The sequence below is a fragment of the Kitasatospora sp. NPDC094028 genome (assembly GCF_049543595.1).
Classification (GTDB): Bacteria; Actinomycetota; Actinomycetes; order Streptomycetales; family Streptomycetaceae; genus Kitasatospora.
Genome location: NZ_JBMVFA010000007.1, coordinates 94,661 through 208,822 on the forward strand (window position 1 = coordinate 94,661; position 114,162 = coordinate 208,822).

The 114,162-nt window shown below is 74.0% G+C and carries 96 protein-coding genes and 1 pseudogene (1 of these 97 running past the window's edge); 36 read left to right on the forward strand and 61 right to left on the reverse strand.

Annotated features, from left to right (window positions below; all coding sequences use genetic code 11):
* The first annotated feature begins 402 nt into the window (after positions 1-402).
* Positions 403-1,872, forward strand: a complete 1,470-nt coding sequence (locus ACPC54_RS13865; RefSeq protein WP_498964634.1) for an ABC1 kinase family protein — start codon at positions 403-405, stop codon at positions 1,870-1,872.
* 116 nt (positions 1,873-1,988) lie between these two features.
* On the opposite strand, the gene ACPC54_RS13870 is transcribed toward ACPC54_RS13865, so the two are convergent.
* The 4 genes from ACPC54_RS13870 to ACPC54_RS13885 form a co-directional block, all read right to left on the reverse strand.
* On the reverse strand, positions 1,989-2,285 hold the full coding sequence (locus ACPC54_RS13870; RefSeq protein WP_498964935.1) for a putative WhiB-interacting protein: 297 nt from the start codon (positions 2,283-2,285) through the stop codon (positions 1,989-1,991).
* A 98-nt stretch (positions 2,286-2,383) separates the two neighbouring features.
* A complete protein-coding gene (locus tag ACPC54_RS13875; protein ID WP_107073201.1) occupies positions 2,384-2,752 on the reverse strand; it encodes a WhiB family transcriptional regulator in 369 nt (122 codons plus the stop codon).
* 168 nt (positions 2,753-2,920) lie between these two features.
* Positions 2,921-3,382, reverse strand: coding sequence for a hypothetical protein (locus tag ACPC54_RS13880; RefSeq protein ID WP_498964637.1), 462 nt, complete (start codon positions 3,380-3,382; stop codon positions 2,921-2,923).
* A 292-nt stretch (positions 3,383-3,674) separates the two neighbouring features.
* Positions 3,675-5,921 carry an ATP-dependent DNA helicase UvrD2 gene (locus ACPC54_RS13885; protein WP_498964639.1) on the reverse strand — a complete coding sequence of 749 codons (2,247 nt, stop codon included), beginning with the start codon at positions 5,919-5,921 and terminating at the stop codon, positions 3,675-3,677.
* Positions 5,922-6,099: 178 nt separating this feature from the next.
* Here ACPC54_RS13885 and ACPC54_RS13890 point away from each other — a divergent pair, with 178 nt between their 5' ends.
* Complete coding sequence (locus ACPC54_RS13890) at positions 6,100-6,357, forward strand: mycoredoxin (RefSeq protein WP_498964641.1); 258 nt, start codon at positions 6,100-6,102, stop codon at positions 6,355-6,357.
* Between the two features lie 40 nt (positions 6,358-6,397).
* Here ACPC54_RS13890 and ACPC54_RS13895 read toward each other — a convergent pair whose 3' ends face one another.
* The 6 genes from ACPC54_RS13895 to ACPC54_RS13920 all read right to left on the reverse strand — a co-directional run bounded on the left by ACPC54_RS13895 (position 6,398) and on the right by ACPC54_RS13920 (position 14,542).
* A complete protein-coding gene (locus ACPC54_RS13895; protein ID WP_498964643.1) occupies positions 6,398-7,264 on the reverse strand; it encodes a GntR family transcriptional regulator in 867 nt (288 codons plus the stop codon).
* A gap of 265 nt (positions 7,265-7,529) precedes the next feature.
* On the reverse strand, positions 7,530-8,480 hold the full coding sequence (gene nudC, locus ACPC54_RS13900) for an NAD(+) diphosphatase (RefSeq protein ID WP_498964645.1): 951 nt from the start codon (positions 8,478-8,480) through the stop codon (positions 7,530-7,532).
* A gap of 58 nt (positions 8,481-8,538) precedes the next feature.
* Positions 8,539-9,942 (reverse strand): dipeptidase, encoded by a 1,404-nt coding sequence (locus tag ACPC54_RS13905; protein ID WP_498964647.1) that lies wholly within the window; start codon positions 9,940-9,942, stop codon positions 8,539-8,541.
* Positions 9,943-10,119: 177 nt separating this feature from the next.
* Positions 10,120-12,984 (reverse strand): FtsX-like permease family protein, encoded by a 2,865-nt coding sequence (locus tag ACPC54_RS13910; protein WP_498964648.1) that lies wholly within the window; start codon positions 12,982-12,984, stop codon positions 10,120-10,122.
* Positions 12,981-13,745: an ABC transporter ATP-binding protein gene (locus ACPC54_RS13915; protein ID WP_498964650.1), complete on the reverse strand. Its 765-nt coding sequence runs from the start codon at positions 13,743-13,745 to the stop codon at positions 12,981-12,983. The genes ACPC54_RS13910 and ACPC54_RS13915 overlap by 4 nt, the downstream gene beginning before the upstream one ends.
* Before the next feature lie 119 nt (positions 13,746-13,864).
* On the reverse strand, positions 13,865-14,542 hold the full coding sequence (locus ACPC54_RS13920; RefSeq protein ID WP_498964652.1) for a PadR family transcriptional regulator: 678 nt from the start codon (positions 14,540-14,542) through the stop codon (positions 13,865-13,867).
* Positions 14,543-14,618: 76 nt separating this feature from the next.
* Here ACPC54_RS13920 and ACPC54_RS13925 point away from each other — a divergent pair, with 76 nt between their 5' ends.
* Positions 14,619-15,593 (forward strand): endonuclease/exonuclease/phosphatase family protein, encoded by a 975-nt coding sequence (locus ACPC54_RS13925; protein WP_498964654.1) that lies wholly within the window; start codon positions 14,619-14,621, stop codon positions 15,591-15,593.
* A gap of 7 nt (positions 15,594-15,600) precedes the next feature.
* Here the strand turns inward: ACPC54_RS13925 and ACPC54_RS13930 are convergent, their stop codons facing one another.
* The 4 genes from ACPC54_RS13930 to ACPC54_RS13945 form a co-directional block, all read right to left on the reverse strand.
* Positions 15,601-16,779: a PP2C family protein-serine/threonine phosphatase gene (locus tag ACPC54_RS13930; protein ID WP_498964656.1), complete on the reverse strand. Its 1,179-nt coding sequence runs from the start codon at positions 16,777-16,779 to the stop codon at positions 15,601-15,603.
* A 189-nt stretch (positions 16,780-16,968) separates the two neighbouring features.
* The gene (locus ACPC54_RS13935; protein WP_498964658.1) at positions 16,969-20,184 is read right to left on the reverse strand and encodes an ATP-dependent helicase; all 3,216 of its coding nucleotides are present in this window, start codon (positions 20,182-20,184) and stop codon (positions 16,969-16,971) included.
* A gap of 57 nt (positions 20,185-20,241) precedes the next feature.
* Positions 20,242-23,694 (reverse strand): ATP-dependent helicase, encoded by a 3,453-nt coding sequence (locus ACPC54_RS13940; RefSeq protein WP_498964659.1) that lies wholly within the window; start codon positions 23,692-23,694, stop codon positions 20,242-20,244.
* On the reverse strand, positions 23,675-24,085 hold the full coding sequence (locus ACPC54_RS13945) for an MGMT family protein (protein WP_498964661.1): 411 nt from the start codon (positions 24,083-24,085) through the stop codon (positions 23,675-23,677). Before ACPC54_RS13945 ends, ACPC54_RS13940 begins: the two co-directional genes overlap by 20 nt.
* Before the next feature lie 138 nt (positions 24,086-24,223).
* On the opposite strand from ACPC54_RS13945, the gene ACPC54_RS13950 reads away from it, so the two are divergent.
* Positions 24,224-26,995 (forward strand): flippase-like domain-containing protein, encoded by a 2,772-nt coding sequence (locus ACPC54_RS13950; RefSeq protein ID WP_498964663.1) that lies wholly within the window; start codon positions 24,224-24,226, stop codon positions 26,993-26,995.
* A 71-nt stretch (positions 26,996-27,066) separates the two neighbouring features.
* On the opposite strand, the gene moeZ is transcribed toward ACPC54_RS13950, so the two are convergent.
* The 5 genes from moeZ to ACPC54_RS13975 form a co-directional block, all read right to left on the reverse strand.
* Complete coding sequence (gene moeZ, locus ACPC54_RS13955) at positions 27,067-28,245, reverse strand: adenylyltransferase/sulfurtransferase MoeZ (protein WP_498964664.1); 1,179 nt, start codon at positions 28,243-28,245, stop codon at positions 27,067-27,069.
* A 229-nt stretch (positions 28,246-28,474) separates the two neighbouring features.
* Entirely contained in the window at positions 28,475-29,482 is a 1,008-nt protein-coding gene (locus ACPC54_RS13960; protein WP_498964666.1) for an NAD-dependent epimerase/dehydratase family protein, read from the reverse strand.
* A gap of 52 nt (positions 29,483-29,534) precedes the next feature.
* Positions 29,535-30,602 carry a hypothetical protein gene (locus ACPC54_RS13965; protein WP_498964669.1) on the reverse strand — a complete coding sequence of 356 codons (1,068 nt, stop codon included), beginning with the start codon at positions 30,600-30,602 and terminating at the stop codon, positions 29,535-29,537.
* A gap of 113 nt (positions 30,603-30,715) precedes the next feature.
* Positions 30,716-32,326, reverse strand: coding sequence for a DUF3492 domain-containing protein (locus ACPC54_RS13970; RefSeq protein ID WP_498964671.1), 1,611 nt, complete (start codon positions 32,324-32,326; stop codon positions 30,716-30,718).
* A 303-nt stretch (positions 32,327-32,629) separates the two neighbouring features.
* Positions 32,630-33,532 (reverse strand): alpha/beta fold hydrolase, encoded by a 903-nt coding sequence (locus ACPC54_RS13975; RefSeq protein WP_498964673.1) that lies wholly within the window; start codon positions 33,530-33,532, stop codon positions 32,630-32,632.
* Between the two features lie 221 nt (positions 33,533-33,753).
* Between ACPC54_RS13975 and ACPC54_RS13980 the strand changes: the two genes are divergently transcribed.
* The 3 genes from ACPC54_RS13980 (at position 33,754) to ACPC54_RS13990 (ending at position 35,241) form a co-directional block, all read left to right on the forward strand.
* Positions 33,754-34,413 carry a TetR/AcrR family transcriptional regulator gene (locus ACPC54_RS13980; protein WP_498964675.1) on the forward strand — a complete coding sequence of 220 codons (660 nt, stop codon included), beginning with the start codon at positions 33,754-33,756 and terminating at the stop codon, positions 34,411-34,413.
* A gap of 134 nt (positions 34,414-34,547) precedes the next feature.
* Complete coding sequence (locus ACPC54_RS13985; protein WP_045700901.1) at positions 34,548-34,775, forward strand: DUF3107 domain-containing protein; 228 nt, start codon at positions 34,548-34,550, stop codon at positions 34,773-34,775.
* A gap of 139 nt (positions 34,776-34,914) precedes the next feature.
* Entirely contained in the window at positions 34,915-35,241 is a 327-nt protein-coding gene (locus ACPC54_RS13990) for a hypothetical protein (protein WP_498964676.1), read from the forward strand.
* Between the two features lie 9 nt (positions 35,242-35,250).
* Here ACPC54_RS13990 and ACPC54_RS13995 read toward each other — a convergent pair whose 3' ends face one another.
* Positions 35,251-35,979 (reverse strand): ferritin-like fold-containing protein, encoded by a 729-nt coding sequence (locus ACPC54_RS13995; protein ID WP_498964677.1) that lies wholly within the window; start codon positions 35,977-35,979, stop codon positions 35,251-35,253.
* Between the two features lie 696 nt (positions 35,980-36,675).
* Here ACPC54_RS13995 and ACPC54_RS14000 point away from each other — a divergent pair.
* The 5 genes from ACPC54_RS14000 (at position 36,676) to ACPC54_RS14020 (ending at position 42,086) form a co-directional block, all read left to right on the forward strand.
* On the forward strand, positions 36,676-38,598 hold the full coding sequence (locus tag ACPC54_RS14000; protein WP_498964678.1) for a DEAD/DEAH box helicase: 1,923 nt from the start codon (positions 36,676-36,678) through the stop codon (positions 38,596-38,598).
* A gap of 181 nt (positions 38,599-38,779) precedes the next feature.
* Complete coding sequence (locus ACPC54_RS14005; RefSeq protein WP_498964680.1) at positions 38,780-39,661, forward strand: alpha/beta hydrolase; 882 nt, start codon at positions 38,780-38,782, stop codon at positions 39,659-39,661.
* 368 nt (positions 39,662-40,029) lie between these two features.
* Positions 40,030-40,188 (forward strand): DUF8834 family protein, encoded by a 159-nt coding sequence (locus ACPC54_RS14010; RefSeq protein ID WP_498964682.1) that lies wholly within the window; start codon positions 40,030-40,032, stop codon positions 40,186-40,188.
* Positions 40,189-40,495: 307 nt separating this feature from the next.
* A complete protein-coding gene (locus tag ACPC54_RS14015) occupies positions 40,496-41,134 on the forward strand; it encodes a DUF6758 family protein (RefSeq protein WP_078860533.1) in 639 nt (212 codons plus the stop codon).
* Between the two features lie 76 nt (positions 41,135-41,210).
* Positions 41,211-42,086 (forward strand): PHP domain-containing protein, encoded by an 876-nt coding sequence (locus ACPC54_RS14020; RefSeq protein ID WP_498964683.1) that lies wholly within the window; start codon positions 41,211-41,213, stop codon positions 42,084-42,086.
* A gap of 85 nt (positions 42,087-42,171) precedes the next feature.
* Here ACPC54_RS14020 and ACPC54_RS14025 read toward each other — a convergent pair whose 3' ends face one another.
* On the reverse strand, positions 42,172-42,819 hold the full coding sequence (locus ACPC54_RS14025; RefSeq protein ID WP_498964685.1) for a suppressor of fused domain protein: 648 nt from the start codon (positions 42,817-42,819) through the stop codon (positions 42,172-42,174).
* Positions 42,820-43,264: 445 nt separating this feature from the next.
* Here ACPC54_RS14025 and corA point away from each other — a divergent pair, with 445 nt between their 5' ends.
* Positions 43,265-44,386 carry a magnesium/cobalt transporter CorA gene (gene corA / locus ACPC54_RS14030; protein WP_498964687.1) on the forward strand — a complete coding sequence of 374 codons (1,122 nt, stop codon included), beginning with the start codon at positions 43,265-43,267 and terminating at the stop codon, positions 44,384-44,386.
* 8 nt (positions 44,387-44,394) lie between these two features.
* Here corA and ACPC54_RS14035 read toward each other — a convergent pair whose 3' ends face one another.
* Positions 44,395-45,336: a DMT family transporter gene (locus tag ACPC54_RS14035; protein WP_498964689.1), complete on the reverse strand. Its 942-nt coding sequence runs from the start codon at positions 45,334-45,336 to the stop codon at positions 44,395-44,397.
* Positions 45,337-45,457: 121 nt separating this feature from the next.
* Between ACPC54_RS14035 and ACPC54_RS14040 the strand changes: the two genes are divergently transcribed.
* From ACPC54_RS14040 to ACPC54_RS14055, 4 genes are all read left to right on the forward strand, one after another.
* Positions 45,458-45,997 (forward strand): hypothetical protein, encoded by a 540-nt coding sequence (locus tag ACPC54_RS14040; protein ID WP_498964691.1) that lies wholly within the window; start codon positions 45,458-45,460, stop codon positions 45,995-45,997.
* A gap of 121 nt (positions 45,998-46,118) precedes the next feature.
* Complete coding sequence (locus ACPC54_RS14045; RefSeq protein WP_498964693.1) at positions 46,119-47,426, forward strand: magnesium transporter MgtE N-terminal domain-containing protein; 1,308 nt, start codon at positions 46,119-46,121, stop codon at positions 47,424-47,426.
* A gap of 76 nt (positions 47,427-47,502) precedes the next feature.
* Positions 47,503-48,051: a DUF1003 domain-containing protein gene (locus ACPC54_RS14050; protein ID WP_498964937.1), complete on the forward strand. Its 549-nt coding sequence runs from the start codon at positions 47,503-47,505 to the stop codon at positions 48,049-48,051.
* A 56-nt stretch (positions 48,052-48,107) separates the two neighbouring features.
* Positions 48,108-49,268 carry an Mrp/NBP35 family ATP-binding protein gene (locus ACPC54_RS14055; RefSeq protein ID WP_498964695.1) on the forward strand — a complete coding sequence of 387 codons (1,161 nt, stop codon included), beginning with the start codon at positions 48,108-48,110 and terminating at the stop codon, positions 49,266-49,268.
* Positions 49,269-49,331: 63 nt separating this feature from the next.
* On the opposite strand, the gene ACPC54_RS14060 is transcribed toward ACPC54_RS14055, so the two are convergent.
* The 4 genes from ACPC54_RS14060 to sigE all read right to left on the reverse strand — a co-directional run bounded on the left by ACPC54_RS14060 (position 49,332) and on the right by sigE (position 52,547).
* The gene (locus ACPC54_RS14060) at positions 49,332-50,009 is read right to left on the reverse strand and encodes a hypothetical protein (RefSeq protein WP_498964697.1); all 678 of its coding nucleotides are present in this window, start codon (positions 50,007-50,009) and stop codon (positions 49,332-49,334) included.
* Between the two features lie 238 nt (positions 50,010-50,247).
* Positions 50,248-50,685: a sec-independent translocase gene (locus tag ACPC54_RS14065; RefSeq protein WP_498964699.1), complete on the reverse strand. Its 438-nt coding sequence runs from the start codon at positions 50,683-50,685 to the stop codon at positions 50,248-50,250.
* Positions 50,686-50,802: 117 nt separating this feature from the next.
* Positions 50,803-51,822 (reverse strand): zf-HC2 domain-containing protein, encoded by a 1,020-nt coding sequence (locus ACPC54_RS14070; protein ID WP_498964701.1) that lies wholly within the window; start codon positions 51,820-51,822, stop codon positions 50,803-50,805.
* Complete coding sequence (sigE, locus tag ACPC54_RS14075) at positions 51,819-52,547, reverse strand: RNA polymerase sigma factor SigE (RefSeq protein ID WP_498964939.1); 729 nt, start codon at positions 52,545-52,547, stop codon at positions 51,819-51,821. Before sigE ends, ACPC54_RS14070 begins: the two co-directional genes overlap by 4 nt.
* Positions 52,548-52,835: 288 nt before the next feature.
* Between sigE and ACPC54_RS14080 the strand changes: the two genes are divergently transcribed.
* Positions 52,836-53,468, forward strand: a complete 633-nt coding sequence (locus ACPC54_RS14080; protein ID WP_498964941.1) for an O-methyltransferase — start codon at positions 52,836-52,838, stop codon at positions 53,466-53,468.
* Positions 53,469-53,564: 96 nt separating this feature from the next.
* Here the strand turns inward: ACPC54_RS14080 and ACPC54_RS14085 are convergent, their stop codons facing one another.
* Positions 53,565-53,732, reverse strand: a complete 168-nt coding sequence (locus tag ACPC54_RS14085) for a DUF3117 domain-containing protein (protein WP_363652766.1) — start codon at positions 53,730-53,732, stop codon at positions 53,565-53,567.
* Between the two features lie 311 nt (positions 53,733-54,043).
* On the opposite strand from ACPC54_RS14085, the gene ACPC54_RS14090 reads away from it, so the two are divergent.
* Complete coding sequence (locus tag ACPC54_RS14090) at positions 54,044-54,844, forward strand: enoyl-CoA hydratase-related protein (RefSeq protein ID WP_498964703.1); 801 nt, start codon at positions 54,044-54,046, stop codon at positions 54,842-54,844.
* A gap of 44 nt (positions 54,845-54,888) precedes the next feature.
* On the opposite strand, the gene ACPC54_RS14095 is transcribed toward ACPC54_RS14090, so the two are convergent.
* Positions 54,889-55,482 (reverse strand): DNA-3-methyladenine glycosylase I, encoded by a 594-nt coding sequence (locus ACPC54_RS14095; protein WP_498964705.1) that lies wholly within the window; start codon positions 55,480-55,482, stop codon positions 54,889-54,891.
* Positions 55,479-55,913: a DivIVA domain-containing protein gene (locus ACPC54_RS14100; RefSeq protein WP_498964707.1), complete on the reverse strand. Its 435-nt coding sequence runs from the start codon at positions 55,911-55,913 to the stop codon at positions 55,479-55,481. The genes ACPC54_RS14095 and ACPC54_RS14100 overlap by 4 nt, the downstream gene beginning before the upstream one ends.
* 195 nt (positions 55,914-56,108) lie before the next feature.
* On the opposite strand from ACPC54_RS14100, the gene folP reads away from it, so the two are divergent.
* Complete coding sequence (gene folP, locus ACPC54_RS14105; RefSeq protein WP_498964943.1) at positions 56,109-56,921, forward strand: dihydropteroate synthase; 813 nt, start codon at positions 56,109-56,111, stop codon at positions 56,919-56,921.
* 4 nt (positions 56,922-56,925) lie between these two features.
* On the opposite strand, the gene ACPC54_RS14110 is transcribed toward folP, so the two are convergent.
* Together ACPC54_RS14110 and dapE are read right to left on the reverse strand one after the other, a co-directional pair.
* The gene (locus tag ACPC54_RS14110; protein WP_498964708.1) at positions 56,926-57,735 is read right to left on the reverse strand and encodes an LOG family protein; all 810 of its coding nucleotides are present in this window, start codon (positions 57,733-57,735) and stop codon (positions 56,926-56,928) included.
* Between the two features lie 114 nt (positions 57,736-57,849).
* The gene (gene dapE, locus ACPC54_RS14115; RefSeq protein WP_498964710.1) at positions 57,850-58,926 is read right to left on the reverse strand and encodes a succinyl-diaminopimelate desuccinylase; all 1,077 of its coding nucleotides are present in this window, start codon (positions 58,924-58,926) and stop codon (positions 57,850-57,852) included.
* Positions 58,927-59,261: 335 nt separating this feature from the next.
* On the opposite strand from dapE, the gene ACPC54_RS14120 reads away from it, so the two are divergent.
* Together ACPC54_RS14120 and ACPC54_RS14125 are read left to right on the forward strand one after the other, a co-directional pair.
* Positions 59,262-60,350, forward strand: a complete 1,089-nt coding sequence (locus ACPC54_RS14120) for a VldE C-terminal domain-containing protein (protein ID WP_498964712.1) — start codon at positions 59,262-59,264, stop codon at positions 60,348-60,350.
* Positions 60,351-60,657: 307 nt separating this feature from the next.
* Complete coding sequence (locus ACPC54_RS14125) at positions 60,658-61,455, forward strand: hypothetical protein (protein WP_498964714.1); 798 nt, start codon at positions 60,658-60,660, stop codon at positions 61,453-61,455.
* Positions 61,456-61,623: 168 nt separating this feature from the next.
* Here ACPC54_RS14125 and dapC read toward each other — a convergent pair whose 3' ends face one another.
* Positions 61,624-62,775, reverse strand: a complete 1,152-nt coding sequence (gene dapC, locus ACPC54_RS14130) for a succinyldiaminopimelate transaminase (protein WP_498964716.1) — start codon at positions 62,773-62,775, stop codon at positions 61,624-61,626.
* Between the two features lie 20 nt (positions 62,776-62,795).
* On the reverse strand, positions 62,796-63,122 hold the full coding sequence (gene fdxA, locus ACPC54_RS14135) for a ferredoxin (protein WP_030061559.1): 327 nt from the start codon (positions 63,120-63,122) through the stop codon (positions 62,796-62,798).
* Positions 63,123-63,253: 131 nt separating this feature from the next.
* Between fdxA and ACPC54_RS14140 the strand changes: the two genes are divergently transcribed.
* Both ACPC54_RS14140 and ACPC54_RS14145 read left to right on the forward strand, forming a co-directional pair.
* Positions 63,254-64,267, forward strand: coding sequence for a GNAT family N-acetyltransferase (locus ACPC54_RS14140; RefSeq protein ID WP_498964719.1), 1,014 nt, complete (start codon positions 63,254-63,256; stop codon positions 64,265-64,267).
* An 18-nt stretch (positions 64,268-64,285) separates the two neighbouring features.
* Complete coding sequence (locus tag ACPC54_RS14145) at positions 64,286-65,239, forward strand: transglutaminase family protein (RefSeq protein WP_498964721.1); 954 nt, start codon at positions 64,286-64,288, stop codon at positions 65,237-65,239.
* A 7-nt stretch (positions 65,240-65,246) separates the two neighbouring features.
* Here the strand turns inward: ACPC54_RS14145 and ACPC54_RS14150 are convergent, their stop codons facing one another.
* Positions 65,247-65,876, reverse strand: coding sequence for a response regulator (locus tag ACPC54_RS14150; protein ID WP_498964723.1), 630 nt, complete (start codon positions 65,874-65,876; stop codon positions 65,247-65,249).
* Between the two features lie 65 nt (positions 65,877-65,941).
* On the opposite strand from ACPC54_RS14150, the gene ACPC54_RS14155 reads away from it, so the two are divergent.
* Together ACPC54_RS14155 and ACPC54_RS14160 are read left to right on the forward strand one after the other, a co-directional pair.
* Positions 65,942-66,886: a MerR family transcriptional regulator gene (locus ACPC54_RS14155; protein WP_498964725.1), complete on the forward strand. Its 945-nt coding sequence runs from the start codon at positions 65,942-65,944 to the stop codon at positions 66,884-66,886.
* A complete protein-coding gene (locus ACPC54_RS14160) occupies positions 66,880-67,359 on the forward strand; it encodes a GNAT family N-acetyltransferase (RefSeq protein ID WP_498964727.1) in 480 nt (159 codons plus the stop codon). The genes ACPC54_RS14155 and ACPC54_RS14160 overlap by 7 nt, the downstream gene beginning before the upstream one ends.
* Before the next feature lie 6 nt (positions 67,360-67,365).
* On the opposite strand, the gene ACPC54_RS14165 is transcribed toward ACPC54_RS14160, so the two are convergent.
* The 4 genes from ACPC54_RS14165 to ACPC54_RS14180 all read right to left on the reverse strand — a co-directional run bounded on the left by ACPC54_RS14165 (position 67,366) and on the right by ACPC54_RS14180 (position 72,800).
* A complete protein-coding gene (locus ACPC54_RS14165) occupies positions 67,366-68,622 on the reverse strand; it encodes a sensor histidine kinase (RefSeq protein WP_498964729.1) in 1,257 nt (418 codons plus the stop codon).
* 8 nt (positions 68,623-68,630) lie between these two features.
* Positions 68,631-69,353 carry an ABC transporter permease gene (locus ACPC54_RS14170; protein WP_498964731.1) on the reverse strand — a complete coding sequence of 241 codons (723 nt, stop codon included), beginning with the start codon at positions 69,351-69,353 and terminating at the stop codon, positions 68,631-68,633.
* Positions 69,350-70,294: an ABC transporter ATP-binding protein gene (locus ACPC54_RS14175; protein ID WP_498964732.1), complete on the reverse strand. Its 945-nt coding sequence runs from the start codon at positions 70,292-70,294 to the stop codon at positions 69,350-69,352. Before ACPC54_RS14175 ends, ACPC54_RS14170 begins: the two co-directional genes overlap by 4 nt.
* A 352-nt stretch (positions 70,295-70,646) precedes the next feature.
* A complete protein-coding gene (locus ACPC54_RS14180) occupies positions 70,647-72,800 on the reverse strand; it encodes a S9 family peptidase (RefSeq protein ID WP_498964734.1) in 2,154 nt (717 codons plus the stop codon).
* 314 nt (positions 72,801-73,114) lie between these two features.
* On the opposite strand from ACPC54_RS14180, the gene ACPC54_RS14185 reads away from it, so the two are divergent.
* The 5 genes from ACPC54_RS14185 to ACPC54_RS14205 all read left to right on the forward strand — a co-directional run bounded on the left by ACPC54_RS14185 (position 73,115) and on the right by ACPC54_RS14205 (position 79,280).
* On the forward strand, positions 73,115-73,309 hold the full coding sequence (locus tag ACPC54_RS14185) for a DUF2304 family protein (RefSeq protein ID WP_030062563.1): 195 nt from the start codon (positions 73,115-73,117) through the stop codon (positions 73,307-73,309).
* Between the two features lie 31 nt (positions 73,310-73,340).
* Positions 73,341-74,267 (forward strand): N-acetyl-1-D-myo-inositol-2-amino-2-deoxy-alpha-D-glucopyranoside deacetylase, encoded by a 927-nt coding sequence (gene mshB / locus ACPC54_RS14190; protein WP_498964736.1) that lies wholly within the window; start codon positions 73,341-73,343, stop codon positions 74,265-74,267.
* Complete coding sequence (locus ACPC54_RS14195; RefSeq protein ID WP_498964738.1) at positions 74,264-74,734, forward strand: DUF6113 family protein; 471 nt, start codon at positions 74,264-74,266, stop codon at positions 74,732-74,734. The genes mshB and ACPC54_RS14195 overlap by 4 nt, the downstream gene beginning before the upstream one ends.
* Positions 74,735-74,998: 264 nt before the next feature.
* Positions 74,999-77,413 (forward strand): hypothetical protein, encoded by a 2,415-nt coding sequence (locus ACPC54_RS14200; protein ID WP_498964740.1) that lies wholly within the window; start codon positions 74,999-75,001, stop codon positions 77,411-77,413.
* Between the two features lie 148 nt (positions 77,414-77,561).
* Positions 77,562-79,280, forward strand: coding sequence for an ABC transporter family substrate-binding protein (locus ACPC54_RS14205; protein WP_498964742.1), 1,719 nt, complete (start codon positions 77,562-77,564; stop codon positions 79,278-79,280).
* A 38-nt stretch (positions 79,281-79,318) separates the two neighbouring features.
* On the opposite strand, the gene ACPC54_RS14210 is transcribed toward ACPC54_RS14205, so the two are convergent.
* From ACPC54_RS14210 to ACPC54_RS14300, 19 genes are all read right to left on the reverse strand, one after another.
* Entirely contained in the window at positions 79,319-80,365 is a 1,047-nt protein-coding gene (locus ACPC54_RS14210; RefSeq protein WP_498964744.1) for an ABC transporter ATP-binding protein, read from the reverse strand.
* Between the two features lie 154 nt (positions 80,366-80,519).
* Positions 80,520-81,752 (reverse strand): ABC transporter ATP-binding protein, encoded by a 1,233-nt coding sequence (locus ACPC54_RS14215; RefSeq protein WP_498964746.1) that lies wholly within the window; start codon positions 81,750-81,752, stop codon positions 80,520-80,522.
* On the reverse strand, positions 81,742-82,794 hold the full coding sequence (locus tag ACPC54_RS14220) for an ABC transporter ATP-binding protein (protein WP_498964748.1): 1,053 nt from the start codon (positions 82,792-82,794) through the stop codon (positions 81,742-81,744). The genes ACPC54_RS14215 and ACPC54_RS14220 overlap by 11 nt, the downstream gene beginning before the upstream one ends.
* A gap of 16 nt (positions 82,795-82,810) precedes the next feature.
* Positions 82,811-83,725, reverse strand: coding sequence for an ABC transporter permease (locus ACPC54_RS14225; protein ID WP_498964945.1), 915 nt, complete (start codon positions 83,723-83,725; stop codon positions 82,811-82,813).
* A 76-nt stretch (positions 83,726-83,801) separates the two neighbouring features.
* Positions 83,802-84,728, reverse strand: a complete 927-nt coding sequence (locus ACPC54_RS14230; protein ID WP_498964750.1) for an ABC transporter permease — start codon at positions 84,726-84,728, stop codon at positions 83,802-83,804.
* 109 nt (positions 84,729-84,837) lie between these two features.
* Entirely contained in the window at positions 84,838-86,460 is a 1,623-nt protein-coding gene (locus ACPC54_RS14235) for a peptide ABC transporter substrate-binding protein (RefSeq protein WP_498964752.1), read from the reverse strand.
* 197 nt (positions 86,461-86,657) lie between these two features.
* Positions 86,658-87,674, reverse strand: coding sequence for an ABC transporter ATP-binding protein (locus tag ACPC54_RS14240; protein ID WP_498964754.1), 1,017 nt, complete (start codon positions 87,672-87,674; stop codon positions 86,658-86,660).
* On the reverse strand, positions 87,667-88,719 hold the full coding sequence (locus ACPC54_RS14245; RefSeq protein ID WP_498964756.1) for an ABC transporter ATP-binding protein: 1,053 nt from the start codon (positions 88,717-88,719) through the stop codon (positions 87,667-87,669). Before ACPC54_RS14245 ends, ACPC54_RS14240 begins: the two co-directional genes overlap by 8 nt.
* Positions 88,720-88,738: 19 nt before the next feature.
* Positions 88,739-89,683, reverse strand: coding sequence for an ABC transporter permease (locus ACPC54_RS14250; RefSeq protein ID WP_498964758.1), 945 nt, complete (start codon positions 89,681-89,683; stop codon positions 88,739-88,741).
* Positions 89,676-90,602 (reverse strand): ABC transporter permease, encoded by a 927-nt coding sequence (locus ACPC54_RS14255; RefSeq protein ID WP_498964760.1) that lies wholly within the window; start codon positions 90,600-90,602, stop codon positions 89,676-89,678. Before ACPC54_RS14255 ends, ACPC54_RS14250 begins: the two co-directional genes overlap by 8 nt.
* A 139-nt stretch (positions 90,603-90,741) precedes the next feature.
* Positions 90,742-92,385 carry a peptide ABC transporter substrate-binding protein gene (locus ACPC54_RS14260; protein WP_498964762.1) on the reverse strand — a complete coding sequence of 548 codons (1,644 nt, stop codon included), beginning with the start codon at positions 92,383-92,385 and terminating at the stop codon, positions 90,742-90,744.
* 429 nt (positions 92,386-92,814) lie between these two features.
* Positions 92,815-94,722, reverse strand: a complete 1,908-nt coding sequence (gene typA, locus ACPC54_RS14265) for a translational GTPase TypA (protein ID WP_498964764.1) — start codon at positions 94,720-94,722, stop codon at positions 92,815-92,817.
* 237 nt (positions 94,723-94,959) lie between these two features.
* Positions 94,960-96,690, reverse strand: a complete 1,731-nt coding sequence (locus tag ACPC54_RS14270) for an ABC transporter family substrate-binding protein (RefSeq protein WP_498964766.1) — start codon at positions 96,688-96,690, stop codon at positions 94,960-94,962.
* Between the two features lie 98 nt (positions 96,691-96,788).
* Positions 96,789-99,416 (reverse strand): SpoIIE family protein phosphatase, encoded by a 2,628-nt coding sequence (locus tag ACPC54_RS14275; RefSeq protein ID WP_498964768.1) that lies wholly within the window; start codon positions 99,414-99,416, stop codon positions 96,789-96,791.
* Positions 99,417-99,646: 230 nt separating this feature from the next.
* Positions 99,647-102,454: a SpoIIE family protein phosphatase gene (locus ACPC54_RS14280; protein ID WP_498964770.1), complete on the reverse strand. Its 2,808-nt coding sequence runs from the start codon at positions 102,452-102,454 to the stop codon at positions 99,647-99,649.
* A gap of 205 nt (positions 102,455-102,659) precedes the next feature.
* Positions 102,660-103,085 (reverse strand): NUDIX domain-containing protein, encoded by a 426-nt coding sequence (locus tag ACPC54_RS14285; RefSeq protein ID WP_498964772.1) that lies wholly within the window; start codon positions 103,083-103,085, stop codon positions 102,660-102,662.
* An 18-nt stretch (positions 103,086-103,103) separates the two neighbouring features.
* Positions 103,104-103,274 (reverse strand): SPOR domain-containing protein, encoded by a 171-nt coding sequence (locus tag ACPC54_RS14290; protein ID WP_498964774.1) that lies wholly within the window; start codon positions 103,272-103,274, stop codon positions 103,104-103,106.
* A gap of 160 nt (positions 103,275-103,434) precedes the next feature.
* On the reverse strand, positions 103,435-104,961 hold the full coding sequence (locus tag ACPC54_RS14295) for a DUF4190 domain-containing protein (protein ID WP_498964776.1): 1,527 nt from the start codon (positions 104,959-104,961) through the stop codon (positions 103,435-103,437).
* 184 nt (positions 104,962-105,145) lie between these two features.
* Complete coding sequence (locus tag ACPC54_RS14300) at positions 105,146-105,967, reverse strand: methyltransferase domain-containing protein (protein WP_498964778.1); 822 nt, start codon at positions 105,965-105,967, stop codon at positions 105,146-105,148.
* 170 nt (positions 105,968-106,137) lie between these two features.
* Here ACPC54_RS14300 and ACPC54_RS14305 point away from each other — a divergent pair.
* A pseudogene (locus tag ACPC54_RS14305) lies at positions 106,138-107,276 on the forward strand (dihydrofolate reductase family protein).
* Between the two features lie 63 nt (positions 107,277-107,339).
* Positions 107,340-108,008, forward strand: a complete 669-nt coding sequence (locus ACPC54_RS14310) for an HAD-IA family hydrolase (RefSeq protein ID WP_498964780.1) — start codon at positions 107,340-107,342, stop codon at positions 108,006-108,008.
* 135 nt (positions 108,009-108,143) lie between these two features.
* Here ACPC54_RS14310 and ychF read toward each other — a convergent pair whose 3' ends face one another.
* A complete protein-coding gene (gene ychF, locus ACPC54_RS14315) occupies positions 108,144-109,217 on the reverse strand; it encodes a redox-regulated ATPase YchF (protein WP_498964782.1) in 1,074 nt (357 codons plus the stop codon).
* A gap of 84 nt (positions 109,218-109,301) precedes the next feature.
* Entirely contained in the window at positions 109,302-109,703 is a 402-nt protein-coding gene (locus tag ACPC54_RS14320; RefSeq protein ID WP_498964784.1) for a VOC family protein, read from the reverse strand.
* A gap of 162 nt (positions 109,704-109,865) precedes the next feature.
* On the opposite strand from ACPC54_RS14320, the gene ACPC54_RS14325 reads away from it, so the two are divergent.
* Complete coding sequence (locus tag ACPC54_RS14325) at positions 109,866-110,483, forward strand: DUF6542 domain-containing protein (protein WP_498964786.1); 618 nt, start codon at positions 109,866-109,868, stop codon at positions 110,481-110,483.
* Positions 110,484-110,490: 7 nt separating this feature from the next.
* On the opposite strand, the gene ppgK is transcribed toward ACPC54_RS14325, so the two are convergent.
* On the reverse strand, positions 110,491-111,237 hold the full coding sequence (gene ppgK, locus ACPC54_RS14330) for a polyphosphate--glucose phosphotransferase (RefSeq protein ID WP_498964788.1): 747 nt from the start codon (positions 111,235-111,237) through the stop codon (positions 110,491-110,493).
* A 153-nt stretch (positions 111,238-111,390) separates the two neighbouring features.
* Positions 111,391-112,365 carry a 4-hydroxy-3-methylbut-2-enyl diphosphate reductase gene (locus tag ACPC54_RS14335; protein WP_498964790.1) on the reverse strand — a complete coding sequence of 325 codons (975 nt, stop codon included), beginning with the start codon at positions 112,363-112,365 and terminating at the stop codon, positions 111,391-111,393.
* Positions 112,366-112,474: 109 nt separating this feature from the next.
* Here ACPC54_RS14335 and ACPC54_RS14340 point away from each other — a divergent pair, with 109 nt between their 5' ends.
* A complete protein-coding gene (locus ACPC54_RS14340; RefSeq protein WP_498964792.1) occupies positions 112,475-113,827 on the forward strand; it encodes an APC family permease in 1,353 nt (450 codons plus the stop codon).
* Between the two features lie 73 nt (positions 113,828-113,900).
* On the forward strand, positions 113,901-114,162 hold the 5' portion of the coding sequence (gene xseA, locus ACPC54_RS14345) for an exodeoxyribonuclease VII large subunit (RefSeq protein WP_498964794.1). It continues 974 nt past the right edge of the window; the window shows 262 of its 1,236 coding nt (coding positions 1-262); it begins with the start codon at positions 113,901-113,903; the stop codon falls past the right edge of the window.

The window sequence follows — 114,162 nt, forward strand, 5'->3', positions numbered from 1 at the left end:
CCGGGGTCCCTTCCCACCCCCGGGGGCCTGTTTGCCCCCGGCGCCGGGGCGCGCCGCGGGGGGGGGGGGGGCCCCCCCCCCCGCCCCGCCCCCGGCCGGGGGCGGGGCGCGGGCCGACGAAAAACCGGGGAGCCGCCCCACAAGGCACGAGGCGGGCACCAGGGACGAGCGCGAGAGGTGGGTGGGTAGGCGGCGCGGCGGGTGGTGGGTGGGCGGCGCGGGTGGTGGGTGGGTGGGCGGGAGGGGGAGGGGGGAGGGAGGGGGGAGGGAGGGGGGAGGGGCCCGGGGGTGATCTTCGCGGCCCGACGAAATACCGGCGGGCCCGGGACGGGGAGCGGGCACAATGGCCTAGTGATGGTGGGGGCCCGTCCGGCGTCGGGGGGCCAAGAATTGGAGGCCCGGGTGAGCGATCTTCCACGCAAGGCAGTGACCCGCACGGCACGGCTCGCCGCCCTGCCGCTCGGAATAGCGGGCCGTGCCACTCTCGGCCTGGGCAAGCGCATCGGCGGCCGATCCGCCGAGGTGGTGACGGCCGAGCTCCAGCAGGCCACCGCCGACCAGCTGTTCAAGGTCCTCGGCGAGCTCAAGGGCGGGGCGATGAAGTTCGGGCAGATCCTGTCCGTCTTCGAGGCCGCACTGCCCGAGGAGGTCGCCGGGCCGTACCGGGCCGCGCTGACCAAGCTGCAGGACGCCGCGCCGCCGATGCCCTCCGCGACGGTGCACACCGCGCTCGCCCAGCGGCTCGGGGACGACTGGCGCAAGCTGTTCCTGGAGTTCGACGACCGCCCGGCGGCGGCCGCCTCGATCGGGCAGGTGCACCGGGCGATCTGGCACGACGGCCGCCGGGTCGCGGTCAAGGTGCAGTACCCGGGCGCGGGCGACGCGTTGCTCGCGGACCTGAACCAACTGAGCCGGGTTGCTTGGTTGTTGGGTCCGCTGATCCCCGGCCTGGACATCAAGCCGCTGATCGCCGAGCTGCGCGAGCGGGTCTCCGAGGAACTGGACTACGAGCTGGAGGCGCAGGCCCAGCGCCGGCACGCGGAGGAGTTCGCGGACGATCCGGAGATCGTGGTGCCGGGTGTGGTGGCGCAGGCCGACCAGGTGCTGGTCACCGAGTGGATGGACGGCACCCCGCTGGCCGAGGTGATCGCCCACGGCACCCAGGAGGAGCGCGACCGCGCCGGGCAGTTGCTGGTCCGGTTCCTGTTCGCCGGCCCGTACCGGACGGGCCTGCTGCACGCGGACCCGCACCCGGGGAACTTCCGGCTGTTGAAGGACGACGGTCCGGTGGCCGGCTGGCGGCTGGGCGTGCTGGACTTCGGCACGGTGGACCGGCTGCCGGGCGGCCTGCCCGAGCCGATCGGGATCGGGCTGCGGATGGCGCTGGACGGGGACGCGGCGGGCGTCCTGCGGATGCTGCGCGAGGAGGGCTACGTGAAGCCCTCGATCCAGCTGGACCCGGACGCGGTGCTCGACTACCTGCTGCCGATCATCGAGCCGGCCTCGGTGGACAGCTTCCACTTCACCCGGACGTGGATGCGCGCGCAGGCGGCCCGGATCGCCGATCCGCGCTCCCCCGCCTACAACCTGGCGAAGCAGCTGAACCTGCCGCCCGCCTACCTGCTGATCCACCGGGTGACGCTGAGCACCATCGGAGTGCTGTGCCAGCTGGGCGCGCGGGCGTCGTACCGGCAGGAGCTGCTGCTGTGGCTCCCGGGGTTCGCCGCAGCGCCGCCCGAGGCGCCCCGCACCAAGCCCGCCCGGACCACCAAGCCCGCCACCGCGAAGCCCGCGACGGCCAAGAGCGCCACGGCCAAGCCCACCGCCGCGGCCAGGAGCACCACCGCGAAGGCCCCGCGCCACAAGGCCTGACGCCCCGCCGAAGCCGCAGAACGACCGCAGGCCGCTCCCCGCAAACGGGGGGCGGCCTGCGGCACGACAGGGGATGGCCCGGCAGCGGCGGCGACGGCCACCGCACGGCGCGGGAACTACATCAGGGCGACGGCGAGCGCCTTGCGGGCCCGCATCGAGGCCCGCTCGGCCCGCTGCCGGAGCCTGCGGGCCCGGATGACCCGGGTGACGAGACGTTGCTCCTCGGCCTCGTGCAGCCTGTCTTGCATATGGGCCCGGGCCAGGGATTCGTGGAGCAGTTGCATTTCGAGGGTCCTGTTCTGAATCTGGAGTTCGGTGGTCTGCTCGGCGCGGACGGTCGGATCGATGGCGGCGGGGGTCATGTCGTGGTCCTGCTCGTGGTGCGTCGTCGGGAAGGGGGCGGTGCGGGCCAGCGCGTCGGTCTTGGCGGCGGCTATCCGCACGGATCGGCGGAGGACGGTGTCCAGCGGGGGCTGCTCTCCCCGGCGGACCGCCCTGGCTTCGGCGGGATTCACGCCATGACCTCGGTCTTGCGCGGGCGGCCACGCGGCCGCTTGCGGGCCACGACGACGCCCTGGACGAACAGCTCGCCGCCCCAGACGCCCCACGGCTCGCGCCGCTCCAGGGCGCCGGCCAGGCAGGCCTCCTTCACGGGGCAGGTGCCGCAGAGGGACTTCGCGTACTCGACGTCGGCGGGCGTCTCGGCGAAGAAGACCTCGGGGTCGAAGGCGCGGCAGGGGATGGGGAGACCGAGCGCCTCGGCCTGCTCGATGGAACCGAGCTGCATGGAAAGAACCTCCGGGGGGTCGGCCTGGTCGGCCTTGGTGATCTGGCTTGTCGGCGGTACGGACGGGGTGGGCGGTGTGATGACCGTGGACACTGTTTGCGTCTTCCTCGTCTTCTCAGTGGTTCCGGACCAGTGGACTGGTGGTGCTGGCCCGGAGGCCCCGGGGGGCCTGGGTGGTCTTGCGTACCGGACAAAACAGAAGGGCCGCGGATCCCGGTGTGACGGGTTCCGCGGCCCTGGAGGTGCCGACCTGAGGCTGACTCAGGTTCGTTCTCTCCAGGGTTCAGGCCCGCGGAAGGCCCGCATCCGGATGGCCTCGGCGCCGGTGAAGGCGGCCTTGGCCTGCTCAATCTGCTGCTCGTTCTGCTTCTGGGCGGCTCCGGCACCGATGACCTGCGCATAGTCGCCGTGCTTGACGGCGGCTACCGCTGCCTTCGGTGCCTGGGTCGGTCGCTCGTCGCGCATCGGACGCGACGTGCCGAACGACTCCGCCCAGTCACGGGACAGACCGGTCTCGACACTGGTGCCTTCGACGTTCCTGCCGCCCGTGCCGCAGAGATCAGTGTGTCCAAGGACACTGACAGCGGGGACGACGGAGACACCGGTGGTACCGAGACCCAGACCGGTTCCACCGAGCTCGGCGAGCGCCCGCAGATGGGCGGCACGCAGGGAGGCGGCAACAGCGGTCTGGCCAGTCATTTTGGTGATCATGATGTTTCCCACTGAACTCGCCTCCTCTCGGCGTCTCGCGGAGCCTGGTCTCCCTGGCTCCGAATCTTCGGATGTCTGTCTCGGTGAAGCGTGTGAAGCTGTCGGGCCCGGGGGAATCGGCACAGGTGTGACCCGTGCGATCGAGTCCCCTTGACCGCTCCGGCAGGCTATTGCGCTCCCGGTACGCCGCGCAAACTATTTTTCACGGCGGGTTTCGCGGTGTGAACCGCGGTACGTCCCGCGGCGGGCTCCACGCGGGTTCGGGAGCCGTTCGGGCGGTCCTTCGGACCGCACCCGCACCGGCTCACGCCGAGTCGGCCGGTTCGCCGTCCTCGACGTCGTCCGGTTCCTCCTCGGGCTCCTCCCCCGCACACAACGAGAGCACGGCTGCCCCGTACTTGTCCAGCTTCATGGCACCGACCCCGGAGATCTGGGCCAGTTCCTGGCGGCCGGCGGGCACGTCCTCGGCGATCGCCATCAGCGTCGCGTCGGTGAACACGACGTAGGCGGGGGCGCCCTGCTTCTTCGCCTGCCGGGCCCGCCACTCGCGCAGCCGCTCGTACAGCCCCTCGTCCATCGTGGAGGGGCAGTCCTCGCAGCGGCGCAGCTTGCGCTCGACGGCCTCGGTCAGGACGCGGTCGCAGACGCGGCACTTGACCGGGCCGCGGACCCGCCGGGCGGCGGAGCGCTCGCCGGGTTCGACGCTCCCCCGGCCGCCCCGCCCGCCGGTGCGTGCGCCGGGCGCGGCGGAGCCGGGGCGCAGCCCGTCGAGGAAGCGGCTGGGCTTGCGGCTGGCGCGGCCGCCCGGGGAGCGGGAGAGGGCCCAGGAGAGGGAGAGGTGTTTGCGGGCGCGGGTGACGCCGACGTAGAGGAGGCGGCGTTCTTCCTCGATCTGTTCGTCGGTCTTGGCGTAGATGATGGGCAGGGTGCCCTCGGTGAGGCCGACGAGGAAGACGGCGTCCCATTCGAGGCCCTTGGCGGCGTGCAGGGAGGCGAGGGTGACGCCTTCGACGGCGGGGGCGTGCTGGGCGGCGGCGCGGGCGTCGAGTTCGGTGACGTAGGCGGCGAGGTCGGCGCGTCGGCCTTCGGCGGCGCAGGTGCGTTCGAATTCCTGGGCGAGCCGGACGAGGGCGGCGAGGGATTCCCAGCGGTCGCGGACGGCGCCGGAGCCGGCGGGCGGTTCGGGGGTGAAGCCGCGGGTGGCGAGGACGGCGCGGACCTGGCCGGCGAGGTCGGGGGTGTCGGCGGTGAGGGGGTCGTCGGCGGCGCGGGCGGCGCCGCGCAGCAGGACGCCGGCGTCGCGGACCTCGGGGCGTTCGAAGAACCGTTCGGCGCCCTTCAGCTGGTAGGGGATGCCGAGGTCGGCGAGGGCCTGTTCGTAGACCTCGGACTGGCCGTTGGTGCGGAAGAGGACGGCGATCTCGCTGGCGCGCACGCCGGTGGCGAGGAGGTCCTTGATACGGCGGGCGGTGGTCTCGGCCTCGGTGGGTTCGTCGTCGTACTCGGTGTAGACGGGTTCGGGGCCGGCTTCGCGCTGGGAGACGAGTTCGAGGCGGTGCCGGGCGGCTTCGCCGCGGGCCTGGGCGAGCAGGCCGTTGGCCAGGTGGACGACCTGGGGGGTGGAGCGGTAGTCCCGGACGAGTTTGACGACGGTGGCCTCGGGGTGGCGGGCGCGGAAGTTGAGCAGGTAGTCGGGGGTGGCGCCGGTGAAGGAGTAGATGGTCTGGCTGGCGTCGCCGACGACGCAGAGGCTGGCGCCGCCGTCCGGGCCGGTCCACCGGTCGAGGAGGCGCTGCTGGAGCGGGGAGACGTCCTGGTACTCGTCGACGGTGAAGTGCCGGTACTGGGCGCGGACCTGGTCGGCGATGTCGGGCCGGTCCTCCAGGATGGCGGCGGTGAGCAGCAGGACGTCCTCGAAGTCCATGCTGCCGCGGCGGCTCTTGGCCTCTTCGTAGACGCGGTAGACCTGGGCGGTCTCGGCGGGGTCGCGGGGGGCGTCGCGGCCGGATTTGGCGACGGCGGCGGGGTAGTCCTCGGGCGCGATCTGGGTGACCTTGGCCCATTCGATCTCGGCGGTGAGGTCGCGCAGTTCGGTGCGCTGGACGCGCAGGCCGCAGCGGCCGGCGGCTTCGGCGACGAGTTGGACCTTGCGTTCGAGGAGCTGGGGGACGGGGCCGCCGACGGCGCGGGGCCAGAAGTACTGGAGCTGGCGCAGGGCGGCGGCGTGGAAGGTGCGGGCCTGGACGCCGTCGGCGCCGAGCTGGCGCAGGCGGCCGCGCATCTCGCCGGCGGCGCGGGCGGTGAAGGTGACGGCGAGGACCTGCTGGGGCTGGTAGACGCCGCTGCGCACGCCGTAGGCGATGCGGTGGGTGATGGCCCGGGTCTTGCCGGTGCCGGCGCCGGCGAGGACGCAGACGGGGCCGTGCAGGGCGGTGGCGACGGCGCGCTGTTCGGGGTCGAGCCCGGCGAGCACGGCGTCGGGGCCGGTGGCGGGGCCGGGGGTGGCGTCGTACGGGCTGCCGCTCAAGAGGTCTTCCTGCATGCGTTCCATCCTCTCAGCCCGGTGGGACAACGGGGGCGGGGTTGTCCACAGGGCCGGTGTGATCGCAGGATGATCGCTCCGCGTTCGTGTGTGCGAATCCGTGTGTGCGAACCGGCCGGAATGCCCGCCGCCCGGTGGGTGTTGCGGAGACCGTACGACCCCACCCGATCCCGAAGGAGCCCCCTCGATGTCCGGCAGCGTGACGATGTACAGCACGACCTGGTGTGGCTACTGCAACCGCCTCAAGAGCCAGCTGGAGCGCGAGGGCATCGGCTACACCGAGATCAACATCGAGCAGGACCCGGCGTCGGCCGAGTTCGTCGAGTCGGTGAACGGCGGGAACCAGACGGTTCCGACGGTGCTGGTGACGCCGGAGGGCGGCGGCGAGCAGGTCGTGATGACCAACCCGAGCCTGCTGCAGGTGAAGAAGGCCCTGGCGGGCTGAGCCACCGCGAGGCTCCTGGTCCGGCCCGGGTCGGCGCGCGTCACTGCGCGTCGGCCCGGGCCGGTTCCGTTCCGGCGGGGGTGCGGGCCGGGTCGACGGGCCCGGCGGGCGCGGGCAGGGTGGTGCGGGCGCCGAGGTCGCCGACGCCGTAGACGAGTCGGCAGCGGTCGGCGGAGTAGCGGGTCTCGATGACCCGGACGGGCCCGCGCCGGTCGTAGGTGACGCGGGTCTGGACGACGAGGGGCACGCCGGGGCCGCCCTGGAACCACTGGGCCTCCTCGGGGCCGGGCATCCGGGCGACGAGGTGGTCGACGGCGCCGATCTCGGTGCGGCCGAGCGCCGCGAGCACGGTCTCGTCGCCGCCGTCGACGGGGTCGGGTTCCATCAGGGGGGTGCCGGCGGCGAGTCCGGCCCGGTAGTGGCTCTCCTCGATGGAGTAGGGCTCGCGGTCGAGCAGCCTCAGCTGGCGGCGGACGACGATGGCTTCGCCGGGGCGCAGGCCGAGCCGTTCGGCGATGTCGACGCGGGCCCGGACGATGGTCATCTCGAAGTCGGTGCCGAGTTCGCGGCCTGCGTCGGCGGCTTCGCCGAGGTAGATCCCGGAGGGGGCGGCGAGGCAGTCGCGGGGTGCGGGGGTGAGGGTGGGGCCGTAGGCGCGGTGGTCGAGGACGGGGTGTTCGCGCAGGTAGGTGCCCTTGCCCTGGAGGCGGACCAGCCGGCCTTCGTTGACGAGGACGTCGACGGCGAGGCGGACGGTGTTGCGGGCGACGCCGTACTGGCGTTCCAGTTCGCTCTCGACCGGGAGGGCGGCGTCGGCGGTGAACTCGCCTTCGGCGATGCGGCGGCGCAGGTCGGCGGCGAGGCGCTGGTATTTGGGGGATTGGGCGGTGCCCCGGGGGATCGTCACGCGAGTGAATGTAGCGAGCGCGGTGACCGGGTTTCAGCCGTTTCCGGCAATGTCGTCCGTGCGGGTTGACGGCGGCCGCCCGCGCGTTCCCGGCGGTAGCAGATCTGGCCCGTCCGGACACGAACAGAGGGGTGTGGCGGATTCTCCCGGGAATGCGGGAGGAGAAAGGGGCGTGCGATGAAATTCGCACGCCCCCTCTCGGTGGATCCCTTCCCCGCGGGAGGGGGTCCACCGGACCCGCCCCCTCACGGGAATTCGTACAGGATTACCAGCGCACCGCCGCCGGCAGCGGTTCGCCGAACCAGCGCTCGACCAGGTGCCGGGCGATCGAGATCCCGGACGGCGGCACGATCTCGCCCGCCGCCATCCCGGCCCGCAGCTCCTCGCGGGAGAACCAGCGTGCCTCGGCCAGCTCCTCCCCGTCCACGGTGATCGCGGTGCCGCCGGGCAGGGCCCGGCCCTCGAAGCCGAGCATCAGACTGGACGGGAACGGCCAGGGCTGGCTGGCCACGTACCGGACGTCACCGACCCGAACGCCCGCCTCCTCCTGCACCTCGCGGCGCACCGCCTGCTCGATCGACTCCCCCGGCTCGACGAAACCGGCCAGCGTGGACCAGCGGCCCTCCGGCCACAGCGCCTGGCGGCCGAGCAGGCAGCGGTCCTGCTCGTCGGTGATCACCATGATCACCGCCGGGTCGGTGCGCGGGTAGTGCTCGGCCGCGCAGGAGGTGCAGCGCCGCACGTGCCCGGCGCCGGCCTTCTCGGTCGGGTGCCCGCAGCGCGAGCAGAAGCTGTGCAGCCGGTGCCAGTGCTCCAGGGCGACGGCGTGCACCAGCAGCCCGGCGTCCCGGTCGGATAGCAGTGCGCCGACCTCGCGCAGCCCGGCCGGGCGGGCGTCGCCGTCCAGCCGCCCGGGCAGGCTCTCGCCGGCCAGCGCGAAGTAGGAGACGCCGTCCTCGTCGGTGCCCAGGAAGTACCGGTCCCCGGTCTGCGGCGCCTCGAAGGAGGGCAGCAGCACGAGTTCGGTGCCCCGCTCGGTGTCGACGACGAAGGCCTCGCCGCCGGCGATCGGCAGCACCCGGGTGGCCGGGTGGCTCCAGGCGGCGGCCAGCCACGGCTCGTCGAACCGGTGCTCGGCCGCCCGGTCCACCCCGGCCCTGGCCAGTGCCAGGTGGGCCGGACGCTCGGTCTCAGGCACGGTGCTCACAGGTTCCATCCCCAACGTGGTGAATCATCCGGATGAGTGATCTGACTGGCAGGGCGCGCGGAGCGGGTCACGCGCCGGGCCGGAAGTTCTCGGCCAGGTCGCCCCACAGGTAGGCGGCCGTCTCCACGCCCTTGGCCAGCAGGTCGAGTTCGACCTTCTCGTCCACCGAGTGCCAGCCGTCCGAGGGCACCGAGATGCCGAGGAACAGCACCGGCGCGCCGAGCACGTCCTGCAGGTCGGCGGCCGGGCCGGAGCCGCCCTCGCGGGTGAACAGCACCTTCCGCTCGAAGGCCCGCTCCATCGCGCGCACGGTCGAGCGCAGCGCCGGGTGGTCCAGCGGGGTCAGGCAGGGCCGGGTGGCGCCGGGGAAGACCAGCTCGTAACGGATGCCCTCGGGCACCCGCTCGGCGACCCAGGCGCGGACGGCCTCGCGGACCTTCTCGACCTCCTGGCCGGCGACCAGCCGGAAGGACAGCTTGAGGTGCGCGGAGGCCGGAACGATGGTCTTGCCGCCGGGGCCGGTGTAGCCGCCCCAGATGCCGTTGACCTCGGCGGTGGGGCGGGCCCAGATCCGCTCCAGGGTGGAGTACCCGGCCTCGCCGCGCAGGCCGCGCGACTTGGCGACGCGCAGCCAGCCCTCCTCGTCGAAGGGCAGCTCGGCGAAGAGTTCGCGCTCGCGCTCGGTCAGTTCCACGACGCCGTCGTAGAAGCCGGGGACGGCGACCCTGCGGTCGGCGTCGTGCAGGCCGGCGGCGAGTTCGGCCGCGACGGCCGCCGGGTTGGGCACGGCGCCGCCGAAGGAGCCGGAGTGGATGTCGGTGTCCGGCCCGTACAGGTCGATCTGGGCGTCGGCGAGGCCGCGCATGCCGGTGCAGACGGTCGGGGTGTCCTCGCCCCACATGCCGGTGTCCGAGATGATCACCACGTCGGCGGCCAGCCGCTCAGCCTCGCGCCGGACCAGGGCGGCGAAGTTCGGCGAGCCGGACTCCTCCTCGCCCTCGATCAGCAGCTTGAGGTTGACGGCCGGCGCGGTGCGGCCGGTCGCGGCGAGGTGGGCGCGCACGCCGAGGGTGTGGAAGAACACCTGGCCCTTGTCGTCGGCGGCGCCGCGGGCGTACAGCCGCTTGCCGACGACGGTCGGGGTGAACGGCTCGGTGGCCCAGCCGTCCTCCTTGGCGGCGGGCTGCACGTCGTGGTGCCCGTAGACCAGGACGGTCGGCGCGGACGGGTCCCCGGAGGGCCACTCGGCGAACACCGCCGGCAGGCCGTCCGTCTCCCACACCTCGGCGACCGGGAAGCCGGTGTCGCGCAGCTTGGCGGCCAGCCACTCGGCGGAGCGGCGCACCTCGCCGGCGCGGCCGGGGTCGGCGGAGACCGAGGGGATGGCCAGCCACTCGGAGAGGTCCGCGAGGAAGGCGGCCTGGTGCTCGTCGATGTAGGAGCGGACGGCGCTGTCCGGAGTTCTCGTCATACCGACGACTGTAGTTCGCCCGTGCGGGTGCCCGCCCCGGCCGTCCGGTCGCCGGGCGCCGCAGCGGCTGTAACCTCCGTCACCCCCGCCGCGGCGGGGCCGTGGACGGGGGTGACGGGCGGGTGTGCGGGCGGGTGGGTGTGCGGGTGGATGTGCGGGCGGGTGGATGTGCGGGCGTCAGCCGGAGCGGCGCAGCAGGGTGATCCGGGAGCGGGTGAGCAGGGTGGCGAGGCCGGCGGCGAGCAGGGGCAGCGCCACGGCGGTGAGCGCGAGGGTGAGCCAGGGGAAGACGACCACGGACCGGTTGGCGAGTTCCTCGGCGGTCGTGCCGGGGAGGTCGGACTGGGAGCCGAGTTTGCGCAGGGCGACGGCCGGGACGGTGCCGCAGGCCAGGCCGAGCAGGGTGCCCATGGCGGCGATCACCCCGCACTGGAAGCCGGAGAGCGAGCGCCTGATGCGTGGTTCGGCGCCGATCGCGGCGAGGGTGGTGAGGTCGCGCTGGGAGTCGGCGGCGGCGAGGCCGGTGGCGATGCCGGCGGCGCCGAGGGCGACGATCGCGGCGAAGATGTTGAGTCCGGTGCTGACGATGCCGGCCCTGGACTGGTAGCCGCGTTCGATCTCCAGCGAGGTGTGTTCGGTGAGTTTGGCGAGTGCGGCGGTGGTCTTCTGCTGGGCGCCGTCGCCGGGGGCGTCGGCGGGCAGCCAGACGGAGCCGCTGTCGGTGGTGCCGAGGCCGAGCCGGGTGGCGGTCTCGGGGCTGATGACGGCTTCGGCGGCGGCGGGGATCACGGCCGGTGCGACGACGGCGTCGACGAGGATCTCGGTGGGCTCGGGCCGTTTGGTGTCGACGGTGCTGCCGTGGGGCGTGTAGACGAAGGGTTCGTCGAGTTCGATGGCGACCTTGCCGTCCTTGACGTAGCGCGGGTCGAAGACGACGGCCTTGCCGGCGGCGAGGGCCCGGCCCGCCGCCGGGTCGGTGACGCCGTAGAGGTTGTGCAGCAGGGTGGCGTCGCCGGCGGCGAGGTCGCCGTACGGGCTGCCGCGGCGTTCGCTGATGTGGCAGCGGCTGTCGTTGGCGAGGATGCGGTTGATCTCGGCCTGGTCGGTGTGGCCGTTCATGCCGAGCAGCGGGCAGCGCTGGTCCTTGGGCAGCCGGACCTGGATGTAGCCGCAGGGGCCGCCGGCGGTGCAGTCGCCCTTGTAGGTGACCTGCTGGACGTCGGCGCGGCGGCCGAGGTCGGGGATGGTGCGTTCGACGGCGTCGCGCAGTTGGGGCAGCATCCGGCGGTCGGCTTCGGAGCTCCAGCGGCCGCCGAGGATGACGGAGTTGGAGGGCCCGGAGGCGACGTACTCGCGGCGGTACTGCTCGTCGTTGCTGGCGACGTAGATGCTGACGGCGACGGAGCCGGCGACGGCGGCCATGACGGCGGCGACGGCGGGCGCGGTGCGGCCGCGGTGGCGGACGGAGTCGCGCAGGGCGAGCCGGGGGCCGAGGCTGAGCCAGCGGCCGAGCTTGCCGAACAGGCCGACGAGGAAGGGGGTGAGGGCGACCATGCCGAGTTCGGCGAGGGCGGAGCCGCCGAGGACGGCGAGGCTGCGGTGGGAGCCGGTGGCGCCGAGCAGGGCGAGGGCGGCGCCGCCGCCGACCGTCAGCAGGCCGAGGACGGCGAGTTTGCGGCTGGCGGGCTTGACGGTGTCGCGGCTGGTGAGGGCGGAGACGACGTCCTGGCGGGAGGCCTGGACGGCGGGGACGACGGCGGCGAGCAGGCCGGTGACGAGGCCGACGAGCAGGACGCCGAGCAGGTCGAGCGGCTGCAGGTTGAAGTGGCCGAAGCGGGAGCCGGCGTACTCCTCGGCGCGGTCGCGCAGCAGGGCGACGAGGCCGATGCCGAGGGTGAGGCCGAGGGCGGCGCCGGTGAGGCCGAGGACGACGCCGCCGCCGAGGACGACGGCGCGGACGTTGGCGCGTTCACCGCCGGCGGCGGCGAGCAGGCCGAGTTGCCGCCGGGAGCGCCTGGCCCCGACGGCGAAGGCGGGGCCCGCGAGCAGCACGATCTCCAGCAGGGCCATGCCGACGACGGTGCCGAGGATGACGACGGAGGTGCGGTTGAAGTAGCTCGGCCGGTCGGCGGCGCCGCGCCGGTCGAGGTCGGCGTAGTAGGGGACGTCGGCGCGGGCGGGCGGGTCGAGGAGGACGGTGCGGGACGCGGCGGTGAGGCCGTAGTCGTTGAGTTCGACGACCTTGTGCCAGTCGAGGGTGGTGCCGGCCGGGAGTTTGACCAGCCAGCGCCGGGCGGTGGTGGCGTCGGCGGCGGGGCCCGCGTCGGGTTTGGTGGCCCGGGCGAGGGGGGCGATGAGGGTGCCGGGGCGGGCGATGAGTTCGGTGGCGCCGAGTTCGCCGGGGTACTCGATCTCGGCGGTGAGGGTGAACTGCTTGTCGAGGCCGCGCATGCTGGTGCGGTCGCCGAGCTTGAGGCCGGAGCGCCGGAGGAACTCGCTGGTGGCGGCGGCTTCGTCGGCGGCGGTGGGGGCGCGGCCGGCGACGATGTCGAGGCGGCCGCGCCAGACCGGGTCGGTGAGGTCCTTCTCGGAGGTGCGGGTGCTGAGCAGGCCCTGGGTGCTGGTGGCGGCGCTGTAGGGGCCGTCGAGCTCGGGGACGAGCACGGTGCCGGGGGGCAGCAGTTGCCGGGCCAGGTCGGCGGGTTCGGTGTCGAGGCTGCGCTGTTCGGCGGGGGTGTGCCGGAAGGGCTGGGTGTCGTCGGCGCGGCCGGCGTGGGGCATGGTGATGCCCTTGTCGGGGTCGGGCGCCTGGACGACGGTCATGCCGCGTGCGGTCACGTGGAGTTGGGCGTCGGCCTGGCCCATGGTGCGGACGATGTTCTCGGCGGGGGTGAGTTCGCCGCTGCGGTAGAAGACGTCGGCGCCGGTGACGCCGAGGACGGGCAGGGCGACCATGGCGACGACGAGGGCGCTGCGACCCTTGGCGCGCAGGGCGTCGCGGCGGGCGATGCGCAGGGCGACCCGCCAGGCTCCGAGCTTCACTCGTCCACCTGCTTGCTGTTGGCGGCGGCGGTGACGAGGAGGCTCGCGGCGTCCTGGCTGGCGCTCTCGTCGACCATGCGGCCGTCGCGCAGGAAGACGACGCGGTCGGCCCAGGCGGCGTGCCGGGCCTCGTGGGTGACCATCATGGCGGCGGCGCCGGCGTCGCAGCGGGCGCGCAGGACGGCGAGGACGGCTTCGCCGGTGGTGGAGTCGAGGGCGCCGGTGGGTTCGTCGGCGAGGACGAGGCGGCGGTCGCCGATGAGGGCGCGGGCGATGGCGACGCGCTGCTGCTGGCCGCCGGACATGTCGTCGGGGAAGCGGTCGGCGAGGTCGGGGATGCCGACCTCGGTGAGGGCGGCGATGGCCTCGCGGCGGGCGGCGCGGGTGGAGAGGCCGTCGAGTTCGCGGGGCAGGGCGACGTTCTCGGCGGCGGTGAGCGCCGGTATCAGGTTGTAGTCCTGGAAGACGTAGCCGACCGAGCGGCGGCGGACCTGGGCGAGCTTCTTGCGGCCCAGGCCGCCGAGGGCGACGCCTTCGACGAGGACCTGGCCGCCGGTCGGGCTGTCGAGGCCGCCGGCGAGGGTGAGCAGGGTCGACTTGCCGGAGCCGGAGGGGCCCATGACGGCGACGAACTCGCCGGGGTGGACCTTGAGGTCGACGCCCCGAAGGGCGTGGACCTCGGCGGCGCCCTGGCCGTGGACGCGGCTGACGTTCTCCAGGTGCAGGACCGGTGCGGGCCGGCCTTCTTCGGTGCGGGACACGATTTTCCCCCCTGTGGTCGTACGGGTCGTTCGGGTCGTTCGGGTCGTGCTGGCTGCGTGTGGGCGGGCCCGGCGCCGGGGCCGGGCCCGGGGCCGCGGGTGGTGCGGCCGGGGCGTGCTCAGCCGCGGGTGCGGCGCAGCCCCTTGACGGCGCTGGCGGCCTTGGCGGCCCTGGCGGCCCTGGCGGGCGCGGCGGCGGGTCCGGGGCCGCCGTCGCGGGCGGCCTGGGCGGCGCGGGTCTGCAGGGCTTCGGCGTGCTGGGCGAGCCGGGTCTCGCAGTGGTCGAGCCAGCGGATCTCGGCCTCGGTCTGGAAGATCAGCTGGTCGAGGACGAGGAGCCAGGCGAGTTCGTTGCCGGCGGCGGGCCCGTCCGCGGCGGCGGCTTCGCCGGCGAGGGCGCGGCCCTTGAGCCGGGTGTAGTCCTGCAGGGCCTTGATGCTGTGCCGGCGCTGGCCCTGGACGACGGCGGAGACGTCCACGCCGGGGACGGTGACGGCCATGGCGAGCTTGATCGCCAGTTCGTCGCGGGGCGGGTTGGTGCGGGGCACGGGGGTGTCGAACCAGGCGCGCAGTTCGGCGCGGCCGGCGTCGGTGGCGGCGTAGAACTGGTGGCCCTCGTCGTCCTCGCCGGCGGCCTCGACCAGGCCGTCGCGTTCCAGCCGGGCGAGGGTGGTGTAGACCTGCCCGACGTTGAGTGGCCAGGTGGAGCCGGTGCGCGCCTCGAATTCGGTGCGCAGCTGGTAGCCGTAGCGCGGGCCCTGGTCGAGCAGGGCGAGCAGACCGTGACGGATGGACATACTCGGTATGTATACCCGGTATGCCCCGTGGCCTCAAGCCGCGACCCGCGCTCCGGGAAGCGGGTAACGTCGCGGTGTGAGCCAGTTGCGCATCGCCACCTTCAACCTGTTGCACGGTCAGCCGCTCGCCCCGGACGGCGCCCCGCGGCCCTACCCGGCCGACGCCGGCGCCCCGTTGGCCGAAGCCGTCGCCGCGCTGGACGCCGACGTGCTGGCCCTGCAGGAGGTGGACCGCCACCAGGCCCGCTCCGGCGGCACCGACCAGGCGGCGGTGGCGGCCGCGGCGATGTGCGCCGGCGACTGGCGCTTCGCCGCCGCCCTGCACGGCCGCCCGGCGCCGGTGGCCGGCTGGCTGCCGGAGCCGTCCGCCCCGGACGGCCTGCGGGTCTACGGGCCGGGCGAGATCGGCGACGGCGCCCCGCCCTCGTACGGGACGGCGCTGCTGACCCGGCTGCCGGTGCGGCACTGGCGGGCCCGGCGCTTCGCCCCGGCGCCGTTCGGGCTGCCACTGCGGGTGGCCGGGCGGCGCGGGCTGACCCCGGTGCCGGACGAGCCGCGGGCGGCGCTGGCCGCGGTGCTGGAGGGCGAGCACGGGCCGTTCACCGTCGTCGCGGCGCACCTGTCCTTCGTCCCGGGCTGGAACATGGCGCAGCTGGCCGGCATCCGGCGCTGGATCGCGGACCTGCCGCAGCCGCACCTGGTACTGGGGGACTTCAACCTGGTCGGCGCGGTGCCGCGCACGGTGCTGGGCGGGGCGACGGCGCTGGAGCGAACGTCGCCGCGGGTGCGGGTGCGGGAGCTGCGGGCGGCCGGTCGGGCGCGGCCGCGGCCGGTCGGGGCGGCGCGGCGGCGACGGGTGCGCGGGCCGCGGCCCCGGCTGCAGGGCTGGTACGACCTGGCGCGCACCCCCACCTATCCCTCGCACAAGCCGGCGGTGCAGTTCGACCACGTGCTGGCGGTGGGCGTGCCGCGGGCCGCGGTGGGCCCGGCGGCGGCGCCGCGGGCGGCGGTGTCGGACCACCGCCCGCTGCTGGTCCGGGTGTCGCTCTGAGCGGGGCTCAGCTGCGGGTCAGCACGCCGCCCTGGTGCGGGAGTCCGGGGCTGGGCACCGACTCGTACTGCAGGAGCAGCATCGCCGCGTCGTCGCCGAGCTGGCGTCCGACGTGGCGCACCACGTCGTCGTGCAGCCGTTCCAGGACGTCGGCGGGCCGCTCGGCCGCGCAGCGCGGGAAGCGCTCGGCGAGCGGGTAGAAGGCGCCGGAGCGGTCGCGGGCCTCGATCACGCCATCGGTGAACAGCAGCACCCGGTCGCCGCCGCGCAGCGCGACCCGGTGCACCGGCGGGCGCACGTCGGCCGGGTCGAGGACGCCCAACGGCGGTACGGTCTCGGCGAGTTCGAGCGGGCGGACGTCCTCGCCGCGGAGCAGCAGCGGCGCCGGGTGGCCGCAGTTGACGATCTCCGCGGAGCCGTCCGGGGCGACGCCGATGAGCACCAGGGTGACGAACTCCTCCTCCACGCCCGGGTGGTCGTTCTCGTGCAGGGCGCGGTCGAGGCTGACGGCCAGCCAGCCGGCCACCCGGTCGAGGGCGGGTTCCTGGTGGGCGGCCTCGCGGAAGGCGCCGAGCACGGCGGCGGCGGTCTCGACGGCGCCGAGGCCCTTGCCGCGCACGTCGCCGACGACGGCCCGCACCCCGTGCCGGGTGTTGACGACCTCGTACAGGTCGCCGCCGATGCGGGCGTGTGCGGCGGCGGCCTCGTAGTGGACGGCGGCGCGCACGGCGCCGACCCGCTCGGGGACGGGCCGCAGCAGCACCCGGCGGGCGATCGAGGCGACCAGCTGGGCGTCGGCCAGGGCGCGTTCCTGACGCAGCCGCAGGGTGGCGCTGACCCAGCCGATGGTGGCGACGAGCAGGATCGCGAACACGCTGGCGACGTGCACGGACTGGCCGAGCGCGTCGCCGCGGAAGGCCATCAGGAAGGCCGCCGCCTCGGTGCACAGGCCGATGGCGAGCGGGTACCAGGTGCGGCGGCTGACCACGGCGGCCAGCGCGGGCACGGCGGTGAGGGCCGGTTCGACCGTCACCGCGGTGCCGCTGAGGTAGTCGAGGACGACGATCAGCGCCATGCCGACGAACGGCAGCACGAGCGCCGTCCGCGGCCAGGTGCCGGTCGTGCCCGGTGCGGGGCCCGGGGTCGGCCCGGTGAACCGCTCTCTGATCCATCCGGTCGCGCTCAACTTCGGTCTCTCCAGCAGAAGACGCGGATGCCCCTGGCACCTGCGGTGATGACTGAGGGTTAGGTGAGGCGGGCCTCGCCGGCGGCCGGAGTACGGGGTTGACCGGTTACCGACCCCACAATAGGCACGAAACGTGCACGACGCACAGGTTTCGGGCGCTGCCGTGATGACTTGGATGCTCTGAGTGACTCATTCTTCACTGTTCCCGATCAGGAGCCGTTCCAACTCTTTTCGGTCGGGAAGTCCTGTCGGGCGGACGATCCGGCCGCTGCGGACGTACAGGAACGACGCCGTGACCTGCTCGGGATCGACGCCCATCTGCTCGGCCCAGGCGAGCCGGTAGACCGCGAGCTGCAGCGGGTCGGCGGTCTCCTCGCGGTGCGTCTTCCAGTCCACCACTTCGTAGCGTGACGCACCACCGGATTCCGACACACCGTCACCGTCCCGGTAGACCGCGTCGATCCGGCCGCGCACCACCCGCCCCGCCAGCACCAGCTGGAACGGCGCCTCGACCCGGTGGGGCCTGCGCTGCGCGTACTCGGTGCGCAGGAACGCCTCCTTGAGCCGTTCCAGGTCCTGCTCGTCCTCGATGCCGTCGTCGTCGGCGCCGGGCAGCGCGCCGGGCTCGACCAGCAGCAGCGGCTCGATCCGGGACTGCACCCAGGCGTGGAAGCGGGTACCGCGCCGGGCCGCCGGCTGCGGGGGGCGGGGCATCGGGCGGGCCAGGTCCCGGGCGAAGCCGTCCGGGTCGGCGGCCAGCCGCATCAGCTGGGTGGCGGACAGCGCGGCCGGCAGCGGCACCTCGCGGGCGGTGCGCCGGGACCGCTCCAACTCGCCCAGCAGCGCGGTCAGATCGCGGTCCCAGGAGGCGACCTGGCGCTGGTCCTCGACGGCCATCGGCTCGGGCCCGGGGGCCGCCCCTCCCGCGAGGCGGGCGCGCACCACGTCGGCGACCCGGCGGCGGGCGTGCTGGGCGGCCGGGTCCAGCGGCAGCGGCCAGGGCCGCTCGACGGCGGCGGCCAGCGCCGGGTTCGCCACGCCGGGCTCCGGCTTCGGCGCCCAGTGCTCGACCTCACCGGCACCGGGCCGCTCGCAGTGCTCGCGCAGCAGCTCCAGGAAGGCGGACGGCCCGCGGACGGTCTTCTGGCTCGGCCCCCACCAGTGCCCGGAGGCCAGCAGCAGAGCGCGCGGGCGGGTGAACGCGACGTAGCCCAGGCGCAGTTCCTCGGTCGCCGAGTGCTCGGCCAGCTCCTTCCTGAACGCCGTCATCGCCTTGCCGTTCCACCCGCCGCGCACGTCGGGCAGGGTGGCGGCGTCGCCGCGCAGGGCGTGCGGGAGCACGCGCTTGGTGCTGGTCCAGCGTTCGCGCGGGCTGCCGGACGGGAACGCACCCCGCACCAGGCCGGGGACGGCCACCACGTCCCACTCCAGGCCCTTGGACTTGTGCGCGGTGAGCACCTTCACGGTGTCCTCGCCGCCGGGCAGGCTGCTGTCCAGGCCGCGCTCGTACTCCTGGGCGGCGCGCAGGAAGCCGAGGAAGGCGGCCAGGCCCGGGTCGCCGTCCAGGTCGGCGAAGGAGGCGGCGACGTCCAGGAAGGCGTGCAGGGTCTCCCGGCGGCGGGCGGCCAGCGCCTGCGGGGAGGCGGCGAGTTCGACCTCCAGGCCGGTGACGGCCAGCACCCGGTGCAGCACGTCCATCAGCGGGTCGGCGAGCGAGCGGCGCAGCTCGCGCAGCTCCCGGGCGAGCCGGGCGAAGCGCACCCGGGCCTCGGCGGAGAACGGCAGCTCGTCGGGCTGCGACCCCTCGTCACCGGTCGAGGCGGTCAGGAAGGTCTCCACCGCATCGGCCAGCGAGACCACCTCGGTCGGGTCGGCCTCGGCGACGGCGGCGGCCAGCGCCTCGACGCCCTCGGGCCGGGTGCCGCGCACCAGGGCGGCGGCGCGGCGGCCGAGCAGGGCGAGGTCGCGCGGGCCGATCCGCCAGCGCGGGCCGATCAGCAGGCGCACCAGGGCGGCGTTGGCGGTCGGGTCCTGCAGCACCTCGCAGACGGCCACCAGGTCGGCCACCTCGGGCAGTTGGAGCAGTCCGCCGAGGCCGACGACCTCGACGGGCACCTCGCGGGCAACCAGTGCGGCGTGGATGTCGGGGAAGGCCGCGCCGCCCCGGCACAGCACGGCGATCCGGCCGGGCGCGGTGCCGGTGCGCACCAGGTGGGCGATCGAGTCGGCGAGCCAGTCGACCTCCTCGGCGTGGGTGTCCAGCAGCGCGGCCCGCACGAAGCCGTCCCGTTCGGCGCCGGGGGCCGGGCGCAGCGCCTCGACGCCCTCGTGCATCTCCCGCAGCGGGGCGGCGAGTTCGTTGGCGAAGGCGAGCAGCCGGCCGCCGCTGCGGCGGTTCTCGCTGAGTGCGTACCGGTCGGCGGGGGTGCCGTCGGCCTGCGGGAAGTGCCGGGGGAAGTCGTCGAGGTTGGCGACGGAGGCGCCGCGCCAGCCGTAGATGGCCTGGCAGGGGTCGCCGACCGCGGTGACCGGGTGTCCGGCCGCGCCGCCGAAGAGGCCGGCGAGCATGAGGCGCTGGGCGACGGAGGTGTCCTGGTACTCGTCGAGGAGGACGACCCTGAACTGGCCGCGCAGCAGTTCGCCCACCTCGGGGCGCTGCTGGGCGAGGCGGGCGGCGGCGGCTATCTGGTCGCCGAAGTCCATCAGTCCGGCGCTCTGCTTGCGGCGCCGGTAGTCCTCGACGAGGCGCAGCAGTTCGAGGCGGGCGCGGGCGGTGGCGGGGACGGCGCGCAGGTCGTCGTTGGTGAGCTTGACCGTGGCGAGGGTGTCGAGCAGGTCCTCGTCGAAGGCGCGCAGGGCGGCGGGTTCGACGAGGTGCTCGGCGAGTTCGCCGTCGAGGGCGGTGAGGTCGGCGACGAGGTTGGCGAAGGTGCCGGTGAGGGCGGGGAAGGGACCGCGGGCGGTGCGCAGCACCTTGGCGGCGAGCTGGAAGCGGGTGGCGTCGGCGAGCAGCCGGACGTCGGGTTCGATGCCGATGCGCAGGCCGTGCTCCTTGAGGAGGCGGCCGGCGAAGGCGTGGTAGGTGGAGATCTCGGGGTCGCCGAGCGGTTCGGCGCCGTCCCGGTCGATGACGCCGGCGCGGAGCAGGGCGGTGCGGACGCGTTCGGCGAGTTCGGCGGCGGCCTTGTTGGTGAAGGTGAGGCCGAGGACCTCCTCGGGCCGGACGGCGCCGGAGCCGACCAGCCAGACGACCCGGGCGGCCATCACGGTGGTCTTGCCGGAGCCGGCGCCGGCGACGATGACGGCCGGTGCGAGGGGGGCTCCGATGGCCGCCATCTGCTCCCGGTTGAACGGGATCCCGAGCAGGTCCTTGAGCTGGTCGGGATGGCTGAGCACGGCGGTCACCCCGCAACGGTAACGGGCCGGGCCGACAACCCGGGCGCCCCGGCGGGGTGACCCCGGCTACTCGACCAGCTGGGCCCCGTCGCGCTGGGCGGAGCAGCTGCGGCGGAAGGTGCAGCGGTCGCAGCCGCCGCCGGTCTGCGGGACGAAGCGCTCGGCGAGGACCTTCCCGGCGGCCTCGGCGAGCAGGTTCTCGATCCACGGGTCGCCCTCGGGCGGGTCCTGGCGCTGCACCTTGGGGGTGTCGGGGTCGGCCTTGGCGGCGGCCTCGCGCAGGTGGACGAGTTCGGCGCCGCCGGTGGCGGGGGGCCGTTCGGTGAAGCCGGGCAGTTCGTTGAGGGCGCCGGCCCGGACGGCGAGCTGGTAGACGGCGAGCTGCTTGTGCTCGGGCAGCGACTTGTCGGTGGGGATCTGCTTGCCGGTCTTGAAGTCGACGACGTAGGCGCGCCCGGCCCGGTCCTTCTCGACCCGGTCCATGGAGCCCCGGATGCGCACCGAGACGCCGCCGGTGTCGAGGGTGACGTCGAAGCCGTGCTCGGTGGCGACGACGTCGCGGCCGCGTTCGAGGACGTGCCAGTTGAGGAAGCGCTCCAGGGCGGCGCGGGCCTCGGTCTTCTCCTGCCGGGACTTCCAGGGGGCGTCGAAGGCGAGGGCGTCCCAGACGGTGTCGAGGCGTTCCATGAGGACGGCGAGGTCGGCGGGGGTGCGGCCGGAGCCGACCTCGTCGGCGAGGGCGTGGACGACGTTGCCGAAGCCCTGGGCGGCGCTGCCGGGGGCGCGGGCCCCGACCTCCTTGTCGAGGAACCACTGCAGCGAGCAGTTCTCCAGCTGTTCGAGGCCGCTGCCGGAGAGCCGGACGGGCAGGTCGGGGCTGCGCAGCGGTTCGGGGGCGGCGGTCGGGTCGTCCAGGCCCCACCAGCGGTCGGGGTGGGCGGCGGGGACGAGCGGCAGGCCGTCCTCGTCGGTGGCGGCGGCGAGGGTGGCGAGGCGTTCGGCGGCGGCGCGGCGCAGTTCGGGCGAGCGCGCGGGGTCGACGGTCACGGCGCGCAGTTCGGCGACCAGGGCGGCGACGGACAGCGGGCGGCGCGGGCGGTGGGTGACGTCCTCGACGGTGACGGGCGGGGTGCGGCGCACCACCTTGCCGGTTCCGGGGTCGACGTCCTCGCGGTAGAGCTCGCGCAGGAAGCGGGAGGGTTCGTCGCCGTCGTCGGCGGGGGCCTTGACGGCGGTGACGACGAGGCGCTCCTTGGCGCGGGTGGCGGCGACGTAGAAGAGGCGGCGTTCCTCGCCGAGCAGGGCGGCCGGGGAGAGCGGTTCGGCGAGGCCGTCGCGGCCGATCCGGTCGGCTTCGAGGAGGGAGCCGCGGCGGCGCAGGTCGGGCCAGAGGCCGTCCTGGACGCCGGCGACGACGACCAGGCGCCATTCGAGGCCCTTGGAGCGGTGGGCGGTCATCAGCCGGACGGCTTCGGGGCGGACGGCGCGGACGGTGAGGGTGTCGGCGGCGATGTCCTGGGCTTCGAGTTCGGCGAGCAGGTCGAGGGCGCCGCGGTGGCCGGTGACCTGTTCCTCGGCGCGGGCGGCGGTCTCGAACAGGGCGCACAGGGCGTCGAGGTCGCGGTCGGCGTTGCGGCCGGCGGCGCCGCCGCGCAGGGCGGCGCGTTCGAGCCGTTCGCGCCAGCGGCGGCTGCCGTCCCACAGTTCCCAGAGCGCGTCCTCGGCGGTGCAGCCGCCGGCGAGCCGTTCGCGGACCTTGCGCAGCAGGGTGCCGAGGTCGCGGGCCCGGCGGGCGGTGGCGGGGTCGAGGGCGACGAGGCGTTCGGGTTCGGCGAGGGCTTCGCGGACGAGTTCGTCGGCGGGGCGCGGGGCGGCGCCCGGGCGGCCTTCGGCGCGCAGCGCGGCGCGTTCCTCCTCGCGCAGGGCGCGGCCGAGGCGCCGCAGGTCGGAGCCGTCGAGGCCGCCGAGCGGGCCGGTGAGCAGGGCGTGCGCGACGTCGGTGGTGAGCGGGTCGGGGGCGTCCGGGTCGCCGTGCCGGTCGCGGGCGCCCTGCTCGGCGCAGACGCGCAGGGCGAGCAGCAGTTGGGCGACGGCGGGTTCCTCGCGCAGCGGCAGGTCGTCGCCGTCGATCTCCAGCGGGACGCCGGCCGCGCCGAGCGCCCGCCGCACGCCGGGGATGGAGCGGGCGCCGGCCCGGACCAGGACGGCCATCTCGCCCCAGGGCACGCCGTCCTCCAGGTGGGCGCGGCGCAGCAGGTCGGCGACCGAGTCGAGTTCGGCGCCGGGGGTGGGGTAGGTGTAGACCTCGACCCGGCCGCCTTCGCGGGAGGGCAGCAGGGCTCGGTGCTGGGCGAGTTTGTCGGCGGGCAGGCGGCCCATCGGCATCCGGCGGGCGAGTTCGCGGGAGGCGGCGAGCAGGACGGCGCCGGAGCGGCGGGAGACGCGCAGCACCTGGACGTCGGCGGGGCTGCCGTCTGCGCGGCGGAAGGTCTGCGGGAAGTCGAGGATGCCGTTGATGTCGGCGCCGCGGAAGGCGTAGATCGACTGGTCGGGGTCGCCGACCGCGACGAGGTCGCGTCCGCCGCCGGCGAGGCGGCGCAGCAGCCGGACCTGGCTGGGGTCGGTGTCCTGGTACTCGTCGACGAAGACGACGTCGTAGCGCCGGCGCAGCTGGTCGCCGATCTCGGGGCGTTCGGCGAGCAGGACGGCGCGGTGGACGAGTTCGGCGTAGTCGAGGACGCCGCGCAGGTCGAGGACGTCGAGGTAGTCGGCGAGGAAGTGGGCGGCGGCGGCCCAGTCGGGGCGCTGGACGCCCCGGGCGAAGCGTTCCAGTTCCGCTTCGCCGAGGCCGAGTTCGCGGCTGCGGGCGAGGACGGCGCGGACTTCGTCGGCGAAGCCGCGGGTGGTGAGGCAGGCGCGCAGGTCGAGCGGCCAGGCGATGCGGGATTCGCCGAGCCTGGCGTCCTCGGCGCCGCCGGCAAGGAGTTCGCGGACCATGACGTCCTGCTCGGGGCCGGAGAGCAGGCGCAGCGGCTCGGCGTAGTCCTGCGGGTCCTGGTGGGCGCGCAGGAGGGCGTAGCAGAAGGAGTGGAAGGTGGTCGCCTGCGGTGACCGGAGCGCTGACGCCTGCGGTGACCGGAGCGCCGTGCCCTGCGGGGCGGTGGCGGTGCCGAGCCGGGCGGACATCCGGTCGCGCAGCTCCATGGCGGCCTTGCGGCTGAAGGTGAGGACGAGGATCCGCTCGGGGTCGGTGCCGTGTTCGATGCGGCGGGCGACGGCCTCGACGAGGGTGGTGGTCTTGCCGGTGCCCGGCCCGGCGAGGACGAGCAGCGGGCCGCCGCGGTGCTCGACGACGGCGCGCTGGTACTCGTCCAGCACGGGCGGGTCGGGCTGGGCGAGCGGGCTGCGCACGAGCCGGTAGGGGGAACTCACGGGCTTCCTGGGGTGGAGCAGAGGGGCATGGCCGGGGCGGGCCCGGTGGGGCCCGCCCACATCGAGCCTACGATCCTGCCCCGTCATTCCCGTCCGCGCGGGGGTTTCGCCGCATCTTTCGGCCGGCGGGGGTGTCCCGGCCGTCCCAGCGGGCCTGCCGCAGGTCGACCCGGGGCGGGTCGGCGCTCTCGCGCAGCGGGGTACCCTCGGCGCGGTAGCGGGCGAGGGCGCGCTGTTCGTGGCCGGGCAGCAGCCGGCCGTCCGCGCGGATCACCCGCCACCAGGGCACCGGGCCGCCGTAGAGGGCCATCACCCGGCCGACCTGTCGGGGGCCGCCCTGGCCGAGGTACTCGGCGACGTCTCCGTAGGTCATCACTCGGCCGGGTGGAATCCGCTCGGTCAGGTCGAGCACCAGTTCGGCGAAGCGGGGCAGCTCGCCCGGCAGGCCGTCCTCTGTTACGTCCGTCACCTGCGGCATTCTTCCGCACCCCGGCGGCCGTGCGGCCCGGCCCGAACGATCCGCCGCGCCCGATCCGGCCCCTGTCCAGCACGGGGGCTCGGGACATGCCACCATCTTCCGGGGCGGTGAGTGGTGATACGAGGACAACAAGACCAGATGACCGGGACGGCTGACGTGGGCGTGGAGAAGGACTCCGACGAGTCCGCCTCCGCCGTACCCGCGCCACCCCCGGCACCCGAGGAGCCGGGTGAGGGCCGGCCCGGGGCCGGGGCCGTGCCGGAAGTCTCCCTGATCAAGGACTCGACGATCAAGACCCCCGCACCGCCCGCCGCCGAGCAGCCCGACCAGGCCGAACCGGCCGAGCAGCCCGAACCGGCCGAACCCCCGGCCCCGGCCCCGGCCCCGGCCCCGGCCCCGGCCTCGCCGACCGAGTACCACGACCCGCTGGACGACGCCCCGCACCTGGACGTCGACGAGCCGCTGCTCGCCGCCCGCGCGCACCGCCCGTCCGACCTGATCCGCTTCCTGGTCGGGGTCTTCGGGATCGTCGCCGTCTTCGTGCTGGCCGGCATCGCCACCTCGACGACCACCGGCATCGAGCAGGACATCAACAACAACGCGCCGCACTTCTCCGCGGTGCTGTCCACGATCACCGGCCTGCTCTCCAGCGTCGCGGTGCTCGCCGTGCCGCTGTCCTTCGCGGTCGAGCGGCTGATCAAACGCGACGGCCTGCGGGTCGCCGACGGCGTGCTCGCCTCGGTGCTCGCCTACGGCGTCTCACTGGGCATCGACTGGTGGGTGGCCGAGGGCGCCTCCGAGCACATCCGGGACGCGCTGACCAGGCTGCCCGCGAACAGCGACGGCACCCTCACCGACCCGGTGCACGGCTACCTGGCGCCGGTGATCGCCTACATGACCGCGGTCGGCATGTCGAGCAGACCGCGCTGGCGGGTGGCCCTGTGGGCGGTGGTGCTGTTCAGCGGCATCACCGAGCTGCTCGGCGGCTACACCACGCCGCTGTCGCTGATGCTCACCGTGCTGATCGGCTGGTCCGTCGCCTACGGCACGCTGTACGCGATCGGCTCGCCGAACATCCGCCCCACCGGCCAGCACCTGATGATCGGCCTGCGCAAGGTCGGCTTCACCCCGGACGCCGCGCACCGCGCCCCGGACGCGCCCGGCGGCACCCGCCGCTACCACGTCACCCAGCAGGACGGCCCGCCGCTGGACGTCCACATCATCGACCGCGAGCAGCAGGCCTCCGGCTTCTTCTACCGGGCCTGGCGGCGGCTGCGGCTGCGCTCGGTGGCGGTGCGCCGCAGCCCGCAGTCGCTGCGCCAGGCGCTGGAGCAGGAGGCGCTGATCGCGTACGCGGCGGCCGCCTCGGGCGCCCGGGCGCCGCAGCTGGTCGCCACCTCCGAGCTCGGCCCGGACGCCGCGATCCTGGTGTACGAGAACGTCGGGGGCCGCACCCTGGACGAGCTGGCCGAGGAGGAGGTCACCGACCGGGTGATGGCCTCGCTGTGGCGCTCGGTGGCGGCCCTGCACGAGCGCCGGATCGCGCACCGCCGGCTGACCGGCGAATCGCTGCTGGTCTCCGACCAGGAGCACGCCTACCTGGTCAACCTGTCCGGCGGGGACATCGCCGCCACCGACCTGACCCTGCGGATCGACGTCGCCCAGCTGCTCACCACCTTCGCGCTGCGGATCGGCCCGGAGCGGGCCGTCGCCGTCGCCAACGCGGTGCTCGGCGCCGACCGGGTCGCGCAGGCGCTGCCGCTGCTCCAGCCGGTCGGGCTGAGCCGCTCCACCCGGATCGACCTGGCGCGGCTCACCAAGGAGCGCAAGACCGCCGCCCGGGCCAGGGCGCTGGAGCAGGTCGCGGCCGGCGAGCGCACCCAGCAGCAGGCCGAGGAGGACATCGCGGCGGCCGGCGAGGACCTGCTGAGCCGCCTGCGCGGCCAGATCCTGCAGATCGCGCCCGAGGCGCCGATGGAGCCGGCGAAGCTGGAGCGGCTGAAGCCGAAGAGCCTGATCATGGTGATCGCGCTCACCTTCGCCGCCTACCTGGCGCTGACCACCATCAAGCCGGCCCAGCTGAAGCTCTCCCAGATGAACTGGGCGTGGGCGGCGGCCGCGCTGCTCGCGGCCGCGTTCAGCTACGTCGCCGCCGCGATGAGCCTGACCGGCTTCGTGCCCGAGCGGCTGCCGTTCCGGCGCACCGTCGCGGCGCAGCTGGCCGGCTCCTTCGTCAAACTGGTCGCGCCGGCCGCGATCGGCGGCATCGCGCTCAACACCCGCTACCTGCAGAAGGCCGGCATCCGCCCCGGCCAGGCGGTGGCCTCGGTCGGCGCCTCGCAGCTGGCCGGCCTGGCCGGGCACCTGCTGCTGCTGTTCAGCTTCGGCCTGATCACCGGCAGCCAGACCAACGGCGACCTCTCCGCCTCCCGCGCGGTGATCATCGGCGTGCTGACGGCCGCCGTGCTCGCCCTGGTGGTGGCGGCCGTGGCGCCGCTGCGCCGGTTCGTGCTGGGCCGGCTGCGCTCGCTGTTCTTCGGCGTGGTGCCGCGCATGCTCGACCTGATGCAGACGCCCAGCAAGCTGATCACCGGCTTCGGCGGCATCCTGCTGCTGACCCTGTCCTTCACCGCCTGCCTGGACTTCTCGGTGCAGGCCTTCGGCGGCAGCGTCAGCTTCTCGGCCGTCGCGGTGGTCTTCCTGACGGCCAACGCGGCCGGCTCGGCGATCCCGACCCCGGGCGGCATCGGCCCGGTCGAGGTCGCCCTGATCGGTGCCCTGACGGTCGCGGACGTCTCCCCCGCCGTCGCCACCCCGGCGGTGTTCCTGTACCGGGCGCTCACCTTCTGGCTGCCGGTGATCCCGGGCTGGATCGCCTACAACATGCTGCAGCGCCGCGGCGCGCTCTAGGGTCCGCGCCAACGCGCGAGGGAGGGCCCCGCCGGACCGGCGGGGCCCTCCCTCGTGTCGGCCTCCGGCCTCTAGTAGACCGGCTTGTGCGGCTCGATCTGGTTGACCCAGCCGAGCACGCCGCCGCCCAGATGGACCGCGTTGGCGAAGCCCGCGGCCTTGACCACGGCCAGCACCTCGGCCGAACGCACGCCCGACTTGCAGTGCAGCACGATCTTGCGGTCCTGCGGCAGCTTCTCCAGCGCGTCGCCCATCAGGAACTCGTTCTTGGGGATCAGCACCGCGCCGGGGATGTTGACGATCTCGTACTCGCCGGGCTCGCGGACGTCGATGAGGTAGATGTCCTCCTTGTCGTCCTGCCACTGCTTGAGCTGCGCCGAGGTGATGGTCGAGCCGGCGGCGGCGGCCTGCGCCTCCTCCGACACGACGCCGCAGAAGGCCTCGTAGTCGATCAGCTCGGTGACCGTCGGGTTCTCGCCGCAGACGGCGCAGTTCGGGTCCTTGCGGACCTTCACCTGGCGGTAGTTCATCTCCAGGGCGTCGTAGATCATCAGCCGGCCGACCAGCGGGTCGCCGATGCCGGCGAGCAGCTTGATCGCCTCGTTGACCTGGATCGAGCCGATGGACGCGCACAGCACGCCCAGCACGCCGCCCTCGGCGCAGGACGGCACCATGCCCGGCGGCGGGGCCTCCGGGTAGAGGCAGCGGTAGCAGGGGCCGTGCTCGGCCCAGAACACGCTGGCCTGGCCGTCGAAGCGGTAGATCGAGCCCCACACGTACGGCTTGCCGAGCAGCACCGCGGCGTCGTTCACCAGGTAGCGGGTGGCGAAGTTGTCGGTGCCGTCGACGATCAGGTCGTAGCCGGAGAAGATCTCCATGACGTTGTCGTTGTCGAGGCGCTCCTCGTGCAGGATCACGTCGACGTACGGGTTGATCTCCTTGACGGAGTCCCGCGCCGACTCCGCCTTGGAACGGCCGATGTCCGCCTGGCCGTGGATGATCTGGCGCTGCAGGTTGGACTCGTCGACCACGTCGAACTCGACGATGCCGAGCGTGCCGACCCCGGCGGCGGCCAGGTACATCAGAGCGGGCGAGCCGAGGCCGCCGGCGCCGACGCACAGCACCTTGGCGTTCTTCAGCCGCTTCTGCCCGGCCATGCCCACGTCGGGAATGATCAGGTGGCGGGAGTACCGGCGGACCTCGTCGACGGTGAGCTCGTCGGCCGGCTCGACCAGGGGTGGCAACGACACGGGGACTCCGATGGGTGTCATGTCAGGCGGCCGGGGCCGGCCTTCTGCGGGGTGGTTGCTCCGCCACGCGGGTGGCTCTTAGCCCAACAGTGTCACGCCCCTGCGCTATTCCGAGACAGCCCGTCCGGTGGGCGAGACGGGCCGCGCCGGATCGTGGGACCGGCCGACCGGCCCCGGAAGGCGCCCCGGGCCTGCGCTGACGGGCCCGGGGAGCCCTCCGCGAGCCCGGTCAGACCCGGCAGGCCGTCTCCAGCCAGACGTCCCCCAGCGACTCCTCCAACGGCACCTGTGTCCGCCATCCGAGACGGTCCCGGGCGGTCCGCACGTCCGCCTGCCGCCACGCCACCGGCTCCCCCTGGACGGGCCGGCCCTCCGACCGCGCCCCCTCCGGCCGATGGCCCGGCAGGTACGGGCCGCCTTGGTGGTGGTGGCCGGGCAGGTGGTCGCCGTGCGGCCCGCCGGCCTGCGCCGGCAGCAGGACCTGCCGGTTCTCCTCGACGATGGACCCCTCGAAGCCGGACGCCCGCACCAGCAGCTGGGCCGCGTCCCGGGCCCGGACGGCGTGCCCGCTGCCGATGTTGACCACCCCGGTGGCGGCCGAGACCGCGGCCGCCTGGATCGCCCGCGCGACGTCCCGGACGTCCACGAAATCCCGGTATCCGGACAGGTCCGGCATTCGCACCTGGTTCTCGTCCCGCTCCAGCGCCCGGCGCAGCCCCTCGGCGAGCCGCCCGAACAGCGAGGCGGTCGGCGCCCCCGGGCCCACCACGTCGAACACCCGCAGCACCGCGGCGTCCAGGCCGGAGGCCAGCACCAGCTCCGTCCCGGCCAGCTTGGACACCCCGTACGGGCCGACCGGGCGCGGCTCGGCCTGCTCGGAGACCGGCACCCCGCCGGGCACCGGCCCGTACTCGGCGGCCGAGCCGACGTGCACCAGCCGGGCCGGCTCCCGGCTGCGCCGGATCGCCTCGCAGACGGTGGCGACGGCCAGCGTGTTCGACCGGATCAGGGTCCGCGAGCTGCCGTAGGTGGCACCCGCGCAGTTGATCACCACCTGCGGCGCGACCGCGTCCAGGAAGCGGGCCAGCGCGCCCGGGCTCCCGGTGGTCAGGTCGAAGCGGATGTCGGCCGAGTCGCGCCGGCCGAGCACCGTCACCTGCAACTCCCGGTCCATCAGCAGACGGTCGGTGACCCGGCGGCCGATGAAGCCGTCGGCGCCCAGCAGCAGCACCCTCATCGGGGGTGTCCTTCCACGAAGCGAGGTCGGGGACGACCTGGCGGACTGAAAACTACGAACGAACAGGGATCGGGGGGATCCGGCGGTGCGCCCCGGCCCGGCCGAGCACCGCCCAGGCGTGCCCGGCCAGCACGGCCGCGACCGCGCCGCCGCCGAGCAGCAGGGCCGCCGGGCCGGAGCCGCCGAGCGCGAGCGGCACCGCCGTGGCGGCGGGCCCTGCGACGGCGCCCAGGGCGGCGGCCGCCGCCCGGCCGCAGCGCGCCAGCAGCGCGGGCAGCACCAGCAGCAGGCCCAGCACGCCCTGCGCCGCCCACTGCGCGGCGCCGGCCCGCTCGGCGGCCAGGTGCAGCAGCCCGCCGCCGGGCCCGGGGCGCGGCGCGACGGCGGTCAGCACGGCCAGCGCGGCGAAGGTCAGCACCGCGAGCACCGCCAGGTGCAGCGCGACGGCCACCGGCAGCACCGGCCGCATCCGGGCCCGGAACTCGGCGAGGGTGCCGGCCGCCGCGAGGTGGCCGCGCCCGACCTGCCGGTACCAGCGGGCGGCCCGCTCGGCCGACCCGGCGGACAGCGCCGCCGCGAGCGCCAGCGCGACCGCGGCCGGCCGGTCCGGGCCGGGGGCCGCCAGCGGGAGCAGCAGCAGCGCGGCCAGCCCCAGCCCGTGGCCGAGCGCGGCCGGGCTCCGGCGCGGGCCGGCGGGTGCGCGCGGCGGCCGGGCCGGGCCCAGCGCGTCCGGCGCCGGCGGCCCCGGGTACGGCGGGCCGGGCTCGGCCGGCGGTTCGGCGGTCAGCGCGGGCAGCAGGACCGCCGGGAGGGCGGCCGGCAGCAGCGCCGCCGCTCCGGCGCCGAGCGCGGCGGCGGCGCCGGGCAGCGCGGCCAGGGCGGCGGCCAGCAGTGTCGCGCGGGCGGCGGCGCCGCACTCGCGCGGCGGCGCGGGGCGGGGCGCGGGCGGGCGGCGGGGCACCCGGGCGTACAGCTCCTCGGCGAGCGAGAACAGGTCGGCGTGCCGGCAGCGGGCGGCGGCGTCCGGTCCGAGCCCGGCCTCCTCCAGCCCGGCGGCGATCTCCAGCGGGTCGACGGCGTGCTCGCACAGCTCCCGGTGCTCGGCCATCAGCTCTCGCACCGGATCCGCGCTGCCCGCCGGATCGGCGGCGCCGGCCCCGAGCCCGGCCCCGACGCCGACTCCACCCCCGCCCCCGGTCCCGCCCCCGGTCCCGGCCGCGGTGCCGCCGGGCATCAGCGGGCTTCCGCGAGTTCGCCCGCGTGCTCCCGGCCGGCCCGTCCGCCGCCGTCCTCCGGGTCGTCCTCGCCGTCGCGGCCGGCGGCGCGCGGCCCGTCCGCGAGCCAGTACTCGGCGGGCCGGGCGAACGGCCGCGGCGCCCGGCCGCCCTCGCCGCCCCCGCCGCCGGGGAAGGCCGGGTACTGCGAGACCAGCTCCAGGTAGATCTCCCGGAAGGCGCCGATCACCGGCTCGACGGCGAAGCGTTCCTGCGCCCGCAGCCGCCCGGCCAGCCCGAGCCGGGCCCGCCGTTCCTCGTCGCGCAGCAGTGCCAGGCAGGCGCCGGCCAGCGCGCCCGGGTCCCGGGCGGGCACCAGCAGCCCGGTCGGGCCGACCACCTCGCGGGCCACCCCGACGTCGGTGCAGACCACGGCCCGGCCGCTGAGCATGGCGTCCGCGAGCAGCCGGGGGCCGCGCTGGGAGAGCGCGGAGAACACGGTCACCGTGCCGGCCTCCCAGACCTCGGCGAGCGGGCCGGGCCGCCCGGCGAAGTCCACCGCGTCCGCCACCCCGAGGCGCTCGGCGACGGCCTCGCAGTGCGCCAGGTAGCCGGGCGCCGCCTCCTCGCCGTACAGCGTCAGCCGGGTGTCGGGCAGTTCGGCGCGCACCCGGGCGAAGGCGTGCAGCGCCAGCTCCGGGTCCCGCCCGGGCTCCAGGGCGCCGGCCCACACCAGGGTCGGCCGTACCGGCTCGGGCCCGGCGGCCGGGCGGTCGACGGCCGGGGTGCCCTCGTACACGACCCGGGTGCGAGCCGGGTCGGCGCCGCACCGGCGCTGCCACTGCTGGTCGTGGGCGCTGCCGGGGGTGAGTATCGCGGCCTGCCGGTAGGTCTCCTCGGTGAGCGCCCGGAAGAAGGCCAGCAGCAGCGCGCGGACCGGCCACCGGTAGGGCGCCTCGCGGTAGCCGAGGTACTGCTCGCGCAGGTGCAGGCCGTGCTCGGTGACCACGAACGGCACCCCGTGCAGCCGGCGGGCGACCAGGGCGGGCAGCGCGGCCGGCCCGCCGCCGACCACGTGGCACAGGTCCACGCCGCCGAGGCCGCCGGGCCCGGTGCCGTACCAGGGCGCGGACAGCGGCCGCAGGCACTGCTCCAGCAGGTCCCCGGCGACCAGCACGTCGCACACCAGCGGGCCCCCGGCCGAGGTGTCCGCGCCGGGCAGCCGCCAGACCCGCTCCAGGACCCGCCGGGCGTGCGCGGAGGCGAGGAAGGCGGGAAGCGTGCCGTCCTCGCGGGCGAGCTCGGCCAGCCGGTACAGCCCGGCGCCGAACCCGGCCCGCTCGCGGGGCAGCACCAGGGCGCGCACCAGGTCCTCGTACGCCCGGGCGTACTGGCGTCTGCGCAGGGCGCCCGGGCGTCGTCCGCGCGGGCGGCGCCCCCACAGCGCCACCTCGTGCGCCCCCCGCCAGACCGGCGAGAGCCGCTCGACGGCGCCCGGGCATCCGGGGCCGGTGAGCAGGTACAGCTCGAACTCGTGCTCCGGCAGGCCCTCGGCCAGCCGGTCGCACCAGCCGCCGGTGCCACGCTGGGAATGCGGTCGGGCACCCTCGGTGAGCAGGGCAACGCGCACGGGAGACCTCCTGTTTGCCACCGTTGAATTCACCCCTGGGCGGGGTCACGGGAGTCGCGGGGCCGTACGCCGGGACCCTTCCTCGCACCGCCGCCCGCCGACTGCTGCGGCGCCGGCGGCCCTCCCCCACACCTGTTCGGTCCGGCAGCAGAAAGGTAGGACCGGCCCACGGCCCGCCATCGGTCACCTGCCTGGTTGCCACCTGAACGAGTGAACCGGCGTGACTTCGCGCCGAAGCGGGCCGTTACCGGGCGGTATCCGGGGACCGCGCGAGCGGTCGGGTGGGCGGCCGGACGCGCGGGGTCAGCGCGACGTGTGCGCGATCAGCTCCCGCACCGCGCGGGCGACCTCGTCCGGGTGCTCCATCATCGCCACGTGCCCCGACTCCGGCAGCACCAGCAGCCGGGCGTCCGCGAAGGCCGTGCAGGCCCGCCGGGCCGAGCGGTAGCCGACCAGCTTGTCGCGCAGCCCGTACACCAGCAGGACCGGCGCCGCCACCTGCTCGGCCTGCCGCCACAGCGCCTGCTCGCCGCGCTCGGTGTAGGCGGAGACGATGCCACGGGCCGAGCCGACCAGCGCCCGCATCGCGTGCGGCGCCTCCAGTCGGAGCCGGTACTGGTCGACCGCCTCGGCCCGGGCGGCCGGGCTCAGCCGGCCCGGGTCGCCGTAGACCAGCCGCAGCAGTTCCTCGGTCGCCGCCTCGGCGTCGAGCCGGCCGGCCTGCAGCCGGCGCAGCAGCGCGGGCACCCCGGGGACGGCGAGCACGGCGGTCGGCCAGGCGGTGCGCTGCGGCGGCAGCTCGGGCAGGGCCGGCGAGACCAGGGTGAGGCTGCGCACGAGGTCGGGGCGCAGCGCGGCGAGCCGGACGGCGACGGCGCCGCCGAGCGAGTTGCCGAACAGGTGGACGGGCCCGCGGCCGGCGGCCTCCAGGTAGCCGATGACGGCGCGGACGTGCCCGGAGAGGCTGAGGTTGCCGTCGCTGGGCGGGTTGGAGCGGCCGAAGCCGGGCAGGTCCACGGCCTCGCCGTCGACCAGGCCGGCGAGGCGGTCCATGAGCGCCGTCCAGTTGGCGGCCGAGCCGCCGAGGCCGTGCACGAAGAGGGCAGGCTCGCGCCCGTCCGCGCCCCGGCTGGCGAGGCCGCGGTGCACCGCGAGGACCGCCCCGGGGACCTCGACGGTTCGGACCTGCTGCTCAGCGCTGCTCATGATGGACGATGGTAGTGAGCGCGGGCCGGGTGCGCCCGGGGCAGGCGGCGGTCCGATCCCTCGCCCCGGGGCACTGCCGACGCCGAGGTCAGCGCCGTATTGTGGGCACCTGACAAGCGGAGCGGTCGGCTTTTCTCGCCTTCACCGAACACGAACGCGGTTACCGAAAAGTAGAATCAGCCATCTTGTCGGCCCCGAAGAACCCCGAAGTGAGGAGCGCCGTGACGGCCATCCAGGAGGCGCAGGAGCGCCCGCGCGGTGCCCGCCTGCCGCGAAGCGCCCGCCGTGAACAACTGCTCGGTGCCGCCCAGGAGGTGTTCGTCGCGCAGGGTTACCACGCGGCCGCCATGGACGACATCGCCGACCGCGCCGGGGTCAGCAAGCCGGTGCTGTACCAGCACTTCCCCGGGAAGCTGGAGCTGTACCTGGCGCTGCTGGACAAGCACTGCGACGCCCTGGTCGAGTCGACCCGCGAGGCGCTGTCGACGACCAACGACAACAAGCAGCGCGTGGCCAACACCATGGAGGCGTACTTCAACTACGTCTCCAGCGAGTCCGGCGCGTTCCGCCTGGTCTTCGAGTCGGACCTGACCAACGAGCCGGCCGTGCGCGAGCGGGTCGAGCGGGCCTCCGAGGCGAGCGCGACGCTGGTCAGCAAGGTGATCCAGGAGGACACCGACCTGCCGGAGGCGGAGTCCAAGCTGCTCGCCGCCGGGGTGTGCGGCCTGGCCCAGATCACCGCCCGGTACTGGCTGTCGCAGGGCCTGGAGATCCCGCGCGACGAGGCGGTCCGGCTGGTGGCCAGCCTGTCCTGGCGCGGCCTGAAGGGCTTCCCGATGCACGCCGGCGAGCCGGGCTCCGAGGGCTCTGCCCAGGAGTGATGATCCGCTGACCTTCGCCGGGGCGGTGATCCGGTGCTCTATGGTGAAGCCGTACGGCGCGGTCGCCGCGAACGCTTGTCCCAGGCGGTTCGGTGTCCGCGCGTGGAGGCTGCAACCCCGGAGGGACGGAAGCCGTGGAGGTCAAGATCGGCGTGCAGAACGCGCCGCGCGAGATCGTGATCGAGAGCTCGCAGACTGCCGATGAGGTCGAGAGCGCGGTCGCGAAGGCGCTGGAGGGCTCCTCGAAGCTCTTCTCGCTGACCGACGAGCACGGCCGCCGGATCCTCGTTCCGGCCGAGCGCCTGGCGTACGTGGAGATCGGCGAGCAGGCCGTCCGCAAGGTCGGCTTCGGCGCTCTCTGAGACGCCGCCCGAGCAGCTCGTCCCGGTGCCCCGTTCCCGTGAGGGAGCGGGGCACCGGCGCGTGTACGGCCGAGCGGGGCGGGGTACGGCGAGAATCAGCGGCACCGTCGTCGCACGCCCGTTCCCCCGGGAGGCAGCCTTGCTGGTCGAGTCGATCGCCTTCGCCCTCGTCGGCCTGGTCACGGGCGGCGCCGCGCTGCTGGGCCTGCCGTCGTACTTCCGGTCGGCCCGGGTGCTGACGGTCGGCACGGCCCTGGCGGTGGCGCTGCTCGGCGGGGCGGTCGCGCACTTCTGCCTGGACGGCCGCTACCCGGCGGTGGCGGTCGCGGCCTCGGCGGTGGCCTCGGGGGTGCTCACCTCGCTGCTGGCCCGGCCGGACCTCGCGGCCGGGCGGGCCCCGGCGCACCGGCACCACCCGCACCGGGCCGGCGCCCACCGCGCACCGCGGCGGCACCGGCCGGCCTGAGCGGGAAGGTCAGGAGGCGAGGCCGAGGGCGGCCATCCGCTTGGTGTGCGCCTCGGTGATCCGGTTGAACATCTTGCCGACCTCGACCAGGTCGAAGCCCTGCACCTGGACGCCGCCGACCAGCAGGTTGGACAGCGCGTCGCGCTCGGCGACCACGCGCTGGGCCTGGCTGAGCGCCTCGCCCATCAGGCGCCGGCCCCACAGGGCGAGCCGGCCGCCGGCCCGCGGGTCGGCCTCGATGGCCTGGCGGACCTTGTCGACGGCGAACTGGGCGTGGCCGGTGTCGGACATGACGCCGAGCACGAGGTCCCGGGTGTCGTCGTCGAGCCGGACGGCCACCTCGCGGTAGAAGTCCGTCGCGATGGCGTCGCCGACGTAGGCCTTGACCAGGCCCTCCAGCCAGTCCGAGGGGGCCGTCATCCGGTGGAACAGCTCCAGCGGCTCGACGAACGGCCGCATCGCCTCCTGCGGGTCGGCGCCGATCTCGGCCAGCCGGTCGTGCAGCCGCTGGTAGTGCTGGAACTCGGCGGAGGCCATCCGGGCCAGTGCGGCCTTGTCGGCCAGGTCGGGCGCCAGCTTGGCGTCCTCGGCGAGCCGCTCGAAGGCGCTCAGCTCGCCGTACGCGAGCGCGCCGAGCAGGTCCAGCACCGCCGCCCGGTACCCGGGGTCGGCCGAGCACGCCGCCCAGTCGCCGATCGAGCCGGCCGCGCCGTCCTGCGTCTCACCAGAGGTCTCCATGACCCGCCACCTTAGTCCCGCCGGGCCGCCTCCCCCACCACCCGGCGCACCCGGACGACCGGCCGGATCGCCCGGTCGCGGGCCGGTCACCGGGGGCGATGTCAGACGCATCACGTGTTCGAGTCGTCGCCTGACTGTATGGTGGTACGGAGCCCCGTCGTGCTCGCACGGTGTCACCGCCGTCTCGGTGCCCCGCGTGAGCCGCCCCGTACCGGCGCCGTCCCCTCGGACGTGTCCGCACCGGAGGCACGGGTACTCACGTACGCGGATGCCCGGTCGGAGAGCCGATCGGCTCCGACCATGGCTTGGACTTCAAGCCTTGGCACCGCATCAGTGGCCGAGCGAGGGCCGCCGAGACCACGCCCCCTGGCGGAGGTCCCGCGCAGGTCCCTCACGGGAATCCTCCCCGACGCCGCCGGCGACGCGCCCCGCACCGGGCCGCGCGCACCGGCCGGCCGCAGGGACCGGCGCGGTTGTGCGTCCGCGCAGCTGTAATCGGGGCCGCACAGGCCCGTACGCAGCCGCGCGGCTGCCCGCCCGCCGCTCGCTCTCGGCCCCTCCGAAAACGGAAGAGGCAGCACCCTGTCCACCACCGCTGAACCCATCAAGACGACGTTCCGGGATCTGGGGATCCTCCCGGAGACCGCCGAGGCCCTGGAGTCCGTCGGCATCGTCCACCCCTTCCCCATCCAGGAGATGACCCTCCCGGTCGCGCTGACCGGCCACGACGTCATCGGCCAGGCCAAGACCGGCACCGGCAAGACCCTCGGGTTCGGCCTCCCGCTGATCGAGCGGGCCATCGTGCGCGCCGACGTGGACGCCGGCCGTGCCACCGAGGAGCAGCTCTCCGACTTCCCGCAGGCGCTCATCGTCGTCCCGACGCGCGAGCTCTGCACCCAGGTCACCAACGACCTGCAGACCGCCGGCAAGGTCCGCAACGTGCGGGTCCTCGCCGTCTACGGCGGCCGGGCCTACGAGCCGCAGGTGGAGGCGCTGACCAAGGGCGTCGACATCGTGGTCGGCACCCCGGGCCGTCTGCTGGACCTCGCCGGGCAGAAGAAGCTGAACCTGTCGAAGGTCCGCTCGCTCGTCCTGGACGAGGCCGACGAGATGCTCGACCTGGGCTTCCTGCCCGACGTCGAGAAGATCATCACCATGCTGCCCGCCAAGCGGCAGACCCTGCTGTTCTCGGCCACCATGCCGGGCCAGGTCATCAGCCTCGCCCGCCGGTACATGAGCCAGCCGACGCACATCCGCGCCGCCGCCCCGGACGACACCGGCGCGACCGTCGCCAACATCGAGCAGCACATCTTCCGCGCCCACTCGCTGGACAAGGTCGAGATGGTCTCGCGCATCCTGCAGGCCGAGGGCCGCGGGCTGGCGATGATCTTCTGCCGCACCAAGCGCACCGCCGCCGACGTCTCCGACCAGCTGACCCAGCGCGGCTTCGCGGCCGGCGCCGTCCACGGCGACCTCGGCCAGGGCGCCCGCGAGCAGGCCCTGCGGGCCTTCCGCAACGGCAAGGTCGACGTCCTGGTGTGCACCGACGTCGCGGCCCGCGGCATCGACGTCGAGGGCGTCACGCACGTCATCAACTACCAGTGCCCCGAGGACGAGAAGACCTACCTGCACCGGATCGGCCGCACCGGCCGCGCCGGCGCCTCCGGTACGGCCGTCACCCTGGTCGACTGGGACGACATCCCGCGCTGGCAGCTGATCAACAAGGCGCTGGACCTGCCGTTCAACGAGCCGGAGGAGACCTACTCCACCTCGGCGCACCTCTACGAGCTGCTGAAGATCACGCCGGGCACCAAGGGTGTCCTGCCGCGCTCCGAGCGCACCCGGGCCGGCCTCGGCGCCGAGGAGATCGAGGACCTCGGCGAGACCGGCGGGCGGGGCTCGCGCTCCGGCCGCGGCGGCCGCGGCGGGCAGGGCGGCCCGGGCCGTTCCGGCCCCGCCGTCGAGACGCCGGCCGAGGAGAAGCCGCGCCGCACCCGCGAGCGCCGCCGCACCCGCCGCGGCACGGCGGTCGAGGGCGAGGTCGCCGAGGCGACCGGCACCGCGGTGACGGCCGCTCCGGCCGTCGAGGGCGTCGAGGGCGAGGCCGCGCCGCGCCGCCGTCGCCGCCGTTCGCGCGGTGGCGCCGCGGGCGAGAGCGCGGTCGAGACCGCGGTGGTCGAGGCCGCCGTCGTCGAGGCCCCGGCCGCTGCCGCTCCGGTTGCCGCCGCTCCGGCCGACGCGGTCGTCGTGGTCGAGGAGAAGCCCGCCGCCCGGGCCCGTACCCGGACCCGCAAGCCGAAGGCCGAGGCCGTGGTGGAGGCCGTCGAGGCCGCCGCCGTCACCGAGGCCCCGGCCGAGGCGAAGCCGGCCACCCGCACGCGCACCCGCAAGCCCAAGGCCGAGGCCGTGGTGGAGGCCGTCGAGGCCGCCGCCGTCACCGAGGCCCCGGCCGAGGCGAAGCCGGCCGCCCGGACCCGCACCCGCAAGCCGAAGGCCACGGCCGAGGCCGCCCCGGAGGCTCCGGCCGCCGAGGCCCCCGCCGCCGAGGTCCCGGCCCCGCGCAAGCGCACCCGCACCCGCAAGGCGGCGGCCGCTCCGGAGACCACCCCGGAGAGCTGACGCGGCACCGTCCCCGAGGGGGCGGGTCGGGCCCCACGGCCCGGCCCGCCCCCTCGGGCGTTCCGGCGCCCCCGGCCGTCCGCGGCAAGCCTTAGGCTCGGAGGTCGGTGGCCGGGTGGGCCCGGGAGAGCGGGAGGCAGCTCGTGAGCACGTGGTGCGGGGTCGTCGTCGGGAGGCAGCCGTGAGTACGCCGCCGTTCCTGACCCTGCCGGGGTGTGCGCGGGCCGAGCGGGTCGCCACCGCGCGCGGGGCCTTCGCGGCGCTGCGGGCGGAGCCGGACGGGCCGGTGCGCGGGTCGGCGCTGCTGGTGCCCGGGTTCACCGGCAGCAAGGAGGACTTCATCGCGCTGCTGGAGCCGCTGGCGGCGGCCGGGTACCGGGTGACCGCCGTCGACCAGCGCGGGCAGTACGAGACCGGTGGGCCGGACGATCCGGCCGCGTACGGCGTCGCCGAGCTGGGCGCGGACGTCCGGGCGCTGACCGCGGCGGTGGCGGCGCGGGGCGACGGCCCGGTGCACCTGCTGGGGCACTCCTTCGGCGGGCAGGTCGTCCGGGAGGCGGTGCTCGCGGCCGCCGCGCGCGGCCCGCTGCCGTGGCGCTCGCTGACCCTGATGTCGACCGGCCCGGGCGCGATCGACCCGGCCGAGGCGGCCCGCACCAAGCTGCTGCTGGACGCGCTCCCGGTGATGGGCCTGGAGGAGATCTGGCAGGTGATGCGGCAGCTGGAGACGCGGAGCGGGCAGCCGGCGCCGGTGCTGGAGCCGGACGTCGCGCGGTTCCTGCACCGCCGCTGGCTGGCGAGCGTGCCGACCGCGCTGAGCGTCACCGGCGCCCACCTGGTGGCCGCGCCGGACCGGGTGGACGAGCTGGCCGCGGCCACCGCCGGGGTGCTGCCGGTGCTGGTGCTGTCCGGGGTGCGGGACTACGCGTGGCCGGTGCCGGAGCAGAGCCGGATGGCCGAGCGGCTGGGTGCCCGCCGGGTGGTGGTCGAGGACGCCGGCCACTCCCCCGCCGCCGAGTTCCCGGCCGAGACCGCCGCGGCGCTCGCCGCGTTCTGGGGCTGATCCCCGCCCCACCCGTAGTGGTCTGAACCACTTTTCACAGTCGACCGTTATCTGCACGCGACAAAAGTCGTTAGTTACGGTAATCTTTGATTCTGTCCGGGAATCATCGCCGGCCCTCACACAGGTGCCGATCAGCCGAAACCTGGACTTCACGGACGGGCAACGGCCCGGTAGCACCGCCACGTCACCGTGGTTCACGAGGCAGCAGACGCACCAGGCAAGCCCAGGGGGAGCCCTTGCCGCAGCAGACCGCCGCACGCACGACCCGCCCGGTCCGGCAGTTCCGCCGGACCCGCAGGATCCCGAAAGGGCTGACAGCAACTCAGCCGCCGACGCCCCGCCCGACCGGGGCAGAGAAGGAGACGCCCATGACCAAGGCCATGCGCTTCGAGATCGTCCGCCTGGACGACACAGACGGCTCCGCCACCGACCGCCTGATCGCCGACGCCGACACCGTCCGCGAGCTCGTCCAGGCCGCCGCCAGCACCGGCGAGCGCCTGCTCATCCGCCCGTGCCCGACCGTCTGACCCGGCGCGGCGCCCCCGACCGCGAGGTCACACCCGCCGCCGAAGAGCCGGGATCGTCCGATCCGGACGTTCCGATACCGGGCTGACGCCCCGTCACCGAGATCGCCGATGACGGGGCGTCAGTGCGTCCGGCCCCGCGGGCCCGGACGTTTGCCGCCGTCCGCGACGGGACATTCCCCAACGGGAACCGCTCGCGCCGCGCCCACCCGGCACCGGCCGGGCGTCCGCCACCGACAGGTGCCGCCGCGCCCTCCGTACGGGTGATCGTCCTTGACGCGGCGGTCCGGAGGGAGGAGCGTTGTCGGCTATGAGGGGCGAGCCAAGCTGCCCGAGGTGCGCCGGTCGGGTCCGCGCCCCCGGTCTGTTCTCAGACACCTGGCAGTGCGACCGGCACGGAGCCGTGCACCCGATGCAGCCGGTGCTGCCCCCGAGCGTGGAGGCCCTCGGCGTCGCCGTGGCCCGCTCGCAGGTCCCCGTCTGGCTGCCCTGGCCGCTCCCGGTCGGCTGGCTCTACACCGGCATCGCGCACGCCGGGGACGACGTGTCAGGGGCCCGGGCCACCGCCGTGGCCTGCTCCGGACCGGCGCCGCTGGGCGGCTTCGGCGAGCTGGTGCTCGTCGCCGAGGAGCTGGGGGTCGGGCTCGGCGCCCGCTACGCCGGGCTCCCGGGGCCGGACCCGGGCGACTCGGTCGGCCTCTACAAGCCGGCCGACGCCAAGCTGATGGCGGCCGGGCGGCCCACCCCGATGTTCCACGTCGCGGACGCCCCGGCCGACCGCGCGGTGTTCGTCGGCGAGGCCCGCGGGCTGTGGCTGTGGGCGATCGCCTGGCCCGAGCAGTCCGCCCTGGTGATGTACGACGAACTGGTGCTCACCGACCTGCGCGAGGCCGGCGCCGAGCTGGGCCTGCTGCCCTGCGGGGCGCTCTCCCCCCGGCTGCTGGGCTGACCCCCTCCCCCGTTCGACCGGACGACCTATCCTGGGCGGCACCGCGGCACCCCCGAGTCCCCCAGGAGCCCGCCCCGTGCGCATCGACCTGCACGCCCACAGCAACGCCTCCGACGGCACCGACACCCCGGCCGAGCTGGTCGCGGCGGCGGTCGCCGCGGGCCTCGACGTCGTCGCGCTGACCGACCACGACACCGTGGCCGGGCACGCCGGCGCCGCCGAGGCGGTGCGCGCGCTGCCGGACGGCACCCGGCTGACCGTCGTCCCTGGCGCCGAGCTGTCCTGCGTGGTGGACGGCATCAGCATGCACCTGCTGGCGTACCTGTTCGACCCGGCGGAGCCCGCCTTCGCGGCCGAGCGGGAGCTGGTGCGCACCGACCGGTTCCGTCGCGGGCGCGCGATCGTCGAGCGCTGCCGCGAGCTGGGCGCGGACATCAGCTGGGAGCAGGTGCGGCGGATCGCGGGCGACGGCTCGGTCGGGCGGCCGCACATCGCGAGCGCGCTGGTCGAGGCCGGCGTGGTGGCCACCGTCTCGGACGCCTTCACCCCGCGGTGGCTGGCCAACGGCGGCCGGGCGGACGTCCGCAAGCACGAGACCGACCCGGTCGAGGCGGTCCGGCTGGTCCGGGCGGCCGGCGGGGTGCCGGTCTTCGCCCACCCGGGCGCGGTCAAGCGCGGCCGGACGGTGTCGGACGGGGTGATCGCCGACCTGGCGGCGGCCGGGCTGGCCGGCCTGGAGGTCGACCACACCGACCACGACGAGGAGACCCGGCTGCGGCTGCGCGGCCTGGCCGGCGACCTCGGGCTGCTGGTCACCGGCTCCAGCGACTACCACGGCCACCGCAAGACCGTCCGGCTCGGCGAGCACACCACCGACCCGGAGGTGTACCGGGCGCTGCTGGCGCAGGCGACCGGCGCGCAGGTCATCGACGCCGTGGCGATCGAGCGCTGAGCACGCCGGGGTGCGCAGGCGCGGTGCGGGCGTGCGGACGGGCCCGCGCGCCCGGCCCGGAGACCGGCCGGCGCCCGGCGGCCCGTCAGTCGAGCTTGACGCCCCGGCGGTTCGGGTCGCGCAGGTCGGTGCCCTGGTTCAGCCAGCGCTCCTGGAGCGCGGCCGCGCCGTGCACCCGCTTCCAGCCGGCCTCGTTGGGGGTCATCGGCAGCAGCGGCAGGAAGCGCACCGGCTCGGCGGGCTCGGCCAGTTCCAGGTCCTCGACCAGGCCGCCCGGCTCGGCGGCCAGCACCGAGGTGAAGGGCGCGCCCTCCCAGAGCGGGGCGCCGAGGTCCAGCGAGCCGCCGGGGGCCAGCACCAGGCCCTCGACCTGCGGGGTCGCGGCGAAGGTGGCCAGGCTGCGCAGCACGTCGTCGCGGCCGCCGCGCACCGTCAGCACCAGTTCGACGCGCGGGCCGCGCACCTGGTCGACGACCGGGGAGGTCGGGTCGGCCATCGGCGCGGCGGACATCCCGAGGGTGGTGTAGCGGACCAGGCCGTCGGCGTCCGGGCCGAAGCGCAGCACCTCGATCCGGTCGGCGCCGAGGAAGGTGACGGCGGCGCGGCCGCCCGGCTCGCCGAAGGTGGCGATCAGCCGGGCCTCGACGGCGGCCAGCACCGCCTCCCGGGAGAGTTCCGGGGAGTCGCCGTGGGGGCCGTGGGAATCGCCGAAGAGCGGGAATTCGTGCGCCATGCCGGTGAGCGTAACCCGCGCGCGGGTCGGCGCCGAGGGCGGGCCGGTACCCGTCCGCGCCGATCCGCCCGCCGCGGTCCGGGTCGGGGCCGGGTCGGGGCGCGCAAATCCCCGGGGCGGCGGTGTCCGGTCGGATGTTAGGGTGAGCGACTGGCCACCGGGATGCGATACCTCGCCCCGGGGCGGCGGCGCGAAGGAGGTGGTTGCGGTGGATACCGGCCGACCATGCAGTACCGGCAGCTCTGCCCGGCCGCGCCTTCCCCGAACCCCTCGCCCCACGGGCTGAACCGACCGCAACGGTCTCGGTAGCCCAGGGCCCGCGGGCGGCGAACGAACCGGCCGGGAGAGCACCTTCGTCCCCCCGTCACCGGTGTTCCTCGCCGTCGCGTCACGGTCCCGCCCCTTTGCGTCGCCGTGCGACGGCCCCTGCCCCAGGGAGCCTGCCTTGTCGATGATCAACAGCCTGCGTGCCGCCGTCCGCCCCCACCGCCGCCGCCCCGCGGCCGGTTCGTACGACGCCCTCCCCGAGGGCGCCGGCTCGGCGGTCGTCGACTGCGCGGTCTACCAGCACGGCCGGCGCAGCGGCGAGAGCTGCAGCCCGCGCGAGGCCGCCCGCCGGGTCCGCGCCGCGCACCAACTCCCGGACGACACCGGCTCGTTCAGCTGGATCGGGCTGCACGAGCCGACCGGCGAGGAGTTCGAGGGCATCGCCCAGCGGTTCGGCCTGCACCCGCTCGCGGTGGAGGACGCGGTGCACGCGCACCAGCGGCCCAAGGTGGAGCGCTACGACGACGTCCTGTTCGCCGTCTTCAAGACCATCCGCTACGTCGAGCACGACCAACTCACGCCCACCAGCGAGGTGGTGGAGACCGGCGAGCTGATGGTCTTCGCCGGACGGGACTTCGTGATCACCGTCCGGCACGGCGGGCACGGCTCGCTGCAGGAGCTGCGGCACCGGCTGGAGGCGGACGCGGACGAGGCCGGGCTGCTCGCCAAGGGCCCGTCCGCGGTGCTGCACGCGATCGCCGACCACGTGGTGGACAACTACCTGCTGGTCGCCGAGCGGCTGCAGAACGACGTGGACGAGATCGAGTACGGCGTGTTCTCGGCCAAGGGCGCACGCAGCGCCGACGTCGGCCGGGTCTACCAACTCAAGCGCGAGGTGCTGGAGTTCAAGCGCGCCGTGGTGCCGCTGCTGCGCCCGATGCAGCAGCTGTCCGAGCCGCAGCAGGGCCTGGTCGGCCCGGACATCCAGAAGTACTTCCGGGACGTCGCGGACCACCTGGCGCGGGTCACCGAGCAGGTGCACGGCTTCGACGAGCTGCTGAACTCGCTGCTCCAGGCGAACCTGGCGCAGGTCTCGGTGGCGCAGAACGAGGACATGCGCAAGATCACCGCGTGGGCGGCGATCTTCGCGGTGCCCACCATGATCACCGGCGTGTACGGGATGAACTTCGACTACATGCCGGAGCTGCACCAGCCGTGGGGCTACCCGATGGTGCTCGGCGGGGTCGCGCTGATCTGCGTCGGGATGTACCGGGGCTTCCGCCGCAACGGCTGGCTCTAGAGCCAGCCTCAGCGCCGCCCGCCGCGGACCACCAGGACCAGGCCGAGCAGGATCAGCAGCACCGCCGGGACGGCGGCCGCCGGCGGCCACTGGCCGAGCCAGAGCGCGGCGATCGCCGCCGCGCCCGGGGTCTCCAGCAGGATCGCGGTGGAGGTGATCGACGGGCCGAGGCTGCGCACCACCCGGTTGCTGAGCGAGTGGCCGAGCAGCTGGGCGACGACCATCAGCAGCACGATCTGCCACCACGCCCCGGCCGGCCAGCCGGACAGCCGCGTCCCGGTGGCCAGGCAGATCGCCAGCAGGCCGACCGACGTGGTGGCGTAGCAGACCAGGGTGTACGCGGTGGTACTGACGGTCTTGCGGACCTCGGCGCCGAGCAGCATGTACCCGGCCGCGGCCAGGCCGGCGGCGAGGGCGAGCGCGTCGCCGAGCAGGGCGCGCGGGGAGAGCGAGAGGTCGACGCCGGTCAGCACCAGAACGCCGCCGAACGAGACGGCGGTGCCGAGCCAGACCATCCGCGGCGCCCGGACGCCGAACAGCCGCATCAGCAGGATCGTCCACAGCGGGGTGGTGGTGACCAGCGCGGTGGCCGAGGCGACCGAGGTCATCCGCAGGCTGGGCATCCAGAGCGCGAAGTGCACGGCCAGCAGCGCCCCGGCGGCGACCGCCAGCAGCAGGGCCCGGCGGCCGATGCCGCGCAGTTCGGCGCGGTGGCGCAGCAGCGCGTACGGGCCGAGGACGCCGACCGACATGACGTTGCGCCACAGGGCGATCGCCAGCGCGGGCGCGGCGGTGGCGGAGATCAGCGGGCCGGAGAAGGAGATGCCGGCGATGGAGACGGCGAGCAGCAGCAGGTCGACGGTGGGCAGCGGGTGCGCCGGTCGCGCGGCGGCGGTGGCGTCGGTTGCGGGGGCGGTCGCGGGGGCGGTCGCGGGCCGGGCGGCGGGCACGGCGCTCCTTCGCTGGTCACGGGGTCGGGGCGGTCATACCGTAAGGCCCGTGGCGCGCCGATGGAACTGTCTCTCACCGAGTGAGACCGGAGCCGGGACCGGAGGCCGTACGCTGTCGGCCATGGACCGTACGCCCGCCGCCGCGACCGCCGACGACTTCCTCGACCAGGCCCTGCTGGAAGAGGCCGCGAAGAAGTCCGGCCTGCTGTGGGTCCGCGCGGACGGCGAGGGCCAGTCCCGCGCGCTGTGGCACGCCTGGCACGACGGCGCGGTCGTGGTGGTCGGCGGGGGCGGCGAGCAGCCGCTGCACGGCCTGGCCGCGGGCCGCGGGGCCGAGGTCACCGTGCGCAGCAAGGACAAGGGCGGCCGGCTGACCGGCTGGAGCGCCCGGGTGTCCGAGCTGGCGCCGAACAGCGAGGCCTGGCTGGGCGCCGTCGAGGAGCTGAAGGGCAAGCGGCTGAACGCGCCGGACACCGACGCGATCACCGAGCGCTGGGCCCGCGAGTGCCGGGTGCTGCGGCTGGAGCCGGTCGGGGCGCTGGGCGAGCGCCCGGGCGCGATGCCGGACGGCTCGCACGCGGCCGTGCCGATGCCCACGCCGGCCACCACCCGCCGCCCGATCCCGGCCGGCCTGCCCAAACTCCTGTTCAAGCGCCGCTAAAGGTTCACGCCGAGGACTTCTCAGACCGCTACCGTGCCGGGTACCCGACAGGTGGGTAGCCTTGGCCGCGGGTGTGCTCGGCGCACCCTTCGTCACGGCGTCGAGCGAGTTGAGGGAGTTCATGGCAGGGCCAGGCACCCGGGTCTTCATCTCCCATCTGTCCGCCCTCGCGGTCTTCGACCCCAACGGGGACCAGGTCGGCCGGGTCCGGGACGTGGTCGTCTCGCTGCGGTTGGGCGGTCGTCCGCCGCGCGTACTGGGCCTGGTGGTCGAGGTGGTCGGCCGGCGCCGGATCTTCCTGCCGATGACCCGGGTGACCAGCCTGGAGTCCGGCCAGGTGCTGACCACCGGCGTGATCAACCTGCGCCGCTTCGAGCAGCGCCCGTCCGAGACCCTGGTGCTCGCCGAACTGCTGGACCGCACCGTCACCTGGTCCAAGACCGGTGAGGCCGTCACCGTGCTGGACGTCGGCATGGTGCAGACCCGGCTGCGCGAGTGGGAGATCAGCAAGGTCTTCGTGCAGGTCGGCCGGGCCGGCCGGCTGCGCAAGGGCAAGGGCGAGCGGCTGACCCTGGACTGGCAGGACGTCACCGGCTTCGCGCTGCCCGAGCAGGACCAGGGCGCCGCCAACCTGCTCGCCACCTTCGAGCAGCTGCGCCCCGCCGACCTGGCCGGGGTGATGCACCACCTGTCCGCCAAGCGCCGGGCCGAGGTCGCCGCCGCGCTGGACGACGAGCGGCTGGCCGACGTCCTGGAGGAGCTGCCCGAGGACGACCAGGTCGAGATCATCGGCAAGCTGAAGGACGAGCGCGCCGCCGACGTCCTGGAGGCGATGGACCCGGACGACGCCGCGGACCTGCTCTCCGAGCTGCCCGGCGACGAGGCGGAGCGGCTGCTCCAGCTGATGGAGCCGGACGAGGCCGCGCCGGTGCGCCGCCTGCTGTCGTACGAGGAGGACACGGCCGGCGGTCTGATGACCACCGAGCCGATCGTGCTGGAGCCGGACGCGACGGTCGCCGAGGCGCTGGCCCGCGTCCGGGTGCGCGACCACAAGCCCGCGCTGGCCGCCCAGGTGTTCGTCTGCCGGCCGCCGAACGAGACCCCGACCGGCCGCTACCTGGGCACCGTGCACTTCCAGCGGCTGCTGCGCGAGCCGCCGTACGTGCTGGTCGGCTCGCTGGTCGACGACGACCTGGACCCGCTGCCGCCGGACACCCCGCTGCCGCTGATCACCAGCTACCTGGCGACCTACAACCTGGTCGCCGCGCCGGTGGTCGACGACGCGGACCACCTGCTCGGCGCGGTGACCGTCGACGACGTCCTGGACCACCTGCTGCCGGAGGACTGGCGCGACGCCGCGCTGCACTCGCACGACGCCGCGCACGACGCCCACCACGACGACTCGGAAGGGGTGACCGGTGGACGGTGACCGCAACGGACGGCCGGACGAATCCGCGCGCCGGCGGCTGCAGGGCGAACTGCGCTCGCTGCGCCAGCTGCGCGAACTGCGCACCCGCGAGGGCGCCCGGGAGCGGCGGGTGGAGACCGCCCCGATCACCGGGTCCAGCCGGGCCCGGCTGGACCAGCCGCGGACCGCGCGGCCCGGCCTGATCTCGCTGCCCACCTACGACCCGGAGGCGTTCGGCGTCCTGTCCGAGCGGATCGCCCGCTTCCTGGGCACCGGGCGGTTCATCGTCTGGATGACGGTGTTCGTCGTGGTCTGGATAGGGTGGAACACCCTGCTGCCGGCCGGTGTGCGCTTCGACGAGTACCCGTTCATCTTCCTGACCCTGGCGTTGTCCCTGCAGGCCTCCTACGCGGCTCCGCTGATCCTCCTGGCGCAGAACCGGCAGGACAACCGGGACCGGGTCAACATGGAGCAGGACCGGGCCCGCAGCGACCGCAGCATCGCCGACACCGAGTACCTGACCCGCGAGGTCGCCGCGCTGCGGCACGGGCTCGGCGAGGTCGCAACCCGCGACTTCGTCCGCTCCGAACTGCAGTCGCTGCTCAAGGAGATCGACGAACGGCGGGGCGCCCCCGAGGCGTTGTGACCGGCGGCACGCTACCGGCCGGTTAACGAGTTCGCCCGGAGCCGTACCATCAAGGCATGGCCAACGAGACAGAGGTCGCGGCCGGCGTCACGGAGGAGTCCGTGCGCGAGGCACTCGCGACCGTCAACGATCCGGAGATCAACCGCCCGATCACCGAGATCGGGATGGTGAAATCGGTCGAGATCGGCGGGGACGGCGCGGTGCGCGTCGCGGTCTACCTGACCGTCTCCGGCTGTCCGATGCGCGAGACCATCGTCACCCGGGTGACCGAGGCGGTCGGCAGGGTCGCCGGTGTGACCGGCGTCGAGGTCGAACTCGACGTGATGAGCGACGAGCAGCGCAAGGAGCTGTCCCAGCTGCTGCGCGGCGGCGCCCCCGAGCGGGAGATCCCGTTCGCCAAGCCGGGCACGCTGACCCGCGTCTACGCGGTGGCCTCCGGCAAGGGCGGCGTCGGCAAGTCCTCGGTGACGGTCAACCTGGCGGCCGCGATGGCCGCGGACGGCCTGAAGGTCGCCGTGGTGGACGCCGATATCTACGGCCACAGCGTGCCGCGCATGCTGGGCGTCGAGGGCCGGCCCACCCAGGTCCAGGACATGATCATGCCGCCGCAGGCGAACGGCGTGAAGGTCATCTCGATCGGCATGTTCACCCCGGGCAACGCCCCGGTCGTCTGGCGCGGCCCGATGCTGCACCGCGCGCTGCAGCAGTTCCTGGCCGACGTGTACTGGGGCGACCTGGACGTGCTGCTGCTGGACCTGCCGCCCGGCACCGGCGACATCGCGATCTCGGTGGCGCAGCTCGTCCCGAACGCCGAGATCCTGATCGTCACCACCCCGCAGATGGCCGCCGCCGAGGTGGCCGAGCGGGCCGGCACCATCGCGGTGCAGACCCACCAGAAGATCGTCGGCGTGATCGAGAACATGTCGGGCATGCCGTGCCCGCACTGCGACGAGATGATCGACGTCTTCGGCACCGGCGGCGGCCAGACCGTCGCGGACGCGCTCACCCGCACGGTCGGCGCGACCGTCCCGGTGCTGGGCTCGATCCCGATCGACGTGCGGCTGCGCGAGGGCGGCGACGACGGCCGCCCGGTCGTGCTCGCCGCGCCCGACTCCCCGGCCGGTGCCGCCCTGCGCGCCGTGGCCGGCAAGCTCGGCGGCCGCCAGCGCGGGCTGTCGGGGCTGTCCCTCGGACTGACGCCGAAGAACAAGTTCTGATCGAGGTGTGACGAGGGGCCCGGGCGGTGCGACCGCCCGGGCCCCCGTCGTACCCGCCCGGTTCTACGGCCGGGTGTAGGCGGCCAGGTCGGGGACGGTGGCGAAGCCCGCGCCGTAGGCGCTGACGCCGCGCCCGTACGCCCCGAGCAGGACGCCGGGGGCCTCCCCGGCCAGCACCCAGCCGTACTCGGACTCGCGGTAGCGGAACGGCTGCGGCAGGCCGTTGACCGGCAGGCTGAGGGTGGACCAGCCGGGGCCGTCCAGGTCGTCGGCGAGGTCCCAGGCGAGGGCGCTCTGCTGGTCCATCCAGTCCTGGCGCAGCGCCCGGTCCAGCTGCCCCGGCCAGGTGGCGCCGAGCAGGCCGGAGCCGGCCAGCCAGGCGGCGGAGGAGGCGGACGTCGCCTCCAGCGTGCCGGTGTTGTCGGCGCTGCGGCGGCTCTCCCGGCGGGCCATGGTGACCACCACGGCGAACCGGCGCAGGTCGCGCGGCTCGTACTGCCGGGCCGGCTCCTCGCCGTGGCCGAGCGAGCCGAAGTCGACGCTGCCGGCCGCTCCGGCGCGCGGGCCGCCGGCGCCGGCCTGCATCAGGTAGCGGCGGCCGGTCCAGCCGTCGTCCAGGCCGTACCAGGGGAAGTCGGCGGACAGGTAGGGCATCAGCGGGTCCGCCGGCCCGGCCTGCCCGCCGACCACCGGAGCGCCGGCCGTGGCCGTCGCCCCTCCCGCCTGACTCGTCGCGTCCATCCCCGGGCCTCCTCGACCGCACGTGTGCCTTGCCGCTGCCGCGCTCCCATGGTGGCGTACCGCGGCGCCCCCGGGGGCCCTTCCGGGCCCGCTGCGGGCGGACTGTGACGGACGGCTCGGCGGGAGCAATCAGCACAATAGCCCCGGACGTGCCGCCGCCCCGCTCAGCCGGGCGGCCGGGCGGGGCGGTTCGCGTGTCGCGGACGGGGCGGAGCCGGGGCTCGGGCGGCGTCGGGGCTCAGGTGGCGTCGGGGTCGAACGGCGGGCGCTCGCCGGGCTGCAGCGGCGCGCCGGTCGACGCGACGGTCGCGGCGGCGCTCTTGTCGAAACTCACGCCGCCGGCCCGGCCGTTCACCGGCGCCGCGGGCTTGTCGTCCAGGACGGAGCGGATGTCGATGGTGTCCTTCATCCCCTTGAGGCCCAGCGGGTCCTCGCCGTCGCCCATGAGCTGCTTGCGGACGAAGGTCTTGGGGTGGAGGTCCTCGAACTCGAAGTCCTTGAACTCCGGGCCCAGCTCGCTGCGGATGTCCTCCTTCGCGTTGTCGGCGAAGGAGCGGACCTTGCGGATGAAGCCCATGGTGTCCTGGATCAGCTTGGGCAGCTTGTCCGGGCCGAAGATGATGATCGCCAGCACGGCGAGGGTCAGGAGCTTCAGCCCGCCAACATCGGTGAACACCCAGGCTCCCTAGCGAATCGGACGACGTCCCTACAGCGTAATGGCCACCGGCGGGTCCCCGACCATCGCGGCGATGAAGCCGTGGTAAAGACCAGCCGGTGGCCGGATCGTCCAGCGTTACCGGATCTGCTGGCGCAGGGCGGCCAGGCCGCCCGGGAAGCGCTCCGGGGTCGGCGGCGCGGCCGCCTCGCGGGTGGCGGCGACCGGGCGGGCCGGGAAGTCCACCGGCACCTGGGCGTTCATCGGGACGAGCCCGCCGCGGCCGCCCCGGTCCACCGGGCTGACCGAGGTGCCGGCCGGCTCCTCGCCCTGCAGGCTGAGCCCGCCGACGCCGCCGAGCGTCACCGCGGCGACCGAGAAGGCGCCCGCGGCGGCGAAGACCAGACGGCGCCCGCGCGGCGCCGGGGTGCGGACGGCCGGGGCGGCCGCGCGCGGCCGGACGGCGGTGTCCGGGCGGCCGGCCGGCTCCGGACGGTCGGAGCGCCGGCCGATCAACGGCCGCAGCACCGAGCCGCCGCGCCCGAAGGCCCGCGGGTCGACCCCGGGGACGGGGCTGTCGGCGCCGAGGGCGCCCGCGCCGAAGGAGGAGCCGGCGCCGCGGCCGAACGAGCCGCCGGTGAGCCGGCTGCCGCCGAGCGTCCCGGTGGCGGCGACCCCGCCACCGGGGAGGTCGTCGTCATCGTCGCGGCGGCCCCGGCCGGTCGGCCGGTCGACGCCCGCCGGGCCGTCCTCGGGCAGCTCGGCGACGGCCATCAGCCGGGCCATCAGCGCGGCGGACGGGCCGGGCGTGCCGGTGCGGGTCAGCAGGTGCTTGACGGCGCGGCCCTCGTCGGCCTCGGCCAGGCACTGCGGGCAGGTCGCCAGGTGGGCCTGGACGCGATCGCGCGAGTCGTGCCCGAGTTCGCCGTCCACGAAGGCCGACAGCCGCTCCCCGAGGTGGTGCTCCTCGGCGGGGGGCTCGGTCGGGCGCACCGGGACGGGGCGCAGCGCGGTCTCGGCGGGCAGCGCGAGGGCGGGCGGTGCGGGTTCGCCCTGGTCCTCGCCGCCACGACGGCCCGGCAGGGCCCAGCCCCGCCTCCCGGCGGACCGGCCGGACGCGTCCGACTGGTCCGGCCCGGACCGGCCGGATGCGCTCACGATCGCCTCCGTCCGCGCCCGCTCGGCGCGGCCTCGACGGCACCGACCGCCACCGGCTCGGGCTCCTCCGAGCCGCCGCGGCGCTCACGGCCGGGGGCCTGGCCGGGGGCGCGGTGCTTGAGCGCGGCGCGCAGGTGCGAGCGGCCGCGGTGGATGCGGCTGCGGACGGTGCCGAGCTTGACGCCCAGCGTGGCGGCGATCTCCTCGTAGGACAGGCCCTCGATGTCGCAGAGCACCACGGCGGCGCGGAACTCCGGGGCGAGGGTGTCCAGGGCCTGCTGCACGTCGGCGTCGAAGTGGGTGTCGCTGAAGTGCTGGGCCGGGCTGGGCTCGCGTGAGGCCAGCCGCTCGGCCGCGTCCTCGCCGAGCGCGTCGAAGCGGATGCGCTGGCGGCGGCGGACCATGTCCAGGAACAGGTTGGTGGTGATCCGGTGCAGCCAGCCCTCGAACGTGCCGGGGGTGTAGGTGGACAGCGAGCGGAAGACCCGGACGAAGACCTCCTGCGTGAGGTCCTCGGCGTCGTGCTGGTTGCCCGTCAGACGGTAGGCGAGGCGGTAGACGCGGGCGCTGTGCGCCTCGACGATCTCCTCCCAGGTGGGCGGAGTCCAGCCCTGCGCGTCGGGGCCCTCGGCGAAGCCGGCGAGGGCGGGGACCGCGGTGATACCGGCGGCCGGCGTCTCGGCGGTGACGGGCTGGTCCAGGGGGGAGTGCGCGGGCTGGTTCATCACGGGCTTCGGCGTACGGGCCGACGAGGTGCCGCGGGAGTGCCGCCGCACGGGGACGTCGCCCTCGGCCACACCTCCTCGGTCGGCTCTTCTGCCCAGCAGGGCCACCACCATATCCACCTCACCCGTCAAGCCCGGATAAAAGTGTCCGGGGGGTCTCCCGCACCCGGTCCGCACTGACAACGGCCCGCCGCCGTACGCGGTTCCCGTCCGGCCAGTAATCTGTGGCAGGAAATATCGACATCCCCCGGCACCGGGCCGCCACCCGGGGCTCCGAAAGAGGCAGCCATCAGCGAGTTCGGGCCCGCGCGCGCGGCCCTCGCCGACACCTACGTGGGCGAGGACGCGGTGCTGACCTACGCCCGGGCGCAGTCCGCGCGGACCGGGATAAGGGCGATCGGGCCGAGCGGCGGGGCGTGCCTGCGGCTGCTGGCCGCCGCGCTCGACGCCAAGGCGGTGGCCGAGATCGGCACCGGGACGGGCGTCTCCGGGGTCTACCTGCTGCGCGGGATGCGGCCGGACGGCGTGCTGACCACGGTCGACTCGGAGCCGGTGCGCCAGCAGCTGGCGCGCGAGGCGTACCAGGCAGCCGGGTTCGCGGCCAACCGCTCGCGGTTCATACCGGGCCGGGCGCTGGAGGTGCTGCCGCGGCTCGCGGACGGCCAGTACGACCTGGTGTTCTGCGACGGCGATCCGGCCGAGTCGCGGGAGTACCTGCTGGAGGCGCTGCGGCTGCTGCGGCCTGGCGGGATGGTCTGCTTCGAGGGCGTCTTCCAGGAGGGCCGGCTCGCCGAGCCGGACCTGCAGGACCCGCAGACCGGCGCCGTGCGCGACCTCGTGCAGGCGGTGCGGGAGAGCGACGCGCTGCTGCCCGCGCTGCTGCCGGTCTCGGACGGGCTGCTCTGCGCCGTCAAGCGCTGACGGGCCCTCCGCGGAGAACGCGCGGGCCCGGGCCGACGTGACGTCGTGCCCGGGCCCGGCGGTACGTCTCCAGGAGACGGCGAGCACCCGCTGCGGTCAGCCGGTGACCTTCTTCAGGGCATCGCCCAGGGCCTCGGCCTCGTCAGGCGTGAGCTCCACCACGAGGCGTCCGCCGCCTTCGAGCGGAACGCGCATGATGATGCCCCGCCCCTCTTTGGTGACTTCGAGCGGGCCGTCACCCGTCCGCGGCTTCATGGCCGCCATGCTCGTTCCCCTTCCTGCAACCGCTCAGCTACGCACCGGCAGTCCGTCCACCGCCGGTATCGAACGCATTGATCGGAAGCCATTATCCCGCATGCCACGGCCTGATGACCAACATCACTCTCGGTGCATCCATGGCCGGACCGGTCCCAACCATCGCAATTCGCGTCATAAGCCCCGGCGTGGCGGCGGTTCGGGCACCACCGGAAGGTGCGATACCTCACACTCCCCATGCGGCCCCGCGCTCCGGCATCCTGGCTCCCGACCGATCATCGCGGCTCACGCGCCGTTCTCGCCCGAGGGAGCCCTCGCCCATGTCCGATTCCGTGCTGTACGAGCTGGACGGCGGCCTCGCCGTCGTCACCATCAACCGTCCGGAGGCGATGAACGCCCTGGACGTCGCGACCAAGGTCGCGCTGCGCGACACCATGGCCGAGGCGGCCGCCGACCCGGCCGTGCGGGCGGTGCTGCTGACCGGGGCGGGCGAGCGCGCCTTCTGCGTCGGGCAGGACCTGAACGAGCACCTGACGCTGCTGAAGCGGGCCGAGGAGACCGGCGAGGGCGCGCTGCGCACCGTCGCCGAGCACTACAACCCGCTGGTGCGGGCGCTGGCCGGGATGCGCAAGCCGACCGTGGCGGCGGTCGGCGGCGTGGCGGCCGGGGCGGGCGCCTCCCTCGCCTTCGCCTGCGACTTCCGGATCCTGTCCGACCGGGCGGGCTTCAACACCGCCTTCGCCGGGATCGGCCTGACCGCCGACTCCGGCGCGTCGTGGACGCTGCCGCGGCTGGTCGGGCACGCGAAGGCCACCGAGCTGCTGATGCTGCCGCGGACGGTCAAGGCCGCCGAGGCGATGGAGCTGGGCCTGGCCACCAAGGTGGTCGCGGCCGAGGAACTCGCCGCCACCGCCCGGGTGTTCGCCCGCGAGCTGGCCGAGGGCCCGACCGTCGCGTACGGCGCCATCAAGGAGTCGCTGGCCTACGGCGCCTCCCACTCGCTGGACGAACTCCTCGACAAGGAGGACGAGTTGCAGACGCTGGCCGGGGACAGCGAGGACCACCGGATCGCGGTCCGCGCCTTCATCGCCAAGGAGAAGCCGAAGTACCTCGGGCGCTAGCGCCGTTGGCCTTCCCGGGCCCTCCCAGGCCCTCCCAGGCCTTCCTACGCCTTCCGGCCGCCGCGGACGTGGCAGTCCGCCAGGTGGTCGTCGACCAGCCCGCAGGCCTGCATCAGGGCGTAGGCGGTGGTCGGGCCGACGAACCGGAAGCCGGCCTTCTTCAGTGCCTTCGCCAGCGCCGTCGACTCGGGCGTGACGGCCGGCACCTCGCCGAGCGTGCGGGGGGCCGGCCGGTCCGGGGCCGGGGCGAAGCCCCAGATCAGGGCGTCCAGCCCGCCGTCCAGCTCGCGGGCGACCTTCGCGTTGGCGATCGTCGCCTCGATCTTGGCCCGGTTGCGGATGATGCCGGCGTCGGCGAGCAGCCGCTCCCGGTCGGCCTCGCCGAACTCGGCGACCCGGGCGATCTCGAAGCCGGCGAACGCGGCCCGGAAGCCCTCGCGCCGGCGCAGGATGGTCAGCCAGGACAGGCCGGACTGGAAGGCCTCCAGGCTGACCCGCTCGAACAGCGCGTCGTCGCCGTGCACCGGCCGGCCCCACTCGGTGTCGTGGTAGACCCGGTAGTCGTCGGTCGACTCGCCCCAGCCGCAGCGGCGCAGGCCGTCCGCGCCGAGCACCGCGCCGTCGGCGGGCGCGCTCACTGGTCGGCCGCCGGCTCGGCGTCCTCGATCCCGTCCGCGGGCGCCTTGGTGAGGGCGACGGCGGGCTCGACGACCTTCGCGAACGCCTCCAGGCCCGGCAGCGGGTCGGCGAGGGTGTCCGGGTGGCCGGTCGCCTCGACGGTGCCGCGCACGTGGGCGGCGGCCTCCAGTTCGGCGATCCGCGCGTCGCGGTAGGCGAGTTCGGCGCCGAGGCGGTCGAGCACGTCGTCCACCTCGTCCATCCGGTAGCCGCGCAGGGCCATCGGCAGGCGCAGTTCGTCGACGTCCGTCTTGCCCAGCGGACGGTCCTGCGGCAGCCGCGCGGCGATGCGGTCGGGCACCGCCTCCGGCATCGAGCCGCCCCCGCCGAGCGCCACCAGCGCGGCGCCGCCGACCACCACGGCCATGGCGACCACGATCACCCAGAACACGAGCTTTCCTCCCGAACTCCCGGTCGGCCCTCTTCGCGGGGCCCGGGCGGAGTGGTGCCCGGGATCGAACCGATCATGACAGCATGGTTCCCAGTGAGGCCGGGGGCCATCATCGCACCCGCAGCAGCTGTGGAGGAGACATCGGTGGCACTGCGCCTGGGACCGCGCGAATTCGGTGACGACGAGCTGGTGATCATGGCGATCGTCAACCGGACTCCGGACTCGTTCTTCGACAAGGGCGCCACCTTCGCCGACGAGGCCGCGTTCGCCGCCGCCGACCGGGCGATGGCCGAGGGCGCCGCGATCCTGGACATCGGCGGGGTCAAGGCCGGGCCGGGCGACGAGGTGACGGTCGAGGAGGAGCTGCGGCGCACCGTGCCGTTCGTGGCGGAGCTGCGCAAGCGCCACCCCGAGGCGGTGATCAGCGTGGACACCTGGCGGCACGAGGTCGGCGAGGCGGTCTGCGAGGTGGGCGCGGACCTGCTGAACGACGCCTGGGGCGGGGTGGACCCGAAGCTCGCCGAGGTCGCCGCCCGGCACGACGTCGGCCTGGTGTGCACCCACGCGGGCGGCGCCGAGCCGCGCACCCGCCCGCACCGGGCCGGGTACGAGGACGTGATGGCGGACATCCTGCGGGTGACGGTCGGGCTGGCCGAGCGGGCGGTGGAGCTCGGCGTGCGGCGCGACGCGGTGGTCATCGACCCGGGGCACGACTTCGGGAAGAACACCCGGCACTCGCTGGAGGCCACCCGGCGGCTGCCGGAGATGACCGCCACCGGCTTCCCGGTGCTGGTCTCGCTCTCCAACAAGGACTTCGTCGGCGAGACCCTGGACCGGCCGGTGAACGAGCGGCTGCTCGGCACGCTGGCCACCACGGCGGTCTCGGCCTGGCTGGGCGCGCAGGTGTACCGGGTGCACCAGGTCGCGGAGACCCGCCAGGTGCTGGACATGGTCGCCTCGATCCGGGGCACCCGCCCCCCGGCGGTCGCCCGCCGGGGGCTCGCCTGAGCGGTCAGATCTCTCCGACGGGCCGGCGGGCGTCGGCGAGGATCTTCATGACCTCGTCGATCTCGTCGGTGATGTGGAACAGCTCCAGGTCGTGCGGGGCCGCCTTGCCCTGCGCGACCAGGGTGTCCTTCAGCCACTCGTAGAGGCCGCCCCAGTAGGCGCTGCCGAAGAGGATCACCGGGAAGCGGGTGACCTTCTTCGTCTGGACCAGGGTGAGCGCCTCGAACAGCTCGTCCAGCGTGCCGAGTCCGCCGGGCAGGACCACGAAGCCCTGCGCGTACTTCACGAACATCGTCTTGCGGACGAAGAAGTAACGGAAGTTCAGCCCGAGGTCGACGAACTCGTTGAGCCCCTGCTCGAAGGGCAGCTCGATGCCGAGCCCGACGCTGAGGCCGCCGGCCTCGGTGGCGCCGCGGTTGGCGGCTTCCATCGCGCCGGGGCCGCCGCCGGTGATCACCGCGTAGCCGGCCTCGGCGAGGGCCCGGCCGATGGCCACGCCGGCCTCGTACTCGGGCGAGTCGGCCGGGGTCCGGGCGGAGCCGAAAACGCTGATCGCGGGCGGGAGTTCGGCGAGGGCGCCGAAGCCCTCGACGAACTCGGAGGTGATCCGCAGCACCCGCCACGGATCGGTGTGCAGCCAGTCGGTCGGGCCGGTGGTGTCCAGCAGGCGCTGGTCCGTGGTGCTCGTGCCGACCTGGTCCCGGCGCACCAGCACCGGGCCCTTCTGCTTCTCGGGCCAGGCCTTCTTCGTCCGGGGCGCGCCGACCTGCTCGGGCCCGTGTCCGTAGTGCTTGTCGTCTCCTGTGCCTGTCATGACGAAACCCTACGCCGACCTTCCCCCGATTTCAGGCAACGGGGGAAGGTCGGTTGGGCAACCGGAAGGTGGCGTTCACCAGCCGATCGGATCAGCTGCCGGACGCCGTCCGGGTCAGCTGGTCAGCCAGCCCCGCAGCCGCTCCTCGGTCTCGGCGATGGCGCTCAGCGAGCACCACTCGTCGCGCTTGTGCGCGAGGTCCGGCTCGCCGGGGCCGTAGTTGACCGCCGGGACGCCGAGCGCGCTGAACCGGGCGACGTCCGTCCAGCCGAACTTGGCCCGGGCGCGGCCGCCGGTGGCCTCCAGGAAGGCCCGGGCGGCGGGCTGGGCGAGGCCGGGCAGCGCGCCCGCGGCGAAGTCGGTCACGGTCAGCTCGAAGCCGTCGAAGACCTCGCGCACGTGCTTCTCCGCCTCGGCCTCGCTGCGGTCCGGCGCGTAGCGGAAGTTGATGGTGATCACGCACTCGTCCGGGATCACGTTGCCGGCCACGCCGCCGTCGATCCGCACCGCGTTCAGGCCCTCGTGGTACTCCAGGCCGTCGATCTCCACCCGGCGCGCCTCGTAGTTCGCCAGCCGGGTCAGCGCCTCGGCGGCGCGGTGGATGGCGTTGTCGCCGAGCCAGCTGCGGGCCGCGTGGGCGCGCACGCCGGTGAACCGGATCTGTGCCCGCAGGGTGCCCTGGCAGCCGCCCTCGACCATCGCGCCGGTGGGCTCCATCAGCACCGCGAAGTCGGCCGCCAGCCAGTCCGGGTGGTCCTTGACGAGGTGGCCGAGGCCGTTGCGGTGGGCCTCCACCTCCTCGCAGTCGTAGAACACGTAGGTGAGGTCGCGGTTGGGCTCGGTCAGCGAGGCGGCCAGGCGCAGCGCGACGGCGACGCCGGACTTCATGTCCGAGGTGCCGCAGCCGTAGAGCCGGTCGCCGTCGACGTACGAGGGCAGGTTGTCCGCGATCGGCACGGTGTCCAGGTGGCCGGCGAGCACGACCCGCTCGGAGCGGCCGAGGTTCGTCCGGGCGACCACGTTGTTGCCGTGGCGGTCCACGGTGAGGTGCGGGTAGCCGCGCAGTGCGGCCTCGACGACGTCGGCGAGCGCCTGCTCGTCGCCGCTCACCGAGGGGAAGTCGACGATCCGGGCGGTCAGCGCGCCGCCGTCGAGAGTGAGGTCCAGGGGCGTCGGGTTCGGGTCGCTCATGGCGGCCAGCCTAGGGCCTGTCTCTTGGATCCTTGCCGGGACCGCGACGCCAGGGCACGCACCTCGCCGCGTTGTCGTCGGTCGCCAATGGCCCCCAGCCTTCGGCCGGGAGGTGCCCCCACCGCAGTGGCTCCCTCCTCCGCCTTGCGATGCACGCACCCTGACGCCGCGGCCTGGTCCGACAAAATCCAAGAGACAGACCCAGAGCTCCCGATGTGCGCTCCCCGTGGTCGCGCTGTGACACAGCTCGGGCACGGAACGGCAACCGTCGGCGCCGCACACCCGTCCGAGTGGGTACGGTGTCGGATCAAGGACAAGGCGCGAGAGGGGCGACGGTGGCCAGGAAGAGGAGCAGCGAGGAGCTGGGCGAGGACGGCGAGGAGTTCGAGCCCGCCGTCCGCCGCGGTCCGCTGCGCGCCCTGCTGTCCGTACTGGTCGGCCTGCTCGGCCTCGCGCTGATCGCGGGGCTGGCGGTGGCCAGCATCTGGTGGTTCGGCTTCAAGCAGGGCGAGGACGAGGGCTGCCGGGTGAAGACCGCCACCGGCGAGGGCACCCTGGAGCTGCCGCAGGCGGCCAACGCCGCGACCATCGCGGCGGTGGCGCACGCCCGCAACCTGCCGGACCGGGCGACGGCGATCTCGCTGGCCACGGCCATGCAGGAGTCGAAGCTGCGCAACCTCGCGGGCGGCGACCGGGACTCGCTCGGCCTGTTCCAGCAGCGCCCGTCGATGGGCTGGGGCACCGCGGCGCAGATCGCCGACCCGGTGTACGCGACCAACAAGTTCCTGGACGGCCTGGTCAAGGTGCCCGGCTACACCCGGCTGCCGCTGACCGACGCCGCGCAGGCGGTGCAGAAGAGCGGCTACCCGCAGGCGTACGCCAAGCACGAGACCAAGGCGACGCTGCTGACCAGCGCGCTGGCCGGGCGCGAGCCCGCCTCGTTCTCCTGCGTCGTGCACGACTACGCCAAGCCGGACCTGGCGGACACCCCCTCCCCCACCGCGGGCGCGCCGACCGCCGGGGCCTCCGCGCCCGCGGCCGCGCCGCCGGACCGGGCGCAGGTGCTGTCCGACCGGGTGCGCCGGGAGTTCGGCCGCACGGTGACCCCGGCGACGGGCTACACCTCGACGATCAAGGGCGCGGAGAACGCCGTCTCGCTGACCCCGGACCCGGCCGCGGCCGCGCTGACCTCGGCGACGGACGGCGGCAGCGGCGTCGACGGCGGGGTGGACGCCGAGCGGGCGGGCGGCTGGCAGGTCGCGCACTGGGCGGTCGCGCAGGCGCAGCAGCTGGGCATCGCGACGGTCGCCTACGACGGCAGGATCTGGCGCAAGGACCAGTCGGAGGACGGCTGGCAGTCGCAGTCCTCGGGGACCTCGACCAAGCTCGTCCAGGTCACCCTGGCCCCGTCCGGGAAAAGCTGACGCACTGGCGTTCGGGTTGCCGCCGGACGGGTGATTTCGGTCAACCCCGGTGGACCTGGCACCCGTTCCGGCCGACCCGGGTGGAGAACCGTCACTCCCCTTGGCCGGGGCGCGCTCCGGGCTGCCGCGGGCCCGCCGGAACGCCCCCCGGTAGCGGTCATACGATCTGACGGTAGGTCTGACAGTTTCCTTGCTCCGGCCGAAACCTTCTGGCTTCTCAAGCGGTAACAACCTCGTCCGCCCGGTCGTCCACGCCCGGTCGTCCTCCCGGCGGACGGGACGGACCCAGACCCCTTCGAGGAGCCCCATGTCTCACCCCCTCACGCGCCGGATCGCCCAGGCCGCGCTCGTCGTGGCGGCCGGAGCCACCCCGCTGATCGCGGCCGGCTCAGCGTCCGCCCTGGGCGGGGACGCCCTGCTGCCCAAGAGCGACCTCGCGGCGCCGCTGGGCCAGCTGACCAACACCGACACCGGTTCGACCCTGCAGCACACCACCCACCAGCTGGGCCAGGCCGCCGGCACCACCGGCGCGGCCACCGTCGCCGCGGGCGTGCCCGCCTCCGCCGACGCCGCGGGCAGCATCGTCGCCCACCAGCTGCCCGAGGCCAACGAGAAGGCCAGCTCGGTCACCGCCCCGGTGGACCAGACCGCCGCCACCACCGGCCAGCTCGCCCACGTCACCCCCAAGGTCGCCTCCGCCCTGGCCGACAAGCTCGGCGAGGCCGTCACCGGCAAGGCCATGGGCACCCGCAGCGCCGCCGCCAGCCCGGTCGGCGGGCTCGCCCAGACCGGCAGCGTCGCGCAGGGCCTGCCCGGCGCGGACAAGCTCTCCGGCGCCGTCCCCAGCACCAACGCCGTCACCGACGCGCTGCCGCTGGGCTCGGTGGAGCGCGCGCTGCCGCTCGGCTCGGTCGAGCACGCCGTGCCCGGCGGCCTGCCCGGCACCGACGTCCTCGGCCTGGCGGAGCACGGCTCGGCCAACCGCCTGGGCGGCGCCGACCTCGGCCCGAACAACCCGCTCTCCGGTCTCACCGGCGCGCTCGGCCCGGTCGGCGGCCTGCTGCACGGCGTGAACGGCGGCAGCATCAGCGGCCTGCCGCTGTAGGCCGCGGCGGCCGCCGGCCCGGCGGCCGCGGTGCCCGGCAACGGGCGAGGGGTCGGTGTTCGGACGCGAACACCGGCCCCTCGTCGTGCCGTTCCCGGCGGCGGGCCCGCTCGAAGGGCCCTGGCGCCTGTCCTCGACCTCCCGCGGGCGGGAGGTCGAGGACAGGCCCTAGCGTGCCGCGTTCAGCCGGGCCACGGCCGAGGCGACCCGCTCGTCGGTCGCGGTGAACGCGACCCGCACGAACCGCTCGCCGGCCGGCCCGTAGAAGTCACCGGGCGCCACCAGGATGCCCAGCGCGGCCAGTTCGGCCACCGTCTCCCAGCACGGCCGGTCCTGGGTCGCCCACAGGTACAGGCTCGCCTCGGAGTGCTCGATCCGGAAGCCGTACGCCTCCAGCGCGGAGCGCAGCGCCGAGCGCCGGGCCGCGTACCGCTCGCGCTGCTCGGCGACGTGCGCGTCGTCCGCCAGCGCGGCGACGGTCGCCGCCTGGACGGGCGCCGGCACGATCATGCCGCCGTGCTTGCGCACCTCCAGCAGCTCCTTGACCACCACCGGGTCGCCCGCCACGAAGGAGGCGCGGTAGCCGGCCAGGTTGGAGCGCTTGGAGAGCGAGTGGACGGCCAGCAGGCCCTCGTGGCCGCCGCCGCAGACGTCCGGGCGCAGCACGGAGACCGGCTCGGCCTCCCAGCCCAGCTCCAGGTAGCACTCGTCGCTGACCAGCAGCGCGCCGTGCTCCCGGGCCCACGCGACGGCGCGGCGCAGCTCGTCCGCGCCGAGCACCCGACCGGTCGGGTTGGACGGCGAGTTCACCCAGAGCAGGCGCACCCGGGAGCCGTCCAGCTCGTCCACCGAGTCGTACTCGACCGGCTCGGCGCCGCACAGCCGCGCGCCCACCTCGTAGGTCGGGTAGGCCAGCCGCGGGTAGGCGACCTGGTCGCCCGGGCCGAGGCCGAGCTGGGTCGGCAGCCAGGCCACCAGCTCCTTGGAGCCGACCGTCGGGAGGACGGCCTGCGGGCCGATCTCGGCGCCCGTCCGGCGGTGCAGCCAGCCGGCGATCGCCTCGCGCAGCTCCAGCGGGCCCCACACGGTCGGGTAGCCGGGGGTGTCGGTGTGCGCGGCCAGCGCCTTCTGGATCACCTCGGGGACCGGGTCCACCGGGGTGCCCACGGAGAAGTCGCACAGCCCCTCGGGGTGGGCGAGCGCGGTGGCCTTGTACGGCTCCAGCTTGTCCCAGGGGAACACGGGGAGCTTGTCGGAAACGCGGCGCGCCGCTCCCGGGTGGCCCGGGAACGGCGCGCGCGTGCTGTTCTCTGTGCTCACAGCTCGATTGCCACCGATCGTCAGTGGTCGGCGTTCTGCGGCGGCAGAGCGGCGATGAAGGGGTGGTCCCGCTCGATCAGGCCCAGCTTCGAGGCGCCACCGGGCGAACCCAGGTCGTCGAAGAACTCGACGTTCGCCTTGTAGTAGTCCTTCCACTCCTCCGGAGTGTCGTCCTCGTAGAAGATCGCCTCGACCGGGCAGACCGGCTCGCACGCGCCACAGTCGACACACTCATCCGGGTGGATGTAGAGCGATCGCTCGCCCTCGTAGATGCAGTCAACCGGGCACTCTTCGATGCACGCCTTGTCCTTGACGTCGACACAAGGCTGCGCGATGACGTAGGTCACGCTGTCGTTCCTCCTCGGAAGGGCCGTGGCGGCCCGTTCTGTTCTACTCGCGTGCGCGGTGAGCGCGGCGTCGTCGATGCCCGCCCCTAGTATCGCGGGTCGGAGACCGCGAATGCACAGGAGGTGGCCAGATGATCGTGGACGGGCCGGTCGAGCGGCGTCCAGAGGTCCGGATAGACCGCTCTGACGTGGGCCGACGGGTCTCCGTCCGGCGACTTTCGGAATTCGTGGACGAACGTCCGGTGTTCCGGGATTCGATCGGTGTGCTCACATCGTGGGACGATCAGGGGCTTACCGTCGTCCCCCGGACCGGTGAGCCGGTCTCCTTCCCCGAGCGGCTGCTGGTCGCCGGCAAAACCGTACCGCTGTTCCCCGCGCGACGTGCCCCGCTGCCCGCCGCCACGCCCGTCGAGCTGCAGCGGATCGCCGGGCGCGGCTGGCCCGCCGTCGAGAACGAGGCGCTCGGCGCGTGGACGCTGCGCGCCTCCGCCGGGTTCACCCGCCGGGCCAACTCCGTCCAGGCGCTCGGCGACCCCGGGCTGCCGCTGCCGCGGGCGCTGGACGCCGTCCGGGACTGGTACGCGGCACGCGGGCTGCCCGCCTACGTCGAGGTCGTCACGCCCGGCTCGCCCGACGACCTGCGGGCCGAACTCGACCGGCTCGGCGCCGGGTACGCGCCCACCCTGGTGCGCACCGCCCCGCTGGCCGGCCTCGCCCGGATCGGCGGCGGGCACGACCGGGTACGGCTGGCGCGCACCGCCGGGCCCGACTGGATGTCCGTGTACCGCCGGGTCGGCGCGGACGAGGCGCTGGAGGAGGCCGCCCGGCAGGTGCTGCACGGCGGGCCGTCCGTCTGGTTCGCCCACGTGCCCGGCGCCCCCGGGCAGCCGCCGCTGGCCATCGGACGCTGCGTCATCGACGGCCCCTGGGCGTGCTTCGGCGCCATCGAGGTCCAGCCGCACGCCCGGCGGGCCGGGCTGGCCACCGCGGTCATGGCGGTGCTCGCGGCGCGCGCCGCCGAGGAGGGCGCGAGCGGCGCGTACCTGCAGGTCGAGGCGGGGAACGACGGTGCGATCGCGCTCTATGACGGACTCGGCTTCACGACCAGTCACACTTACCACTACGCCCTGATCCCTCATGGGTAGTACGACCCGCTTGTCCGTTTGTCCGTCCGTCGCACGAAGGCCGCCGTCGTCACCGTGACCGAGCAGAGCAGAGACCGCTTCCGGACCGCCGCCCGCGCCGAGCAGCCCGACCCGGTGCTGCTCTGCCTGCTCGCCGCCGCCGAACACCCTCCGACGCCCGAACCCGGGCCGGCCGCCGGGCCGGACCGGCCCGGCGTCGACCTGGACGCCCTGCTGGCCGCCTGCGAGGCCGCGCTCGACCGGCTCGCGGCCGCCGTCCGGCGCGCCGTCGCCGAACGGCGGCCGACCGGGCCCGAGGAGACCGCCGCCCTGCTCGCCGCCGTCCTCGGCGGGCGGGAACGCTTCCACGGGCGGCAGTCCGACTACCGGCGGCTGGAGTCCTCGCTGCTGCCCGACGTGCTGCGGCGGCGGCGCGGACTGCCGATCATGCTCTCGCTGGTGTGGACGGCGGTCGGGCGGCGGGCCGGACTGACCGTCCACGGCATCGCGCTGCCCGGGCACTTCATCGTCGCGGTCGGCGGAGGCGGTTCCACCGGCCCCACCGGCCCCACTGGCGCGGCCGGCGGCGAGGAGTACGTGCTCGCCGACCCCTTCCACGGCGGGCGGCTGCTCGACCCGGCCGACGTCGAGCACCTGGTGGCCGCAGCCGGGCACGGGTTCACCCCCGCCCTGCTCACCCCGGCCGCCCCGCTCGACATCGTGCTGCGGGTGCTCGGCAACATCCGCGCCTGGGCCGCCGACCGGCCCGAGCACGCCCGCACCCAGCTCTGGGCCACCGAACTCGCCCTGCTGCTCCCCCGCCACCCCGCCCAGCTTCGCCTCGAACGCGCCGAACTCCTCGTCCGGATGGGCGACTTCCTCGGCGGCTCGGCCGAGATGGACGACTACGCGCAGATCCTCGACGCCTTCGACCCGGACGCGGCGGCGAAGGTCCGGCAGGAGGCCCGGGCGGCCCGGCACCGGCTCAACTGACCGCGCCCTACAGCCAGCCCTTCTCCCGGGCGATCCGCACCGCCTCGGCACGGTTGCGGGCCTCGGTCTTCTGGATCGCCATCGACAGGTAGTTGCGGACCGTCCCCTCCGACAGGTGCAACCGCCCGGCGATGTCCGCGTTCACCGCGCCGTCCGCCGCCGCGCCCAGCACGTCCCGCTCGCGCGGCGTCAGCGGGTTCGCCCCCTCGGCCAGCGCGGCCGCCGCCAGCGCCGGGTCGATCACCCGCTCGCCGCGCAGCACCCGGCGGATCGCCTCCGCCAGTTCGGACGCGGGCGCGTCCTTCACCAGGAAGGCGTCCGCCCCCGACTCCATCGCGCGGCGCAGGTACCCCGGGCGGCCGAAGGTCGTCGCGATCACCACCTTGGTGCGCGGCGCGCTGCGGCGCAGCTCGGCCGCCGCCTCGATGCCCGTCATCCCCGGCATCTCGATGTCCAGCACGGCGACCTGCACGTCGTTCGCCAGCGCCGCCGCCACCACCTCGTCCCCGCGCCCGACCTGCGCGACGACGTCGATGTCCCCCTCCAGCCCGAGCAGCGCCGCCAGCGCCTCCCGGACCATCCCCTGATCCTCGGCCAGCAGCACGCGGATCACGGAGCCGTTCTCGTTCTCGCTCATGGCCACGACCATAGAGGGGCACGGCGCTTGAGTCTCCCGTAGGGGGAGACGCCAAGGTGGAACCCATGGACGGCACCGAACCCCTCTACACGATCGGCGACCTGGCCCGGCGCACCGGACTCACCGTCAAGGCCATCCGGTTCTACGCCGACACCGGCCTCGTGCCGCCCACCGACCGCAACCCCGCCGGCTACCGGCTCTACGACGTCCACGCGCTCGCCCGGCTGGACCTCGTCCGCACCCTGCGCGACCTCGGCCTCGACCTGCCCGCCGTCCGGCGGGTACTGGAGCGCGAGGCCCCGCTGTCCGAGGTCGCGGCGGCGCACGCCGAGGCGCTGGAGGTGCAGATCCGCACCCTGCGGCTGCGCCGGGCCGTCCTGCTCGCCGTCGCCGGGCGCGGCTCCACCCCCGAGGAGATGAGACTCATGCACAAGCTCGCCAAGCTCTCCGACGCCGAACGCCGGCGCCTGGTCCACGACTTCATCGACGAGGCCTTCGGCGGCCTGGACGCCAACCCCGAGTTCGTCGCCATGATGCGCGGCGCGATGCCCGAACTGCCCGACGAGCCACGGCCGGAGCAGGTGGAGGCCTGGGTCGAGCTGGGCGAACTCGTCCAGGACCCGGACTTCCGGGCCGCCGTCCGGCGGATGGCCGAGCACCAGGCCGCCGAACGGGCCTCGGGGGACACGAGCGGCCTGCACCACGCGCTCACCACGACCGTCCGTACCGTGGTGGGCGAGGCCCTGGCCGCCGGCATCTCCCCCGGCTCCCCCGCCGCCGCCCGCGTCCTGGACGACCTCACCGCCGCCTACGCCGAGACCTTCGGCCGCCCCGACGACACCGAGCTGCGCCGCTGGCTCCTCGGCCGCCTCGAAACCGCCGACGACCCGCGTGCCGAGCGCTACTGGCAGCTGCTCGCCACCGTCAACGGCTGGCCGGTACCGGAGAGCCTGGCCGAGGTATTCCAGTGGTTCACGGAGGCGCTGCGGGCCACAATCCCCTCGTGCTGACCATCGAACGCCTCCGCCCCGACCACGCCGACGCCCTGCTCGCCTTCGAGTCGGCCAACCGCGCCTGGTTCACCCGCACCATCCCGGACCGCGGCGACGCCTACTTCGCCGAGTTCCCCGCCCGCCATGCCGCCCAACTCGCCGAACAGGCCGAGGGCATCTGCCACTTCCACGTCATCCTCTCGGAGGGCACCCTCGTCGGCCGCATCAACCTCATCGACGCCATCGACGGAACCGCCGAACTCGGCTACCGCCTGGCCGAATCCGCCACCGGCCGAGGCCTCGCCAAGGCCGCCGTGGCCCAGATCTGCCACCTCGCCGCCACCACCTACGCCCTGACCGCCCTCACCGCCCGGACCACGCTGGACAACCCGGCCTCGATGGCGGTCCTCACCCACAACGCCTTCACGCCCGTCGAGGAGTTCCTCCTCGACGGGCGCCCCGCCCTGCACTACCGCCGCGACCTGGCTTAGCACCGGTCAGCCCTGCACGCCGGGCTCCGCCGGGGCGGCGGCCGGGCGGAGCGGGACGGTGGCGCGCAGGCGGAAGCCGCGGCCCTGGGGGCCGGGGCCGGTGGTCAGGCGGCCGTCGACCAGGGCGAGGCGTTCCTCCAGGCCGGAGAGGCCGTTGCCGGGCTGGGACTTGCCGGGGCCGGGTCCGTTGTCGGCGATCTCCAGGACGGCGTGGCGTTCGCCGTCCGCCTCCCAGGTCTCGTCGGCCGTCACGGTGCAGACGGTGGCGCCCTCGCCGTGCCGGACGATGTTGGTGACGGCCTCGCGCAGCGCCCAGGCCAGGGCGCCGGCCTCCTCGTTGGCGAGGGTGGGCCAGGTGTCGGCCAGGTCGGGCGCGACCTCCAGGCGGACCTGCGCGGCGCCCAACGCGGTACGGGCGGCGGCGAGCTCGACCGGCAGGGTGGGGCGCCGGAAGCCCGTGACCGCCTCCCGGACGTCGATCAGCGACTGCCGCGCGACCTGTTCGATGTCGGCGACCTGCGCCCGCGCCGCCTCGTCCTTGCCGGCGTCCATGAACCGCCCGGCCAGCTCGCTCTTCAGCGTGATCAGCGACAGCGAGTGCCCGAGCAGGTCGTGCAGGTCCCGGGCGAGCCGCAACCGCTCCTCGGAGGCGGCCAGGTGGGCGACGGCCGCGCGGGCCTCGCGCAGTTCCTGCATGGTGGCGACCAGCCGCTGCAGGCCGGTCATCGCGACGCCGGAGAGGAAGGCGCTGAGGGCGAAGGTGGAGATGTTGTCGTTCCCGGCGTGGATGAGCACGCCGGTCACGACGGTGAGCGCGGCCATGCCCGCGAGCGCGCGCAGCGCGTAGCGCGCCGGCGTGATGATCGCGACGCACACGGCGGCGTAGATGAACAGGGTCAGGAAGGCGCCGCCGAGAACGAAGGAGGCGGCGACCGCGAGCACGATCATGGTCGCGACGATCACCTGGCAGGCCCGCGGCTTCATCCCCGCCTGCGAGCGGAAGATCACCAGCAGGACGTAGGCGGACACGAACACCGCCAGGCAGCACCAGCCGAACACCTGACCGGCCGGGCTGTGGTCCTCGTTCAGCAGGTTGCCCGCCGGGTAGGCCAGGTAGAGCATCCACAACAGCATCCAGGCGACCTTGACCAGCAGCTGCCGCCGGGTCTCCACCGGGGAGCCGGGGGCGGTCATGAACGACGCACGCGCCAGACCCACCTGCATGTGGTCGTCGGTGCGGTGGGTCCGGCGCGTGTCACTCATGTCGATCATCATGCCTGGCGGGTGTCGCGGCGGTACAGGGCCGCCGCCGCGGCCGTGAAGACCGCGAGGAAGCCGGCCAGCCCGGCCACCGCGGCCAGGTCCAGGGAGTGCCCCGGCCGGGTGAAGGTGGCCAGCTGGTTGTACAGGTGCACCGGGTTGAACCGGGCGTACGTCTCCAGGGTGCCCGTCAGCGGGAACCAGGTGCCACCGAACAGCGACATCACCATGTAGGTGATCATCACGATGGTCTGCACCGAGTCCGGCGCCGCCGCGTAGCCGAGCGCCACCCCGAGCGCGGCGAAGACGAAGCTGCCCAGCCACAGCGCGGCCGTCAGCCCGAGCCACTGCGCGGCGCTCAGCGAGACGCCCTGGCTCGCGCCGACCGCGAACACCACCAGGATCGCCGGCAGCGTGGTCACCGAGCTCGCGGCGATCTTGCCGAGGGTGTACGCCCGGCCAGGGAGCGCGGTCAGCCGCAGCTGGCGCACCCAGCCGCTCTTGCGCTCCAGCGAGATCCGCTGCGCACTGCCGGTCAGCACCGCGCCGACCGAGCCGAAGGTGGCCATCGAGACCATGAAGTACGTCTTCACTGGCAGGCCGCCGGCCAGCTTGTCGGTGCCGTAGGCGTGGATGAAGAAGAAGTACATCAGCGCCGGGTAGGCGACGCTGAACATCAGGTAGCGCCGGTTGCGGAGGGTCCGCAGGATCTCCAGCTTGATCAGGGTGGTCATCGCACGCTCTCCTTCGCGGCCTCGTCCAGCTCGCCGGTGATGGTCAGGAAGGCCTGTTCCAGGCCCAGTCCGGCGACCTCCAGCCCGCGCGGGTACAGCCCGGAGCGGTAGAGGGCGGCGACGCTCGCGTCGGCGTCCGCCGTCCGGATCCGGACCGTCCGCACCCCCGGGACCCGGGCGGTGACGTCCAGCGACTGCACGCCGGGCAGCGTGCGCAGCACCCCCTCGTCGGGGAACCGGCCGTCCGCGTCGTGGAGTTCGAAGGAGACCCGGCGGGCGCCGGCCCGCGCCTTGATCTCGGCGGAGCTGCCGTCCGCGATCAGCCGGCCCCGGTGCAGCACGAGCACCCGGTCCGCGATCGAGTCGGCCTCCTCCAGGTAGTGGGTGGCGAACAGCACCGTGCGCCCGGCGTCGGCCTGCGCCCGCATGCTCGCCCAGAACGCCTGCCGGACGCTGACGTCCATGCCGGTGGTGGGCTCGTCCAGCACGATCAGGTCGTTGTCGCCGGCGATGGCCAGGGCGAAGCGCACCCGCTGCTCCTGGCCTCCGGACAGCTTGTCGACCCGCCGCTCCGCCAGCTCGGTGATCCCCGCGTCGGTCAGTACCCCCGTGACCGACCGACCGCGCGGGTGCACGTCGCAGGCGAGCTGGACCAGCTCACGGACCTTGACGTCGGCCATCAGCCCGCCGCTCTGCAGCATCGCGCCGACCTTGCCGGCCTCGATGGCGGAGCGCGGCGTGCCGCCGAACAGGGTGACGCTGCCCTGGTCGGGCTCGCGCAGGCCGAGGAGCAGGTCCAGGCTGGTGGACTTGCCGGCGCCGTTCGGGCCGAGCAGGGCGACGGTCTCGCCCGGCCTCAGCACGAGGTCCAGCCCGTCCACCGCGCGCACCCGCCCGTAGTTCTTCCCTACGCCGCGGAAGGCGGCCACTTCGGCAACCATGGTCCCGCTCCTCTCCCCTGTGGTGGTGCGTCCGGTGCTGTTCGCACCACCTCAGAGTCCCGCGCGGGCGGGTGCCGGCGGCAGTGCCGGCCGTCGTGCCTTCGGCATGACGGATGTCATGGCGGCGGCCGGTACCCCTGTCAGCCACTGAGGAGACAGGGGGCCCGGCCGCCGAACGCCCTGATCAGAAGCGGTTGTCGGAGGCGCGGGTCAGCTTCTCCGCGAGGCCGGTCGGACACGCTTCGGGCGTCGCGGCACAGGGGGAGCGGAATCGAAGAGACCGCCTCGGCACCGCTCGGACGCGGGCCCTCGGTGGTTCGAGTTCCAACACCGCGACCCGCTCCCCCTTCTCTCACATCCCCAGCGAGCGCTTCACGAAGTCGACCTGGAGCAGCAGCAGGTTCTCCGCGACCTCCTCCTGCGGGGTCATGTGCGTGACGCCGGACAGCGGCAGCACGGTGTGCGGGCGCCCGGCGGCGAGCAGCGCCGAGGACAGCCGCAGGGTGTGGGCGGCGACGACGTTGTCGTCGGCGAGCCCGTGGATGATCATCAGCGGGCGCTCCAGCCCCGCCGCGTACCCGCCCAGCGAGTTGGCGGCGTACACGTCGGGCCGCTCGGCCGGGTCGCCGAGGTAGCGCTCGGTGTAGTGGGTGTCGTACAGCTCCCAGTCGGTGACGGGCGCGCCGGCGATGCCCACGTGGAAGACGTCCGGGCGGCGCAGCACGGCGAGCGCGGAGAGGTAGCCGCCGTACGACCAGCCGCGGATGGCGACCCGGCCGAGGTCGAGCGGGAACTCCCCGGCGAGCGCCTGCAGCGCGTCCACCTGGTCGTCCAGGGTGGCCCCGGCGAAGTCGAAGGCGATGGACTTCTCCCAGGCCGGCCCGCGCCCGGGGGTGCCGCGCCCGTCCGCGACGACGACGGCGAAGCCCTGGTCGGCGAACCACTGCGAGTTGAGGTGCGGGTTGTGCGCCTGGACGACGCGCTGGCCGTGCGGGCCGCCGTACGGGTCCATGAGGACGGGCAGCAGCCCGTCGCGCTCGCGGTCGTAGCCGGTGGGCAGGAAGACGGCCGCCGGGATGCGGCGCTCGCCGGCGAAGCGGAAGACCGGGCGGGCGGTGATGACCGGCGTCTCGGCGTACGAGGCGATGACGGCGACGTCGTCGACCACGATGCCCTCGGGCAGGTCGCGGGCGACCTGGACGAGGCTGCCGGGCAGGTCCGGCTCGGCGGTGGCCCGGACGGTGATCCCGCCCGCGTGCACGGCGCTGGTGACGGAGGTGAACGGGCGGCCGTTGGAGGACTCCCAGGCCAGCCGCTTGCCGTCGTGACCGATCCGGCCGACCGCGATCCAGCCGGGCTCGGGGTCGGTCTCCTCGGCGCCGCCGGAGGCGGTGAAGAACACCTCCTCGTCCGTCACCGCGACGACGGACCGCAGGTGCAGGTCGGCCCCGGTGACGGCCTGGTCGCCGACGACCAGCGCCCGCACTCCCCCTTCGTCGGAGATCCGCACCAGCTTGCCGTCCGCCGTCCAGGCCGGGACGCCGTCGAAGACCTCCAGCCAGGCGTCGTCCCGCTCCTCGTGCAGCACCTCGGTGGTGCCGGTGGCCGGGTCCAGGCCGAGGATGCGCTGGGCGCGCTGGTCGCGGGACTGGACGAGCAGCAGCGGCGCGCCGCCCCCGGACCAGTGCACCCGGGCCAGGTACGGGAAGGCCGTACGGTCCCAGACCACCTCGGTGCGGCCGCCGTGCAGGTCGAGCACCCACAGGGTGACCTCGGCGTTGGGGGTGCCGGCCGCCGGGTAGGCGACCTCGGCGGGCTCGCTGCCCGGGTTGGCCGGATCGGCGATCCACCAGCGGCGCACCGGGCTGTCGTCGGCGCGCTCGACGAGCAGCCGGTCGCCGTCCGGGGACCACCAGAAGCCGCGGGAACGGCTCATCTCCTCCTGCGCGATGAACTCGGCCTGGCCCCAGGTGACGTTCGGCCCGTCCGGCTCGGCGAGCGCCCGGTCGCCGGTGCCGTCGGCGTGGGTGAGCCGCAGCTCGCCCGCGGTGTTGGCGTACGCGACGACGGAGCCGTCCGGGGCCGGGCGCGGGTCCAGCAGCGGGCCCTGCGCGGGCAGTTCGGCGGTGGCGCCGGTGACCAGGTCGGCGGTGAACAGCCGGCCGGAGAGCGCGAACGCGGCGAGCCGGCCGGCGCCGTCGAGGGCGTAGCCGACGATGCCCGCGGAGCCCTCGCGGCTGCGCTCGCGGCGGGCCTTCTCGGCGGGCGAGAGGTCCTCCTCGCCGCCGCCGAGCAGCACGGCCGGGTCGGCGGCGATCCGCTCCTCGCCGGTGGCGGTGTCGAGGGTCCAGAGCAGGTTGGCCCGGTCGCCGCCGGACTTCGAGCGGAGGAAGGCGACCCGCGAACCGTCCGGTGCGACGGTGAAGGAGCGGGGCGCGCCGACGGTGTAGCGCAGGGTCCGCGCGTACTGCCGGGGGAAGGTGTCCGCAGGGGTGTGGGAGGTCATGGCACCAGACCCTACGACGCCGAACCACCGTCACCTCGGGTCTGCTGATCACTCGTTCGGAGCATCGCGAACAAGTACGCCCCAAAGGGGTCCAAACCCCCTCCGACCGGCCCATGCGCCCCACGGGTACCCCCGCACCCCGGCGCGCGCGGACTCACTGAATGTAATGCTCCCCTTACCTATCGGGTATGACTGATCGGGCGAGTGACCGTCGGGCCCGTCCCGTCCCCCCGGTCACCCGGCCCCGGTTCCCGTACGGTCCCACCGCCGCCCTCCCCAGGGGGCGGCGCACCCGAGAAGGGGTATGAGCCGACATGGCCATGAACATCTCCGCCGCCGTGCTGATGCTGGTCATCGTGGTGGTGCTGATCCGCCGCTCCGGCCTGAAGCTCGCGCACGCGATCGTCTGCGCGCTGCTCGGCTTCTACCTGGCGTCCAGCTCGATCGCTCCGTCGATCAGCCAGGTCACCAGCAACCTCGCCGGAATGATCAACGGCCTGAAGCTCTGACCGCCTCCGGCCGGTGGTTAGGCTTCCTCCCATGACCGCGACTACCGGCCGCCGCCTGCTCCTGGTGCACGCCCACCCCGACGACGAGTCGATCGGCAACGGCGCCACCATGGCCCGGTACGCCGCCGAGGGCGCCGGCGTCACCCTGGTGACCTGCACCCTCGGCGAGGGCGGCGAGGTGATCCCGCCCGAGCTGGCCCACCTGACGGCCGATCGGGACGACACCCTCGGCGCGTACCGGATCGGCGAGCTGACCGAGGCGATGCGCGCCCTCGGCGTCACCGACTTCCGGTTCCTCGGCGGCCCGGGGCGCTACCGCGACTCCGGGATGATGGGCGTGCCCGAGAACGACGCGCCCGGGTGCTTCTGGCAGGCCGACGTCGACGAGGCGGCCGACCACCTGGTCGCGGTGGTCCGCGAGGTGCGGCCGCAGGTGCTGGTCACGTACGACCCGGACGGCGGCTACGGGCACCCGGACCACATCCAGGCGCACCGGGTCGCGATGCGGGCGTACGAGCTGGCCGCCGATCCGGCGCACCGCCCGGAGCTGGGCCCGGCCTGGCGGACCGCCAAGGTGTACTGGAACCGGATGCCCCGCACGGTGCTCGACGCCGGGCTGGCCGCGACCGCCGCCGCGGCGCGCTTCCCGGGCGTGGCCGAGCCCGCCGACATCCCCGGGGTGGTGGCCGACGAGGTGGTCACCACCGTGCTGGACGGCTCCGCGTACGCCGCCCGGAAGGCCGCCGCGCTGACCGCGCACGCGACCCAGATCACCGTGGACGGCGACTCCTTCGCGCTCTCCAACCACCTCGGCCAGCCGCTGTTCGCCACCGAGTACTACCAGCTGGTGCACGGCCAGGCCGGGCCCGGCGACGGCCCGGAGGACGACCTGTTCGCGGGCCTCGACACCGGGGCCGCCCCGGCGACCGCCACCGCTTCCGAGGGGAGCACCCGATGACCGCACCCGCCGACCGGCAGCAGCGCGGCCCGCAGCCGCGCTCGTTCCCCGCGTCCGTGATCGGCACCCGCGAGGAGCGGCTGGCCGAGCCCCAACCGCCGCGCGCCGCCCGGATCGTCGTGTACGTCCTGTTCTTCCTGCTGGGCATCGCGGTGTCGGTGTGCGGAGCCTTTGTGCAGGCCTTGTGGCCGCCGGTGGGAGTCCTGCTGGCGCTCGGCGCGACGGGCGCGACCTTCTACGCGGGCCTGCGGATCACCGGCACCCGGCTCGGCGCCGGGCTGCCCGCGGCCGGCTGGTTCCTGGCGATGCTGATGCTGATCGTGCCGCGGCCGGAGGGCGACAACGTGCTCTGGTCCAATGCCACGTCGCTGGCCTGGCTGTTCGCCGGCTCCGTGCTGGGCGTGATCTGCGCCACCCTGCCGACCCGGACCAGCTGGTTCCCCGGGGTGCCCGGCCCGCCGCGCTGACCCCGGCGGAGGGCGGCGTACGGTACCGCACGCGACGCGCAGTCAGGAGCGTTCGGCCGTACTCTCATACCGGAGGAACCGGACGTATCAGGATCTGTCCGTGGCCGTTCGCCGCTCAGTTCTTCCCAGTATGGTGGTCCCGCAGTACGTCGTACCCGACCGCCGCCCGCCTGGAGCGAGGCCACCAGACCCGGCCCCAGGCCCGGCGACCACGAACCGCGGTCGCGCCGCACGGCCCGCCCGCGAACCCGGAGCAGAGCAGCATTGAGCAGCCGCGAATCTGACAACGCCAACCCGACGCCCCGGCGCACGGGTCCGGACGCCTACCCGTCGGGCACCCCGCCCTACGGCACCCCGGGGCTCCCCGGCGGCGACCGGGCCGCGGCCGGTGCCACCCAGGGCGCCGCGTCGGGCGGCGAGGACGACGGCCCGAAGACCGAGACCACCCTGACCACCCGGGTCCGGATCAACATCCCCGGCTCGCGCCCGATCCCGCCGGTCGTCGTCCGCAGCACCGTCAAGAACGAGGACGGCCCCGGCGCCGGCAAGGGCGAGGACGGCACGGCCGAGGAGGCCCCGGCCGCCCCCGAAACCGGCGGCCGCCGGCACCGCACCGCGCCCGGCTCCCCCGTCCTCGGCGTCATGGAGGGCACCGACCGCAAGGGCGCCCCGCCGAACCTGCCGCCGGAGTGGGAGATCCCGCCGATCCCGCCGGCAACCTCCGAGTCGGAGTCCACCGGCGCGTGGTTCCGGCCGCGGCAGAAGAAGAACCAGCCCGCCGAGCCCGCCCCGGCCGCGGTGCCGGCCGGCGCCCCCGCCGCCGACCCGTTCGGCCCCGGCGAGCCGCAGGCCGCTCCCGCCGCCGAGGCCCGGCCGCAGGCCGCCCCGGCCGGCGGTGCCCGCCCGGCGCCGAACGGCGCGGGCCAGGCCCGGCCGAACGGCCGCCCGGTGCCCGCCCAGGCGAAGGCCCCGAACCCGGCCCCGCGCCAGGGCGGCGCGCCCGCCGCGCCGTTCGGCGCCGAGGCCCCGATGGAGGAGCCCGGCGTCTACCAGGCCGCCGACCCGTTCGCGCCGGTCGCCGACCCGTTCGCCCCGGCCGGCCCCGAGGCCGGTGCCCGCGGCCCGCGCGGCGGCCGCCCGCAGCCGGGCGGACCGCGGCAGAACGGCCCGCGCCCGGGCGCCGCCCCGCAGGGCCCGGCGGCCGAGCAGCCGAACCCGGAGGACACCTCCGTCGACGGTTTCGCGCCGATCCGTGAGGACGTCCTGCCGCCCGCCGCGATACCCGGCCGGCCCGGCGGCGGTGTCCCGCGCGCCGCCGAAGGCCGCCCGCAGCCCGGCCTGTTCGCCTCGGCCCCGACCGGCACCGACCCGTTCGGCACCCAGCGCACCGCCGCTCCCGGCCAGGACGCCTTCGCCCCCCGGGGAGCCTTCCAGGGAGCACCGCACGGCGCCCCGCAGGGTGCCCCGCAGCCGGGCGGGCAGCCCGGCCCCCAGGCCGCCGCCCCCGGCGCGCTCTTCCCGGGCGTCCCGAACGCCCAGGGCGCCCCCGGCGCCGCCCCCGGCCGTCCGCAGCGGGCCGGGCGCGACCCGGAGGCCACCGAGGTCACCCCGCTTCCGGTCCCGCCAGCGGGCCCGGCGCCCGCGGCCACCGAGGCCGGGCCCAAGCCCGTACCAGCCCCGGCGCCCGCACCGGCCAAGGCCGAGCCCGCCAAGGCCAAGCGCGGCGGCCCCGGCAAGAAGCTCGTCAAGCTCGGCGTCTACGCCGTGGCCGGCGTGCTGTTCCTCGGCGCCGCGGCGTACGGCACCGGCCTGATGCTCAACCAGTCGGACGTCCCCAAGGGCACCGTGGTGCTCGGCACCGACATCGGCGGCAACAGCCGCGACCAGGCCATCCACCAGCTCGACGGCACGGTCGGCAAGGTCGGCCAGCAGCCGCTCAAGCTGAAGATCGGCGACCAGACGGTCGACCTCGACCCGACCGCGGCCGGGCTGAGCTTCGACACCACGGCCACCGTGGACGGCCTCGCCCAGCACAGCTACAACCCGGTCGACGTGATCAAGTCGATCCAGGGCGGCAGCAAGGCGGTCCAGCCCGAGGTCCGGGTCGACCGGGCGAAGCTGAAGTCCGCGCTGGACTCGCTGGCCGCCGGCTCCGGCCAGGGGCTGCAGGAGGGCTACGTCAAGTTCTCCGACACCGGCGACCCGGTCGTCGTCCCCGGCAAGGCCGGCCAGACGGTCGACTCCTCGGGCGCCCTGGACGCCGTCGAGCAGGCCTACCGCGACCGCGCCGCGGGCAAGCCCGACCAGCCGGTCGCGCTCGCCCTGACCGCCGCCCAGCCGAAGGTCTCCGCCCAGGCCCTGCAGGCCGCCGCGGACGGCCTCGGCAAGCAGGTGACCAGCGGCAAGATCCACATCATGGCCGGCGCCAAGTCCTTCGACTTCGGCGGCAGGACCGCCGCCAAGGCGCTCACGCTGGTCCCGGACGCCAACGGCAAGATCACGCCCAAGTGGGACCTCGACGCGCTCGGCTCCCAGCTGAACGGCGTGTTCGACAAGGTGAAGATCAAGAAGAACGGCCAGACCGCCGCGATCACCCCGCAGGACGTCGCGGACGCCATCACCCCACTGTTCGACAAGACCGGCGACAAGGACCGCACCTTCAAGTTCACCGTCGCCTGAGCAGCGCTGTCCGAGGAAAACCGGGCCCCGGGGGCGGGTCTGCCGGATCGTGACCGATCCGGCGGGCCCGCCCCTCGACAACTCCCCCTCCAGGTCAGCAAGATGTGACGCCACACCCTCCACCCCAGCAACCCCGGGAGTCACGCCGATGGGCCGCCGCCTCCAGCACCACCGGACGGCGCTGCTCGCCGGTCTCACCGTCCTGACGCTGTCCCTCGCCCTCTGCTCCTGCGCCTCGGGGCAGGACGGCTCCGCCGCGGACGCGCTGCCGAGCGCCGCCTCGGCACCCAAGCTCACCTCGATCGACATCAACCCGCACGACCGAGCCCAGCTGCGCCGGGGCGGCACCCTGAACCTGGCGATCCCGCAGTTCTCCCACCAGTGGTCGCCGATCCACACCGACGGCAGCGAGTCCTCGACCATGGCCGTCAGCAAGCCGCTGCTGCCCACCTTCTTCCGCTCCGACGCGGCCGGCACCCAGACCCCCAACCCGGCCTACCTGCAGGAGGCGCACGCCGAGACCAGGAACGGCCGGCAGGTGGTCGTCTGGACGCTCAACCCGAAGGCCCACTGGTCGGACGGCACCCCGATCACCTGGCGCGACATCGAGGCCAACTGGCGCGCCCTGAACGGGAAGGACCCGGCCTACCGGCCGTCCAGCACGTCCGGCTTCGAGCTGGTCTCCTCGGTCGACCGGGGCAAGGACGACTTCCAGGCCGTGATGACCTTCGACCGGCCCTTCTCCGAGTGGCAGTCGATGTTCAACGGCGCCGCCAACGCCCCGCTGCTGCCGGCCGCCAAGGTCGCCACCGCGGACCTGTTCAACTCGGCCTACCTCGACGCGATCCCGCTCACCGCCGGCCCGTTCAAGGTCGAGCGCCTCGACCCGGCCGCGCAGACCGTCACCCTGGTCGCCGACCCGGCCTGGTGGGGTGACAAGCCGATGCTGGACCGGATCGTCTTCCACGCCATGCTGCCCGACGCGATGGGCGCCGCCTTCGCCAAGGGCGAGATCGACCTCTTCAACAACGGCCCGGACCTGGCCGGCTACCAGGTCATCAAGAACACCAAGGGTGCGGCCGTCCGCCGGGCCGGCGGGCCGGACTTCCGGCAGCTCACCCTGAACGCCCGCACCCCGGCGCTCACCGACCCGACCGTCCGCCAGGCCGTGTTCCAGGCGATCAACCGGGACGCCCTGATCCGCACCGACCTGAACGGCCTGGACTGGCCCGCCGTCCCGCTCAACAACCACCTGCTGGTCGCCAACCAGAACGGCTACCGCGACAACTCCCTGGGCCTGGCCCGCTTCGACCCCGCCGAGGCCGCCCGCAAGCTGGACGCCGCGGGCTGGCGGATGGACGGCGACGTGCGCAAGAAGGACGGCCACGAGCTGAACCTGCGGATGATCGTCCCCGCCGGGGTCGCCGTGGCCCAGAACGAGGCGGCGTCCGTCACCAGGATGCTCAAGGACGTCGGCATCAAGGTCACCCCGGTGACCGCCGGCGCCAACGAGTTCTTCGACAAGTACGTCAACCGCGGCGAGTTCGACATCGCCGTCTACGCGCTGCTCGGCACCCCGTTCCCGGCCAGCGGCAGCCGCGCCACCTACGTCCAGAACAGCGCCGGCAACCACGTCGGCACCGGCAGCCCGGCCGTGGACTCCGCCCTCGACCGGGCCGCCGCCGCGTCCGACGCGGCCACCTCCTCCGAGGCGATCAACCAGGCCGACGCGGAGCTCTGGAAGGTGGCCGGCGTGCTGCCGCTCTACCAGCGGCCCCAGCTGTTCGGCGCCCGCGCCGACCTCGCCAACATCGGCGCGCAGGGCCTGTCCGACATCGTCTGGGAGAACGTCGGCTACACCGGCTGACCGCTGGGGGTCGCCGGACCGGCCCGGGCCCGGCCGGGTCAGCCGTGCAGCGTCTCCCGCCAGTAGTGGCAGGCGCTGCGACGGCCCGACAGCTCGGCGCCCCCCTCACCCAACACCGGTGCCAGCGGCGGGAGTTCGGTCAGGCAGCGGTCCTGCACCCGGTCGCAGCGGGGGTTGAAGGCGCAGCCCTGCGGAATCCGGAGCAGGCTCGGCGGCAGGCCCTTGATGGCGTGCAGCTCCCGCCCCTTCTGGTCGAGCCGGGGGATCGAGTCGAGCAGCCCCCTGGTGTACGGGTGCGCCGGGCGGGCGTACAGCTCGCGCACCGGGGCGGTCTCGACGATCCGGCCCGCGTACATCACGGCGATCTTGTCCGCGACGTCGGCGACCACGCCGAGGTCGTGGGTGATCAGGATCAGCCCCATCTGGAACTCGGCCTGCAGCTCGGCCAGCAGGTCCATCACCTGGGCCTGGACGGTGACGTCCAGGGCGGTGGTCGGCTCGTCGGCGATGATCAGGTCGGGCTGCAGGGCCAGCGCCATCGCGATCATGATGCGCTGGCGCATCCCGCCGGAGAACTGGTGCGGGTAGTCGCTCACCCGCTGCCTGGCGGCCGGGATGCGCACCCGCTCCATCAGCTCGACGGACCTCGCCCTGGCCTCCGAGCGGGACAGCCCCTGGTGCACCCGGAACATCTCGCCGAGCTGGTAGCCCACGCTGAGCACCGGATTGAGGGCGGACAGCGCGTCCTGGAAGATCATCGCGATCCGCTGCCCGCGGACGGCCCGGCGGGCGCCGGAGGACATGGTCAACAGGTCCTCGCCGCGGAACAGGATCCGCCCCGCGGTGATCCGGGCCGGCGGCACGTCCAGGATGCCCATGATCGCCTGCGCCGTCACCGACTTGCCCGAGCCGGACTCCCCCAGCACCGCCAGGGTCTCGCCGGCGGCCACCGAGTAGCTCACCCCGTTTACGGCCCTGGCCACGCCGTCCCGGGTGTGGAACTCCACATGCAGGTCGTCGACCTCCAGCAACGGGGTCCCGGGCGCCAGACCCGGCCGGCCGCCGGTCACCTCCACCACGTCCATAGCAGCCCTCCTCCGCGCAACGCGACCGTCGCCGGGCGCAGAGCAACTATCAAGGACGGGGCCGCACTTGGGGAGGGCGCGGGAGATCTCGGTTCCATCACGGCGCAAGGGCGCGCCCCCGGCGGTGCGGGAGCGCGCCCTCGGGCCTGCGGCGTTACCGCTCCGCGTCGCCCTGCCCGTTCTCCTGTTCCGGCTCGCTCCGCTCAATCTCGCGCTCCGCCGCGCTCTGCTCGATCTCGCGCTCCGCCGCGCTCTGCTCGACCTCGCGCTCCGCCGCGCTCTGCTCAATCTCGCGCTCCGCCGCGAAGTGACAAGCCGAGTCGTGCAGCGCCCCACCCTCCAGCCAGCTCGGCGAGGAGAGCAGCGGGACCTCCACCGCGCACCGCTCCTGCGCCTTCCAGCACCGCGTCCGGAACCGGCAGCCGGACGGCGGGTTGGCCGGTGAGGGCACGTCCCCGGTGAGCACGATCCGGTCCCGCGACTCCCGCGCGGTCGGGTCCGGCACCGGCACCGCGGAGAGCAGCGCCTGGGTGTACGGGTGCGTCGCGTGGTCGTAGATCTCGGTGTCGCTGCCGATCTCGACCATCTTCCCCAGGTACATCACGCCCACCCGGTCCGAGATGTGCCGGACGATCGAGAGGTCGTGCGCGATGAACATGTACGACAGGTTGAACTCGCCCTGCAACTGCTCCAGCAGGTTGATCACCTGCGCCTGCACCGACACGTCGAGCGCCGACACCGGCTCGTCGCAGATGATGACCTCGGGCTTGAGCCCGAGCCCGCGGGCGATGCCGATGCGCTGGCGCTGCCCACCGGAGAACTGGTGCGGGTACCGGTTGATGTACTCCGGGTTGAGGCCGACCACGTCCAGCAGGTCCTGGACGGCCTTGCGGCGGTCGCCCTTGGGAGCCACCTCGGGGTGGATCTCGAAGGGCTCGCCGATGATGTCGCCGACCGTCATCCGGGGGTTCAGCGAGGTGTACGGGTCCTGGAACACCATCTGGATGTTGCGCCGGACGGCCTTCAGCCCGGCCCCGCTGAGCCGGGAGATCTCCTCGCCCTTGTACCGGACGGACCCGCTGGTGGCCGGCTCCAGGTTCATCAGCACCTTGGCCAGCGTGGACTTCCCGCAGCCGGACTCGCCGACGACGCCCAGCGTCTCGCCCTGCATCAGGTCGAAGCTGACCCCGTCGACCGCCTTGACCGCGCCGACCTGCTTCTTGAACAGCACGCCCTGGGTCAGCGGGAAGTGCTTGACCAGGTCGCGGACTTCGAGGATCGGTTCGCCGCGCGGCACCTCTTGGGCGAAGGCGATCTCCTCCGGCACGGCCACGCCCAGGGCGCTGGCCCCGTTGGGGGTGGTGTCCGGCGCTCCCTCAGCGGTCATGGAGGGTCTCCTTCCAGAAGAAGCAGGCGCTGCCGCGGCCTTCCAGCGGCGTCCCGTCGTCCTCGGTGACGGGGAACAGGTCCGGCACCTCGGCCCGGCAGACGTCCTGCGCGCGCGGGCAGCGCGGGTTGAAGGCGCAGCCCTGGGGGATCCGCAGCAGGTTCGGCGGCAGGCCCTTGATCGCGTACAGCTCCTGGCCCTTCTGGTCCAGGCGCGGGATGGAGTCCAGCAGGCCGCGGGTGTACGGGTGCGCGGGCCGCGCGTACAGCTCGTGCACGGGCGCGGTCTCGACGATCCGGCCCGCGTACATCACGGCGATCTTGTCAGCGACGTCGGCGACCACTCCGAGGTCGTGGGTGATCAGGATCAGCCCCATGTGGAACTCGGCCTGCAGTTCGGCGAGCAGGTCCATCACCTGGGCCTGGACGGTGACGTCCAGGGCGGTGGTGGGCTCGTCGGCGATGATCAGGTCCGGTTCCAGGGCCAGCGCCATCGCGATCATGATGCGCTGGCGCATGCCCCCGGAGAACTGGTGCGGGTAGTCGTTCACCCGCTGCTTGGCGGCCGGGATGCGCACCCGCTCCATCAGTTCGACGGCCTTGGCCCTGGCCTCCGCCCGAGAGAGGCCCTGGTGGGCGCGGAACATCTCGCCGAGCTGGAAGCCGACGCTGAGCACCGGGTTGAGGGCGGAGAGCGCGTCCTGGAAGATCATCGCGATCTTCCGGCCGCGGATCTTCCGCCGCTCGTCCCGGCCCATCTTCAGCATGTCCTGGCCGCGGAAGCGGATCTCGCCGCGCGGGATCCGGGCCGGCGGCATGTCCAGAATGCCCATGATCGCCTGCGCCGTCACCGACTTGCCGGAGCCGGACTCGCCGAGGACGGCCAGCGTCTCCCCGGCCCGGACGCTGTAGTTGACGCCGTTGACGGCCTTGGCCACGCCGTCCCGGGTGACGAACTCGACGTGCAGGTCCCGGACGTCGAGCAGCGGCCCCTGGTACGCCGCGTCCCGCTCGCCCTTGGCGGTGTCCACCGCTGTGGTCACGTTGCGCTCCCCTCGCTCAGCGAAGCTTCGGGTCGAGGGCGTCGCGCACCGCGTCGCCCAGCATGATGAAGGCCAGCACGGTGACGGACAGCGCGGCGGCCGGGAAGAACAGCACGTACGGCGCCGTGCGGATCACCTTCTGGGCGGAGGAGATGTCGATGCCCCAGGAGATGGTCGGGTCCTGCAGGCCGATGCCGAGGAAGCTCAGCGTCGCCTCGGCGGCGATGTAGCCGCCGAGCGCGATGGTGGCGACGACGATCACCGGGGCGATCGCGTTCGGCAGGATGTGCCGGAACATCAGCCGCCCGGTCCCGGCGCCGAGCGCCCGGCCGGCCACCACGTAGTCGGCCTGTTTGACGGTCAGCACCGCGCCGCGCATCACGCGGGCGATCTGGGTCCAGCCGAGCACGGCGAGCGCGATGACCACGCTCCACACCGTGCGGGTGGAGAAGGCGTTGAGCAGCACCAGGGCGCCGAGCAGCAGCGGGATGCCGAAGAAGATGTCGACGATCCGGGAGAGCACCGCGTCGACGGCGCCGCCGAAGTACCCGGCGACCATGCCGGTGAGCCCGCCCAGCACGGTGACCGCGGCGGTGACGAAGATGCCGACGGTGATCGAGGCGCGGGCGCCGTACACCACCCGGGCGTAGATCGACCGGCCCTGCGCGTCGTAGCCGAACCAGCCGGCGCCGAAGATGTCGCCCCAGTCCGGCCGGCGCAGGTAGTTGTGCACCAGGTCGGCCTTGCGCGGGTCGGCGTCGGTGAAGGCGTAGGGGAAGATCGCCATCACGACCAGCAGCAGGATCAGGATCGCCGAGATCAGGAAGATCGGCCGTCTGCGCAGGTCCCGCCAGGCGTCGCCCCACAGGCTGCGGGCTTCCTCGCGCTTCTCGGCGTCGCGCTCGACTAAAGTCTCCTGCTCGACCGCCATGCCCTGCTCGCCCGCGTAGTCGAGGCGCGAGACCCCGGGCTTCGGGTGCGGCTCGTACGAGTCCTCGTCGTGGATGTCAGGCATAGCGGATCCTCGGGTCCAGGACGGCGTAGAGGAGGTCGACGAGCAGGCTGGCGACCAGGTAGACGATCACCAGGACGGTCACGATGCCGACCACGGTGGGGCCTTCCTTGGTGTTGATCGCCCGGTAGAGCACGTTGCCGATGCCCTGCACGTTGAAGATGCCCTCGGTGACGATCGCCCCGCCCATCAGGGCGCCGAGGTCGGTGCCGAGGAAGGTGACCACCGGGATCAGCGAGTTGCGCAGCAGGTGGCGGGAGATGATGGTGCGCCGGGGCAGGCCCTTGGCGACGGCGGTGCGCATGTAGTCGGACCGCAGGTTCTCGCCGATGGAGGTCCGGGTGAGCCGGGCGACGTAGGCGAGCGAGAGCGAGCCCAGGACCACGGCCGGCAGGATGAGTTGGGAGAGGTCCCGGGAGTCCTGCACGGTCGGTGTCACCCAGCCGAGGTTCGTGGCGAAGATGGTCTGCGCGATGTAGGCCAGCACGAAGACCGGGACGGAGATCACCACCAGGGTCAGGATCAGCACCACGGTGTCGGCGACGCTGCCGCGGTTCAGGCCGGAGACCAGGCCGAGGGCGAGGCCGACGACCATCTCGAAGACGAAGGCCAGCAGCGCGAGCCGGATGGTGACCGGGAAGGCGTCCTTCATGATGTCCGAGACCGGCCGGCCGGTGAAGCTGGTGCCGAAGTCCCCCTGGAAGAGGTTCCCCATGTAGTGCAGGTACTGCTTCCAGATGGGCTGGTCGAGGAAGTACTTGTGCTTGATGCTGGCCACCACGGCCGGGTCCGCCGCCTTCTCGCCGAACAGGGCGGTCACCGGGTCGCCCGGCAGCGTGTAGACCATCAGGAAGATCAGCAGCGTGGTGCCGAAGAACACCGGGATCATCTGCAGCACCCGCCGCAGCACGTAACTGCCCATCCGAGCCTCCTTCTTCCGGGGTGGCCGGCCGGTCGGGCGGACCGGTCGGCCGGGAGGGCCGGGCCCCGCCCTCCGTGCGGGGAGGGCGGGGCCGGCGGGGGCCGAAGGATCAGCCCTTGACCTCGACCTGGGTCCAGGCCGGGTTGCCGAAGGAGTCGAACTTCACGTTCTGCACCTTGCTGGAGAAGCCCGAGTTGGTGCGGTAGTACCAGAGCGGGATGGCAGGCATCCCGCTCGGCAGCACGGCCTCGGCAGCTTGGTAGCCGTTCACCGTGTCGGCCACGCTGGCGGCCTCGTCGGCCTTGGTGGCGGCCTCGTCGAACTTCGGGTCGCTGTAGCCGAAGTCGTTGGAGGCGGCGCCGGTGCGGTACACCTCGTTCAGGAAGTTGGCGTTCAGCGGGTAGTCCTGCACCCAGCCGGTGCGGAAGGCGCCGTTGAGCGAGTGCGAGGTGATCGCCGCGCGCGCGGTCTTGAAGTCGGACTTCGGGTCGCCCAGGCAGTCGACGCCGGTGCTCTGCCGGATCGAGTTGCAGACCGCGTCGACCCACTCCTTGTGGCCGCCGTCCGCGTTGTAGGTGATCAGCAGCTTGTTGCCGGGGACGCCGCCGCCCTCCTGGATCAGCTGCTTGGCCTTGGCCGCGTCGAACTTGCAGAAGTCGCCGCAGGCGCCGTCCTTGTAGCCCTCGACGCCCTCGGCGACCCACGCGGTGGCCGGCTTGCGGGAGCCCTGCAGCACGGTCTTGGTGATGGTGTCGCGGTCGATCGCCATCGACAGGCCCTGGCGCACCTTGGCCTTGTCGGCGCCGGCCCAGTCGGCCTGGTACAGGGTGAAGCCGATGTTCTGGATGGCGCCCTGCGGGGCGTCGATCGCCCGGTCGCCCAGGTCGTTCTTGTACGTCGCCAGGGCGGACGGCGGCACCTGGTCCATCACGTCCAGGTTGTTGGACTGCAGGTCCGCGTAGGCTGCCTCGGACGTGGTGTACATCTTGAAGCGGATGCCGCCGTTCTTCGGCTTGTCCACGCCCTGGTAGTCCGGGAAGGACTTGGTGACGACCTCGGTGTTGTGGGCCCAGCTGACGAACTGGTACGGCCCGTTGCCGACCGGCTTCTGCCCGTACCCGGCCGGGTCCTGGAAGAAGCCGTCCGGCAGCGGGGAGAAGGCGATGTAGCCGAGCTTGTACGTGAAGTACGAGACCTTGTTGGTCAGCTTCACGGTGAAGTGCAGGTCGTCGGTGACGGTCAGGCCGGACATCTTGTCGGTGGTCGGCTGCCCGCTGGACGGGTGGACGTCCTTGTAGCCCTCGATGTCGGCGAACCAGGAGCTGTTGATCTGGGCGTTCTTCGGGTTGGCGGCCCAGTTCCAGGCGTCGACGAAGTTCTTCGCGTGCACCGGGGTGCCGTCGTGGAACTTCCAGCCGTCCTTCAGGGTGACGGTGAAGGTCTGCGAGTCGCTGGTGTCGATCTTGTCGGCGACCTGCATCCGGAGCTTGGCGGTGGTGGGGTCGTAGTCCACCAGCCCCTTGAAGAGGTTCTGGATGATGCGACCACCGCCGACCTCGTTCGCGTTGGCCGGCTGCAACGGGTTCTGCGGCTCGCTGCTCTGGTAGCTGAAGGTCTTGCTGGCGTCCGACGAACTGCCGCCTCCCCCGCCGCTGCTGCTGCAGCCGGTGGCCACCAGGGCCACGGACGTAGCGGCGGCGAGGGCCAGGCGAGCACGGGCGGCTACGGGCATGAAGGTCCCTCCTCATGGTGTGTGTCGCATCACACCCCATGAGAAGCGCGCCCCGGCGACGGCGCGAGTCGGGTGCACCCGGACGGGTGCCGTGACCCTCCGCCGAGTTGACGCGGCGACGGATCCCGCCCGAGCCGGAACGCCGGAAGGGCCCGCGGCCGGAGCCGCGAGCCCTTCCGGGTGTGCCAGGGGGAGCGTCAGGCCGCGGCCGACTCCCGGACCTCGGGGAAGTGGCAGGCCGAGTCGTGCGCGGCCGGGCCCTCCAGCGTGGTCGGGATCGCCAGCAGCGGGACCTCCTCGGAGCAGCGGTCCTCCGCCTTCCAGCACCGGGTGCGGAAGCGGCAGCCCGACGGCGGGTTGGCCGGCGACGGGATGTCGCCGGTGAGGATGATCCGCTCGCGGTTCTCGCGCGCGGTCGGGTCGGGCACCGGCACGGCCGAGAGCAGCGCCTGGGTGTACGGGTGGGTGGCGTTCTCGTAGATCTGCTCGTCGGTGCCGATCTCGACCATCTTGCCGAGGTACATCACGCCGACGCGGTCGGAGATGTGCCGGACGATGGAGAGGTCGTGCGCGATGAACATGTACGACAGGCCGAACTCGCCCTGCAGCTGCTCCAGCAGGTTGATCACCTGCGCCTGGACGGACACGTCCAGGGCCGAGACCGGCTCGTCGCAGATGATGATCTCCGGCTTGAGCGCGAGGCCGCGGGCGATGCCGATGCGCTGGCGCTGCCCGCCGGAGAACTGGTGCGGGTACCGGTTGATGTACTCCGGGTTCAGGCCGACGACGTCCAGCAGGTCCTGGACGGCCTTGCGGCGGTCGCCCTTGGGAGCCACCTCGGGGTGGATCTCGAAGGGCTCGCCGATGATGTCGCCGACCGTCATGCGCGGGTTCAGCGAGGTGTACGGGTCCTGGAACACCATCTGGATGTTGCGGCGGACGGCCTTGAGGGCCGCACCCTGCAGCTTCGAGATGTCCTCGCCCTTGAAGAGCACCTGGCCGGAGGTGGCCCGCTCCAGGTTCATCAGCACCTTGGCCAGCGTGGACTTGCCACAGCCGGACTCACCGACGATGCCGAGGGTCTCGCCCTTGGCCAGGTCGAAGGAGATGCCGTCGACGGCCTTGACCGCGCCGACCTGCTTCTTGAAGAGGACGCCCTGGGTCAGCGGGTAGTGCTTGACCAGGTCCTTGACCTCCAGGATGGGCTCAGCCATGGAGGGTCTCCTTCCAGAGGTGGCACGCGCTGGCGCGGCCGATGAGCTCCTTGCCGTCCTTCTCGGTCACCCGGTGCAGCGGCGGGATCTCGGTACGGCACAGGTCGGTGGCGACGTCGCAGCGCGGGTTGAACGCGCAGCCGGCCGGCACCTTCAGCAGGTTCGGGGGCAGGCCCTTGATCGCGTAGAGCTCCTGGCCCTTCTGGTCCAGGCGCGGGATCGAGCGGAGCAGGCCCTTGGTGTACGGGTGCGCCGGGCGGGCGTACAGCTCGTGCACCGGGGCGGTCTCGACGATCCGGCCCGCGTACATCACGGCGATCTTGTCCGCGACGTCGGCGACCACGCCGAGGTCGTGGGTGATCAGGATCAGACCCATGTTGTACTCGGCCTGCAGCTCGGCGAGCAGGTCCATCACCTGGGCCTGGACGGTGACGTCCAGGGCGGTGGTGGGCTCGTCGGCGATGATCAGGTCGGGCTGCAGGGCCAGCGCCATCGCGATCATGATGCGCTGGCGCATACCGCCGGAGAACTGGTGCGGGTAGTCGTTGACGCGCTGCTTGGCGGCGGGGATGCGGACCCGCTCCATCAGCTCGATCGCCTTGTCCTTGGCCACCTTCTTGGAGGCGCCCTGGTGCACCCGGAACATCTCGCCGAGCTGGTAGCCCACGCTGAGCACCGGGTTGAGGGCGGAGAGCGCGTCCTGGAAGATCATCGCGATCTTCTGGCCGCGGATCTGGCGCCGCTCCTCGTTGCCCATGGTGAGCATGTCCTGGCCGCGGTACAGGATCTCGCCCTTGGTCACCTTGCCGGGCGGCATGTCCAGGATGCCCATGATGGTCTGGGCCGTCACGGACTTGCCGGAGCCGGACTCGCCGAGGACGGCGAGGGTCTCGCCGGCCGCGACGGAGTAGTTGACGCCGTTCACGGCCTTGGCGATGCCGTCCCGGGTGTGGAACTCCACGTGGAGGTCCTTGACCTCCAGGAGGGGAGTCCCGACTTCGAGCCGGTCGCTCTTCTGGTTGTTGTTCTCGATCACGGTGGTCATCGGGTCGTCACCTCTTCTCTCAGCGGAGCTTCGGGTCGAGGGCGTCGCGCACCGCGTCGCCGAGCATGATGAACGCCAGAACGGTGATGCTCAGCATTCCGGCGGGGAAGAAGAGCGCGAACGGCGCGGTACGGATCGACCGCTGGGCGGTCGAGATGTCGATGCCCCAGGAGATGGTCGGGTCCTGGAGACCGATGCCGAGCCAGCTCAGCGTCGCCTCGGTTGCGATGTAGCCGCCGAGCGCGATGGTCGCGACGACGATGACCGGGGCGAGCGCGTTCGGCAGGATGTGCCGCCACATGATCCGGCCGGTGCCGGCGCCGAGCGCCTTGGCGGCCGTCACGAAGTCCGCCTGCTTGACGGTGATCACCGAACCGCGCATGACGCGGGTCATCTGGGTCCAGCCGAGCGCGACCAGCGCGAACACCACGGTCCACATGGTGCGCGAGGTGAAGGCGTTGAGGATCACCAGGGCGCCGAGCAGCAGCGGGATGCCGAAGAACACGTCGGTGATGCGGGAGACGATCGTGTCGACCCAGCCGCCGAAGTAGCCGGCGATCATGCCGGTGATGCCGCCGAGGATGGTCACGCCGAGGGTGACGCAGATGCCGACCACGACCGAGGCGCGGGCGCCGTAGAGCACGCGGGCGTAGATGCTGCGGCCCTGGAGGTCGTAGCCGAACCAGTCCGGCTGGAAGAAGTTGCCGTAGTTCGGCTTCCCGAGGAAGTGGTTGCGCAGGTCGCCGGCGCGCGGGTCCGCGGAGGTGAACAGGCCCGGGGCGATCGCGATGACCACCAGGAGCAGGATCAGCAGCGCGGAGATCACGAAGATCGGCTTCTTGCGCAGGTCGTGCCAGGCGTCGGAGCCGAGGCTGCGAGCCTTCTCGGGCTTGGCCGCCGCGGTGTCCGCGGTGCGCTGGGCCGGGATCTCCTCGGCCGTCTTCTTGTCGGTCAGGTCAGGCATACCGGATCCTCGGGTCCAGGACCGCGTAAAGCAGGTCAACGATCAGGCCGGCGGCCAGGTACACGAGCACGAGGAAGGCCACGAAACCGGAGACGGTCGGACCCTCCTTCAGGTTGATCGCGTGGTAGAGCGCGTTGCCGACGCCCTTGACGTTGAAGATGCCCTCGGTCACGATCGCGCCGCCCATCAGGGCGCCGAGGTCGGTGCCCAGGAAGGTGACGACCGGGATCATCGAGTTGCGGAGCAGGTGGGTGCCGATCACCTTGCGCCGCGGCAGGCCCTTGGCCACCGCGGTGCGGACGTAGTCGGCCTTGATGTTCTCGGCGATGGAGGTACGGGTGAGGCGCGCGACGTAGGCCAGCGACAGCGAGCCGAGCACGAAGGCCGGCAGCACCAACTGGGTGATGTCGTTGCTGTCCTGGACGGTCGGCGTGACCCACTTGAGGTTGGTGCCGAAAACCGTCTGGAAGATGAAGCCGAGCACCGGGACCGGGATGGAGATCAGCAGCAGCGTCAGGACGAGGGTGCCCTTGTCGAACGCCTTGCCGCGGCGCAGCCCGGAGAACAGACCGATGCTGACGCCGAGCACGATCTCGATGGCGAACGCGAAGAGCGCCAGTCGGACCGTGACCGGGAGCGCGTCAGTGATCACATCGAGCACCGGCCGCTGGTCCAGGGTGGTTCCGAAGTCACCGGTCAGCAGGTTCCCCATGTATTCGAGGTACTGCTGCCACAGCGGCTTGTCGAATCCCATCGAGTGCTTCAGCGCGGCGAGCTGGACCGGGTCCGGTGCCTTGTCGCCCCACATCGCTGCCAGCGGATCACCGGGCAGCGCGTGCACCATAAGAAAGATGAGCAGGGTCGTTCCGAAGAAGACCGGGATCATCTGGAGCAGTCGCCTCGCGACAAAGCGCCCCATCGTGCCTCCATGTTGGCTCTGCCGGGCCCGTCAACCCGGAGAGATAAGTCGGCGTGCCAACGGCCGGTGCCAGTCCTCTCGCCCTTGTGGGGATGGACGGGTACCGGCCGTTGTCACCGGGTCAGGCGGTGCCGACCGATTACTTCTTCTTGACCTCGACGTCGGTGTAGACCGGGTTGCCGAAGGAGTCGAACTTCACGTTCTGGACGTTCTTCGAGTAGCCCGAGCTGGTCTTGTAGTACCAGAGCGGGATGGCCGGCATGTCCTTGGCCAGAACGGCCTCGGCCTGCTGGTAGAGCTCGGCGGTCTTCTCGACCGAGGTGGCCGCGTCGGCCTCCTTGGTGAGCTTGTCGAACTCGGCGCTCGAGTAGCCGGCGTCGTTGGCCGCGGCACCGGTGCCGTAGACGTCGCGCAGGAAGTTGGCGTTCAGCGGGTAGTCCTGCACCCAGCCGGTACGCATCATGCTCGGGACCTGCTTCTTGGTGACCAGGTCGCGCGAGGTCTTGAAGTCGGGCTTCGGGTCACCGAGGCACTCGACGCCGGTGTTCTGGCGGATCGAGTTGCAGACCGCGTCGACCCACTCCTTGTGACCACCGTCGGAGTTGTACAGGATGGTGATCTTGTTGCCGGGGACGCCGCCGCCCTCGGTGATCAGCTGCTTGGCCTTCGCCGGGTCGAACTTGCAGGCGTCGCCGCAGGTGCCGGCCTTGTAGCCCATGACGCCCGGGGCCACGAACGCGTCGGCGGGCTGGCGGTTGCCGTTGAGGACCGTCTTGGTGATGGTCTCGCGGTCGATCGCCATCGAGAGGCCCTGACGGACCTTCTCCTTGCCCGGGGCGTTCCACTCCTGGTTGTACAGGGCGAACGAGATGTTCTGGATGGCGCCCTGCGGCTGGTCGACCGCGCGCTTGCCCAGGTCGTCCTTGTACTTCGGGAGGTCGGTCGGGTCGACCTGGTCCAGCACGTCCAGGGTGTCGGACATCAGGTCCTTGTACGCGGCCTCGCCGGCCGTGTAGTTGCGGAAGACGATTCCGCCGTTCTTGGCCTTGTTCGAGCCCTGGTACTTGTCGAAGGCCTTCAGCGTGATGGCCTTGTTGTGCTCCCACGACACGAACTGGTACGGGCCGTTGCCGACCGGCTTCTGGCCGAAGCCCGCCGGGTCCTTGAAGAAGCCCTCGGGCAGCGGGTAGAACGAGGAGTAGCCGAGCTTGTACGTGAAGTACGAGACCGGGCTGGTCAGGTCGATGGTGAAGTGCGTCTCGTCGACGACCTTCAGGCCGGACATCTCCTTGGCGGTCGGGTCGCCCTTGTCCGGGTGGACGGCGTCGTAACCGGCGATGTCGGAGAACCAGTCCGAGTTGATCTGGTTGTTGGCCGGCAGGGCCGACCAGTTCCAGGAGTCGACGAACGACTTGGCGGTGACCGGAGTGCCGTCGTGGAAGGTCCAGCCGGACTTCAGGGTGACGGTGTAGTGCTTGGCGTCGGTGGTCTCGATCTTGTCGGCCACCTGGTTGCGCAGCGCGCCGGTCGCCGGGTCGTAGTCGACGAGGCCCATGAAGAGCTGCTTGACGATGCGGCCGCCCTGGTTCTCCATGGCGTTGGCCGGCTGCAGCGGACGCTGCGGCTCGCCGCTCTGGTAGCTGAACACGCCGTTGGGGTCGACCGCAGAGCTGTCGTTGCTACCCGCGGAGTTGTCACTGCTGCCACCGCTACCACAAGCAGTCGCGGCGAGGGCGACAGCAACAGCTGCGACAACCCACTTGGCCTGGCTCGCACCGCGCATCGGTGTGCCTCCTGAATTCGACGTTGCAACGAGGAGAGCACTGCGGACGGTTCATACCGGGCCCGCTGTGCCGTCCGCGCTCGTGGTTTCGGCGCGCACCCCTGCGCGTTAACCCTTGACCCGAGCCTGACTGGCTCCACTATCCGTCACGCACGGACACGAAAGTGACCAGTGACGATCTCAATTAGGTCACATGAACAGTCGGTAAGTTTCGAAAACCGGACATATGAGACATAGCCAGACAGGCACCAAACGGACAGTCGTCACGGATGACGAACTGTCACGTCCGCTCAGCGGACACCCGGGTGTGATGAGCGCTATTCCGTGAATAGCCGCCCCGACAACTTGGAGTAGTTGAAAAAGTTCGCCCCCCTCTCCATACGGAAAGGGGGGCGAACATTCCGGCCAAAGGCCGCGGCTATGTCCGGATCACGCCTTCTTGGCGCGCGAGGCGGTACGTCCGCGGTCCTTCTGGTCGAGAACGACCTTACGGATGCGAACCGTCTCCGGGGTCACCTCGATGCACTCGTCCTCGCGGCAGAACTCCAGCGACTGCTCCAGCGAGAGCTTGCGCGGCGGAACGATCGACTCGGCCACGTCGGCGGTCGAGGACCGCATGTTGGTGAGCTTCTTCTCCTTGGTGATGTTCACGTCCATGTCGTCGGAGCGCGAGTTCTCACCGACGATCATGCCCTCGTACACCTCGGTGCCCGGGTCGCAGAAGAGCACGCCGCGCTCCTGCAGGTTGGTCATCGCGAAGGCGGTGACCACGCCGGCCCGGTCGGCGACCAGCGAGCCGTTGTTGCGGGTGGTCAGCTGGCCGAACCACGGCTCGTGGCCCTCGTGGATCGAGTGGGCGATGCCGGTGCCGCGGGTGTTGGTGAGGAACTCGGTCCGGAAGCCGATCAGGCCGCGGGACGGCACGACGAACTCCATCCGGACCCAGCCCGAGCCGTGGTTGGACATGTTGTCCATCCGGCCCTTGCGGACGCCCATGAGCTGGGTGACGGCACCCATGTGCTCCTCGGGGACGTCCACGGTCAGGCGCTCGACCGGCTCGTGGGTCTTGCCGTTGACCTCCTTGGTGACCACCTGCGGCTTGCCGACGGTCAGCTCGAAGCCCTCGCGGCGCATGGTCTCGATCAGGATGGCCAGCGCCAGCTCACCGCGGCCCTGCACCTCCCAGGCGTCCGGGCGCTCGGTGTCCAGGACGCGCAGCGAGACGTTACCGATCAGCTCGCGGTCCAGGCGGTCCTTCACCTGGCGGGCGGTGACCTTGCGGTCCACCTTGCCCGCGCCGGACTTGGCGTCCGCGCCCTTGCCGGAGCCGCCGCGGCCGACCAGCGGGGAGGTGTTGGTGCCGATGGTCATCGAGATGGCCGGCTCGTCCACCGTGATCAGCGGCAGGGCGATCGGGTTCTCCGGGTCGGCCAGGGTCTCGCCGATCATGATGTCGGAGATGCCGGCGACGGCGCAGATGTCACCGGGGCCCGCCACCTCGGCCGGCTTGCGGGTGAGCGCCTCGGTCATCAGCAGCTCGGAGATGCGGACGTTCTGGATCGAGCCGTCGCGCTTGATCCAGGCCACGGTCTGGCCCTTGCGCAGCTCGCCCTGCTCGACGCGCAGCAGCGCGATGCGGCCGAGGAAGTTGTCGGCGTCCAGGTTGGTGACGTGCGCCTGGAGCGGGGCGTCCTCGTCGTAGCTGGGGGCCGGGACGTGCTCCAGCAGGGTGGAGAAGAACGGCTCCAGGTTGGTGCTGTCCGCGGGAACGGTGCCGTTCTCCGGCTTGGTCAGCGAGGCGACGCCGTCACGGGCGCAGGCGTAGACGATCGGGAACTCGATCTGCTCCTCGTCCGCGTCGAGGTCCAGGAACAGGTCGTAGGTCTCGTTGATGACCTCGTCGATCCGGGAGTCCGGACGGTCGGTCTTGTTGATGCACAGGATGACGGGCAGGCGCTGGGCGAGCGCCTTGCGCAGCACGAAGCGGGTCTGCGGCAGCGGCCCCTCGGAGGCGTCGACCAGCAGGACGACCGCGTCCACCATCGACAGACCGCGCTCGACCTCGCCACCGAAGTCGGCGTGGCCCGGGGTGTCGATGATGTTGATGGTGATCGGCGCGCCGCCGTCCTTGGGGTGGTACTTGACCGCGGTGTTCTTCGCGAGAATGGTGATGCCCTTCTCGCGCTCCAGGTCGTTCGAGTCCATCATGCGGTCGTCGAGCTGCTGGTGGGCGGCGAAGGCGCCGGCCTGCTTGAGCATGGCGTCGACCAGCGTGGTCTTGCCGTGGTCGACGTGGGCGACGATGGCGACGTTACGGATGTCGTTGCGCGTGGGCATGCCTTGCTGATTCTCCCGGAATCGTGGGTTGCGGCGCCCGGCTGCGTGACGCGCACTTGCGATCCCTGTCGATCGCCGCCGCCCGTTCCGCCTGCTACTACCGGTCCACCCGCCGGGCATCTGGACATGCGCGGCTTCCCCCTATCGTACGGGGAACCGCCCAGCGGGGCAGAAACCAGCAGGCCGGGCGGGATCAAGATCACAGCCGGGTCACGTTCACCCGCCCTCCCGGGGCCCCTACCGGCCGGTCCAGCCGACGTCCTGGAAGCGCGGCCGGGTGAAGCCGAAGGCGCCCGCTCCGGCCAGGCCGGTCCGGGTGCCGACCAGGTCGGGGCGCTGGTAGAGCGGGACGGAGTGGCCGAGCTGCCAGATCCGGACGTCGGCCTCCTGGAGCAGGTCGAGCCGGGCGGCCGGGTCGAGTTCGGCGGCGGCCCGGTCGAAGAGGCGGTCGATCTCCTCGGTACCGCTGCGGGCGAAGTTGGCGCCGGGGTCGAGGGCGCCGTCCGGGTTCGGCCGGGGCTTGGCGTAGACGGCCCGCTGTTCGCCGGCCGGGCCGGGGCCGGCGGGCCAGGAGAACAGCGCGAGGTCGTAGTCGCCGGCGGCCAGGTGGTCCGCGGCGAAGGACTCGGCGGGCACGGCCACCGGCTTCACCGCGATGCCGGACTCGGCGAGGTTCGCCCGCAGCGTCTCGGCCGTACGGGCGGCGGTGGCCGAGCCGGCCGGGAGGAGCAGCGTCAGCGACAGCTCCTTGCCGTCCTTGGTCCGGGTGCCGCCGTTCGGCCGCCGCCAGCCGGCCCCGTCCAGCAGGTCCGCGGCGTCCGCGCGCCCGGCGGCGGCGCTGTCGTCCCGGTAGCCCTCCTGGTCCTGGGCGAGCAGGTGGCTGCCGAGCGGGGCGCCGGGCAGGCCGAGCGGGGCGAGGGCGGCCTCGGCGATCCGCCGCCGGTCGACGGCCCGGGTGAGCGCGCGGCGCAGCGCCGGGTCGGTGAGCGGGCCGCTGGCGGCGTTGACGGTGAGCTGGGTGAGCGAGGCGGCGGCGGCCCGGTGGAGGGTGAGGCCGGGCAGTGACTCGGCCCGCTTGAGGGCCACCGCCGCCGCCTCGGGCAGCGCCCGGTCCAGGGCGGCGGTGAGCGGGGCGACGTCGAGCCGGTCCTGGTCGAGCGCGTCGAGCCGCCGCTCGGGCGGGACGGCGAGGAAGTCGATCCGGTCGGCTTTCGGCCGGTCCCCCCACCACAGCGGGTTGCGCACCACGCCGACCTGCTCGTCGTCGTACCGGGCGACGGTGTACGGCCCGGCGCCGAGGTGCCCGGTGCCGGTGAGCGCCCGGTTGAAGGCGCCCGGGGTGGCGGTCTCGGCGGCCGGGTAGAGCGGGCCGAACAGCGAGCGCCACTCGCCGTACGGCCGCCGGAAGGTCACCGTGACCACGTGCGGGTCGGCGCCCTGGGCGATCGAGTCGATGGCGTCGTACCCGGCGGCCGGGCGCCCCCGGTAGGCGGGGTCGAGCCCGGAGAGGGCGGCCCGCTGGGCGCTGAAGTCGGCGGCGGTCAGCGGGGTGCCGTCGCTCCACACGGCGTGCGGGTTGAGCCGGTAGGTGACGACCTGGGGCTGCTGTCCGGGCGGGGTGGACTCGGCGCCGGCCAGGTAGTCGGGGTCGGGGGCGAGCCGGCCGCGCTCGTCGGGCCGGAACAGCGCGGGGTAGAGCGCCTGCGCGAGCAGCGCGGAGTCGGCGGTGGCGCCGCCCTGGTAGACGTTCAGCGTGGCGGGGACGCCGTCCAGGGCCCAGCGCACCGTGCCGCCGTCCCGGACGGCGTCGCGGTCGGGCGGGCGGACGTCTCCGGTGCCGGCGGTCGGGTCGGCCGGGACGGGGGCGGGGGCCGGGAGGCGGGCCGGGGCGGGGCCCTCGGTGCAGCCGGCGAGGCCGGCGGCGAGCAGCAGCGCGGCGGCTGCGGCGGTGAGCGGGCGGACGGGCATGGCGGTCATGCAACGCCGCCGGGCGGGCCGGGCCCGGGCCGACACGGCGGGCCGCCGGGCGGCTCACCCGGACGGCCCAGCCCTCGCGGCGCCCGGGGCTACAGCGCCAGCTCGAACCAGACGATCTTGCCCTTCGGGGTGCGCCGGCTGCCCCAGCGCTCGGCGAGCAGACTGACGAGCTGCAGGCCGCGCCCGCCCTCGTCGGTCTCCTGGGCGCGCCGCTGCCGGGGCTGCGCGTAGCCGTCGTCCCAGACCTCGCAGACCATGCTGCGCTCGCGCAGCAGCCGCAGCCGGATCTCGCCCCGGCCGTGCTTGAGCGCGTTGGTGACGAGTTCGCTGACGAGCAGTTCGGTGGTGTCGACCAGCTCGTCCAGGCCTCGGGAGAGCAGCCAACTGCAGGCCAGTTCACGGGCCTTGGCGACGGAGGTGGGCTCCGGCGGCAGGAACCAGTTGCCGACCGCGTCGTCCGGGAAGGCGTGCACCTTGGCCATCAGCAGGGCGATGTCGTCCTCGCCGTGGTGCGGGTTGAGTTCGCCGAGCACGTGGTCGCAGAGGTCCTCCAGGCTCTTGCCCTCGTCGGAGAGCGCGACCCGGAAGGCCTTCAGCCCCTCGTCGAGCTGGTGCTTGCGGCTCTCCACCAGGCCGTCCGTGTAGAGGCCGAGCAACGCGCCGTCCGGGAGGGTCAGTTCGACCTCCTCGAAGGGCTCGCCACCGACGCCGAGCGGCAGGCCGGGCGGCACGTCGAGCATCCGGGCCGGCTCGCCGGGGCTGAGCAGGACGGGCGGCAGGTGGCCGGCGTTGGCGAACATGCAGCGCCGGGTGACGGCGTCGTAGACGGCGTAGACGCAGGTGGCGAGGTAGACCTCGCGGGCCTCCTCGTCGGCCGAGGAGGTGAGCCGCCCGGTCGGGCCGTACGGGCCGGCCGGGACGGAGTCGTCGCCGAGGCCGCGGGCGATCTCGTCGAGCGCGCCGAGCACCTCGGCCGGGTCGAGGTCGAGCATGGCCAGGGTGCGGACGGCGGTGCGCAGTTGGCCCATCGCGACGGCGGCGCGCAGGCCGCGGCCCATCACGTCGCCGATGACGAGGGCGGTGCGGTTGCCGGGCAGCGGGATGACGTCGAACCAGTCGCCGCCGACCTCGGTGTTGTTGTTGCTGGGCAGGTAGCGGCAGGCGATCTCCAGGCCGCTGGCCGCCGGGTTGCCGGGGGGCAGCAGGCTGCGCTGGAGGATCAGGGCGCGCTCGTGCTCGCGGCGGTAGAGCCGGGCGTTGTCGATGCATACGGCGGCGCGGGCGACGAGCTCCTCGGCGATCGCGACGTCGCGGGCGTCGAAGGGCTCGCTGCCGATCGCCCGGGAGAGCTGGACGAGGCCGAGCACCTGGTCGCGGGCGACCAGCGGGACGATCAGGGTGGAGCGCAGCAGCGGGTCGGGCCCGGGCTCGGGGACGACGCTGCGGCCGGTGCGCAGCGCCCGGGCGTGCGGGGAGCGGCGCGGGTAACAGAGGGTGCCGCCGGCCTCGGCGATCGGCAGACCGGTGACCGAGCCGAGCACCGAGGAGGCGCCGCCGATGACGCTGGAGACGGCGACCCGGCGCAGTTCGCCGCTGCCGTCGGTGAGCACGCTGTCGCCGAGCCGCCCGGCGCTGGGGACGGTCTCGCCGGAGAGCAGCGCGGTGTACAGGTCGACGGTGGCGAGGTCGCAGAACGGCGGGACGACGACGTCGAGCAGTTCCTTGGCGGTGGTCTCCAGGTCGAGGGTGGAGCCGATGTGGGCGCTGGCCTCGTTGAGCAGGGCGAGGTTGCGGCGCACGCCGTCCGCCTCGCGCTCGGCGACGTGCCGGCTGGTGACGTCGGAGACCTGCCCGGCGATGCCCATCGGCTGTCCGGCGCTGCCGTTGAGCCGGTACAGCGAGACGGCCCAGAGCCGGTTGCCCTCGCGGGTGGGGACGGGCGTGTGGAAGCGCAGGTCGAAGACGGGCTCGCCGGTGGCGAGGACCTTGCGCAGGGCGGCGGTGAGCCGGTCGGCCTCGCCGGCCGGGAAGAGGTCGTGCGCGGTGAGGCCTTCGAGGTCGGCGGGGGCGAGGCCCATGCCGGAGGCGAAGGCGTCGTTGACCCGCTGGAGGCGCAGCCGGTCGTCGAACAGCACGAAGCCGGTGGGGGTCTGCCCGAAGACGGCCTCGGAGGCGGCGAGGTCGGTCTCGACCCGGCGCAGCCGGCCGAGGTCGACGGCGAGGCAGGTGGCCCCGGCGGTGGGCAGGGCACTGTCGGGCATCAGGTACAGCTCGGCGAGGCCTTCGCCGCCGCCGGCCTCCCGGTAGGGGGTGGTGCCGACCCACTCCTCGCCGGCCAGGGTGCGTTCCAGCCGGGCGCGGCCGCGCTGCCAGAGTTCGCGGGGGACGAAGGTGGCGATCGGGTCGGCGCCGACCGCTTCGGCGGCGGGGACGCCGAAGAACTCGGCGGCGCGCTCGCTCCACTGGCTGATCCGCCCGTCCGGGCCGATCGCGAAGGTGGCGACCCGGATGTAGTCGTAGATCGACCCTGGGTCGCCGACGCCCCACGTCCGCCCACCGGTGACGTCGGAGTGGCCGGTGCGGGCCGGGCGGGCGGGGCCCGCGGCGCGGCCGCCCGGTGGGGCCGTGGGCGCGGGCGGGTGCAAGGCGCCGACCTGCCCGGGAACAGCGGCATGACCGCTGCTGCTCGGCGCGTTCCGCGCCGGGGTGCTGTTCAACGGACCGACCCCTCCAACCCGCGACCGTCCGGATGTCGAGAAGACCGAGTATTCATCATCGAGGGGTACGTTCACACGCCCTCAACATCACAACATCAGATCGGGCGAAGGTTTTTGTCCTACCGCCCGCGCAACCACAATGCCACGTCCGCGCCCCCTTCCGGGGTGCGCGCTCCCCCAGCGCCCGGGATGGCATATGCGTCTCGGCCCCCGCGAGGGGCCGGTCGGCCTCACGGCGTCGATGGCCCGCGGGCCGGCAGCTCCTGCTCGAACCAGACCACCTTGCCGATGCCCTCGGCCCGGGCGCCCCACCGCAGCGCGAGCCGGCGGACCAGTTCCAGGCCCCGGCCGCCCTCGTCGGCCTCGGCCGCGTGCCGCTCGCGGGGCGGGTCGGGCAGCGGGTCGGAGATCTCGACCAGCAGGGTCTCGCCGAGGGTCAGCCGCAGCCCGATGGGGGCGCTGGCGTACCGGACGGCGTTCGTGACCAGCTCGCTGACCAGCAGTTCCGCGGTGTCGGTCAGCTCCTCGACGCCCCACTCGGCGAGCGTGCCGCGGACCAGCCGGCGGGCCCGGGAGACGGCGGTCGGCTCGGCCGGCAGGGTCCAGCCGGCGGTGGGGGTGCCGGCCTGGCCGTGGCCGAGCCGGGCCAGCAGCAGCGCGACGTCGTCCGGCTCGCGCCCCTGCTCCATGGTGTCGAGCACCGCCTCGCAGGCGGCCTGGATGGAGGCGAACGGATCCTGGAGCACGGTGACGAGGCGGCCGAGGCCGACGTCCAGGTCCTTGTCCCGGGACTCGACCAGGCCGTCGGTGCACAGGGCGAGCAGGCTGCCCTCGGGGATCTTCAGTTCGACGGCTTCGAACGGAACGCCGCCGACACCGAGCGGCGCGCCGGAGGGCAGGTCGAGGATCCGGCCGGATCCGCCGGGCAGCGGGCTGCCGGTTCGGGTCGGCTCCTCGGCCTCCTCGCCGGGCACCACCAGCACCGGCGGGATGTGCCCGGCCTTGGCGACGGTCAGCATCGCGGTGCCCGGGTCGTACACCGCGTAGACGCAGGTGGCGAGCAGCGCCTCGTCCGGGCCCTGGGCGAGGTCGTCGGCCAGCTCGTGGACGTGCCGCAGCAGCACGTCCGGCGGCAGGTCGAGGGCGGCCAGCACCCGGACGGCGGTGCGCAGCCGGCCCATGGTGGCGGCGGCCCGCAGGCCGTGGCCCATCACGTCGCCGACCACCAGGGCGGTGCGGTCGCCGGGCAGCGGGATGACGTCGAACCAGTCGCCGCCGACCTCGGTGCCGCTGCTGCCGGGCACGTACCGGTAGGCGACCTCGACGCCGGTGGGCTGCGGGACCTGCTGCGGGAGCAGGGTGCGCTGGAGGGTGAGCGCGGCGGTGCGCTCGCGGGCGTACAGGCGGGCGTTGTCCAGCGAGCTGCCGGCCCGGTCGGCGAGTTCGACGGTGAAGGCGAGGTCGTCCCGGTCGAAGCCCTCGCGGTAGCCGGCCCGGCTGACCAGCAGCAGGCCGATCACGATGCCGCGGGCGCGCAGCGGGACGACCAGCATCGCGTGCACGCCGAGGTCGTGGGCGGCCTGGGTCTTGGGGTCGCCGGGGTAGGTGACGTCGTCGAGCTGGTCGGCGCCGGACAGCAGCTCGGGCACGCCGGTGCGCAGCACCCGGCCGCAGGCGGAGTCCTCGGCGAAGGTGATCCGGGCGCCGCGGCGGAGCATCACCTCGACCTCGGGGCCGTCCTGGACGGAGGCGGTGCCGAGCTGCAGCAGCGAGGTGCGGCGGTCGTGGCCGTGCCGGGGCAGGTCGTCGCCGTGCGCGACGGCCTGCAGCAGGATCACCGCGGAGTGGTCGGCGAGCCGGGGGACGACGGAGTTGGCGAGCTCCTGGGCGATCCGGGAGGCGTCGAGCAGGTCGCCGACCCGGGAGCCGAACTCGTTGAGCAGCGACAGCCGGCGCCGGGCGTGCTCGACCTTGGCGACCGCCCGGTAGCGCTCGGTGACGTCCATGACGGTGCCGGAGATGCCGAGCACCCGGCCGGAGCGGTCGGTCATCCGGCTGTAGGAGATCGAGCGGTAGCCGGCCCGGGAGGTGACCGGGGAGGCGAGGGTGACGTCGATGACCGGCTCGCCGGTGGCCAGCACCTGGCGCTGGATGGCGGTGATCTCGTCGGCGGCCCGCTCGGGCAGGGTCTCGCCGGTGGTGCGGCCGACGTGGTCGTCCAGGGCGACGCCGTTCATCTCGGCGAGGGTCTGGTTGACGGCGGTGTAGCGCAGGTCGGTGTCCAGGACGGCGATGCCCAGCGGGGACTGCTCGAACAGCGCGTCACGCACCGCGAGGTCCCGCTCGATCGCCCGGACGGCGGTCGCCTCGGCCAGGCTGACCTGCAGGAACGGGGTGCCGTCGCCGTCCACCAGGAGGGAGATCCGGGCGTCCACCGGGACGGGCACGCCCTCCCGGTCGCGCAGCTCGGCGTTGCCGGCCCAGCGGCCGTGCCGCAGCGTGTCCTGCACGGCGGCCCGGATCCGGCCGACCTGCTCCTGGTCGGGGATCAGCTCCTCGATCCGGCGGCCGACCAGCAGCTCGCTGGGCCAGCCGAGCAGTTCCTCGGCGGCGGGGCTCCAGAGCACCACGCGGCCGGCCGTGTCCAGGATCGCGATGGCGACCTTGAGCATGTCGAACAGGCTGCCCTCGGGGGGCGCGGCGAGGCCGTACGGGGTGTCGGCGGGCCCGCCGGGGAACGGCCGGCCGGGGCGGCTGCGCAGGCCGGCCGGGGCGGCGGCGTCGGGGGCGGCCGGGTCGGCGCCCGGGGGGACGGCCAGGGTGGGAGCGGGTCGGACGGGCGGGGCCGCGGGCGGGGCCGGTTCGGCGGGCGCGGTCGGCGCGGTGGCCGGGCCGGGTGCGGCGGCGGCGCGGCGGCGGCCGGGCGACGGCTGCGGGGTGCCGGGGCGGCCGCCCCTGCGCAGCCGGGCGCGGGCGGCGGCGCTCCCCGCGGTGCCTGCCCGCCGCTCTCCCCCGCGACCGCTCCCGGTACTCGGCACCGTCGAGGCCTCCGGCTCTGGTCGGGATCGGCGCCGCCGGCTGGGGACGGCTCACCGATGGTGACGAATTGGGCCGAATAGTGACATACCCAGCGGGGCCCAGGCTATCCCGGGCGCCGCGTCCTCTTGTCCGATTGACCTACCCGGGCGCTCTGCGCGTCGCCGGGCCGCCCGCCGCCGCGGAGCCGCCCCCGGGCCGCGGTCGTCAGGGGCGCAGCAGCGGCGCGACGTGCGGCAGGACCTCGCGGTCGTGGCCGATCCAGTCGACGGCGTCCAGTTCGTCCGGGCCCAGCCAGCGCAGCTCGTCGTGCTCCTGGAGCGGGCGCGGCTCGCCGGCCAGCAGCTCGGCGGTCCAGAACCGCAGCTCCAGGCCGGGGCGGACGGTCCACGCGCCGGGCAGCCGGCTCAGCGCCCGGGCCCGTACGCCCAGCTCCTCCAGCAGCTCGCGCTCCAGCGCCTGCACCTCGGTCTCGCCCGGCTCGGCCTTGCCACCGGGGAACTCCCAGCGCCCGGCCACCGCCGCGGGCGTGCTGCGCCGGGCGGCCAGCACCCGGCCGTGGTGGACCAGCGCGCCGCCGACGACGATCCGGGGGGCGGTGTCCTGGGAAGGGTGCTCGGGGGCCTCGTCCATGCCCCGAACCCTACGGCCTCAGGCCTCGGCGCCTTCGCCGTCCGCCTCGGCTTCCACCCAGTACAGCTGCTTGTGGCCGCGGGCCTCGAACTCGGCGGCCAAGCGCTCCGCCTCGGCCCGCGCCAGCCCCTTCGCGACCAGGAAGCGGTTGCCGTTGTCGTCCTGCCGCATCACCCGGTGGCTGACCATGGCGCCAGCGTACGGCCCCCGGCCCGCGTGGGGGTCGGGCCGGGGCCGCGCCCGTGACCCTACGCCCGGCGCGCTACCGGCGCGTACGGGCGTTGTTAACGGTGAGTAACCCCGGGCCGGGGCGGCCGGGCCGGTCGGACCCGCGGGTCTGACGCACGGGTCAGACCCGTAGGTCGGGCACCTGCTCGCCGGTGGACAGGCCCAGCCCGCGCCGGATCTCCGTACTGAGGCTCATCGACTTGATCTGCAGCCCCTCGGCCCGACGGATGTCGCCGGCCAGGTCGGTGCCGGACACCGCGTCGCTCCAGGCGGTCGCCGCCTGCTCCTTGGCCGCGGCCAGCTTGGCGACCTTCGGCGCGACCTCGGCCGGCCAGGCCACGGACGGCTTGTTCAGCGCGGCGGCCTCGGCCCGGGAGGCGTCGGCCATCCGCCGGGCCCAGTCCCGGTACTCGGCGGGGGCGTGCGACGGGTCCTCGGCCGGCCGGCCGGCGGAGGCACGGTTGAAGCCGCGGGCCGCCTCCAGGTACGCCAGCTGGGCGGCGTTCAGGCTGCGCCGGTCGGTGCGGACCGTCCCCACGTGCTGGTCGTCGCGGTCCTCGAAGGCGCAGGTGACGCGGCGGTCGCCGCGGCCCCAGGTGGTGCGGGTCGGGTAGAGGTAGACATCGTCCATGCCGTCCGGCACGGCCCACTGGTCGAGCGCGTACTCGTCGAGCACCGGGCGGCACACCTCGGCGGCGCGGGAGCGGAGCTCCGTCTCGCCCGGGAAGGACGAGCCGTCCGTCACCGGGAGGTCCGCGCCGCCGGCCACCTCGCCGTGGTGCGGCTCCGCGCAGGGCACCCGGCGCACCCAGTACACCGTGTCGTCGCCGCCCGGGTTGGTCACGGCGCCGTCGCCGGTGTCGTTGTAGCAGTCCCCGGCCCTCAGCTCGGACCAGTGCACGGCGCCGGCCGGGGCCTTCCCGCCACCGCGGGCGAAGGAGTCGTCGCGCGCCGGGCCGAAGTCCGCGGCGCCCAGGAGGAGCGACGCGACCACCGTGCCGACCGTGCCGAGCACCACGCCCGCCACGGCCATGCCGAAGCCGTGCTCCCGGCGGCGCTTGATCTGGGTCAGCGCGAGGATGCCGAGGACCAGCGCCACCGGCGCGGCCAGCACCAGGCCGGCCACCAGCGCGGCCACCGCGAGGCCGTTGGTCGGCGTCGCGGTGGGGACGGCCGCGGGGTACGGGTACGGGTGCCCGGGCGGCGCGGGCGGCGCGGGCGGGTGCGGGGCCGGCTGGAGGCCGGACACGGCCGAGGGCGGCACCGAGGCCCAGCCGCCGGCGGGCAGCGGCGGGGGCGGCGGCTGCGGCGGGGCGGCGGACGGGAAGGGGACGGCCTGCGGCGGGGCGGCGGGGGGTGCCTCGGGGGCCTCGGGGGCCTCGGGGGCCTCGGGGGCCTTGGGCTGAGCGGGTGCCTCGTCGTCCGCGGACTCCGCCGGGGCCTTCAGGAGGTCGACCCGCGGGTCCCGTTCCGCCCGCGCCGAGGCCGACTCGCGCTCAGCGGCGTACTCCGGGCCGTGCTCCGGGCTGTGCTCCGGCTCGTGCCCGTGCTCCGGCTCGTGCCCGTGCTCCGGCTCGTGCTCGCGTTCCGTCGCGGCTTCCCCGGCGGGCGACTCCGGCCCCGGCTCCGGCAGCTCGGACTTCGACACCTTGGACTCCCCCACCCCGCCGTGACGGGCATCGGCTCCGGCAGTTCGACTCGTCGGTCCGCTTCCCCGGACGGTCGGACGGACCCGAACCGGCCCGGAATCGAGCGGCCGCGCGACTCTATCCGATCATTCCGACGATCCGCCGCGCCATTTCGGGCGGGTGCGCCCGAAGCCGCTCAGCCGCTCAGCCGCGCGCCAGGATCTCGCCGTGCAGCATGGAGAACCAGCCGTCCCCGGCGGCGCTCCACTCCCGCCAGCCGGCCGCGATCCGCTCCAGCTCCGCCCGGTCCGCGAAGCCGCGTTCCACCGCCGTCCGTCCGAACGCGGTGCCGGTGACCCGGTCCGCCCACATCCCGCCCCACCACGCGCGGCGCTCGGGCGTCGCGAAGGTCCACGTGGTGGCGCTCGCGGTCACCTCGGCGAAGCCGGCCGCGCGGGCCCAGGAGAGCAGCCGCCGACCGGCGTCCGGCTCGCCGCCGTTGGCCCGGGCGACCTGCCGGTACAGCTCCGACCACCGGCCCAGCTCGGGCACCTCGGGGTACCAGGTCATCGACGCGTAGTCGACGTCGCGGACCGCGACCACCCCGCCGGGCGCCGTCACCCGGCGCAGCTCGCGCAGCGCCGCCACCGGGTCGGCCACGTGCTGCAGCGTCTGGTGGGCGTGCACCACGTCGAACTCGCCGTCCCAGTACGGCAGTCGGTGGACGTCCGCGCACTCGAAGGCGACGTTGGCGAGCCCGCGCCCGGCGACGTGCCCGGCGGCCTGGGCCAGTACCTCGGCGGAGGTGTCCACGGCGACCACCCGCCCTTCGGGGCCGACCAGCTCGGCCAGGTCCGCGGTGATCGTGCCGGGCCCGCAGCCGACGTCCAACAGGGCCTGCCCGGCCCGCAGTTCGGGCAGCAGGTAGGCGGCCGAGTCGGCGGCGGTGCGGGAGCGGTGCGCGCGCAGCACCGCCTCCTGGTGGCCGTGGGTGTAGACGGTGGCGGCGGGCTTCGGCGCGGTCATGAGGTCCCCCTGATGCGTGCTCGGCTTCCGGCGCGACGGCTTCCCGCGCCGTGCAGACGCTAGCCGATGTTCCACATCACGAGAAGATTCGTCTCACATTCCGACCGGGCAGGGGCCGCCCGGCACCCGCCCGCCGTACCGTGGAGCCACCCGACAGAACGGTCCCGCCCATGCCCGGCCAGCGCCCCTTCGTCCTGCTCAGCGCCGCCATGTCGCTCGACGGCCACCTCGACGACGCCTCGCCCGACCGTCTGCTGCTCTCCAACGCCGCCGACTTCGACCGGGTCGACGAGGAGCGCGCGGCCGCCGACGCGATCCTGGTCGGCGGCAACACCCTGCGCACCGACAACCCGCGACTGCTCGTCAACTCCCCGGCGCGACGGGCCGCCCGGCTCGCCGCCGGCCGCCCCGAGCACCCGCTGAAGGTGACGCTCAGCGCGAGCGGCGCGCTCGACGCCGGCCTGCGGTTCTGGCACACCGGCGGCGCCAAACTCGCCTACACCACGGACGCCGGGGCGACGGTGCTGCGCCCCCGGCTGGACGGACTGGCCGAGGTGGCCGCGCTCGGCCCGGCCGTCGACCTCGGCGCGGTGCTGGACGACCTGGGCGCGCGCGGCGTGCGCCGGCTGATGGTCGAGGGCGGCGGCGGGGTGCACACCCAGTTCCTCGCCCAGGGCCTCGCGGACGAGCTGCAGCTGGCCGTCGCCCCGCTGCTGGTCGGGCAGGCCGGGGCGCCGCGGTTCGTCGGCCCGGCGGCGTTCCCGGGCGGTCCGGCCCGGCGGATGCGACTGCTGGAGGCACGTACCGTGGGCGACGTCGTCCTGCTCAGATACGCCCCGAAGGAGCCCGCCCCGTGACCAGCCCCGCCGCCGACCTCGCCCACCTGCGCCGGGCGGTCGAGCTCTCCCGCCGCTGCCCGCCCTCCAGCACGGCCTTCTCGGTCGGCGCGGTGATCGTCGGCGCGGACGGCACGGTGCTGGCCGAGGGCCACAGCCGGGAGACGGACCCGCACGACCACGCCGAGGAGGCGGCCCTGGCCAAGCTCCCGGCCGGCGACCCGAGGCTGCGCGGCGCGACCGTCTACAGCAGCCTGGAGCCCTGCGGGCGGCGCGCCTCGCGGCCGCAGCCGTGCGCCCGGCTGCTGATCGCGGCCGGCGTGCCGCGGGTGGTGGTCGCCTGGCGCGAACCGGACCTGTTCGTCACCGACTGCGAGGGCGCCGCGCTGCTCACGGCGGCCGGGGTCGAGGTGGTGGAGCTGCCGGAGCTGGCGGAGGAGGCCCGGGCGGTCAACGCCCATCTGCTCGGATGATCTTTTGTATCATACGGATACAAAAGATTCGCCTTCTGCCGCCGAGGCCCCTAGGAGCCACCCATGCCCGCCGCCGCCCCCATCCGGCTGACCGCCCGCGCCCTCCTCCTGGACATGGACGGCACCCTGGTCAACTCCGACGCCGTGGTCGAACGCTGCTGGAGCGCCTGGGCCGTGCGGCACGGCCTCGACCCCGTCGCCGCGCTGGAGGTCGTCCACGGCCGCCAGGGCCACGCGACCATGGCCGCCCTCTTCCCAGACCGCCCGATGGAGGTCAACCTCGCCGAGAACGAGCAGATGCTCGCCGAGGAGCGCGCCGACACCGAGGGCGTCGTCCCCGTCCCGGGCGCGCCCGCCTTCCTCGCCGCCCTGGCCGACCTGCCGCACGCCCTGGTCACCTCCGCCGACCTGGCGCTCGCCCGCATCCGGATGGCCGCCGCCGGCCTCCCGCTGCCGCCCGTCCTGATCACCGCCGAATCCGTGGGCGCCAGCAAGCCCGACCCCGAGGGCTTCCTCAAGGGCGCCGCCGCCCTCGGCTTCGCCCCCGCCGACTGCCTCGCTCTGGAGGACTCCGGCGCCGGCATCGCCGCCGCCCGCGCCGCCGGCGTCCCCGTCCTCGGCGTCGGCCCCCGCGCCACCCCCCACCACCCGGACGCCCACACCCCCACCCTCGACACCGTCACCGTCACCCCCCACCCGGACGGCACCCTCACCCTCACCGTCCACCCCTGACCGACTGCCCCGCGCGGCACCCTCGGACCGCGGGGGGGTCTTCCGCAGGAGACGAGGAGAGGGTCGGACTCCATGGAGTCCGACCCTCTCCGACCTGCACACTTGTCAATCAGGTGCCATGCAGTGGCGAAACGATCACACGTTGAAGCGGAACTCCACGACGTCGCCGTCCTGCATGACGTATTCCTTGCCCTCGATACGGGCCTTGCCCTTGGCGCGGGCCTCGGCGGTGGAGCCGGTCTCGACCAGGTCGGTGAAGGCGATCACCTCGGCCTTGATGAAGCCCTTCTGGAAGTCGGTGTGGATGACACCGGCGGCCTCGGGGGCGGTGGCGCCCTTCTTGATGGTCCAGGCGCGGGCTTCCTTGGGGCCGGCCGTGAGGTAGGTCTGCAGGCCGAGGGTGTCGAAGCCGACGCGGGCGAGGGTGGCGAGGCCGGGCTCCTCCTGGCCCATGGACTGGAGGAGTTCGAGGGCCTCGGCGTCGTCCAGCTCGATCAGCTCGGACTCGATCTTGGCGTTGAGGAAGATCGCCTCGGCCGGGGCGACCAGCTCGCGCTGGGCGTTCTTGAAGTCCTCGTCGGCCAGCTCGGCCTCGTCCACGTTGAAGACGTAGAGGAAGGGCTTGGCGGTGAGGAGGTGGAGCTCGCGGATCGGCGCGGTGTCGAAGCCGGCCTCGAAGAGGGTCTTGCCGGTCTCCAGGACGGCCTGCGCGGCCTCGGCGGCGGCCAGGACGGGGGCGGTCTCCTTCTTGAGGCGCGCCTCCTTCTGGAGCCGGGGCAGGACCTTCTCGATGGTCTGGAGGTCGGCCAGGATCAGCTCGGTGTGGATGGTGTCGATGTCGTCCTTGGGCGACACCTTGCCGTCCACGTGCACCACGTCGGGGTCGGTGAAGGCCCGCACGACCTGGCAGATCGCGTCCGACTCGCGGATGTTCGCGAGGAACTTGTTGCCCAGGCCCTCGCCCTCGCTGGCGCCGCGCACGATGCCGGCGATGTCGACGAAGTCGACGGTGGCCGGGAGGATGCGCTGCGAGCCGAAGATCTCGGCGAGCTTGGTCAGCCGCTCGTCCGGGACGCCGACGACGCCGACGTTCGGCTCGATGGTGGCGAACGGGTAGTTGGCCGCCAGCACGTCGTTCTTGGTCAGGGCGTTGAACAGGGTCGACTTGCCGACGTTCGGCAGGCCGACGATTCCGATCGTGAGCGACATGAAGCGCAGTCCCGTGGGCTTGGAGGAGTTGGGTCGGCACCGTACGGGCCGACCCCCAAGTCTACGGGCAGCCCCAAGCCGCGCTCACGCCTCGGTCGAGGCCGCCCGCGGCTCCAGGAACTCCAGCCGGTTGCCCAGCGGGTCCGCGGCGTGGAAGCGGCGGTGGTCGGGCAGGTTGTCGTCCCAGGTCACCTCGTGGCCGTGCGCGGTGAGGCGGGCGGCGAGGGCGTCCAGGGAGCGGACCAGGATGCCCGGGTGGCCCTTGACGGACGGGCGGAAGTCGGGGGTGACGCCCAGGTGGACCTCGACGCCGCCGCCGCGGAACCAGCAGCCGCCGCGGGCCGCGAGCACCGGGGGCTTGGCCAGCTCGGTCATGCCGAGGACGCCGACCCAGAAGGCCCGGCACCGGTCCTCGGCGCCGGCCGGGATGTCGAGCTGGAAGTGGTCCAGGCGTTCGAAGGTGAAGTCTGTGGTCTCGGCGGTCATGCCGGCCCCCGTACGGTCATCAGATGATCATGAAGCGTCGACTCGGCCGAGCGGGTCGACCCCCTGCGCGACGATCACAGGACTACTACGTCCGGAGACACGGGACAAGACCTGAACGGTCCATTACACAGTGTGGCGATGATCCGACCGTACGTTGGGCGGGTGGAGCAGAGCACCCGTACCCAGCCGCCAGGGCCCAGACGTCGTCCGCGCAGCGGCGCGGCCGGGGCCTCCGTCCCCGGTCCCGGCCGGGCTCCCGAAGGAGCCCCCGCCGCCCCCGCCACCCGGCTGCGGCCGGTGGCCGGCCAGCCCGCCGCCCGCCCGGCCACCCCCCGGCTGCGGCTGCGGCTGCGGCTGCGCGGGCGCGGCGACGCCGCGCTGTACGGGCGGCGGCGGACCGGGCGGCCGACCAGGCTGACGGCGGTCGGCACCGGTGTGGTCGCGGTGCTGGCCACGCTCGCCGTCGCGGGCCTGGACCGGCTGCTGTTCGACGGCCTCGGCTGGCTGTTCGGCCTCGGCTACCTGGTGGTCTGCTTCCAGCTGGCCGTCCGGGTGCGCTACGCCGACCTGCTGGCCGCGCCGATCAGCGGGCCGATCGCCTTCGCGGCCGCGCTGCTGCTGCTCGCGCCCGTCAACTCCTCGGGCGTCACCGCCCAGGTGGTGGCGCTGGCGACCGGGCTGGCGCTGCGGGCCGGCTGGCTGTTCTCCGGCACCGGGCTGGCCGCGCTGATCGTGCTGGCCCGCTTCGTCGCCCAGCGCCGGATCCACCGCGCGCGGTAGCGGGCGCTCAGCCCGCCGCCCGGGCCGCCGCCATGGCGGCCCCGACGATGCCCGCGTCGTTGCGCAGCTCGGCGGGCACCACCCGCGCCCCGCGCTCGCGCAGCAGCGGCAGGAACTTCTGGTGCTTGCGGCTCACCCCGCCGCCGATCACGATCAGCTGCGGCGAGAACAGCATCTCCACCACGTCCAGGTACTCGTCGACCCGCCCGGCCCACTGCTCCCAGTCCAGCCCGTGCCGCTCCTTGGCGGCCGAGGAGGCCCGGCGCTCGGCGTCCTTGCCGCGCAGCTCCAGGTGGCCGAGTTCGGTGTTGGGCACCAGTACGCCGTCCACGAAGAGCGCGCTGCCGATGCCGGTGCCGAAGGTGAGCACCAGGACGACGCCGCGCTCGCCCCGCCCGGCGCCGTGCGCGGTCTCGGCGATCCCGGCCGCGTCGGCGTCGTTGAGGACGGTCGCGGGCAGGTCCAGCGCCTCGCGGAACAGACCCGCGGCGTCCAGGCCGATCCAGCCCTTGTCCACGTTGGCCGCGGTCCGGGTGCAGCCGCCGACGACCACGCCGGGGAAGGTCAGCCCGACCGGGCCCTGGTGGTCGAAGTGCCGCACCACCTCGCGGACGGCCTCGACGACGGCCTCGGGTGCGGACGGCTGCGGGGTGAACACCTTGTACCGCTCCTCGGCGAGCACGCCCCGGGCGAGGTCGACCGGGGCGCCCTTGATCCCCGAACCGCCGATGTCCACGCCGAATACCGCCGTCATCACGACCACCCTCCGCGCCGGGGGCTGCCGCCCCGTCCGTCCACAGCCTGTGCACAAAACTACGAGAGGGCGCACCGGCCCGCACAGCGGAAATGCGGGCGGAACGACGGAGGACCCGGCGCCCCGCGGGGGCACCGGGTCCTCGGCGACGGGCTACAGCTTGCCGGCGGCCTCGGCGCGCAGGTCGCGGCGCAGCTCCTTGGGCAGCGAGAAGGTCAGGTGCTCCTCGGCGGTCTTGACCGTCTCGACGGTGTCGTAGCCGCGCTCGGCCAGCCACGCCAGCACGCCGTCGACCAGGATCTCCGGCACCGAGGCGCCGCTGGTCAGGCCGACCGTGGTGACGCCCTCCAGCCACTCCTCCCGGATCTCCTCGGCGAAGTCCACCAGATGGGCGGCCTTGGCGCCGTACTCCAGGCCGACCTCGACCAGGCGGACGGAGTTGGAGGAGTTCTTGGAGCCGACCACGATCAGCAGGTCGGTCTCCTCGGCCAGCTGCTTGACGGCGACCTGGCGGTTCTGGGTCGCGTAGCAGATGTCGTCGCTGGGCGGGCTGACCAGCGCCGGGAAGCGCTTCTTCAGCTCGCCGACGGTGGCCATGGTCTCGTCCACGGACAGCGTGGTCTGGGACAGCCAGACGACCTTGGACTCGTCCCGGACCTTCACCTGCGCGACGTCCTCGGCGCCGTCCACCAGGTGGATGCGGTCCGGGGCCTCGCCCATGGTGCCGATGACCTCCTCGTGGCCCTCGTGGCCGACCAGCAGGATGTCGAAGCCCTCGTCGGCGAAGCGCACGGCCTCCTTGTGCACCTTGGTGACCAGCGGGCAGGTGGCGTCGACGGTGGCGAGCTTGCCGGCCTTCGCCTCGTCGTGGACGGACGGGGCGACGCCGTGCGCGGAGAAGACGACGATCGAGCCGGCCGGCACCTCCTCGGTCTCGTCGACGAAGATCGCGCCCTGCTTCTCCAGGGTCTGCACCACGTACTTGTTGTGGACGATCTGCTTGCGGACGTAGATCGGGGCCCCGTACTGCTCCAGGGCCTTCTCGACGGCGATCACGGCGCGGTCGACGCCCGCGCAGTAGCCCCGGGGGGCGGCGAGCAGGACACGGCGCTGCGCGGAATTCGACATGGCTCCATCGTACGGGCGGTGGCGGGCCCCGCCGGTCGCGGCGCCGGGCGGTACCGACTGGCGGAACTTCCCGGGCGGAACCGGTCATCGGTGATCGAATCTGGTGTCCATGAGCGCTGTGAACGAGCAGCCGGGCCCGAGCGGCCTGCGCCGCAGCCTGGGCGTGCGCGACCTGATGGTCTACGGGCTGCTGTTCATCGCCCCGATGGCCCCGGTCGGCGTGTTCGGTGTGCTGGACGCCCGGAGCCACGGCGCCGTCGCCGCGGTCTACCTGGCCGCCACGGTGGCGATGGGCTTCACCGCCTCCTCGTACGCGCAGATGGTGCGCGCGGTGCCGCAGGCCGGCTCGGTGTTCGCCTACGCGCGGGCCGGGCTCGGCGAGGGGGCGGGCTTCCTCGCCGGGTGGATGGCGCTGCTCGACTACCTGCTGATCCCCGCGGTGGCGTACCTGTTCGCCGGGATCGCGCTGCACTCGCTGGTGCCGGACGTGTCGCGCTGGGTGTGGACGGCGCTCGCGGTGGTCGTCACCACGGCGCTCAACCTGGTCGGGGTGCGCACCGCGGCGGCGGTCGGCTTCGCGGTGCTGGCGCTGGAGATCGCGGTGCTGCTGGTGTTCACGGCCGCCGCCGCGGTGGCGCTGGCCCAGGGCGGCGCGCAGCGCGGCTGGGACACCCCGTTCACCGCGGTCGGCGACTTCTCGCTCACCGCGGTGATCTCGGCGGTGTCCGTCGCGGTGCTCTCCTACCTGGGCTTCGACGCGATCGCCACCTTCGTCGAGGAGGCGGTCGGCGCCTCGGCGGCGGTGGCGAGGGCGGTGCTGTGGTGCCTGGCGCTGGCCGGGGTGCTGTTCGTCGCGCAGACCTACCTGGCCGCACTGCTGGAGCCGACCACCCCGCAGCGGCTGGCCGCCGATCCCGCCGCCCAGGGCTCGGCCTTCTACGACACGGTGGAGAGCGGGATCGGGCACTGGCTGCACGTCCTGGTGGCGGCGAGCAAGGCGATCGGTGCGGCCTTCGCGGCGCTGGCCGGGCAGGCGGCGGCCGGGCGGCTGGTCTTCGCGATGGGCCGGGACGGACGGCTGCCGCGGGCGCTCGGCACGGTCGACCCGGCCAGCGCGGTGCCGCGCCGGGCGGTGCTGACGGCCGCGGTGATCACCATGGCGGCGGCGGTCTGGGCCGCCAACCGGGACGACGGGCTGGACCGGCTCACCTCGGTGGTGAACGTCGGCGCACTGGCCGCCTTCGCGCTGCTGCACGCCTCGGTGGTCGGCTGGTACACCGTGCGGCACGGCTCCCGGGACCGGCTGCGGCACCTGGTCGTACCGGTGCTGGGCATCGCGGTGATCGGCGCGGTCGTGTACGAGGCCTCGACCACGGCGCAGCTGGTCGGGCTGGCCTGGCTGGCGGTCGGGCTGGTGGTGCTCGGCGTCCAGGGGACGGGGCCGGTCGGCGGGCGCCGCTGAGGCGCGGGCGCCCCGGCGCCGTCCGCGCGCGGGCGTCCCACCGGTGTCGGCGGGCGCCGCTAGCCTCGTACGCATGGCCAACTCCAGCTCCCCCGAAGCCCCGCTCCCGGTCGGCAAGGTCTCCGCGCTGATCGGCGGCTGGATCGACCGGCTCGGCGCGGTGTGGGTCGAGGGGCAGATCACCCAGCTCAGCCGCCGGCCCGGGGCGGGCGTGGTGTTCCTGACCCTGCGCGACCCGCAGGCGGACGTGTCGCTCACGGTGACCTGCTTCCGCTCGGTGTTCGACCAGGTCGCGGACGTGGTGCAGGAGGGCGCTCGGGTCGTCGTGCACGCCA

What these genes read in the sequence shown, in the direction of transcription:
- ACPC54_RS13885 (WP_498964639.1), bottom strand. Translation starts at nt 5,921, where the DNA reads ATGGAACGCATGCAGGAAGACCTCTTGAGCGGCAGCCCGTACGACGCC.
- ACPC54_RS13890 (WP_498964641.1), top strand. Translation starts at nt 6,100, where the DNA reads ATGTCCGGCAGCGTGACGATGTACAGCACGACCTGGTGTGGCTACTGC.
- nudC (WP_498964645.1), bottom strand. Translation starts at nt 8,480, where the DNA reads ATGGAACCTGTGAGCACCGTGCCTGAGACCGAGCGTCCGGCCCACCTG.
- ACPC54_RS13905 (WP_498964647.1), bottom strand. Translation starts at nt 9,942, where the DNA reads ATGACGAGAACTCCGGACAGCGCCGTCCGCTCCTACATCGACGAGCAC.
- ACPC54_RS13920 (WP_498964652.1), bottom strand. Translation starts at nt 14,542, where the DNA reads ATGTCCATCCGTCACGGTCTGCTCGCCCTGCTCGACCAGGGCCCGCGC.
- ACPC54_RS13940 (WP_498964659.1), bottom strand. Translation starts at nt 23,694, where the DNA reads ATGACGGGGCAGGATCGTAGGCTCGATGTGGGCGGGCCCCACCGGGCC.
- ACPC54_RS13945 (WP_498964661.1), bottom strand. Translation starts at nt 24,085, where the DNA reads ATGCCGCAGGTGACGGACGTAACAGAGGACGGCCTGCCGGGCGAGCTG.
- ACPC54_RS13950 (WP_498964663.1), top strand. Translation starts at nt 24,224, where the DNA reads ATGACCGGGACGGCTGACGTGGGCGTGGAGAAGGACTCCGACGAGTCC.
- ACPC54_RS13960 (WP_498964666.1), bottom strand. Translation starts at nt 29,482, where the DNA reads ATGAGGGTGCTGCTGCTGGGCGCCGACGGCTTCATCGGCCGCCGGGTC.
- ACPC54_RS13975 (WP_498964673.1), bottom strand. Translation starts at nt 33,532, where the DNA reads ATGAGCAGCGCTGAGCAGCAGGTCCGAACCGTCGAGGTCCCCGGGGCG.
- ACPC54_RS13995 (WP_498964677.1), bottom strand. Translation starts at nt 35,979, where the DNA reads ATGGAGACCTCTGGTGAGACGCAGGACGGCGCGGCCGGCTCGATCGGC.
- ACPC54_RS14000 (WP_498964678.1), top strand. Translation starts at nt 36,676, where the DNA reads ATGACCCTCCCGGTCGCGCTGACCGGCCACGACGTCATCGGCCAGGCC.
- ACPC54_RS14010 (WP_498964682.1), top strand. Translation starts at nt 40,030, where the DNA reads ATGACCAAGGCCATGCGCTTCGAGATCGTCCGCCTGGACGACACAGAC.
- ACPC54_RS14015 (WP_078860533.1), top strand. Translation starts at nt 40,496, where the DNA reads ATGAGGGGCGAGCCAAGCTGCCCGAGGTGCGCCGGTCGGGTCCGCGCC.
- ACPC54_RS14025 (WP_498964685.1), bottom strand. Translation starts at nt 42,819, where the DNA reads ATGGCGCACGAATTCCCGCTCTTCGGCGATTCCCACGGCCCCCACGGC.
- ACPC54_RS14040 (WP_498964691.1), top strand. Translation starts at nt 45,458, where the DNA reads ATGGACCGTACGCCCGCCGCCGCGACCGCCGACGACTTCCTCGACCAG.
- ACPC54_RS14045 (WP_498964693.1), top strand. Translation starts at nt 46,119, where the DNA reads ATGGCAGGGCCAGGCACCCGGGTCTTCATCTCCCATCTGTCCGCCCTC.
- ACPC54_RS14055 (WP_498964695.1), top strand. Translation starts at nt 48,108, where the DNA reads ATGGCCAACGAGACAGAGGTCGCGGCCGGCGTCACGGAGGAGTCCGTG.
- ACPC54_RS14060 (WP_498964697.1), bottom strand. Translation starts at nt 50,009, where the DNA reads ATGGACGCGACGAGTCAGGCGGGAGGGGCGACGGCCACGGCCGGCGCT.
- sigE (WP_498964939.1), bottom strand. Translation starts at nt 52,547, where the DNA reads ATGAACCAGCCCGCGCACTCCCCCCTGGACCAGCCCGTCACCGCCGAG.
- ACPC54_RS14085 (WP_363652766.1), bottom strand. Translation starts at nt 53,732, where the DNA reads ATGGCGGCCATGAAGCCGCGGACGGGTGACGGCCCGCTCGAAGTCACC.
- ACPC54_RS14090 (WP_498964703.1), top strand. Translation starts at nt 54,044, where the DNA reads ATGTCCGATTCCGTGCTGTACGAGCTGGACGGCGGCCTCGCCGTCGTC.
- folP (WP_498964943.1), top strand. Translation starts at nt 56,109, where the DNA reads ATGGCGATCGTCAACCGGACTCCGGACTCGTTCTTCGACAAGGGCGCC.
- ACPC54_RS14110 (WP_498964708.1), bottom strand. Translation starts at nt 57,735, where the DNA reads ATGACAGGCACAGGAGACGACAAGCACTACGGACACGGGCCCGAGCAG.
- dapE (WP_498964710.1), bottom strand. Translation starts at nt 58,926, where the DNA reads ATGAGCGACCCGAACCCGACGCCCCTGGACCTCACTCTCGACGGCGGC.
- ACPC54_RS14125 (WP_498964714.1), top strand. Translation starts at nt 60,658, where the DNA reads ATGTCTCACCCCCTCACGCGCCGGATCGCCCAGGCCGCGCTCGTCGTG.
- ACPC54_RS14140 (WP_498964719.1), top strand. Translation starts at nt 63,254, where the DNA reads ATGATCGTGGACGGGCCGGTCGAGCGGCGTCCAGAGGTCCGGATAGAC.
- ACPC54_RS14150 (WP_498964723.1), bottom strand. Translation starts at nt 65,876, where the DNA reads ATGAGCGAGAACGAGAACGGCTCCGTGATCCGCGTGCTGCTGGCCGAG.
- ACPC54_RS14155 (WP_498964725.1), top strand. Translation starts at nt 65,942, where the DNA reads ATGGACGGCACCGAACCCCTCTACACGATCGGCGACCTGGCCCGGCGC.
- ACPC54_RS14165 (WP_498964729.1), bottom strand. Translation starts at nt 68,622, where the DNA reads ATGAGTGACACGCGCCGGACCCACCGCACCGACGACCACATGCAGGTG.
- ACPC54_RS14170 (WP_498964731.1), bottom strand. Translation starts at nt 69,353, where the DNA reads ATGACCACCCTGATCAAGCTGGAGATCCTGCGGACCCTCCGCAACCGG.
- ACPC54_RS14175 (WP_498964732.1), bottom strand. Translation starts at nt 70,294, where the DNA reads ATGGTTGCCGAAGTGGCCGCCTTCCGCGGCGTAGGGAAGAACTACGGG.
- ACPC54_RS14180 (WP_498964734.1), bottom strand. Translation starts at nt 72,800, where the DNA reads ATGACCTCCCACACCCCTGCGGACACCTTCCCCCGGCAGTACGCGCGG.
- ACPC54_RS14185 (WP_030062563.1), top strand. Translation starts at nt 73,115, where the DNA reads ATGGCCATGAACATCTCCGCCGCCGTGCTGATGCTGGTCATCGTGGTG.
- mshB (WP_498964736.1), top strand. Translation starts at nt 73,341, where the DNA reads ATGACCGCGACTACCGGCCGCCGCCTGCTCCTGGTGCACGCCCACCCC.
- ACPC54_RS14195 (WP_498964738.1), top strand. Translation starts at nt 74,264, where the DNA reads ATGACCGCACCCGCCGACCGGCAGCAGCGCGGCCCGCAGCCGCGCTCG.
- ACPC54_RS14205 (WP_498964742.1), top strand. Translation starts at nt 77,562, where the DNA reads ATGGGCCGCCGCCTCCAGCACCACCGGACGGCGCTGCTCGCCGGTCTC.
- ACPC54_RS14210 (WP_498964744.1), bottom strand. Translation starts at nt 80,365, where the DNA reads ATGGACGTGGTGGAGGTGACCGGCGGCCGGCCGGGTCTGGCGCCCGGG.
- ACPC54_RS14215 (WP_498964746.1), bottom strand. Translation starts at nt 81,752, where the DNA reads ATGACCGCTGAGGGAGCGCCGGACACCACCCCCAACGGGGCCAGCGCC.
- ACPC54_RS14225 (WP_498964945.1), bottom strand. Translation starts at nt 83,725, where the DNA reads ATGGCGGTCGAGCAGGAGACTTTAGTCGAGCGCGACGCCGAGAAGCGC.
- ACPC54_RS14230 (WP_498964750.1), bottom strand. Translation starts at nt 84,728, where the DNA reads ATGGGCAGTTACGTGCTGCGGCGGGTGCTGCAGATGATCCCGGTGTTC.
- ACPC54_RS14235 (WP_498964752.1), bottom strand. Translation starts at nt 86,460, where the DNA reads ATGCCCGTAGCCGCCCGTGCTCGCCTGGCCCTCGCCGCCGCTACGTCC.
- ACPC54_RS14240 (WP_498964754.1), bottom strand. Translation starts at nt 87,674, where the DNA reads ATGGCTGAGCCCATCCTGGAGGTCAAGGACCTGGTCAAGCACTACCCG.
- ACPC54_RS14245 (WP_498964756.1), bottom strand. Translation starts at nt 88,719, where the DNA reads ATGACCACCGTGATCGAGAACAACAACCAGAAGAGCGACCGGCTCGAA.
- ACPC54_RS14250 (WP_498964758.1), bottom strand. Translation starts at nt 89,683, where the DNA reads ATGCCTGACCTGACCGACAAGAAGACGGCCGAGGAGATCCCGGCCCAG.
- ACPC54_RS14255 (WP_498964760.1), bottom strand. Translation starts at nt 90,602, where the DNA reads ATGGGGCGCTTTGTCGCGAGGCGACTGCTCCAGATGATCCCGGTCTTC.
- ACPC54_RS14260 (WP_498964762.1), bottom strand. Translation starts at nt 92,385, where the DNA reads ATGCGCGGTGCGAGCCAGGCCAAGTGGGTTGTCGCAGCTGTTGCTGTC.
- typA (WP_498964764.1), bottom strand. Translation starts at nt 94,722, where the DNA reads ATGCCCACGCGCAACGACATCCGTAACGTCGCCATCGTCGCCCACGTC.
- ACPC54_RS14270 (WP_498964766.1), bottom strand. Translation starts at nt 96,690, where the DNA reads ATGCCCGTCCGCCCGCTCACCGCCGCAGCCGCCGCGCTGCTGCTCGCC.
- ACPC54_RS14285 (WP_498964772.1), bottom strand. Translation starts at nt 103,085, where the DNA reads ATGGACGAGGCCCCCGAGCACCCTTCCCAGGACACCGCCCCCCGGATC.
- ACPC54_RS14290 (WP_498964774.1), bottom strand. Translation starts at nt 103,274, where the DNA reads ATGGTCAGCCACCGGGTGATGCGGCAGGACGACAACGGCAACCGCTTC.
- ACPC54_RS14300 (WP_498964778.1), bottom strand. Translation starts at nt 105,967, where the DNA reads ATGACCGCGCCGAAGCCCGCCGCCACCGTCTACACCCACGGCCACCAG.
- ACPC54_RS14310 (WP_498964780.1), top strand. Translation starts at nt 107,340, where the DNA reads ATGCCCGCCGCCGCCCCCATCCGGCTGACCGCCCGCGCCCTCCTCCTG.
- ychF (WP_498964782.1), bottom strand. Translation starts at nt 109,217, where the DNA reads ATGTCGCTCACGATCGGAATCGTCGGCCTGCCGAACGTCGGCAAGTCG.
- ACPC54_RS14320 (WP_498964784.1), bottom strand. Translation starts at nt 109,703, where the DNA reads ATGACCGCCGAGACCACAGACTTCACCTTCGAACGCCTGGACCACTTC.
- ppgK (WP_498964788.1), bottom strand. Translation starts at nt 111,237, where the DNA reads ATGACGGCGGTATTCGGCGTGGACATCGGCGGTTCGGGGATCAAGGGC.
- ACPC54_RS14335 (WP_498964790.1), bottom strand. Translation starts at nt 112,365, where the DNA reads ATGTCGAATTCCGCGCAGCGCCGTGTCCTGCTCGCCGCCCCCCGGGGC.
- ACPC54_RS14340 (WP_498964792.1), top strand. Translation starts at nt 112,475, where the DNA reads ATGAGCGCTGTGAACGAGCAGCCGGGCCCGAGCGGCCTGCGCCGCAGC.